We start from the raw sequence: 115,343 nt of genomic DNA on the forward strand, positions 1-115,343 counted from the left end.
GCCGCTGGCGATCGTGCTGATCGTGCCGATGTGTCTGCTCGCGGCGATGACCGGCGTGAACCTGCGGGGGATGGACAATAACGTCCTGACCCAGATCGGCCTGGTGGTGCTGATTGCGCTGGCCGCGAAGAACGCGATCCTCGTGGTCGAGTTCGCCAAGCAGGCCGAGGAACAGGACGGGCTGTCGCCGATCGAGGCGGCAGTGCGGGCAGCGCAGACTCGCCTGCGGCCGATCCTGATGACCAGCTTCGCCTTCATCCTCGGCACGGTGCCGCTGGTGATCGCGACGGGGGCCGGCGCCGAGCTGCGCCAGGCGCTGGGCACCGCGGTGTTCTTCGGGATGATCGGCGTCACCGGCTTCGGCCTGTTGTTCACCCCGACCTTCTATGTCGTCTGCCGGGCGCTCGCGATGCGGTTCACCCGCCGTCGCGAGCGTGACTACCCGGCGACCCTCCAGCCTGCCGAATAGGTCAAGCCATGAAACAGATCCTGCTCGCTTCAATCTCAGCACTGGCGCTGTCCGCCTGCGCCGCCGGGCCCGACTTCGTCGCGCCGGTGGCACCGCCCAAATCGGCCGGGGCGTTCATCGGCACGGCCAGCCCGGCCGTGTCGACCGCCCAGGCCGATGATCGCTGGTGGCAGCTCTACCGCGATCCCACCCTCGACCAGCTCGTCGCCGACGCGCTGGCCGCGAACACCGACATCCGCGTCGCGGTGGCGCGGCTCGAACGGGCCCGCGCCAGCCTGCGCGGCGTGCGCTCCGACCGGCTGCCCCAGACGACGATCGGCGCAAGCGGCGACTACGGCCGCACGCCCGACAGCCAGCGCCTGCCGGGCAGCAAGGCAGAGGGCGATTCCTATGATGTCGGCCTGAGCATTGCGTATGAAGTCGATCTCGCCGGCCGCGTCCGCCGCAATATCGAGGCAGCGCGCGGCGACGTCCGCGCGGCGGATGCCGATGCTGATGCAGTGCGGGTCGCGGTGGTTGCCGCGACGACCCGCGCCTATGTCGATGCCGCTTCCTCGGCGGAACGGCTCGACGTGGCCAAGCGCATCGTCGAGCTGCTCGACAAATCGGCGACGCTGACCGGCAAGCGGGTCGAGGCTGGCCGTGCGGCCAAGCTCGACCTGGTCCGCATCCAGACGCTGCGCGACCAGCGCGCCGCCCTCGTCCCGGCGATCGAGGCGCAGCGCCAGGCGGCCTTGTTCCGCCTCGCCACGCTCACCGGCCGCACGCCGCAAGAGCTGCCGGCGATCGCCGCGGCGCGCACCGATACGCCGCATCTCGACCAGCCGATCCCGGTCGGCGACGGCCAGGCCTTGCTGGCCCGCCGCCCGGACGTGCGCGCGGCCGAGCAACGGCTCGCCGCCGCGACCGCCCGCATCGGCGTTGCGACGGCCGAACTTTATCCGCGCATCTCGCTCGGCGGCTCGGTCGGATCGAGCAGCACGAGCATCGGCGACCTGTTCGGCGGCGGCGCGCTGCGCTTCCTGCTCGGGCCGCTGATCAGCTGGTCCTTCCCCAACCAGGAAGCCGCGCGCGCCCGCATCGCCGAGAGCGAGGCGGACAGCCGCGCCGCGCTCGCCCAGTTCGACGGGACGGTGCTGCAGGCGCTGGAGGAAACCGAAACCGCGCTCGCTGCCTATCAGGGCGAGTTGCAGCGCCGCACCGCGCTGCAATCGGCCCGCGACGGGGCCGAAGCCGCCGCCCGCATCACCCGCGCCCGCCAGCGCGAGGGGCAGATCGACTTCCTCGAAGTGCTGGACGCGGAGCGGACCTTCGCCGACACGGACGCCGACCTGGCGGCCTCCGACGCCAGGATCGCCAGCGCGCAGATCGACCTGTTCCGCTCGCTGGGCGGCGGGTGGCAACAACCCGCGGTGATTGCGGCACGGTAAAGGGCGAGCGGAGACACCTCCCCCGTTCGTCCTGAGCTTGTCGAAGGACCGTTCTTCCTTCCTCGGTAAGAAAAGAACGAGGCTTCGACAAGCTCAGCCCGAACGGAGTATTTCACTAGACCCATCTTCCGTTTAAGCTCTCCGCCATGAGCTTCTGGGCCTATATGCTGCACTGTCGGTACGGTCTGTTTTACGTCGGCCATACCGACGATCTCGACGCCCGGATCGGGCAGCATCAGAGCGGGCTGATCCCGGGTTTCACCCACGACTACGCCCCCGTCACCCTGGTGTGGTCGCAGGACTTCTCCAGCCGGATCGAGGCGCTTGAGGCCGAGCGGCGGATCAAGGGCTGGAGTCGCGCCAAGAAGCTGGCGCTGATCCGTGGGGATTGGGGTCGCATCTCCGTGCTGGCGAAGGGGAAGAACGGCCCTTCGACAAGCTCAGGGCGAACGGAGGAAGGAGAATCGCCCTGATCCGCGGTTTTGCTGCGCTTGCACACAAAGGCCGCAGCCCTTAGCTCCCGGCCATGCGCCTGATCCTGCTGTTCCTCGCCCTGGCGTTCGCCACCCCTGCCGCGGCGGGGCCAGCCAGCAAGCCGACCCCCGGGCTGGTGCGGGTGCGCATCGTCACGTCGCTCGGGGCGTTCGTGCTGGCGCTCGATGCGCGGCGTGCGCCGAAGACCACGGCCAATTTCATGGCCTATGTCGACGATCGGCGGCTCGACAATACCAGCTTCTATCGCGCCGCGCGCAGCAAGACCTCGGCCGAATATGGCTTCATCCAGGGCGGGATCGGCACCGATGCGCGGCGCATGCTGCCCTCCGTCCCACTGGAGCCGACCAACCGCACCGGCATCCGCCATCTCGATACCGCGATCTCGATGGCGCATGGTCGCGACGAGAATGGCGCGACCGGCAATTTCGCGATCATGCTCGGCGCGCATCCCAGCATGGACGCGAAGCCCGGCTATTCGGGCTATGCCGCGTTCGGCCATGTCGTCGAAGGCATGGACACCGTCCGCCGCATCCTCGCTCAGCCGATCGGCGCCGGTTCCGGCCCGATGAAGGGGCAGATGATCCTGAAGCCGATCAAGCTGATCCGCGCCGAACGGATCGACGGGACGCCCAAGCCGACCGGCGCCGTGCAGCCCTGGCTGATCGGGGTGAAATAGCGGACGGCCGGCGCAGTTGCGGCGGGCGTCATGGGAAAGAGCGGGATGTGTTGCGTTCCGACCGGTCGACACAGTGCACCGAAGCAGCTCGCCATTGAATCGATTACGATCGCCTCGAAACGGAGGACGATCAAAGCGTAACCGAATGACTGGTTATCGCGTGCGGAGACTGTCAGTTTGGCCCGACCGCAGGCGTGGGGAAAGCGATGAGTCCGTGGATCAGTGGCCTGATAGGAGCCGTGGTCGCCACCGCCCTCGCGCTCTTCGCCGAACGATGGCAGAAACCGGCGCGCGCCGATGCCGTCGGCTGGAAAGCGCTCCGGCCGGGCTGGCTGCTGAATGGCATGATCGCGGGCTGCTTGGCCATGACGGCACTTGGCTGCACGTTCCTCGTCGTCGGCTCTTCGCGGCCGGATGCCGAGCTGCAGACGCTCTACGCTGTCATCCTTACGGCCGTCAGCGGGCTTGGCGCGCTTCACACTCTTTGGGACAGTTACGGCCGCGCGATCAGCTGGAAGGGCGATATGGTGAAGTATCGTGCGATCCTTGGGCGCGGGAGCCTCCGCCGCATCTCCGAGGTCAGCGCGGTGACGAAGAGCGAGATGCGTGGTGCGTATCTCCTCACCTTTCGGGACGGATCGAGGCTGCGGCTGTCGGCCTATCTCCATGGCGCGGAGGAGCTGGTAGCGAGGCTACCCAGCCGAGCGCATCGCCACTGAGTCAGCCGGCGGTTCCCAGCCGAACACGCTGCGGCCGCCATAGTCGTGCGAGCGTTCGCGTTCCGCGGCGATGAATTCGGGCAGGGTCGGGCCGGTCGCGTGGCGTTCCAGCGCGCGGGCCTGGGCGTCGAGGCGCTGGAGCGCGGCGAGCTTTTCCTCATTGCCGAGCTTCGCCTTGCCGACGGCGTCCTTCATCACGGCGATGGTCTTGTCGAAGACCTTGATCGGCACCGGATAAGGATGCCGATCCTTGCCGCCATGCGCGAGCGAGAAGCGCGCCGGATCAGCAAAGCGGCAGGGCGCGCCGTGGATCACCTCGGCCACCATCGCCAGCGAGCGCACCGTGCGCGCGCCGACGCCGGGCACGAGCAGCAGCTCCGGGAAATCGGCCGGCCCGTTCTCGGCCGCGGCGGCAAGCGTGCCGTGGAGGCGGCGGATCATCACGTCGGACGGGCGCACGTCATGATGGCCGGGCAGCGTGAGATGCGGAAGCATCGGCTGGTCGCTCGGCGCGGCCGGTTTCACGGGTTCCAGCGCGGCGGCCGCGCGGGCGATCCGGTCCGGACCGAGATCGCGCAGCAGATCGAGCTGGGCATCGCGCGAGGCGGCGGCGCGGCGATCGGTGAGGTTGACGATCTCGCCGGCGCCCCGGCCCTCGATCGCGGCGTGCGGCGCATCGACGAAGCTGCCCAGCCCCTCCGAGCTCCAGTGATAGCGCCGCGCCTGGCGCAGATCGCCGTTCATGCCCTGCTGAACCACCACCCATTGCCCGTCGTCAGCGACGATGAAGCCGTGGAGATAGAGATCGAACCCGTCCTGCACCGCGGCGCTGTCAACCTTGGCGACGAGCCGGCTGGTGCGGGCGAGGCCGGCACCGTCGAGCCCGACGCGGTCGCCGATCGCGACCAGCTCGTCGGGCGTGCGCCGCGATTGCTTGCCGCGCCCGCCACAGACATGGACACCGAGCTCGCCCGACAGGGGCGCGAGGCCGCGCTTCAAGGCGCCGATCACGCTGGTGGTGATGCCGGAGGAATGCCAGTCCATGCCCATCACCGCGCCGAACGACTGGAACCAGAAGGGGTGGGCGAGCCGGCGCAACAGCTCGTCCCGCCCGTAATGATGCACGATCGCCTGCGCCATGACCGCACCGAGGCTGGCCATGCGCGCGCTCAGCCAGGGCGGTACACGGCCGCCATGGAGCGGAAGAACGGCACTGCCGGCGCGATTGGCCACGGAAAATCCTTTTGGAACTAACCGGGAACATGCTATCAGATCGCAGCCGCGACGCCAGCCGCAAAATTGCGCGACTTCAGCGGTATAGGCGGACGCGTCCGCCGGCACGGGGGGAGAGATCATATGGCGCGGCGCTGGCTCATCGGATTGTTGCTCTGCCTGGCCCCCGCCGCCCTTGCGGCGCAGGCGAAACGGACCGCGCCGGCGCCACAGCAGAACCCGGCGCTGCTGTCCTATGAGCATGGCATCCGCGACGCGACACATGCCAGCACTTTGGGCCTGCGCCGATTCGACATGAAGGTGGAGATGCGGGGCGCGGTGGCGGAAACCACCATCACCGCCGAATTCGAGAATCCGGGAGACGAGGAACTGGAAGGCGATTTCCGGCTCGAGCTGCCGGCGGGCGCGATCGTCACCGGCTATGCCCTGGATATCGACGGCGCGCTGATCGACGGCGTGCTGGTCGACCGGCCCAAGGCCGAGGTCGCGTATGAAGCGCGGGTGCGGCGCGGGGTCGATCCCGGGCTGGCCGAAGTGGCGGACGGCGCTTTCCACACGCGGGTCTTCCCGATCCCGGCCGGCGAGGGACGCACGATCCGCCTGCGCTTCACCGCACCGGCGACGGACGGTTTCAGCCTGCCCCTGCGGTTCGCCGCGCCGAGCGGCGGCTGGTCGATCGCCGTGCGCGCGAGCGGCATGGCCGCCATGCCCGCGCTTATCTGGCCGACCGGTAGCGCCATGGCATTGCGCCGTGACGGCGACGCCTGGGTCGCCGCCGCGGAGGGCCGGACCGCCCTCACTGGCCGGCTGTCGATCGCCCGGCCGGCATTGCCCGACGCGGTGATGAGCCGGAACCGGCTGGGCGAGCGCTATCTCCAGCTTTCCGGCTTTATGCCCGGGGCGGCGGCGCTGCCCCGCGCCAACCGCGTGCGGATCTATTGGGATCGCTCGCGCTCCCGCCTGAAGGATGACCATCAGGCGGAGTTCGCGCTGCTGCGTGCGACGTTGGCCAGACTCAAGCCGCGGTCGATCGAGCTGGTGACCTTCAACAGCAGCGGGGCAAGCCGCGCGGTGGTGGCCGATGCCGAAGCGGTCATCGCCCGGTTGCGGACGGTGCGCTATCGCGGCGCGGCCAGCTTCGCGCCGATCGCCGGTGATTCGGCGCCGGCAGACCGGTGCCTGATATTCTCGCGCGGCAGGCCGTCGGTTGATTTCGCCACGACGATCACGCTGCGGTGCCGGCTCGACGGCGTGGCCGCGCCGACCGCAGACACGGCCTGGCTGCGCCATCTGACCGCCGATCATGGCGGGCGGGTCTTTGCGCCGGGCGGGAATCCGGCCGTGGTTGCGGCGGCCATCGCATCGGGCGGGCCGGTCGTGACGGCAGTGCTCGACGACCGGGGCACGCGCCTGCCCTTCTTCCCGATCGCTGACGGCAAAAACGGCTGGCGCCTGATCGCCCGCGCGCCGGACAGCGGGAACGTTCGCATCAGGATCGGCAGGACGGAGATCCGCCGGGCGGTACCGGGGCCGGACGCGGCGTTCGACGGCGAAGGCGCCCTGCTCGCGGCCGACGCGCTTGCCGTGCTGAGCGGCACCGCGGCGCGCGCGGACTATGTCGCGCTCAGCCGCCGCTATGGTATCGCCAGCCCGAGCCTGTCCTTCGTCGTGCTGGAAACTCCGGATGATTATATCGAAGCCGATATCGCCCCGCCGGACAGCTATCCGGAAAAGCTGCTGAAAGACTATCGGGAGCAGCGCAGGGACAAGGACGAAGAGAAAACCGAAGCGGTGACTGACCGGCTCGACGAGGTCGTCGATCGGTGGGAGGAGCAGGTCGCCTGGTGGAAGGATCCCAAGGCGGACTCGCCCGAAGCTCCGGCGATAGCCGCAGCGCCTCCCCCTTCCCCTGCTCAGGCGCCTCCGCCTCCACCCCCACCGGCTGGATATGCGGCGGAGCCGTCCCAGCGTGCGCCGGTGAGCGATAACAGCGCCGTCTCCGCACAGGCCGATTGGGACGTCGGGGAAGGTGGAGACCGCGACATCATGGTGACGGGGGTCCGAAGAGCACCCAGGATCTCGATCGATGCGTGGCAGCCCGGGCGATCTTATCTCCGGGCCTTCGACCGGGCGCCGCGCGCGTTCGACCGCCAGTTCCCGATCGAGGAAGCCAAGGGCGGCGGCGTGCCCGCTTTCTATCTCGACACCGCCGAATGGCTGCGCCGCCATGGGCGCAGGGCCGAAGCGATCGAGATGGTGCTCTCGGCGCTCGACCTGCCGCTCGCCAATGAAGTCACGCTCGGCATCGTTGCCGACCGGCTCGAACGTTATGGCGCGATCGACCGTGCGGTGGCGCTGCGCGAACGGCAGGCAGTGCTCGACCCGGCCCGGCCACAACCCAAGCGGCTGCTGGCGCTCGCCCTTGCCCGCCGCGCCGCGCTGCACCCCGCGGGCGCCCGCGCCGACCTCGAACGCGCGATCGACTTGCTTTCCGAAGTGGCGCTGACGCCGTGGGAGGATGATTGGGACGGCATCGACATGATCGCGCTGATGGAAGCCAATGCGCTGATCCCGAAGCTGCGCGCGCTCGGCGGTGAGATCAGGCTGGACAAGCGGCTGATCGCGCTGCTCGACGTCGACCTGCGCGTGGTGGTCGACTGGACGACGGCATCGACCGATCTCGATCTGTGGGTGGACGAACCGAACGGGGAACGCGCGATCTACAGCAACCCACGCACGAAGATCGGCGGCCATCTGTCGAACGATATGACGGACGGGTACGGCCCGGAGGAGTATCTGCTGCGTCAGGCGCCGGCCGGCCCTTATCTGGTCCAGGCCAATGTCTATGCGTCCGACGCGATCGATCCCAATGGCCTGTCGCTGATCACCGCGCATCTGATCCGCGATTTCGGACGGCCGACCCAGCATGAGGAAAGCGTCGATATCGAACTGAAGCGTGACGATGAGGGCGCCAAGCGAATCGGCCGGATCGTGGTGCCGGGCGCGGCGCGCGGGAAACGCTAGCCGGAGGCCGGGCGGAACACCCCGCTCCGCCGCAGGTTCTCTTCCGCACAGCGGACGAGGATCACCATGGCCAAATCGAACCCCAAAAAAGCCGTCGCCGAGCAGCGCGCGATTCAGGCGCAGGTCGCCAAGGCCGACAAGAAGGCGAAGAAGAAGAAAGCGGGCGCGATGCAGGTCGGGTCGCGAGCCTATCCCGAGCCCCCTTTTCCGCAGCAGCACCAGCTGAAGCCCGGCAATGAAGCGCAGCTCGATCCGGCGCCGATGTACGACGCGCCTTATTACCGGGGTTCGGGCAAGCTGCAGGGGCTGGCCGCGATCGTCACCGGCGGGGATTCGGGGATCGGCCGGTCGGTCGCGATCCTGTTCGCGCGGGAGGGCGCCGATGTCGCGATCCTGCATCTCGACGAGGATGCGGATGCGCAGGTCACGAAGAAAGCGGTCGAGCGGGAAGGACGGCGCGCCATCGTCATTGCCGGCGACGTGCGCGACCAGGCGTTCTGCCAGGCGGCGGTGAAGGAGGCGGCCAACACGTTCGGGCGGCTCGACATCCTCGTCAACAACGCCGCGTTCCAGGTCCATTCTAGCTTTGCCGACCTGACCGCCGAGCATTTCGACCAGACGCTGCAGACCAATCTCTACGGCTATTTCTTCATGGCGCAGGCCGCGGTCGCGAAGATGAAGCCGGGCGGCGCGATCGTGAATACCGGCTCCGTCACCGGCCTCCTGGGCAACAAGGACCTGATCGATTATTCGATGACCAAGGGCGGCATCCACGCCTTTACCCGCAGCCTGGCGACGCACCTCATCCCCAAGGGCATTCGCGTCAACGCGGTCGCGCCGGGGCCGGTGTGGACGCCGCTCAACCCGTCCGACAAGGAGGCGCCCGACGTCGCGCAGTTCGGCGCCGACACGCCGATGAAGCGCCCGGCCCAGCCCGAGGAGATCGCGCCGGCCTATGTGTTCCTCGCCTCGCGGCAATGCTCCAGCTACATCACCGGCGAGATATTGCCGATCATCGGGGGCTATTCGGGCGGGTGAGCTCAGTTGCGCCGCGAAATATTCGTGTTGGAGCGCGCCGAAAACCGCACAGTAACCGGGCTTTTTCGCCAGGCCACGTCGACCCGTTCTTTTCGCGCCTTACTGTGATCGTCGAGCCCGCTTAGGCTAATCGTGCGCCCGGTCAGGGCTTTCGTCTCGCCAGCCGCATGAAATTCTCTCGAGTTTATATTGGCGTATTTCTTCCGCATTTTTGAGAATGGGTGCACGAATAGGGCAGCCACCTTGGGAATAGATCGCGTCCGAGAATGCGATGGGGACATGGCACGACAACCCCGTTTCGGCGGCAGGAACCCGACGATCGCGGCAGAATAAAAGGCGCGGCGCGATCGTTGAATCGGGGCGGCCCGAGGGAAATCGCCGATTGCCAGGCGAGCCACGCCGATTACGTGGACCTTTCCCCTCGCCCTGCTGTTGAGCAAGCGAATGGCGACAGGAGCGGACGATGGCGACGAAGAATTTGACCGGCAATAACGGCGGCGAGACGCATCAGCAGGCGCCTGGCGGCAACGAGAACGAAGTCGGCCTGACCACCAATCAGGGCATCCGCGTCTCGGACAACCAGAACCAGCTGAAATCCGGCGCGCGCGGGCCAGTGCTGCTCGAGGATTTCGTGCTGCGCGAGAAGATCTTCCATTTCGATCACGAGCGCATCCCGGAGCGCATCGTCCATGCCCGCGGTTCGGCCGCGCACGGCTTCTTCGAATGCTATGAGAGCCTGGCCGACATCACCAAGGCCGACCTGTTCCAGCGCGCCGGCGAGCGCACGCCGCTGTTCACGCGCTTCTCCACCGTCGCGGGCGGCGCCGGCTCGGTCGACACGCCGCGCGACGTGCGCGGCTTCGCGGTGAAATTCTACACCAGGGAGGGAAACTGGGATCTGGTCGGCAACAATATCCCGGTGTTCTTCATCCAGGACGCGATCAAATTCCCCGACCTGATCCATTCCGTGAAGATGGAGGCGCAGACGGGATATCCGCAGGCCGCCAGCGCCCATGACACTTTCTGGGACTTCATCAGCCTGATGCCGGAATCGACTCACATGATCATGTGGGCGATGTCCGACCGGACCATCCCGCGCTCGCTGCGCACGATGGAGGGTTTCGGCATCCACACGTTCCGGCTGGTCAACGCCAGGGGCAAATCGACCTTCGTGAAATTCCACTGGAAACCAAAGCAGGGCGTTCAATCGACGATCTGGGACGAGGCGGTGAAGATCGCCGGCGCCGATCCCGATTTTCACCGCCGCGATCTGTTCGAAGCGATCGACCGCGGGGACTTCCCCGAATGGGAGCTCGGCATCCAGGCGTTCGACCAGGCCTTCGCCGACAGCCTGCCGTTCGACGTGCTCGATCCGACCAAGATCATTCCGGAGGAAGTCCTTCCGGTGCGGATCATCGGGCGGATGGTGCTCGATCGCTATCCCGACAATTTCTTCGCCGAGACGGAGCAGGTCGCTTATTGCCCGGCGAACATCGTGCCGGGCGTCGATTTCACCAATGATCCGCTGCTGCAGGGGCGGCTCTTCTCCTATCTCGACACCCAGTTGAAGCGGCTCGGCTCGACCAATTTCCACCAGCTGCCGATCAACGCGCCGAAATGCCCGGTGATGAATTTCCAGCGCGACGGCCATATGCAGATGAACATCCCCAAGGGCCGGGCCAATTACGAGCCCAACAGCCTGTCCGAAGCGGGCGAGGATGGCGGGCCGCGCGAATGCCCGATGACCGGCTTCACCACCTTCCCGACGGCCGACGGGCCGGACGAGCAGGGCGACAAGCTGCGCATCCGGCCGGACAGCTTCGCCGATCATTACAGCCAGGCGCGCCTGTTCTTCCGCTCGCTCGCCGCGCCGGAACAGGCGCATCTCGCGTCGGCCCTGGTGTTCGAGCTTTCGAAGGTCGGGCTCGAGCATGTGCGGGTGCGGATGATGTCCAACCTGGTCAATGTCGATGCCGATCTGGCCAAGCGCGTTGCCGACGGGCTCAACATGCCGCTGCCCAAGGCCTCGAAGGCGGCAGTGCCGACGCAGGATCTCGATCCCTCGCCGGCGCTGCGCATCATCGAGGGCCCACGTGCGCCGGCCGACATCAAGGGCCGGTCGATCGCCGTGCTGGTCGCCGACGGATCGGACGCCGTCGCGGTCGCGACCACGGTCGACGCGATCACCAAAGCGGGCGCCCGCGCGGTGATCGTCGCGCCCAAGGTCGGCGGGGCCAAGCTGTCGGACGGCAAATTGCTCAAGGCCGATGCCCAGCTGGCCGGCTATCCCTCGGTGCTCGCCGATGCGGTGGCGATCATCCTGTCGGACGACGGCTGCGCGGCTCTGCTCAAGGAAGCGGCGGCGGTGCAGTTCGCGATGGATGCCTTCGGTCATCTCAAGGCGATCGGCCATTCGCCCGAAGCCAAGCCGCTGCTCGACAAGGCCGGGGTGGTTCCGGACGAGGGCGTGGTGCCGATCGGCAAGGGCTTCACCGCCGCCGCGGCGAAGCGTTTCTGGGACCGCGAGCCGGGCGTGCGCACGCTGGCCTGAGCGGGCCGGAACTGAGCGTTTGGAAATTCGTTCTCGATTCAACGATTAAAGGATGATGTCATGTTGGGAACTATTGCGGCGGTTCTGGTGGTCCTGTGGCTGCTCGGCTTCTTCGCCTTCCACGTCGCCGGTGGCCTGATCCACCTGTTGCTGGTCATTGCGGTGGTGATGGTGATCCTGCACTTCGTCACCGGCCGCCGCACGGTGTAGCCTGACATAGCTTAAACTGGAGCGCCCTCCCCGATTATCTGGTAGCGCATGCGATCAGGTAATCGGGAATGAGCGTATAATGGGTAAAGACGGCGAGAATGCCCCAATGGGGCAACTGCTCGAAACACCTCATCTTGCTGACGCGCTCGAAAGCGACCGGTTCAAGCAATTTCTCGATCATGTGCCGATGGCGATCGCCGTTTCCGAGCTGCACCCGAACGAGAGCATCACGTACGCCAATATCGAATTCGAACGCCTCATCGGCCGCAAGGCGGCCCTGATCGAGGGCCGGACGTGGGACGCATTGCCATCCCACGCGCTCGCCGAAGACGGACGCGCGTTGCGCGATGCCGTCACCGCGGGCGACGATTATCTCGGCAGTTTCACCATTGCGGACGGCGACGCGGAGGACGCAACAACCGTCAACGCCTGGTCGACCCTGATCCAGGACGATGACGGATCGCCGCTGTTCCGCCTGGTCGCGCTGGCCGAGATCGGTCCGCGCGACGACGATGCCGAGCTCGAACAACGGCTCAGGGACAGCGACACGCTGCTGCGCGAACTGCAGCACCGGGTGAAGAACAACCTGCAGATGATCACGGCGCTGATCCGGCTGGAGGCGCGCAACCTGCCCGACGACGCGACCGAGCAGCGTTTCGACCGGCTGGCCGGGCGGATCGACGCGCTGGCGCTGCTGTATCGCTCGCTATCCGACGAAGGCGTAGGCGAAAGCATCGACCTGGGCATTTATCTCAGCGAGATCGCCTCCTCGGTGATGCGCGCCCATGCGGTGGAGGGCATTCATCTCGACCTGCAGGTCGATACCTGGCCGGTCTCGGTCAATGTCGCGATGCCGGCCGGGCTGGTCGTCAACGAGCTGCTGACCAACGCGCTGAAACATGCCTTTGCCGGGCGCGACGGGGGCACGATCACGCTGCACAGCATCGTCGACGAGACCGGGTGCCGGGTGGTCGTGGCGGATGACGGGATCGGCCTCGCCGAGGGTGTGAGCTGGCCCAAGGCAGGCAAGCTCGGCGCCCTGATCGCGCAGTCGCTGCGGCAGAATGCGAAGGCCACGATTGGCGTTGAGTCGGAGCCGGGGGCGGGCGTGCGCGTCACCATCTTCTTCGCACGGGCCGATGCGGCGCCGGCCGAGGGGTGAGGCGTAGGGAAAACCGATTGGGTGGAATCGCCACTCCCCGTTCGGGCTGAGCTTGTCGAAGCCCTGCTCTTTCTTCCGCGCAAGAAAGAACGGCCGTTGAGCTGCGCTCGCCCTTCGGGTCGACAAGCTCAGGGCGAACGGAGGTGGTGGATTAAACCCTAAGCCCGTGCCGCCAGTCCAAGCGCGGCCGCTGCAGGAAGCCAGGCTGCGAGGCGCGGGGCGTGCAGCGCGGGTTCAGCGGCAGCCGCCTCTTCGGGCAGTTGGACGAGCCAGTCATGCTGCCATTGGTCGAGCGGATGGCAGGTCACCCGGTAGTTCATGCGCGACACAGCGAGGAACGTCGGCCGCGCGATCGGCCAGGGCGGGGCCTCGCCCCGATCGGCCGCGGCGAGCGTTTCGGTGAAGTCGAAGGGCAAAGCCAGCAGCCGCACGCTGTCCGGCCGCCACCACGCGCGGCCGAAGCCGAGCAGATCGGCCAGCGCCGGATCGAAGCCGGTCTCCGCCGACGACAGTGTGCGTTCTAGCCCGCGGGCGCGGTGAACCTCGGCCCGGGCGCGTTCGATCAGCGCGAGCGCGGCGGGGATCGCCTCCACCGTCTGCGGCGTGCCGTCGCCGGCCGGGCGGGCGGCGTCGAGATAGGCGGGGAAGCCCGCGCCGAAATCATACAGCGTGTAGGAGCGCGACGGGTGTGCGGCGATATAGCCCTGCGCGAACAGGCCGAACGCCGTCGGGCCAGCGAGCGCCGACAGTATCGGATATTCGAGCCCGAGGCATTCGAGCAGGCGCAGGCGATAGCCCTGGGCATAGATGCCGAGCCGCATCTCCGCCGTCAGCCGGTTGTCGCCGTGCACATGCGCGCGGGCATCGTCAGCCGCACCGTCGAGCACCGCCGCCTGAAGCCAGGACTGAAGATCGACCAGCCCCATCAGACCATTGCCAGCGCCGCTTCGCGGACCGGCTGCGCCTTGGCCAGTTCGGCCAGCAGGGTTTCGAACGGCGGAATATCGGCATCCCATTCGAGCAGCGTCGCGACCGGGCCGCAGCGCTGCCACGCCCGTGCGTAGAGCGTCCATACGACATCGGGCACCGGATGGTCGTGCGTGTCGATCAGGTGCGTGCCGTGATCGCTCGGCCCGGCCAGATGCATCTGCACGACATGGCGGGGCGGGATCGCATCGATATAGGCCAGCGGATCGAAGCCCTGGTTGACCGCGCTGACATGCACATTGTTGACGTCGAGCAGCAGCCCGCAGCCAGTCTCCTCCGCCAGGCGCGCGATGAATTCCTCCTCCGGCATGCGGCTCGACTGGAAGGCGAGATAGGTGCTGGGATTTTCAAGGATGATCGGCCGGCCGAGGTAATCCTGCACTGCACGGACGCGGTCCGCGGTGTGGGCGAGGCTCTGCTCGGTCAGCGGCATGGGCAGCAGATCGTGGCTGTTGATCCCGCCGATCCCGGTCCAGCACAGATGATCCGATATCCATAGCGGCGATATCCGTTCGGCCAGCGCGCGGAGCTTCGCCAGATAGCCGAAATCGAGCGGCGCGGTGCTGCCGATCGACAGCGACACGCCGTGCATCACGACTGGCCGGTGCGCCGCGACATGCTCCAGCACGCGCAGGCCATAGCCTTCATTGTCGAGATAATTTTCGGAGATGACCTCGAACCAATCCACGCCCCAGTCGGCCGGCGGGGTGCGCATCAGATGCGGATAATGCTCCTCGCGCAGGCCGACGCCGTCGCCGGGATTGGCCAGGCCGAGACGGGGCTGGACGGGGTGGGGCTGGACGACGCGATGAGTCATGGGGCGGATACGAGGCGCAATGCCCCACTTGCTTCCCCGGCGAAGGCCGGGGTCCAGTGGGGAGACAGCAGAGAAGCGCCGCGCGTCGCCGCAACCGTCCCCCGACTGGGCCCCGGCCTTCGCCGGGGAACCAGAAGAGAAAGCCCGGGGTGACGACGGCGCGCGCGATCCCTCATCACGTCGATGGCGGGAAGGCCAGGCGGAGGTCGTTCGGTTCCTGCCACGCCGGCTGCGGCAGGTTCATCTGCTTCGCCACTTCGCCGAACGCCTTGAAGGCGATGTCCTCCACCTTGTCGCCCTTGTTGAAGGGCAAGGTGCCGAACTTGACAGGCTTGAACGCGCCGGCATTCGCGTTCGGGGCCGGCTCGAGCTGGTACAGATCCATCGTGCCGCTGACCGGATAGATCTGGCAGGCCGAGATCGGCACGGCGCAACCGCCGAAGCCGCCGCAGCGATTGTCGCTCGGCGCGGTGAAGCTGGTCGCGGTCGGCGAGGGCGTCGGCGTGCCGCACAGCCCGCCCTTGGCCCGCACGCTCACTGCGGAGCAGCCGCCGCCCTGCGGCTTGCCGGGTGTCGGATCGGCCGCGGCGGCGCGCAAGGTCGAAGTGCTGCAATTGCCGCCGCCCCCGCTCGGCTGGACGAAGCCGCAGCCGCCCATGCCCTTGCACAGATTCGATCCGCGGCAGGTGTGATAGACCTGAGTCAGCGCGCAGCTGTTGGTGCCGATGCCCCCCGGCGCGTGCAGCGCCAGCCCCTGGCAGGTATGGTTGACGATGCGCGTGTTGGGCGGCGGCACGCCGTGGCTGAGATCGGGCGTCCGCCCCATCGCCGCCCAGGCCGTGGCCATGCGATCGCCCGATCCGGCCATCGAGGGATAGGGGAAGGAGATCGCGGCGCCGCGCGGGTTCCAATATTGATCGAGCACGGTCGTCACGCCCTTGATCGCGCCGACCACTGCCTGGCTCAGAATGTGATAGCTCTGCTCGCGGATCTCTTCGGCATGAAGGTTGTTCAGCGCCGTCGCGATCTGATCGGGCGTGGGCAGGCCGTACGGATTGTCGTTCGGATCGAAGTCGGCCGTGGTGAGATCGGCGGCCGACCAGTTGCCGGCCTTGCCCGCCTTGTCCCAGGTGACGATGCCGCCGTCGCGCAGCAGATCGCGCACCTGCCCGAAGCGGGCGAAATGATCCTCACCGTCATTGTCGAAACGCGCCGCGGCGTCGCCCGAGGGGACCTGCGCGCCGGTATCCGAATAGCTCGGATAATCGGATTCGAGCGCGTCGCGATCGGGGCGGTAGCGGACTTCGACGGCCTTGAGCAGCCCTGCCTCGTTCGCCTGTTTCAGCCGAACCTTGAGCGTCGCGCCCTCGCCCTGATCGGTGATCGCGTTCATCATCGCGAGCACCTGTTTGAAGGCGATGCCGCTGTCGGTGAGCGCGACCGTGGTCTCCACGCCCATATATTCGCGCATCGGATGGCCGGGGAAGCTGAAGCCGTTGAACAGATCGTTCTGCTGGCCGTCCGGATTGAACACATGATCCCACAGGCACGATCCGTCGTCATAACGGATCTGCAGATAATCGCGGTAGCATTGGTACATATAGCCGATCGAGCCGAACCAGATATCGGCCGAGGCGGGATCGTAATCGGGATCGCCGCGGTCGAACGGCACTTTCGGGAAATAGCGTTCCGTGTTGCGCACGATATCGCGCTCGGCATCCTCCTGCGGCTGCTCGATCGCGAGGAACAGCTCGATCCGGTCCTCGTCGAGCGGGCCGACATTCACCTTCACATTGGCATAGGTCGCGGTGTCGGGCAGATCGACGATGGTCGGGATCGCGGTCAGATCGGGGCCGTAGCAGGTCCAGCCATTGTTCCGGTCCTGCAGCGCGGGATCGGTGAAGTTCGGCTCGTGCCCGATCGCGGTGGCGATGTTGGCGGCCATCTGCAGGTGCAGCATTTCCTGGATGAACACCGAGAAGATGATGTTGAAGGCCCGCTTGTTGCCCCAGCCGGGCTTGTCCTTCGGCAGATCGGTGAAGGCGGCGGCCTTCGCGCCGGGCCAGATCCGGCCCTTGTAGAAATCATTGCCCTTGCCGGTGATCGGGTGGAATCCCTCGATCGAATAGAGCGTCGTCATGTAGAGCGGGATGGTGAACAGTTCGACATTGACGGCGGCCTGAGCGATCCAGCGGACGACGCGCTTGTCCGTCTCGACCATATTGGCGTCGCGCGCCGAAAGCGCACCACTGGCGTGGGTTAGATGCATGATAGTCCCCCTCCCGAAAAATCGCATCGATCGTTGATCGCGGCGTCAGCGATAGGCGGTGCGGGCCCGTCAATCGACCGGATACCGCCGAAATGGCGGCAGTTGCGCGCGCGGCTTTTCCGTTTGGTACGGGTTCCTCTCCCGGCGGCATGGACCATCGCGCGCTGCGTTACCGCGACGGTGCGCCCCCCACCGTCACCGCGCCGGGATCGCCAGCTCGAACGGCGTGACCGGCAGGCCGCTTGCGTCGGTCAGCGTGCAGGTCGGGCTGTCGCCCCAGCAATGGCGCACCCGCGTGACCTCGGCGTCGTCGGTCCGCACCGTCACCGTAGCGCCCGGGCCGATGCGCGCCTCGGCATAGCGGCAGGAGCCGGCGGCGGGGCCGCAGAGTTCGAAGGCGTTGGGCTGGCCGCTATAGGCGGCGAGCGTGCCGATTACCTGCGTGAAGGGGATGACGATGCCGCCGGGCGTGCGCCGGGCGGCGCCCGGCACGGCTCCGGCCGGCGGCGCGGCATCGCCATAGACGGTGTGGCGCGCGGCGATCGCGAGGCGGCGGCCGATATCCTGCTTGTTGGCCGGGTGAAGGTTGGTCGGATCGCCGATGTCGATCGTCACGATGGCGGCGGCGTTGCCGTCGGCCAGCGCGGTCCGGCGCTGCGCCTCGCGGATTTCGGACCAGACCGACTCGACCGGTGCGGTCGGGCGCGGGCCGTAATCGGGGAGCTGGACGATCAGGAACGGGAGTGGACCGAACCGGGCGCGCCAGTCCGCCATCATCGCCGCCAGCGTCGCCTGGTAACGGCCGGCGAAATAGATATCGGATTCGCCCTGGTACCAGATCGCCGCCCGGAAACCGTAGCCGCCGATCGGGGCGATCATGCCGTTGCTGAGCTGAGTCACGCCGTGCGTCGGCCCCCAGGGCAGCTGCGGGGCGATCAGGCCGTTTGGCACTTCGGCATAGCGCCATGGATTGGCCAGCGGCACGGCCCTGCCGTCCTTCAGGCGGATCGCACGCGTCTCCGCCGGGCCGCTCATCCCGCAATTGCGCCAGCTGCAGAAGATGTTCGTGACGATGATATTGGTGCCGGCGTGGAGCACGCCCGGTGGGATTTCGTGCAGCGCCTGTTTCGCCCAGCTGGTGCCGCCGACGCCCTTGCCGTTGATCCAGCTCTGATCCTCCTCATTGACCGAACCGAGATCGAGGACTGCCGGCCGCGCTGCCTGCGCGGCGGTCAGTTCGACACTGGTGCGCAACCACATCTGGCCGACGAAACCGTCGGGCGAGGCCCCGCTCCACAGCGCCCAGGGGCCGAGCGCGGCGGGGGCCGTCTTCCAGCCATCGACCGGATAGGCGGGCTCCCACGGATTGCCTTTGGCGGCCGACGCGCCATTGGCTTTCCACCAGTTTTCCCAATGGGCATCCCAGCGGCGTTGCGCGGCCTGCGGATCCGCGCGGTAGAGCGCGAGCATGGCGAGATCCGCGTCATAGCCGTCGAGCTTGCGCAGGCCGGCTTCGCTGACCCAGTCGCGCACCCGGCTGCCGCCCCAGGCCGAGACGACCAGGCCGATCGGCACGTCGGTCGTCTTCTTCAGCTCGCGCGCGAAATAATAGCAGCTGGCGGAAAAGCCGCCGACCGTGTCGGGCGATCCGACCGTCCAGGCGACCGGCGTCGCGAAGCTGGCCAGCGGGGTGAGACTGTCCTTGGTCGCAATGCTCAGCTGGCGGATCGTGCCGTCCGTCGCCGCGCGGGCCTCGGCCTGGCCATTGGCGGCGCCGCGCACCGCGACCTGCATGTTGGACTGGCCGGTGCACAGGAACACGTCGCCGAGCAGCACGTCCTGTATGGATTGAGTCGCGGTGCCGCTGCGAGCTTCGAGCGTATAGGGGCCGCCTGCTGGGAGCGCCGGGAGGGTTGTGCGCCATGCGCCTGTCTTGTCGGCCCTGGCGGTGACCGTGACGGTGCCAAGCTTGACCGTGACAGTCGTGCCTGCGGAGGCCTGGCCGTAGATGGCGATCGGCTTATCGCGCTGGAGGACAGCATGGTCCTGGAACATCGCGTGGAGCAGGGGAGCGTCGGCGGCGATGGCCGGGGTGGCGAGCGCGAGGTGGGCCAGGATAAAAACTCTAAACGGTACCCTCACTCTCGCTCTCCCCCTATTTTTCCAACGACCTTCTTACCTTCCCCGGCGAAGGCCGGGGCCCAGTTGGGAAGGCAGAGGTAACGAAGCGCATTGCCCAGCCTCGGGCATCCCCCAACTGGGCCCCGGCCTTCGCCGGGGAAGCAAAAGGGAAAGGGCGGGGTTAGGGGGAGGCGTTGGCCTCCCCTCACCTGCACACCGCCTCCAGCTCCGGCCCGTAACTGTGCCGCGCCGGCACTGGCAGGCCCTTGGCCCGCAGACCCGCCTCCGGTCCTGCGGGGGCGTCGGGCAAACGCGGGTCCATATAGCCCTTGTACCAGGGATCGCGCTGCGCCTGTTCGAGCGTGACGAACGTGAAGCCGCGGCTTTTATAGAGATCGATCAGCCGCGGCAGCATCACGGCGTCGAGCGCGCCGACATGCATCAGCAGGACATAGGGAATGTCGCGGCCAAGCAGCGCCTTGAACGCACCCCGGCCATAGCTGATGCTTTCGTCGGCGGCGTCGAGATAGCTTTGTTCGAGCCAGGCGATCGCCTTCGCGTCCTTCTTCGCGACGCAGCGCGCATAAGGCGCGTTCCACATATAATCGCCGAAGCTCATGGTGACACCGGCAATGCGATAACCACGGTCGGCGAGCATCGTCCGCACCGCCGCCTTCTTCTCGGGCGTCTCGCCTTCGGAGAGATTGGGGTAGCGGAACCAGTGCCAGTCCTGCCCCTTCATGCGATCGGCGACGACGCCTTCGCCCTTGATCACGTCCTGCTCGAACTCGGCTGCGCTGTGCGTCGCGAGGTTCATGTGCGACCAGGCATGGTTGCCGAGCGGCAGGCCGGCGGCGCGCCAGCGATCGAGCATCGCGGTCGATTCAGGCTCCTCCTCGGTGCGCACGCCATTGGCGAAGCCATAGACCGGCGGGAGCTTCGCTGCCTTCCACGCGGCAATGATCCTGTCGCCGATCTCCACCCGGGTCTTGCCCTCGGGCAGCGCGCTGTGCGAGGGGAGATCGTCCCAAGTGAAGGCGATCTCCTGCGCCCGCGCCGTTCCCGTGGCGGCGAGCGTGAGGCCGAACGCGATCGCCATGCTGCGCAGCATTTTCGTCATGCCAGGTCTCCGGGTCAGCGGAACAGCTTGAGGTCGATCGCCTCGCCCATCGCGCGGTAGCCGGCATCGCCGGGGTGGAGCGCATCGCCGCTGTCATAGGGCTTGGCCATGCGCAGCGGATCGGCCTTGTCGCCGACGGCACGGTCGAAATCGATCACACCATCGAAATTGCCGGGCGTGCGGATCCACTGGTTGACCGCGATCCGTACGACATCGCCCTCGGCGCTGTAATAGCCGGCGCCCTTGTACGGGACGACAGTGGCGCCGATCACCTTCACGCCGCGATCGTGCGCGCGGGCGATCAGCTGGCGATAGGCCCCGGTGATGTCCGCGACGCTGGGCAGCGCCGTGCCCGCCCGGTTCGCGCTGCCGATGTCGTTGATGCCTTCGAGCACCACGACATAGCGCACGCCCGGCACCGACAGCACGTCGCGGTCGAACCGCGCCAGCGCAGCGGGCCCAGCGCCGGTGTTGAGCAGGCGGTTGCCCGAGATGCCGGCATTGGCGACCGCGAAGCCGGTGCGGCCCGCCTTGACCAGCCGTTCGGCGAGGATGTCGGGCCAGCGGCGATCGGTGTTGCCGGTCGATGCGGCGCCGTCCGTGATCGAATCGCCGATCGTGACGATGGTGGCAGTGGCCGGGCCGCCGGCCACGTCCACGCCGGACAGGATGAAGCGCATCGAGCTGGTCGTGCCGGGCCCGAGGCGGGGCGCCGCGACCTGGTTGCCGGGAACGATCAGCGCGGTTGCGCTGCCGAGCGGATGGACGGTCAGCCGGGTGGTGTCGCCGGGGACATGGATGCTGACGACGAGCTTCGCCAGCGGCGCGACCTTCAGCGCGATCGGATCGCTGACCAGCGGCGCGCCGGCCGGAATCACCGGGGCGGCATTGTCGTTGAAGGTGACGATGCGATCCGTGCCGGCGACGATCGCGCCATCGTCCCCCGCCAGCGCGACATGCACTGCGCCGATCGGCAGCGGCACCGCGCCCATTTCATTGGAGAGCCGCAGCCGCAGCGTGGTGCCACCGGCGGACAACCGCGCGACCATGCGAAACGTCGCGTCGGCCGAGGGCGGCGCGGGCGGCGGTGGCGGAGGCGCGGGCTGGCCGGGCTGGACCACCGGCGCGGGCCGCGGGGCGGGCATCTCCATCGGCACTGCCTGCCAGCTGCGCGTCCAGGCCTGGCCCAGCTGCGCCAGTGCCGGCACCGGCGACAGCAGCGCCAGTGCAGCCGCCATCATGATCGTACGACCTGCCTTCATCCCATCCTCCCTCGTCGCGCGCCCTTGAGCGGCGTTGTGTCTGTTCAACCAGATCGTATAGGATATAGAGCTGGTCGGGTCCGTCTTGTCCAGAGTCTCCATCCGTGCCGGCCGACCAGCCGGACCTCTTGAATATCGTTAGCGCTACCAGAAGAACAGCCGGGATATCCGGCGGCATCGGGGAGGAACCATGATCCGCATCGAATCTGCTGTACCCGCCGACCGCCACTATCCCGGCGCGGATCCTGACGGCGGCCTTCGATGACGCCTCCACCGGATCTTTCGCGGCGCGGCATGCTCGCGCTCGGCGCAGGCGTAGCGCTCACCGCAGGTGCTGGCCCTGCCCTCGCCGCCGGCAGGATCACGGCCGGCGAAGTGATCGAGCGGATGAAGCTGCGGATCGGCGGGCCGTGGCGCGAGGGCGGGGTCGACGGCTTCAAGGCCGGCGGGCCCGATACCATCGTCACCGGCATCGCGACCACGATGATGGCGACGCTCGACGCGATGAAGGTTGCCGCGCGACAGGGCCTCAACATGATCGTCACGCATGAATCGACCTGGTGGTCGCATCAGGACCGGCTCACCGACCTGACCGAGGACCCGCTCTACAGGACCAAGCTGGCCTATACGCGCACGCACGATCTGGTCTCCTATCACCTGCACGATCACTGGCATGCGCTTCGCCCCGTCGACGGGATCAATCTCGGCACGGCGCAGCTGATGGGCTGGACCAGGTTCATGCACGCCGACAACCAGCGGCTGTTCACCATCCCGCCGACGAATTTGCTCGCACTGGCGAAGGAGTTCCGGAAGCGGATGGGCGCGAACAATATCCGCGTGGTCGGCGATCCGACGCTGCCGGTCTCGGTCGTCTATGAAAGCTGGGGCTTCTGCAGTGCCTTTCCCGGCATCAACTTCCTCAACAGCGAAGCCGATGTGCTGGTGATCGGCGAGACGCAGGACTGGGACTTGATCGCCTATGCGCAGGACCTGGTCGCGTCGGACCGGAAGAAAGCGCTGATCGTGCTCGGCCATGTGAAATCGGAGCAATGGGGCATGAAGGCCTGTGCCGAATGGCTCGGCGGCTTCGTGACCGAGGTGCCGGTCAAGTTCGTGCCGATCATCGAGCCTTATTGGAACGTGCGCCGCCCCGTATTCGAGATCGATCCGAGGATATGATGCAGGCAGCCCCTCCTCCGCTGCACAGCGGCCCGGTCACCGCGCTTCAGCTGGTCGACCGCATGCTCGAAAAATCCGGTGCGCCGGGGCGGCCGCAGACAGTCGACCGGATCGTCGCGGGCGATCCCACCACCGCGGTGACGGGCGTCGCCACGACCGCGATGGCGACGTTCGACTGCCTGAAGGCGGCCGCGGCCAAGGGCACGAACCTGATCGTCACCTTCGATCCGCCCTTCTGGTCAGGCAATGATTCGCTCGACCGGCTCGAAGGCGACGCACTGTTCGCGGCGAAGCGCGACTTCATCCGCGCGCATGATCTGGTGATCTTCAACTTCCACGATCACTGGCGCGACCGCACGCCCGACGGCATCGCGACCGGCATGGCGAAGGAACTCGGCTGGGAGGGGCATCTCGTCAGCCCCGCCGATCCGGCGCTGTTCAGGCTGCCGCCGACGACCTTGCTCGGCCTGGCGCAGCAGCTGCACGACAAGCTCGCCGACCGCACCATGCGCATCGTCGGCGATCCGAAGCTGCCGGTATCGATGGTGGCGGGCAGCTGGGGCAATGCGGCGCAGCTGCCGACGATCAAGCTGTTCAACAGCGGCGTCGACGTGGTGGTGTGCGGCTACACCCGCGAATGGGAAGCGGTGGAATATGCCCAGGACCTGATCGCGGCGGGCGGCAGGAAGGGGCTGATCCTGCTCGGCCAGGCGAAGTCGGTCGCGGGCGGGATGCGTTATTGCGCCGAATGGCTGAAGACGATCGTCGACGAGGTGCCGGTGACGTTCATTCCGGTGGTGGAGCCCTATTGGAATCCGGACGAGCCGGTGTTCGAGATCAATACGCGCATTTGATGCCTAGCGGACCGTCCGCTGCGGCACGGCGGAGACCATCACCTTCTTGCCCAGCGCGCGTGCCGATCCCCGGCTCGTGCACCACAACGCGACGCTATAGTCCCGCACCGCACCGGATTCGTCGCGGCCGAAATAGATTTTTTCAAAGATTTCGGTGCCGGGATGCGACGTCGTCGCGGCGTTCGTCACGTCATAGCTGAAACCCAGGGCGTCATATCCTGGATAGTCCAGGCTGACCGGCGCGGTGGGTGTTTCCCCTTGCGCATAATCCTCCGGGTCGATCTGCCGGGTGAGCATGTCGGCCCAGTCGGTTCGCCAGGCCTTGCCGGGTTCCGGCGACGGCGGGAGACGGCTGACCGTGATCATGCAGCGTTCGGCCGATTGCCCCTTGGGCAGCGCCCTGCCCTCCGGAAAATCGATGAAGATGCGCTCGGCCGGCGTGCCCGCTGGCCTGGCGCGAGCGCGCTTGTCGTAGAGATCGACGGTGACGCCGCCGAGCATGACCAGATGCGGCGTGCCTTGCGGACCGGCCCCGGCCGTCCGGAACGAGCCCGAGCGGATCTGGCCGACGGCGGGCGCGACACCGATGAGCAGCCCGGCCAGCAGGAAAGCAGCGTGGATCCTTCGCATCATCGGTTCCTGTCCTGGCACCAGCGGGCGCGCGTTTACCTGTTATCGCTGAAACACCGGATCGGGCGACGAGAAAAGAGAAATGCGCGCAGAGATGCGGAGACCCGTACCTCAACACCCAGCGCGCCTCGCGCGAAGCGTTTTCCCGTTGTTCGGCAAACGCCGCTTGCATCGTACCGCCGATCCAGCATGGTAACGATACCGCCAGCGAGCGGCAGGGGGAGAGCGGGATGGCCGATTCAGAACGTCTGGCGCGCATCGCGGCCGATCCGCGGTACATCGCGCTGACTCGCCAGCGCGGGCGCTTCACCTGGACGCTGACGATCGTCATGCTGATCGCCTATTTCGGCTTCGTCCTGCTGATCGCGTTCGACAAGGCGCTGCTTGCCCGGCCGATCGGGGCCGGTGTGACCTCGATCGGCATTCCGGTCGGGCTTGGCGTGATCCTGCTCGCGATCGGGCTGACTGGCCTGTACGTCCGCCGCGCCAATCGCGATTACGACGCGATGGTCGAAAGCCTGGTCGAGAGCACCGGCGAATGAGCCGCATCGCCCGGGCCGCCGCCCTCGTCTCCGCTGCCGTGCTGGTCGCCACCCCCGCGCTGGCCGACGGCGTCGCGGGCGAGACGGTGCAGCAGCCGACCAACTGGACCGCGATCATCCTGTTCGCGGCCTTCGCCATTCTGACGCTCGGCATCACCCGCTGGGCGGCGCGGCGGACGCGCACCGCGTCCGATTTCTACACGGCCGGCGGCGGCATCACCGGCTTCCAGAACGGGCTCGCCATCGCCGGCGACTATATGTCGGCGGCGAGCTTCCTCGGCATATCAGCGCAGATCTTCGCCGACGGCTATGACGGCCTGATCTATTCGATCGGTTTCCTGGTCGGCTGGCCGATCATCCTGTTCCTGATGGCGGAGCGGCTGCGCAATCTCGGCCGCTACACCTTTGCCGATGTCGCCTCGTTCCGCTTCGCGCAGACGCCGGTCAGGACCTTCGCGGCGATCTCCACGCTGGTCGTCGTGCTGTTCTATCTGATCGCCCAGATGGTCGGCGCGGGGCAGCTGATCAAATTGCTGTTCGGGCTGCGCTACGAATATGCCGTCGTCATCGTCGGCGTACTGATGATGCTCTACGTGCTGTTCGGCGGGATGACCGCGACGACCTGGGTGCAGATCATCAAGGCAGTGATGCTGCTGGGCAGCGCGAGCTTCATGGCGTTCATGGTGCTCGCCCAGTTCGGCTTCTCGCCCGAGGCCTTGTTCGCCCGCGCGGTGGAGGTGAAGACCGACCTCGCCGCCGCGACCGGCCTGGCGCCGGCCGAAGCGGCCGAGCGCGGACGATCGATCATGGGGCCGGGCAATTTCATCAAGGATCCGATTTCCGCCATTTCCTTCGGCATGGCGCTGATGTTCGGCACGGCCGGCCTGCCGCACATATTGATGCGCTTCTTCACCGTGCCCAATGCCAAGGCAGCGCGCAGCTCCGTGCTGTGGGCGACGGGATGGATCGGCTATTTCTACCTGCTCACCTTCATCATTGGCTTCGGCGCGATCGTGCTGGTGGCGACCGATCCCGGCTATCTGGACGGCGCCGGGGCCTTGCGCGGCGGCAGCAACATGGCGGCGATTCATCTGGCGCAGGCGATCGGCGGGAACATCTTCCTCGGCTTCGTCTCGGCCGTGGCGTTCGCGACGATCCTGGCGGTGGTGGCCGGGCTGACCCTGTCGGGCGCTTCGGCGGTGAGCCACGATCTCTACGCGACGGTATTCCGCAAGGGCAAAGCCGATTCAGCCGCCGAGCTGCGCGTCTCGCGCCGCACGGTGCTGGTGCTCGCGGTGGTCGCGATCCTGCTCGGCATCCTGTTCGAGAAGCAGAATGTCGCGTTCATGGTCAGCCTTGCCTTTGCGCTGGCGGCTTCGGGCAATTTCCCGGTGCTGCTGCTGTCCTTGCTGTGGAAGGGCTGTACGACGCGCGGCGTGGTGATCGGCGGATCGCTCGGGCTGGTCACCGCGCTGGTCCTGACCATCCTGTCGCCGGCGATCTGGGTGGCGATCCTGCATCACGAGCAGGCGATCTTCCCCTATTCGTCACCCGCGATCTTCTCGGTTCCGCTGGCCTTCTTCACCATCTGGCTGGTGTCAGTGCTCGACAGATCGCCGCGCGCGGCGGTCGATCGCGGGCTGTATCTCGAGCAGCGGGTACGGGCAGAAACGGGGATCGGCGCGGAAGGCGCGTCACACCACTGAGGCGCGGGCGAGCAAAGCGGCGAACGGGCCGAACGACCAGCCCTCGACTGAGCCGACCTGCTCGATCACCTGCCACTGGTCGGGCTCGTCCGGCCGCCATGCCCGCACCTGTGGCGAGAGGTTGAACACGCACAACAGTCTCTCATCGCCCGAGCCCCGCTCGAACGCCAGCACCGAGTCCGACGCTTCGAGGAAGCGGATGGCGCCCGTCCTGAGAACCGGGTGGGCCCGGCGCATGGCGAGCAGGCACCGGGTGAGCGCGAGCATCGAGCCGGGATCGGCCTCCTGCCGGTCGACCGCCAGCGCGGCGTGATCGGGGCCGAAGGGCAGCCAGGGCTCGCCGGTGGAGAAGCCGAGCTGCGGCGCGTCGGCCGCCCACGGCATCGGCGTGCGCGCCCCGTCGCGGCCGAGCGTCAGCGGCCAGTTGGCGATCGCCTCCGGATCGCGCAGCCGATCGAACGGGATGTCGACCTGAGTGAGCCCAAGCTCCTCGCCCTGATAGAGGAAGATGTTGCCGCGCAGCGCCACGAGCAGCAGCAGCTTCATCCGCGCGAACGCCGCTTCATGCCCCGGCGGCGCCCAGCGCGAAACGGCGCGCGGCGCATCGTGATTCTCGAACGCCCAGCTCGGCCAGCCCATGCCCGGCGTGTCCGGCCAGCGATCGAGCGTATCGCGCACCAGCGCCGGCGTGAGCGCCTTCGCATAGAGGAAGTTGAAGCCATAAGCGGTGTTCAGCCGGGCATCGCCCTGGGTGAAACTTTGCATCTCGGGCTCGACATCGGGGCCGCCCACTTCGGCCACGGTGAAGCGATCCGGATAGCTGTCCGTCAGCGCGCGGACGCGTTCGAGGAACAGCGGGATATCCGGGTGTGACTGGTTGTGGACATGGACCTGGAAATCGAACGGGCGGGTGCGGCGGTCGTTGGTCGGCGGGCGCGCGGGATTGTCGCGCAGCGCCGGATCCATCATCGCGCAGCTGATCGCATCGAGCCGGAAGCCATCAACGCCGCGATCGAGCCAGAAGCGCGCGACATCGAGCAAAGCCTCCTGCACCGCCGGCAGATGCACGTTGAGCTGGGGTTGGCTCGCCAGGAAATTGTGCATGTAATATTGGCCGCGCCGCGCATCCCAGGTCCAGCCCGGGCCGCCGAACACCGATTGCCAGTTGTTGGGCGGCGTGCCGTCCGCCTTCGCATCGGCCCAGACATACCAGTCATGACGCGGATTGGTGCGATCGGCGCGGCTTTCGACGAACCAGTCATGCGCATCCGAGCTGTGCGCATAGACCTGATCGATGATCAGCTTCAGCCCGAGCTGATGCGCGCGGGCGACCAGCGCGTCGAAATCGGCGAGCGTGCCGAACACCGGATCGACGTTCCGATAATCGGACATGTCATAGCCGAAATCCTTCATCGGCGAGGGGAAGAAGGGCGACAGCCACACCCCGTCCACGCCGAGCGACGCGACATGATCGAGATGCGCGGTAATGCCGGCGAGATCGCCGATCCCGTCGCCATTCGAATCGGCAAAGCTGCGCGGATAGATCTGGTAGATCGCAGCGCCCCGCCACCACATCGTCACAGGCCCTCTCCCTCCCTGCCCTTGTGCCCGCCAGGCAACACCGCGCCAACCGAATTTACCGGATCCGCGCAAGGGATTGCCCGGCCGCCATGCCCCTGACATCCTGCCCGTCACAACAAGGGAACGGGTGGAACAGTGACCGGGCGGCCGCGCCAGTCCCTTGCGGGGCTGTGGAACATCTCGTTCGGATTCTTCGGGATCCAGGTCGCGTTCGGCCTGCAGAATGCGAATATCAGCCGGATCTTCCAGTCGCTCGGCAGCGATGTCGACGGGCTGGCGTTGCTGTGGATCGCGGGGCCGGTGACCGGCCTGATCGTCCAGCCGCTGATCGGTCATTTCAGTGATCGCACCTGGGGCCGATTCGGGCGGCGCCGGCCCTATTTCCTGGCCGGGGCGGTGCTCGCGGCGCTCGCGCTGGCCGGCATGCCGAACGCGCCGGTGCTGCTCGCGGCGGCGGTGCTGCTATGGCTGCTCGACGCGTCGATCAACGTGGCGATGGAGCCGTTCCGCGCCTTTGTCGGCGACATGGTCGGGCCGGCGCAGCGCACTTTGGGCTACGCCTTCCAGACCGCGTTCATCGGCGCGGGCGCAGTGCTCGGCTCGCTCGCGCCGTTCGCGATCACGGCGCTGGGCGCAAGCAACGTCGCGCCCGCCGGGAGCATCCCCGATGCAGTGCGCTATTCCTTCTATCTCGGCGCGGCGGCGATCTTCTGCGCGGTGCTGTGGACCGTGCTGACGACGCGCGAATATGCGCCGGAGACGCTGCGCGCCTTTGCCGGCGACGACGATCCGGGCGCGCCGGCGACGCAGCCGGGCCGTTCCGAGCCGTCGCAGATCCTGCGCGATATCGTGCAGATGCCGATCGCGATGCGGCGCCTAGCGATCGTCCAGTTCTTCACCTGGTCGGCGCTGTTCCTGCTGTGGGTCTATGCCACCCCGGTCGTCACCCACCATGTCTTCGGTTCGGACGATACCGGATCGAAGGCCTATAATGACGGCGCCGACTGGGTCGGCATCCTGTTTTCGGTCTATAACGGCGTCGCGGTGCCGGCGGCCCTGCTGCTGCCGATGCTGGTCGGGCGGTTCGGCGCTGGCCGGACGCATATCGCCTGCCTGGCGATCGGCGCGACCGGCTTTGCCGCGATGCTTTTCATCAGGGATGCGCAGCTGCTGATCCTGCCGATGATGGCGATCGGGATCGCCTGGGCAGCGATCCTCACCCTGCCCTATGCCATGCTGGCGGGCATGCTGCCGACCGGCAAGCTCGGCGTCTATATGGGCATCTTCAACGGCTTCATCGTCCTGCCGCAGCTGTTCGGCGCGCTCGTGATGGGGCCAGTGATCCGCACTTTCTTCCCGGCCGCGCCGATCTGGACGATGGCGATCGCGGCCGTGCTGATGGCGTTCGCGGCGCTGGCGATGCTGCGCGTCGACGACCGGCGCCCGGAAGCAGCCGGAATCGGCGCAGACGGCGAGATGGTGCTTTGACAATCCTATAGGATACGATAGCTAGCCGGGTAGCGCTATCATCGGCGCGATTCCGCTGACGCCTGCACGGATGGGCGCACGGACCGGGAGAGGTATCGATGCGCATCACGCACAGGGATATGGTCGTCGCCTTGGGCGCGGTAGCGCTCACCTGCTCGGCCGGCGTCTTCGCCCAGACTCAAACCCGGAAGATCATCGGCCCGACGGTGTGGGACTGGACCAGCATGAAGGTCACCCCGACCGATGTCGGCGAAGTGCGCAGCCTGGGCAACGGGCCGACCGCGACGCTCGACGATCTCGAGCTGCACGTCACCACGCTCAAGCCCGGCCAGACCTCGCACGCGCCGCACAAGCACCCGAACGAAGAGCTGGTGATCATCCGCGAAGGCACGGTCGAGGTGCTGAACGATGGGGTGTGGAAACGGCTCGGGCCGGGATCGGTGATCTTCAACGCGTCCAATGCGCTGCACGGCCTGCGCAATGTCGGCACCACCAACACGACCTATCATGTGATCAACTGGACGACCCCGGCGACGCCCAAGAGCTGAGCGCTGGTGGCAAGGAGAGACGGGATGAATCCGATCGACCGCCGTTCGATGCTGACCGGTGCCGGCTTTGCGGGGCTTGCCGCCGCGCTGCCGGGCGATGTTATGGCACAGGCGCTGAGCGGCAATGCCGTTCCCGAGACGGTCAATACCGGCGCGCCGAGCGATCCGCGGCCGAAGCACCACATCAAATTCGCGGTGATCGGGCTCGACCACAACCATATCTATTCGATGACCGCGGCGGTGATCCGCGGCGGCGGCGAGCTGGTATGGGTCTATGCCACCGACGCGAAGCAGCTCGCCGCTTTCCAGAAGCTCTTCCCGGGCGCGAAGCTGGCGCGGAGCGAGGCCGAAATTCTGGAGGACAGGTCGATCCAGCTGATCGCCGGCGCGCCGATCCCCGATCTGCGCGCGCCGCTCGGCATCCGCGCGATGAAGGCGGGCAAGGATTATCTGGGCGACAAGCCGGCGATCACCACGCTGAAACAGCTCGCCGACGTCCGCGCGACGATCAAGGCAACGGGGCGCAAATTCGCGATCATGTATTCCGAGCGGCTGGAAGTGCCGGCCGCGATCAAGGCGGGCGAGCTGATCGAGCAGGGCACGATCGGCCGGGTGATCCAGACGATCAACATCGCGCCGCATCAGGTCAACCCGGCGAGTCGGCCCGACTGGTTCTGGGACAAGGCGCGCTATGGCGGCATCCTGACCGATATCGGCAGCCACCAGGCCGAGCAGTTCCTGTTCTTCACGAAGAGCAATCGCGCCGAGGTCGTCGCGTCGCAGACCGGCAATATCAACCATCCCGACAAGCCCCTGTTCGAGGATTTCGGCGACATGACGATGCGGGGCAATGGCGGCACCGGTTACCTGCGGGTCGACTGGTTCACGCCCAAGGGGCTCGGCACCTGGGGCGACGGACGGCTCTTCGTGCTGGGCACCGAGGGCTATATCGAGCTGCGCAAATATGCCGATCCGACCGGCAAGCCCGGCGGCAACCACCTGTTCGTCGTCGACGGCAAGAGCGCCCGCTACATGGATTGCAGCAAGGTCTATCTGCCGTTCGGCCCGCAATTCGTGACGGACATCGTCGAGCGCACGTCGATCGCGCAGGACCAGGAACAGGCGCTGCTCGCGGCCGAGCTGGTGCTCAAGGCGCAGAAGAACGCCACCCGGCCAATCGCGGCCTGACGGGAGACATGGCATGAAGAACATCTCGCGGCGCGCGCTGATCAGGACCGGGGCGATCGCCGCGGTCGGCTTCCCGTCGATCGTCCCGGCCAGCGTGTTCGGGCAGAATGCGCCGAGCAAGCGCATCAACATCGGCGCGATCGGCGTCGGGCGCATCTCGCGCATCCATGACCTGTTCGAGATATTCAAGTTCGACGACGCGCATGTCGTCGCGGTGTGCGATCTCGACACGCGGCGCGTGCAGCAGGGCATCGAGTTGGTCGACACGACGTACGGCGAGAAAGCGGGCAAGCCCTATTCGGGCACGCGCGGCTATGCCGATTATCGCGCGCTGCTCGCCAACAAGGATATCGACGCGGTCATCATCTCGACGCCCGATCACCAGCATGCGCCGAATTCGATCCATGCGGTGCAGGCCGGCAAGCATGTCTATTGCCAGAAGCCGGCATCGCTGACGATCGCCGAAGGGCGGCAGATGGCGAACGCGGTGGCGAAGACCGACCGCATCCTGCAGATCGGATCGCAGCAGCGCTCGCAGGACCCCTGGCCGCAATTCCACCGGGCGTGCGAGCTGGTGCGCAACGGGCGCATCGGCAAGCTGACCCATGTCGAGATCGGCCTGCCCGGCGATCCCTCCGGGCCTGAGGCCGGGCCAATGCCGATCCCGGCCAACCTCAATTACGACGCATGGCTGGGGACGACGCCCGAAGTCTATTATACCGAGATCCGCGTGCACCCGCAGGACGGCAAATTCAGCCGGCCGGGCTGGCTGCGCTGCGAGCAGTTCGGCGCGGGCATGATCACCGGCTGGGGCGCGCACCATGTCGACATCGCGCATTGGGGCATGGACACCGAGCATAGCGGCCCGATCGAGATCTGGGGCAAGGCCGATTTTCCGAAGAGCGGGCTGTGGAACGTCCACGGCGCGTTCGAGACTTATGGGCGCTACGCCAATGGGGTGGAGATGAAGATCTCCGGCGCCTTGCCCAATGGCGTGAAGTTCATCGGCACCGAAGGTTCGATCTTCGTCACGCGCACCGGCGGCCCGGTGACCGCGACTGACCCGGCGACCGCCGCGGCGGGGACGAGCGGATTGCTGGCGAGCAACCCCAAGATCCTCGACAGCGTGATCGGGCCGAACGAGATTCATTTGCCGAAGAGCCCCGAGCAGCACCGCAACTGGCTCGATTCGATCAGGACGGGCAAACCCAACATCTCCCCGGCCGAACTCGGCCACCGCGCCTGCTCGACCTGCCTGCTGCACTCGATCGCGATGCATCACGACAAGAGGTTGCACTGGGATCCGGTGAAGGAGCGCTTCATCGGCGACGATGCGGCCAACGCGATGCTCAGCCGGCCGCAGCGGGCACGCTATGCGATCTGACGCTCCCTCTCCCGTTCGCCCTGAGCTTGTCGAAGGGCCGTTCTTTCTGACCGCCGGCGAAAAGAGAAGAACGGTGCTTCGACAAGCTCAGCACGAACGGAAGGGTGGTAGCCCAATGAAATTCCCGGCCATGATCGCACTCGCCGCGCCGCTGCTGCTGGCAGGCGGCGCCGTTGCGCAGGATGCCCCGGACGAAGTGATCGGCCCAACCTACACCGACGCCCGCGAGATGGCGGTCGACCCCAGCCGGCCCATGGGCACGCTTCATGCCTTCGTGATGCTGTCGCAGGATTCGAAAGTCTACCCCGGCATCCGGCAATTGCAGAACGAGACGACCGCGAAGCGCGACGCCTATGGCAACCGCGTCGCGGCCAGGGCCGAGCTGCAATCCGAGCCGGCGCCGTATCGCCGCGAGGTGATCGTCTATACCCCCGCCGGCTACAAACCCGGCACGGAGATGCCGTTCATGGTCGTCCAGGACGGGCGGGATTATGCGACGCGCGTGGCGCTGGCGCTCGACACGCTGATCGCCGCGAAGCGCGTGCCGCCGATGGTCGCGGTGATGATCCAGTCGGGCGGGGGCGATGCGCAGGGATCGCAGCGCGGGCTCGAATATGACACCGTCTCCGGCCGCTATGCCGAGTTCGTCGAGAGCGAAGTGCTGCCGCTGGTCGCGCGCAACTACAAGATCCGTTTCACCAGGGACCCCGAAGGCCGGGCGGCGATGGGCGCGAGCTCGGGCGCCGCGGCGGCGTTCAGCATGGCCTGGTTCCACCCCGAATGGTATCGCCGGGTGCTGTCCTATTCGGGCACCTTCGTGAACCAGCAATCCCCGCCCGACCCGGCGACGCCCGAAGGCGCCTGGGATTATCACGCGCACCTGATCCCGGAAGCGGCGAAAAAGCCGATCCGCATCTGGATGCATGTCGGCGAAAGGGATCTGCATTTCGACGATCCGGAAGCGACCTTCCACAACTGGCCGCTGGCGAACCAGCGCATGGCCGCGGCGCTGAAGGCGAAGGGGTACGCGGTTCACTACGTGTTCGCGAAGGACTCAGTCCACGTCGATCAGCGGGTGGTTGGGCAGACATTGCCCGGGGCAATCGAATGGCTTTGGCAGGGGTATCGGAAATGATGGTTCGGAATTTGGATTCTTTCTTTTCTTTGTTCCCCGGCGAAGGCCGGGGCCCAGTTGGGGGACGTAGATTGTCTGATGCTGCGCGCTGTTACGCCGGCCTTCCCAACTGGGCCCCGGCCTCCGCCGGGGAACGGAAGGGGTTGGGCCTTATATCCCTCGGGGCACTGCTTCTCTCCGGCACCGCTTACGCCCAGACGTCGCCCCAGCCGTGGCGCAACCCTGCCCTCCCCACCGAACAGCGGGTGAACGCCCTGATCGGGCAGATGACGATCGAGGAAAAGGCGTCGCAGCTGGTCAACCAGGCGCGGGCGATTCCCCGGCTCGGGGTGCCGGCCTATAATTGGTGGAGCGAGGCGCTGCACGGCGTTGCCGGCGGCGGCTATGCCACCGTATTCCCGGAACCGGTCGGCCTGGCCGCGACCTTCGATGCGCCCGCGATCAAGGCGATGGGCGAAGCGATCGGCACCGAGGGCCGGGTGAAGTGGAATCTGATCGAAAAGGCCGGCGGCGAGCACCGCATCATGCAGGGCCTCACCTTCTGGTCGCCCAACATCAACATCTTCCGCGATCCGCGCTGGGGCCGGGGCCAGGAAACCTATGGCGAGGACCCGTATCTGACCGGCGCGCTGGGCGTCGCGTTCGTGCGCGGCATGCAGGGCGACGATGCGCATTATTACCGCGTCTCCTCCACCGCCAAACATTATGCGGTGCACAGCGGCCCCGAGCCCGGCCGGCACAGCGACAATTTCGCGGTCAGCCTGCACGATCAGGAGGACACCTATCTCCCCGCGTTCCGCACCCTCGTGGTGGACGGCAAGGTGGAATCGGTGATGTGCGCGTACAACGCCATCAACGGCCAGCCGGCCTGCGCCAACGAATTCCTGCTCAAGGACCGGCTGCGCGATGCCTGGGGCTTCAAGGGCCATGTGGTATCGGATTGCGATTCGATCGCCGATATCGAGCGCGGGCATCATTACACCAAGACCGTGGCGGAGGCCGCGGCGATCAGCCTGAAGCTCGGCGTCGACAATGACTGCGCCGAATATGGCCGGGCGCCGGGCGCAACCTCCGATTACGATCGTTATGTCGATGCGATGAAACAGGGGCTGGTGGGCCAGGACGTGGTCGATCAGTCGCTGCGCCGGCTGTTCACGGTGCGCATGCGGCTGGGCATGTTCGATCCGCCCGCGCAGGTGCCCTATGCGGCGATCCCCGACAGCGCGCTCAATTCGCCCGAGCATGGCGCACTGGCGCTGAAGCTGGCGCGGGAATCGATCGTGCTGCTGAAGAACAACGGCATGCTGCCGCTGAAGGCGGGCGTGAAGCGGATCGCGGTGGTCGGTCCGCTGGCCGATCAGGTCGATGTGCTGAACGGCAATTACAACGGCACGCCGGTCGCGCCGGTGAGCGCGCTGGAGGGCATCCGCAAGGCATTCCCGGGTGCCGAGATCAGCTTCGAGCCGGGCACCGATTTCCTGCGCGCGGCCGAGCCGGTGCCGACCAGCGCGCTTTCCACGCCGGACGGCGCGCCGGGCCTGAAAGCCGAATTCTGGCGCGGGGCGGACTTTACGGGCGCGCCGGCGGTAAGCCGGACGGATGCGATCATCGCGTACGCCCGCAACACGCCGGCGGTGATCCCCGATGCGGCGGTGACGTCCGCGCGCTGGAGCGGCTTCGTCGCCGCGCCGGAGACGGGGCAGTACAAGATCGGCATCAACGGCCGCTCGGCCAAATTGTGGATCGACGACAAGCTGGTCGCCGACAACACCGACCCGCAGCAGCGCGGGCCGAACCTGGTCGAGCTGCGCTTCGAAAAGGGCGCGAAGCACAAGGTGCTGATCGAGCAGACGCCGAGCCGTTTCCCGCCGCGCTTCGTGTGGAACGAAGTGCGCGCCGATGCGCTCGAGCGGGCGGTGGCATCGGCAAGGCAGGCCGATCTGGTCATCGCGGTGGCGGGCATCACGTCGGCGCTCGAAGGCGAGGAGATGGTGGTCAACGTGCCGGGCTTCGTCGGCGGCGACCGCACCAGCCTCGACCTGCCGGCGCCCGAGGAAGCCGTGCTGAAGGCCGTCAAGGCGACGGGCAAGCCGCTCGCGCTGGTGCTGATGAACGGCTCCGCTTTGTCGGTGAACTGGGCTGCGGCCAATGCCGATGCGATCCTCGATGCCTGGTATCCGGGCCAGGCCGGCGGCACCGCGATCGGCGAGACCTTGTCGGGCGCGAACAACCCGGCGGGGCGCCTGCCGGTGACCTTCTACACCGGGGTCGATCAGCTGCCGCCGTTCAAGGATTATGCGATGGCGGGGCGGACCTATCGCTATTTCTCGGGCAAGCCGCTCTACGCCTTCGGCCACGGGCTGAGCTATACCAGCTTCGCCTACGGCAAGCCGCTATTGTCGCGCGCTTCGGTGAAGGCGGGCGAGACGCTGGGCGTCGATGTCGAGGTGCGCAACACCGGCAAGCTGGCCGGCGACGAAGTGGTGCAGCTCTATCTCAGCTTCCCGCAGGCGCCGGGCATGCCGATCCGGGCGCTGCGCGGCTTCACCCGCGTTCACCTCGCGGCCGGGGCCAGCACGAAGGTGCATTTCGACCTCGATCCGCGCGGGCTTTCCAGCGTGACCGAGGCGGGCAAGCGCGTGGTGGCGCCGGGCGCCTATACGCTGACGCTCGGCGGCGGACAGCCGGGGACCGGGGCGCCGACGGTGGCGGCTGGGTTCAGCGTGACGGGGACGGTGGCGCTGGCCGAGTGAGGGCCGGCTCCATCGCGCCTATCCGACCGGCGGGGGCTTGCGGCGCACCCGTCGGAGGATCGCGCGCACGGCGAAGAAGAGGAGAAGCGCGAGCAGCACCCATGGCCCGACGGCGGCGACGAAATAGATCAAAGCGACGATGCTGTAGGTGACGGTCGATCCGACCGAAGCGAACGCCCGGCCCGTCTCGCCCGAAAAGCTCGTGCTGCCGCTATAGGCGATCGAGATCGCCGAGGTCGCCACCCGGCCGCGCGCCTGGGCGAGTTCGGTGCGCGCTGCCGTGGCGGTGTCGCCGCTGCCCCGGGCGCTCGCTTCGAGATCGACGATGTCGCGCGCGAGATCCTGGGCATCGACGTCGGTCGAGGTCAGCGACCCGCCAAGGGCGACGACCGGCGCGGTGAGCTCCGCGCCGAACGGGCGCGCGATCCTGTTGTCCACTTCGAGCTTCAGCGACGCGCTGGTCGATCCCTCGCTGTTCGATCGGTGCATTTCGATCAGGCGGCAGCGTTGCAGGCCGGCACGGTCGCACATGGCGAGATGCCGGTCCTGCGCAGCGGTGATCGCGCTCTGCGGCAGGCTGAAGCGATAGTCGAAACTATAGGCGATCTTGGGCGGAGCGGCCTGGCGGTCCGTGGTGGGCGCCGCCGTTTCGCCGCCCGCGCCGTCGGGCTTCTGCGAACTGCATCCGCCCACGAACAACAGGGCAAGCATGGCGGCGGCGGCGAACGATTTCATCATAGGCTTAGGCCGTTCCTGTCACTTGGCGAAGAAGCTTGGCGAAGACGGGATGCCTTCATTTTGGGTAGCTGCGACTGGCCGTAACGGAGAGCCCTGCGTTACGACGGCACGGTGTCAGAATCGCTGGCCGGGAAGGCCGCTGAACAGGTCGCGGGTGCATTTTCCTTCCGCGAGGCTGGCGGTCGATCCGGACCAGCCCATCATGATATATTCCCTTATCGTGCCATTGGTCCGCGAGAAGGCCGCCTCGGTATCGGCGGGACCGCCGATCGTCGCGCGGCTGTCCGAAAGCATGATGTCGTCGGCGGTGACCGAGCTGATCGGCGCCGCGGACTTGCAGGCGCCGCGGCACCAGCGCTTCGCATCGAGATCCATGCGGAAACGCTCCTCCCATTTGGTAGCGGGGGCGCCCGTCTTCAGCTGCTCGGTGCCCTTGCAGACGAGATCGAACTGATTGGCGGCAAAGGCGGGAGTCGCCATACCGAACATGGCAATGGTGGCAACGGCAGCTGAAACGAACGACTTTGACATGAATCACCCCGGTTCGTCGTTAAGACTGGGCAAGTAACGTGCGACCGAAACGATCGTTTCATTGCTCGAACAGGCGCGACGCGGCGAACATCTCAAGATCTCCGCAGCATGGCTTCATCAAATGCCCCGCCACCGGGCCGGGCTGCGAAAAGTCGATCCGCCCTAGACCTGCGACGGCGGACGCCATATTCCCGCCGGGCGTCAGGAGGCCGTCGCGGGACGACAGCGCAGGACGACGCCTTTCTGACGGCGCGTATCTTTATCGGATTGGGATTACCCGTGGAAAACGACGCACCTTCGCCCCAGACGCCGAACCGGCGGATCGCGCTGCTGATCGATGCCGACAATGTATCGCACGCGAAGATCGCGCCGATCCTGGCCGAGCTTTCCAAATATGGCACGGCCAATATCCGCCGGGCCTATGGCGACTGGGGCAGCGCCGGGCTGAAGGGATGGAAGGACAAGCTCCACGATTTCGCGATCAGGCCGATCCAGCAGTTCAGCTACTCCACCGGCAAGAACGCGACCGACATAGCGCTGGTGATCGATGCGATGGAGCTGCTCTACACCCAGAAGCTCGACGCCTTCTGCATCGCATCGAGCGACGCCGATTTCACGCCATTGGTCATGCAGCTCAAGGCGAACGGCCATGACGTCTATGGCTTTGGCGAGCGCAAGACCCCTGCCCCCTTCGTGAACGCGTGCACGACCTTCCTCTATCTCGACAGCCTGGACGATCCGACCGCGCGCGCCGGCGCCGCCGAAGCAGTGGAAAAGCCAAAGAGCAGCGCCAGGGCGGCAAAGGCCGAGCCCAAGGCCGAGGCCGCCGCGCCGGCCAAGCTGAGTGGCAAGGCGCTGGCGCAGGATGCCGCGCTGGTGACGATCCTGCGCGGCGCCGTCGAGGCAGCGGCATGGGATGACGGATGGGCGTCGATGCCGGGCGCCGGCAGCGCGGCCAAGCGCCTCGCCTCGATCGATCCGCGCAATTACGGCGTGAAGAATTTCCCGGCCCTGTTCGAGACGATCGGCCTGTTCGACATCTACAAGGGCGAAGGCGGCCACAGCTATGTCGCCGACAAACGCAACAAGGACCGGGCGCCGCGACCGTCGCGGTGACGGGCGCCCGCCCGGGCGCGGAGGCTGTCCGGCGTCGGGAACTGTTCGCGATTCCATGATTTTAAACTGTAACCGGGCTCGGCTAGCTACGGCCGCGGGGTCGTGATGCCGCGACCGGAAGCGCGCAGTCCACAGCACGGCTACGACCGACGATTCATCCGGAGACATCATGACGCCCCTCAAAAACCTGCTGATCCTGAGCGCTGCGGCGATCTGTCTGAGCGCCTGCGACAAGTCCGCGACCTCCGGCGGCAATGCGACCGGCGCTGTCGCGGGCGCGGCCGGCGCCTCCACCGGGGCCGGTCAGCTCGAAGGCTATATCGAGGGGCACAACACCCTGATCGGCACCTTCGGCTTCGTCGAAACCGCCGAGAAATATCGCAAGGCTGATGTCGCCCATGCATCGACCACCGGCTATTTCAGCGTCGACGACGGGTGGATCGGACAGGGCGTCGATCAGCTGAAAAAGGCTCGGGCGCTGTCGGGCGCCTCGAGCGATCTCAACGCCGCCGCGGATGCCCTGATCCTGTCGATGGGCAAGGTGCGCGCGCATCTCGCGAACCTGGCGCCCTATTATAGCGGCAAGAAATATCTCGACGACAAGCTCGCGCGCGGCAAGCAGGAAGACCCCCAGATGCTGGCCGAACTGGCCGCTGCGGAAAAGGATCTGAACGCGTTCAGGCAGCTGCTCGATCGCGACATGGCCAAGCGCGACGAAGCGGTGCTGGCGAAACTGAAGAGCAGCGGCGACCTGCTCAATTACAACACGAAACTGGCGCTGGTCCGTTCGAACAAGCTGATCTCCCTGTTCAACCAGCCATCGGACATCCAGAACGCGGCGATCCTGGCCAAGGCCGACGCCGAAGTGGCGATCATCGAGCAGGCGATCGCCGACGCGCATCAGCAAGCCGTCAAGGCGAACAAGCGGGATCCATCCGGCCTGAGCTCGCTGACGACCATGATCGGCTATTACCGCACCCTGAAGCAGAGCCACAGCAACAGCGACGCCGAAGGAATGATGCGGACCTATAATCAGGCTGTGGATTCAGCGAATACCTTCGGCGGCATTAGCTGACGCTGGCGAGCGGCGGCGTCAGGCCTCATTTGGGCGTATGACCCTGCTCATTAGACGGATTGAATACCGCTACCATTGTGTGATGGTCACGGCACCGCGCCAGCGATTGCCTGACCTGGGCCGTGAGTGCAAAATTGGGTTAGTCTCAACTGGTACAATCGCGTTAGGAGCCCAACTTGAGCTACACGATCCATATTGAACGTTGTGGTGCGACGGGCGCGCGTGAGGCGATAGGTGAGAGCGAATGGTCAGCCGCTATAGAGGCTAATCATATCCTGAGATTTAGGGTCGAAGATTTCTCGGCTCGAAATCCGCAAACTGGTGAGCTCATCTCTATTAAAACCAGCGGCTATGATGTTGAACTTTTCTGTCAGGAGACCGAAGAGTGGATACCGACTTTCTTCTGGTCTCCAGCTGGCATAATAAGCTTCGACGCTTCAGATGACTTCGGTGAGCGCGAGGCGCCGTTAAGGTTGGTGGCGTCTGCCTTAGCTCGGTCGCTAAATGCCTCTTTGAGGGGCGACGAGGGTGAGATTTATACCTAGAGCGGATGACATCGCGTGGAATCGGCTTCCCTCTCCGTTCGTTTCGAGCGAAGTCGAGAAACCGCCAAGCAGCCCTCCACCAATGTTTCTCGACTTCGCTCGAAACGAACGGGTCTAGTTAAAGTCGTCCCGCTCCAGGCCGCTCATTGGTTCAGCGGTGGCATGAGCCAACATGGCCTGGCCGACTTTACGGAGCGTGACACACCGCCTCTTCCGAACAAGCCGGCTGCTCTGGGACCTAAGATCTGCCCAGATTCGTCGCGCGTTGATTTCCTCGGTGTGAATCGAATGCTGGCGCGATTGCGAATATCGAGCGCGGGAATATGATGCGCCTATGTGGCAATTGATTGTCTTGGCTCTGGCATCCTCGGTTCCTGCTGGACAACAAGGCCTGGTATTTGATGGCGAGGCTTTCGGGCCGCGACGAACCCTCACCTGCACTTGGTTCACCAACTTCGAGAATAGTCGCTTTGAGCAATGTCACGACGCGACGGGCAAATTGCTTCGCGACGGAGACGGGGCTTCAGTCAAATGCGCAGGAGACACATGCGCGCGACTGGACGCCGCAGCCCGAAAAGCAGCGGGTTGGCGAAAGCCTGAGCCGCCCTGGGGAACGTTCACGGTAAGGCTGGTCGGGCGGGTCAGCCTGTACCCCCATGAGAAGCGTTACCTGGGCGACGCCACAAGAACCGTTCTCATCGAGGAACTCTCGAGCGTTGGTGTATCGAAGTAGCTGCCTTACCTTATCGGTTCAAACCGGCTCAGCGTTTCGTCCAGTCGAGCATCATCCGCAATTGCCGGGTGCGGGTGCGCGTGACTTCCGCCCTGCACTGGTTTTCGGTGAAGGGCTGCATGCTGCCGCCACGCGATTCATAGCTTTCGATCCTGCACTCGGCGTCGCGAAACGCGATCCAGGCGCGCTGCGACGCCAGCAGCGCCGCCGCGAAACCCGGCTCCTGGATGCGGTCGAGGCGCTGCATCGCCGGATAGACCTGCTTCCAGGCCAGGTTCATTTCTGCGTCGGCGCGGTCGGCGACGGCCTTTTCGCACATCGTCATGGCCGTCTGGTTCGGCTTGTCGCCGCAAGAGTCGGCGGCCCCCGCCGCGAGAAACAATAGCCAGCCGATCATTGCGCATTCCCCTTTTCCGGCAAGCCATCGCGCCGCGCCGTCGGAAATCGATAACGTCTTTGCGCAGCCTCAGATGCATTGGCTGGCAGCCGGCTGAAGATTTTTACGGCAAGCGCCTGCTCCCGTTCACCGCTATCCCCGCCTCGGCACCAAGGTGAGCGCACGCGCTTCACGATCCGGGCGGATGCTCGCCATAGGCCCACATGCTGGTCAGCGTCACGTTCGCGCCGAACACGGCGCCGACCGACATGGTGATCATGTCCGGCAGGTCGGGATTGCCGCCCGGCCGCCGCCAGTAGAGCGTGCGGTATCCAGCCCCATCGACGGACTGCATGGGAGGGCCGAGACGGTTCAGCAACACCCGCTCGACGTATCGGCTATGCTTCAACCGCTCGGCATCGGTGGCATCGCTCGCCCAGGGCTCCCGAAAGGTCGCGACCGCCAGGCGGCGCGTCTCTCCCTCGCCGCGGAAATACAGGCTGACGGTCATTCTCTTGGCGGGCGCGCGAAAACAGGCGCTTTCGTCGCCGCGATTCAGGGGATTCGCCAGCACCTTCCCGGCCACGGCACATGGTACCTGGCGATAGTGATGGCCTTCCAGCGCAGCGTTCACGTCGCGCGGCGTCATCAGCGGCGCGATGCCGTCAATCGATCCGCCGCGCCAGTCCGGCCGTGATGGCTTGTCGCGTTCCTGCTCCTTGCCGCAGCCGGCAAACGCCAGGGCAATCAGGACCAGGCATGTCGTCCGGGGCGCTATCATCGCGCTTATGCCTAACCGGACCGGCGGCCGTATCAAGAGCTAACCTTCGCCGGGGCATCGGGAATGTTCGCGCGGCGGGTCTGCGGAAGGTCAGGCCGCCCAGCGTGATGGGGGGTCGGCCGCAGCTGGATCGAGATGGAGGTACAAGGACGAGAAATCGGCGAAATGCTCGAGCTGCCGCCAGTCGGCGCTGCCATAATAGCGGCCTTCTCGGGTGATCAGGCCCTGATCTGTCAGCGACCGCAGCACGCGGTTGACGTGAACCGCCGTCAGGCCGACCGCGTCGCCGATCTGTTCCTGAGTCATCGGCAACTCGAAGCCGTCGGCGATCTGCAACCCGGCCCGCGCCGTACGCAAGGCAAGCTCACACAGCAGGTGCGCGACGCGCACGACGGACTCGCGGCGCCCGACATTGACGATCCATTCGCGGTCGATCGCGGCGTCGACCGACGCCTCGACCCACAGCGCCCGGGCCACCGCCGGGTGATCGAGCGCCAGCCGGCGCAGCGGCTCGGCTTCGATGCTTGCGGCGACGATATGCGTCATTGCCTGGACGCCCTGATCGACGACGTTCAGGAACAGATGGGGCAAGTCGACGAAATCGCCGGGCAGCATCACCGCAGTGATCTGCCGCGCACCGGCGCGGGTTATCTTATGCCGGCAAGCAAAGCCGGAGAGAATGAACGAGCAGTGCGACGGGCGTTCGCCTTCGCGCACGAGCTTTCCGGAAGGCGCCAGACGCGTGATGCTGTGGGGAAGCGCGACGATTGCCGAGAGATCGGACTCCGTGAGGTCCGTACGCCGCGCCAGTTTCTGCGCGACGACTTCAAGGCCCGGGGTGTTGGGCATGATATTGTTCCAGAGGCGGAGCAGAGCCGCCGCTGGTGGTGTAGCTTAGTTTTGGGCTTGTCGGTGAATTACTTGCAAGGATCTGCGACGGGCATTGCGAGGGCCTTGCGCCGGTCGGCCTTATTCCTCGAAAGGGCCGCCGGCGATCGCATCGACCCAGGATGGTGGGGCGTAGCCGGGCACGAAACGCTCGCCGAAATCGCGGATGAAATTCTCGTAGGTCGTTTCTGGCCTGGTCTCGGCCTGGTGGAGCGCGCAGGCGGCAAAGGCACGCTTCATGTCGAGCCGCGGGACCGCGGCGACCACCGCCGCGATCTCGGCCGGATCGAGCGTCGCATAATCCGGCGTGCCGAAATCGACGCCGATTCCGCGCGCGGACAAGGCGACCTCGGTTTCCTTGAACAGGCTGATCGAATGCGTGGCGTGCAGCGCGATGCCGTCCCAGACGAGTTGCACGCGGCGGTCGTCGAAGCCGAGATCGCGCACGAACGCAGCCGCGATCGCAGCGCCGTTCACCTCGAAGCGATTGGGGCCATCGCCATGCGCGGTGAAGCCGAGATCGTGCAGCAGCGTCGTCACCGCGACGACCTCGGCATCGAAGCGCTCGCCGCGTTTCGCACCGAGCTTTGCGGCGAAGATCCAGGAGCGCGTCACATGGTTGAACAGGACAGGCGGCATGCGCTCGCGGGTATAGTCGAACGCACGCAGGATCACCGGCGTTTCGGGCAGTTCGGCGAACAGCCCGCGCAGTTCGCCATGGGACAAGGGTGGGAAAGCGGCGTCGGTCATCGATGGTCTCCCGTGCCTCGGTCGCGGCGCCCCTCAGCGGATGGTCATGGCGGGCCGGGCGCGATGCCCGGTCCGCGCGGCTCAGCTTCGGATGAAATCGAAGATGGCGGCGTTGATCACCTCGGCATGTGTCGTCGCCATGCCGTGCGGGAAGCCGGGATAGGTCTTGAGCGTGGCGTTGCGGAGCAGCTTCGCCGCTAGCCTGGCCGAATCGTCGACCGGTACGATCTGGTCGTCCTCGCCGTGCAGGATCAGCACCGGCTGCGCGATCTTCTTCAGGTCCTCGGTGAAATCGGTCTCCGAAAACGCCTTGATGCAATCATATTGCGCCTTGATGTCGCCGGTCATCGCCTGGCGCATCCAGTTGTCGCTGATCGCCTGCGAGGGCTTCGCGCCGGGGCGGTTATAGCCGTAGAAGGGCCCGGTCGCGAAACCCCGATAATATTCGGCGCGGTTGGCGGCAACGCCCTCGCGAATAGCGTCGAACACGGTGATCGGCAGCCCGCCGGGATTGGACGGGCTCTTCAGCATGACCGGCGGGATCGCGCCGATCAGCACGGCCTTCGCCACGCGCCCGCCGCCGCCATAGGTCGCGACATAGCGCGTCGCCTCGCCGCCGCCGGTCGAATGGCCGATATGGATCGCGTCGCGCAGGCCGAGATGGGCGGTGACCGCCGCGGCATCGGCGGCATAGGTGTCCATGTCGTTGCCATGCGCGCTCGGGCTCGACCGGCCATGGCCGCGGCGGTCATGCGCGACCACGCGATAGCCCTGGGCCGAGAAGAACATCATCTGATTGTCCCAGTCGTCGCCGCTGAGCGGCCAGCCGTGATGGAACATGATCGGCTGGCCGGTGCCCCATTCCCGGTAGAAGATGTGCGTGCCGTCCTTGACTGTGATGCTGTTCATCGTCTTGTCTCCGAAGGTTGATCGTGCGGGCGGGCCCGACGCGGATTGAGCGAAAGCGGATTGGGGCAGCGCGGATTGGGCCAGGGCGATACCGGTTACGGCCGCCGCCCCGACGAGCAGTTCGCGCCGCGACCCGCGGATAGTGCTGAACCGGTCCTGATCCGGATTGCTGGGCATGCGGGGCTCCGCTGGCTTGGCGGCGCCATCGCCGCTGGCCATCGGGGTAGCAGTGCCGCGGGCGGGCAGTGATGGGCGGAACCGACAAACAGCGAGGCATTACAGACAAATGACCAGCGAACGCCCTATCCTCGAGATCGGCATCCTGATCCGCGAGCAATCGCTGCTCGGCACGGTGCACGGCCTGGCCGACCTGTTCGGTTTCGCTGATCGGCTCGCGCGCCAGCGCGACGGCACGACCACGCCGGCGCTGCGGGTGAGCCGATTCATGGCCGGCCCGGACGGCGTCGCGCGAGCGGGGGAGCCGCCAGACATCGCAGCCGCCGAGCCGGCGATCGTCATCGTCCCGCCACGCGAGACGATCGCGCTTGGCATGGAAGAGCATCGCGCCGCCGGCGACTGGCTGCGCGCACGCCATGAAGCGGGCGTGGTGGTCAGCTCGATCTGCGGCGGCGTGTTCCTGCTGGCGCAGGCCGGGCTGCTCGACGGCCGGGAGGTTACGACTCACTGGGTCTGCGCCGGCGCACTGGCGAAGGACTTCCCGACGATCAGCGTAGATGCCGACCAGCTGGTGATCGACGATGGCGACGTGATCACGGCGGGCGGCATGATGGCCTGGGCCGATCTCGGCCTGCTCGTCATCGACCGGTTGCTTGGCCCGGCCGTGATGGCGGATACCGCGCGGTTCATGATGATCGATCCGCCGCGGCGCCAGCAGCGCTTCTATCGCCCGTTCGAGCCGCCGCGCGATCATGGCGACGCGGCCGTGGCGGCCGCCCAGGAGCGGTTGCACCACGAGGGGCCGGGCGGCGCGACGGTAGCCGACATGGCCGGATGGGCGCGGCTGGAGGTCCGCACCTTCGTGCGCCGCTTCCACCGCGCGACCGGGCTCAGGCCCAACGAATATAGCCAGCGCCTGCGCGTCGAGACGGCGCGGGCGCTGATCGAGACGTCGATCGAGCCGATCGGCACGATCGCCCAGGATGTCGGCTATGCCGATCCGGCTTCGTTCCGGAAAGTCTTTACCCGGGTGATGGGCCTGTCGCCCGCCGACTATCGCAGGCGGTTCGGGGTGCGCTCAGGCGAGCGCACGCTCGCCGCCGATACGCTCAGCTTGTAGCACCGCGCCACGGGTTCAGCAGTCGTCCGTCTCGGCTTCGGTGAGCGCCTGGCGCGGCACGTCGAGCCAGACGTGGCAGACATGCTCGGCGCCATCCTTCGAGCAGCTGATACGGCCATCGCCCTTGTGCAGGGCGGTCCCGCCGCAAGCGCTGCGTGCGCCCTTGCCCGGCAGGCGATCGTAGAGCGTCTTCGCCGCCGCGCCGGTGACGAGCAGATCGACGATTCCGGCGTCATAGGGAAAGGCGCGGGCGGTGGCCGGATCGGGCGCGCGCGCCGTCTCGACGCGTTGCTGCGCGCCGGCCATGGCCGCGAGCAGCGCAACCGGAAGGAGCAGGACGGCGGTGCGCCGGCTAATCATTGCGCAACCGGAATGAGTTCGAGTTCCGCCGCCGGCGGGCGATCGGCCGCGGCGCGAAGCGCGGTGACGAGCGTGGCCCGATCGGCGAAGATGCAGCTCGACGCCGATTGCGGATCGCGCGAAACATGGCCGCCGGTCTGCTCCGCCGTCTGCGCTGCCTCACTCGTGCAGCGCAGCAGGCTAAGCCGGTAGCGCCCGCCGCCGCTGTCGAGCAGCATGTAGAGCGCGTTACGCGGGTGCTCGGCGATCTGTTCGAGCTGAACGATATAGCGGCCCGCCTGGCGCGCGGGATCGAGCGGCACGATGACCGCGCGCACCGGATTGTCCGCCCCGGAAACGGCAAGTGTTCCGTCCGCCTGGCGGGCAATGCCGAGCACATCACCCTCGAGCGGCGACGCGCCGGTCTCGACCAGCCGGTAACGTCCGTCCGGGATGACCGCGACGGCCTCGGCCGCGCCGAACCAGGCCGGGCCGGACCAGCAGCCGCCGAGCAGGAACAGCGCTGCCAGCGCCGGCACAAGCCGCAAGCGCCCGGCCTATTCGTCGAGCAGGCTGGCGCGGCAGCCGGCGCTGCGGCATTCGCGCGTGCGATCGTTCAGCCAGTTGGTGCGGGCGATGGTGACGTCCTTCGCGCAGACCAGATCGACGCCGATCGCGCCCTCGGTCGAGCGGCCGCATTTCTCGTCGCGCTGGCGGATCCAGGCGCGCTGCGACTGCAGCAGGGTGGTGCGATCGGCTGCCTTGAGCTGGACGCGCAGCGCCTTGTACGCCGTGTTCAGATCGGTATCGGCCTGCATGAAGATCTTGCGCTCGCAATAGATGCTGTCGAAATTGCTGCGCGGGTTGTCACAGCTGGTTTCCTTCGCCTGCCCTGGGGCGGCCAGCGCCGCGGAGGCGCCCGGCAGGGCCGGCATGATCATGGCAAGACCGGCAATCAAGGCAATGCTTCGCATGGTTTTTCCTCCGTTTGCCCGTACTACGCCCGAGCGCCGGATTGGCTCCTAGCCGAGCGTTTCCAACAGCACTACCGCCATCCCCCCTGTCCGGAAACAATGCCTTCTCACCTGCCCTCGAAACCATCCTGGAGCACGGCGCGTTCGGACTTGCAAAGGGGCAACGCTTGCGCGGCATCGATTTCAGTTCCTGGCAGAGCGTGCTCGCGACGGTGATCGGCCTGGCGCTGGTGACGCTGATCGGCGTCGGTATCCGGCTGCTCACGATGGTCACCATCCAGCAGCGCCGCGAGCGGATGAACCGCCAGATCAACGAGCGGCTGCGCACGCTGATCGCGGCCTACAAGGTGCTGGGCGGTTCCTTCACCGGCAATCTCGCGGTCGACCCGACGCACCTGCGCGACCTGCGATCACGCGAGACGAGCGACGGCGCTGAGCCGGGCGGGACCGGATCCGACCGATCGCGCCGTATTCGCGACGCCGTCGAGGCGGCCCTGTCCGACATCATCCTGCTCGGCACCGAACAGCATGTGCGCCTGGCCGAAGCGGCCGCGCGCGCGCTGATCGCCGGGCAGCCGGTGCACACCCATGAGCTGGTCGTCGCGCTGCGCACCTTCATCCGCGAAGCGCTGGATCTCGACCCGATCCCGGCCGACCTGGCGATCCCGAGCCAGGGCCCTACCCGTCCCGCCACATCCGGCGGACGCGGCAAAAGCGAGGGCAAGGAGGGTGGTCGCCAAGGCGGTGGAGGCGGCGGCGGCATGGGCATGGGTGGCGGGATGGGGATGGGCGGGGGCGACGTCGATGGCGATCCCCACGCACCGCCTTCATCCTGGACGGCGATCGGCACCGGGCACTCAAGCACTCCTCATATCCAGGTATAGCTATCGCACGATCTATATCGGAACGAAGCTGCGCCGCATCACCGGCAGCGGAGACTCGACATGACGGATTCTGGGACGGGCAATGGCTGGGGCTGGATCCTGGCATATGGCATCGCGGCTGGCTGATCCTGCTCGGCGGCATCGATATCGTAGCGGGCGCAGTGCTGCTGTTCGCCGGCCCGGCCGCCGCGCTGACCTTCCTGGCGGCGGCGATCGGGATCAGCTTCCTGTTCCGCGGCTTTCTGCTGGCCGCCTTCGCGCTACGCCTGAAACGGGCGTAGCGCGAGTGCGCTTCAGGCTTGCGGCTTGGCGGCGCGCTTCGGGGCGGCTGCCTTGGCCGGGGCCGGCGCAGGCGCGCTGGTGCGGGCGGCGACAGTGGCGGCAAGCGCGCGATTGCGGCGCTTGTTGGCGGTGCGGAGCTGGCCCATCGAAAATCCCGTCGTCATGAAATGGCGCGGCAGCATGATCGGCCGCCGCGTAAGGCGGCCTGCATGGTCATGATCGGCCGCCGATGACAAGCGCTATCGCCCTCACGGAACGGGCGACGCCGCTGCCGCCGGAAAGATGGCGGCGAAGGAGCGGCTCTCCGGCAGGACGTACACGACCCCGTCGCGCGGCCGGAACAACGCCGCCACGACCTGTTCGTAAAAGGCGACGGGCACGTTGATGCAACCATAGGAAATGCGGTTGTCGAGCGTGGTGGCGGTGGCGAGCCGTTCGAGCCGACGTTCGGCCGGCTTGCCGGTGACGACGCGGTGGAGCGAGATCGCCGCATCATAATCGATCCACAGGATATCGTGCGAAAAGTTGCGGCCCATTTCCGCATCGAAGCGGCCCGCCGGGGTGACCCGATCGGCCGGACCGATATCGGCGAGCTTTCGATTGCCGATACCGGGCGGCGAGACGTCACCTCGCGCCAGGCCGAGCAGCACGGGCGCATCCCCGCGGATCGCGCCGTCCGGTCCGAAGGCAAAGACGCGCGCGCCGGCTTTGTCGACGATCAGGAACGGGCGGCCATGCGCATCCCCCGAGCGCACCACCCAATCGGCAAGCCGGCGCGTATCGGGCGAGGCGGCGACGCCGGAGAAATCGGCGCCGGCCCCCGCCCCAGCCGGTCCGGCCAGAGCCGGCCCGGCCGCGAGCAGGGCAAGGCACAGGCCGGCAGCCCAGGGCACCGTTCCGGATCGCCGCATCTAGTTGCGATCCTGCTTGGCGGGGCGATTGGGCACGAACGGCCGGGCCGGCGCTTCCTCGGCCGGGATCGGCTGGACCTCCAGCGGAGCCGGGACAAATTCCTGCTCGGCGACGGGAGGGAGTAGCGATTCGAGCTGCTCGCCCGGGACCGGCACGCCGTTATCCACAACCACCATGCCGGGGAGGCCACCGCCGGGCGAGTAGCTCACCGGCAGCAGCACCGGCGGCGCATAGGGCAGGACGACCGGCGTCGTGCCGGGCGGCGGCACGATGACCGGCGTCGTTACCGGAGGCACGACCACGACCGGCGGCACCACCACGGGCGGTACGACCACCGGCGGTACGACGACGGGTGGCACCACGACCGGCGGCACCTCGACCGGCGGCACCACGACGACGGCCGGGGTGATCGTACCCGTGGTGCGGAAGGTAGAGACGCAGCAGGACCCTGCCAGCGCATATTGGCCCGCATTGGCGCCGGCCAGGCTGTAGCCGGTATAGGTGATCCCGACATTCGATCCGGGCGCCGCGCTGTCGAACACGGCGCTGGCGCCGGCCCCGGCGACCAGCGTCACGCCGACCGGCAGGCCGGACGTTGCGGTGGTGTTGAAGCCGGTGAGCGTCGTCGCGGTCGTGCCGTCGGCGGCCCTGCCGCCATTGGGGAAGAGCAGCATGCGCTGCACCACCGACGCGCCCAGGGTGAGCGTGAAGAAGCCGGCGAAATTCGTCGGCGCGGCATAGGAGACGGGATTATAGTTGATCACGACCGCTGCGTTCGGCCCCGTGACGGTGACCGGAGGCGTGAGTGGCGCGAACACCAGGGTGCCGCCGCCGACGCCCGGGCCAGTTCCATCGGCACCAGCGATGATCAGCAGGCCGGGCTGAAGGCCGAGGCTCTGCGACGGGATCGTGCTGCCCCGGGTCAGCGTAACCGCGGCGGCGATGGTCACGTCATGCCCGGCGCACAGCGCGATATTGCCGTCCGTCGTGGTCATCGCGTGGAACACGTTCACATTGCGACCGGCGTTGAGCAGGATGCTGCCATTGGTGGTGGTGAGCGCCGCATTGACGTTCACGTCGCGCCCGCAGCACGCCACGATATTGCCGTTGGTCGCGGTAATCGAATTGTTGATCACCACGTCGCGCACGGCGTTCAGGCGCAGCGTGGTGGTGCTCGGCGAGGCCGTCCAGGCGATCGCGTCATTGACGATGATGTCGCCATTGCCGGTCAGCGTCGTGCCGAGCGTGGTCGTCGGTGGCGTGCCGGGGACCGTCGCGTCCGGGCCGGGCAGCGTCGTGATCGTCACGCTGTTTGTCACCAGCAGCGCCGACAGGGTCGAACCGGAGATGTTGCCGCCGGCACCGATGATGAAATCCTGCGGATCGATCAGCCAGGTGCCGGTGAGCCCGGCGGGCGCGAGCGTGGTGACGTTGGCGCCGGCCGCGATGTTCACATGCGCGGCGGAGGTTTCGATAAAGCCGCCGTTCCCGCCATGCGCCGCGCTGGCGTCGAGCGTGCCGGCCACGCTGACCGTGCCGTTCTGCATGTCGCCCATCAGATAGATCGAGCCGTTGCGGCTTTCGATCGTGCGCGCTTCGATCACGCCCGTATTATTCACGGCGGTGCCGAGCAGCTGGCCGGCGCCCTGAGTCGTCAGCAGCACGCGGCCGCCATCGGCGCGGATCAGCCCGCCATTGCGGACCAGCGCGCCGACCGCCCCGGTATCGACCACGATGTTGAGCAGGCCATCGCCCGCGACGTCGAGCGTCATCGCTTCGCCCGCGGCCAGCGCGACGCTGCCGAAGCGGGCCGCGATCGTGCCGTCATTGCCGACCTTCGCGCCGAGCAGGGCGACGAAGCCGCCATCGGCCGCGGTGATGCTGCCCTGGTTGAGCACGGTGCCGTTGCTCTTGCCCGCGAAGCGGTATTTGCCGGCCATGAAATCCGCGTCGGTGATGCCGAGCGTCGAGGCGACCAGGCCGCCGACATTGACCTGAGCGCCCGCGCCGAACAGCACGCCGTTCGGATTGACCAGGAACACCCGGCCATTGGCCGTCAGGCTGCCGAAGATCTGCGATGCATCGGGGCCGAGCACCCGGTTGAGCGCGACCGAACTGCTGTCCGGCTGGACGAAGGTGACGCTGTTGCCCTGGGCGATGTTGAAGCTGTCCCAGTTGATCGCCGCGGCATGAGTCGACTGGTTGATCGTGACGCTGCCGGGGCCACCGGTGATCGTGGCGGCGCCGCCAACGACCGTGCCACCGCTGGGCAGGGCCTGGGCATGCGCCTGGCCGCCAAAGGCGAGTGAGCCGGCCAGCCCCAGAAGGACCAGCGCAGTCGAACCGAGCAACCGGGCGTGGCGCGCCCTGGCGAAGAAGGGAGCGGGAGCAGCGAAGGCAGGATGGATGGCATTCATGATCGGATTCCTTGAAGCGGAGGTAGGCGCGCCGCGACGGGGCGCGCGCCGTCAGAAGGTCTTGGAGACCTGGAACCAGAAGCGCCCCTTGCGATCGGGGGCCGACGTTGCGAGCGTATCGCCGATCCTGCGGGCATAGCTTACCTTCAGGGTGATATTTTCGGGCGCGTACCAGGCCAGCCCGACGCCGTAGCCGCTGCGGTTCGCCCGGTTGCTGCCGGTGAACCAGGGGTGCTTGGCATAGTTGACGCGGCCGGTGTCGACGAAGCCGAACAGCTGGAGCCCACCGGGGAAGCTCGGCGTCCAGTCGCTCAGCATCAGCCGCGCCTCGGCAGTGGCGATATAGCCCTGGTCGCCATAGGCCTCGCCTTCAGGATAGGCGCGTACGCCGTAAGCGCCGCCCAGCTCCATCTTTTCGGAGATGTCGAGATTGTCGAACGCGACCTGGCCGCGCACCGCGCCATAGAGCGAGAAGGGCCCGGCGACATTCTGCAGCCGCGCGGCGCTGAAGGCGAGCTTGTTGTAGCCCCCGTCAGTCCGCGCCGTCAGCGCATCGGCGGCGCGATCGAGCGGGCTACGCAGATCGAGGTCGCCGATCGTCCAGGCCAGCGAGAAGGCCGTCCAGCCGCCGCCGCCGAAATTGTCGCGCATCGTGCCGTTGATGCCAAGCGTGGCCGCCTGGCTTGCCTTGCGCGTGCGGGCGGAGACCAGATCGATCCTGTCGTCGAAGGATTTCGCATCGACGCTGCCGACCAGATAAAGACTGGCGCGGCGCGTGCGAACCAGCGGGTAGCTGGCGTAGAGGCTGGCGACATTGGCGGTGCCGTGCGCATCGAGGCTTTCGAATTCGTGGCTGAGATCATAGCTGAAATGCGCATAGGCGATGCCCATGGTGAGGTTGCCGATCGGCACCTGCCAGGAGACGCGGCCATAAGCGAGGCCTTCGGTCGAGGCGAGCAAGCGCAGGCCGAGCTGATCGCCCAGCCCGGTTGCGTTGTTGAGGTTGATCGAGCCGCCGCCGCGATACGCCCCGGTGTAGCGATTGCCGGCATTGTCCGCCTCGATGCTGCCGGTGATGCGGCGACCGTTGGCGAGATCGACCGTCAGGTCCGAGGTTCCGGGCGTGGCGCCGGGGGCGAGCGTCGAACTGACCGCAACGCCGGGCAGATCGGACAGGAGCAGCAGCCGGCGCTCGAGCGGCGCGTTGGCGACGACGTCTCCGCTGTCGATGCCGCGCAGCACGCCGCGGGCGACATGGTTCGACAGGTTGCTGTCGTTATGCAGGCCGATCTTGCCGTAGCGCCCCTCGATCACCGCGATGGTGACCGAGCCGCCCTGCACATCCTGCGCAGGGAGATAGGCCTGGGCGAGGAAATAGCCGCGCGCGCGGTAGAAACCGGCGATGCGGGCGGCGCCCGCACGCAGATCGAACAGGCTGAGATCGCTGCCCGGGGTGATGCCGCTCGCCGCGATCAGCGTCGGTTCGTCGAACAGCGTCTGGCCGGTGACCTGCAGCGCGGTAACGCGGATCTTCGTTCCGGCCGGATCCGCGGCGGCCACGGCCGGCGGCGGCGCGACCACCAGGACCGGATCGACCTTCGGCGCCGTGGGCGCGGGGGGAATCTGCTGCAACTGCCCGCCGGCAGAAGGAATTTGCTGCGCGAACGCCGTTTGGCCGGTCGCGATCAACGCCACCGTCAGGAAGCCGAGCTTCATCCGATTATCCCTCACCTGACGCAAACATGATGCCTGTCACCGTGCGCAGGACACGGTGCGGCTTTTAGGCAATGCGAAATATCGGTCTGTCCGATATTCGGATCAGACGCGATTCGGGCGAAACCATCCGCAATATTCGCTAGTGCATTGCTCAATGTTTCGCCGCGTATAAAGTTCCTAGGAGAAATAATAAATAAATGATGTAAGTGTTAATACTTAGGCCATTTATTTGCGAGGCAATCGCAATATCATATCGTTTTTTATATGCGATGAACGAAATCCTGAATGGGCCGCTCGATATTGGTCGATCGCACGAAAAAGCGCGTTTGAATTCGACGGAACATCGGCCTGCGGCAAGTCGGCGCATTCGGCCAGCGAGCCGCTAAAGTTCGTGACGGGGCTCGATCACCGATCCGCGGATATCGCGACGGCCGCCGGGGCGCGGACGCGGCGCAATGCGGCGAGCAGCGGCCGCTCGAGCAGTAGATAGGCAAGGATACCGCCGCCCATTGCCAGGGCGAAGCCGGCCGCCGCGGTGACCGCTGCGGGCAGATGCAGGCGTGCCGCGACGACCGCGCAGAACTGAAGCGGGAAAATCTGCCAGAGATAGATCGAGTAGCTCGCATCGCCGAGAAGGCGGAGCGGCCGCCATTCCGGGATGCCGCCACCGCGCCCTTCGAAGAACAGCACCGCCATCAGGATCAAAGTGGCCCCGGCACCTTCGATGCCGCCGCGCATGCCCGGCCAGACCAGCCGGGGAATCCATAGCAGCAGTGCGACGAGCAGGAGCAGCACGATCAGCCGCCGATGCTCCGGCCGGACCCAGGCCACGCCCAGCCAGGCGCCGGCGACGAAATCGAGCAGGATCGGATCAGTCCAGGCGATCGCCACGGCCCCGGTCGGATGGAACAGCTTGCCCGCCGCGACCAGGCCCCCGATGATGCAGGTCAGCACGAGCACCCGGTAGCGCGGCAGGAACAGCAGCAGCGCGAAGATGGCGTAGAACAGCATCTCGGCATTGAGCGTCCAGCCCAGCGGCATCATCGGCAGCGGCGTATGCCGTCCACCGCCCGCGCTATAGGGAATGAAGGCGAAGGACGCGGCGATCCGCGCCGGATCGAGCCGGACCTGCGCCGACAGGCCGAGCAACCCGACCACCACGACCGCAGCGGTCGCGATCCAGTAGAGCGGCGCGACGCGCAGGAAACGATCCCGGAAAAAAGCCCAGGGCCGCGCCCCGCCGGCGGTGATCGCGACCATCAGGAAGCCGCTGAGCACGAAGAACAGATCGACCCCATAAGCAGCGAAGGGCAACGGGGCCCCGGCGCCCTGCGAGACGTGGAAGATCACGACGCCCGTCGCGGCGATGCCACGCAGATATTGCAGGCCGAACAGGCGGCGGGGCGTGTCGCCATCCTGCATCATCGTCGCCTTGCCCCCCATCGGCGAACGATAGGCGGCGATCGCACAACCCTCAACCGTCAGCGTTCGGCCCGCGCGAAGAAGGGCGCGCGCTTGGCCAGTTCGAACAGGAGCAGCAGCAGGACACCGCACCCCGCCACCACGGCCAGCTCGGCCAGGCCGAGCGGCGCGAATTGCAGGATGCGCTGGACCGGCGCGACCAGCAGGATGATCGCGCTGCCCAGCGCAACAAAGGCGAGCACATAGCGGAAGACCGGATTGCCGCGGAACAGCGCGTGGGCCAGCGAGGTGCTGAACGAACGATTGGCGAGCACCAGCGCCAGCGTCGCCGCGACCAGCGCGAAAAAGATCAATGTGCGCAACGTCGCAGCCGGCAGGCCGAGCCACGCCCCGGCGAGATACACGCTGCTGAGCAGCAGGAAGGCAAGCCCGCCCTGAACCACACTGCGCGCGACCAGCGGCAGGGAGAACAGCCGTGCCCGGGGATCGCGCGGCGGCCGGGTCATCAGGTGGCGTTCCTCGCGCTCGGCCTCGAACACCAGCGCGCAGACCGGATCGATGATCATTTCGAGCAGCGCGATCTGGATCGGCCCGAAGATCACCGGCATGCCGGTGACCAGCGGCAACAGCGCGAGCCCGGCGATCGGCACGTGCACGCCGAAGATGAAGCCCATCGCCTTGCGGATATTGTCGTAGATTCGCCGGCCGACCCGGATCGCGGCGACGATCGCCCCGAAATCATCCTCGACCAGCACGATCGCCGATGCCTCGCGGGCGACGTCGGTGCCACGCTTGCCCATCGCGACGCCGATATGCGCTGCCTTCAGCGCGGGCGCGTCGTTCACGCCGTCGCCCGTCATGGCGACCACTTCGCCCGCGGCCTTGAGCGCGGAGACGATCCGCAGTTTCTGTTCGGGCATCGTGCGGGCGAAGACCGCAACCGAGCCGATGCGCGCGGCGAGCGCATCATCGTCGAGCGCCGCGACCTCGTCGCCGCGCAGCAGCTCGCCCGGCGCGATGCCGGCCGCCGCCGCGATCGCCCGCGCGGTGACCGCATAGTCGCCGGTGATCATCACGACCCGGATGCCCGCCGCCTGGCATTGGGCGACTGCCTCGACCACGCCAGCGCGCAACGGATCCGACAGACCGACCAGCCCGAGCAGGGTGAAGGCATGATCCTCATGCGGCCGGCCGAGATCGTCGATGCCGGCAGTGCCAGACGCGACGCCGAGCACGCGCATCCCGCGCCCCGCCATCGCCTGCGCCGCCGCATCGAGCGCGGCCCGGGCGGAGTCGTCGAGCCGGCACAGCCCAGCGATTGCCTCCGGCGCGCCCTTGGCGGCGACGACCAGCGGCGCGGCATCGTCGGCCGGTTGCCAGACGTTCGACATGGCGAGCAGATCGGGACGCAGGCCCCAGGAATGGACCAGCGCCAGCCCGTCGGACGACGCCGTCCCCGCATCACGCGCGGCGGCGTGGAAGGCGATCTCCATCGGATCGACCGGGATCGGCGCGCTGGCGAGCGCGCCGGCCGCGAGCAGCGGATTGAACCCGACATCCGCCGCGTCCGACGCGAGCGCGAGGCTGCGGCCGTCCGGCAGCCACAGTTCGGCGACGGTCATGCGGTTCTGGGTGAGCGTGCCGGTCTTGTCCGTGCACAACACCGTCGCGGCGCCCATTGTCTCGATCGCCGCGGTTCGCCGGGTGAGCACGCCGACCTGGGCGATGCGCCAGGCGCCCATCGCGAAGAAGATCGTCAGCACCACCGGGAATTCCTCCGGCAGCAGCGACATGCCGATGGCGATGCCGGCCAGGCTCGCCTCCAGCCAGCTGCCGCGGAACAGCCCGGTGAGCAGCACGACCAGCAAGGCCATGGCGATGCCGCCGATCGCGCAGAGCCGCACGATCCGGGCTGTCTCGCGCTGCAGGTGCGGCGTCTCGGGATCGAGCGCGGCGAGCGAGCGGCCGATCTGGCCGATGCGGCTGCGCGCGCCGGTCGCGGTGACGCGCGCGATGCCGCTGCCATGCGTGACGATCGACCCGAAATAGACCTGCGGCCGATCGTCCCCGCCGGGATCGGCCGAGTCGCTCTCCCCTTCAGTAGCGGCGCGCTTGCGTACCGGGACCGATTCGCCGGTGAGCAGGGATTCGTCGGCCTGGAAATCCTGCGCCTTGAGCAGCACCGCATCGGCGGCGACGCGATCGCCTTGTTCGAGCATCAGGAGATCGTCGCGCACCACGTCGCGGCCGGCGACGCGCACCGTCTCGCCGTCGCGGATGACAAGCGCGCGCGGGGCGGAGAGATCGCGCAGTGCCTCGAGCACATTTTCGGTCCGGGCTTCCTGGACGATGGTCATGCCGATCGAGAAGCCGGCAAAGGCAAGGAGGATCAGCGCCTCCGCCGTGTCGCCGAGCAGCAGATAGATCAGACCGCCGGCCAGCAGCATCGCCAGCATCGGCTCGCGCAGGACTTCGCCGGCGATGCGCAGCGGCGTGCGGCGGCCGGCGCGTGGCAGCTCGTTCGGGCCGTCGCGAACGAGGTGTTCGCGGACCTGCGCCAGCGACAGACCCTGTCGCTCGCCGTCAGTGTGCATGCGCCGGCCCACCGGGCGGGTGGGCAACCATCGGACTGTGTTTCATCCCGCCATCGTAGCGGGGCCGCTGCCCCGCCATATGCGCAATGACCCCAATAGGCGCGCTACCCCTCGGCGCTGCCGGGGAGATCGAACAGCGAGCGATATTGCCGGGGCTGGGAGCGGAGATACTGGTTGGGCGCGCGCACCCGGCCGCCGAGATGGGCGGCGGCGTGCCACGGCCAGCGCGGATCGAACAGGATCGTGCGCGCGAGCGCGATCAGATCGGCATCGCCGGTGCCGATGATCGCCTCGGCCTGTTCATAATCCGTAATCATGCCGACCGCCACGACCGGGATGCCGACGGCCTGCTTCACCGCGCGGGCGAGCGGGACCTGGTAGCTTGGCCCGATCGGGATCTCCTGCCGCGGATCGAGGCCGCCGCTCGACACATGGATGGCGGCGCAGCCCCGCGCTTCGAGCGCGTGGGCGAAGGCGATGGTCTGTTCGACGTCCCAGCCGCCCGGAACCCAGTCCGTGCCCGAGACGCGCATCGTCACTGGCCGCTCGGCGGGAAAGGCCTGCCGCACTGCATCGAACACTTCGAGCGGGAAGCGCAGGCGGTTTTCGAGGCTACCGCCATACTCGTCCTCGCGCCGGTTGGAGAGCGGCGAGAGGAACTGGTGAAGCAGATAGCCATGGGCGCCGTGGAGCTGGACGGCGTCGATGCCGAGCCGCGCGGCCCGGCGTGCAGCGTCAACGAAGCCGTCGCGGACGCGCGCCAGGCCAGCGGCGTCGAGCGCGACCGGCGCGTTTTCGCCCGGCGCGAAGTGCAGCGCCGACGGCGCCACGGTCTGCCAGCCATTGGCGGTATCGGGCCGAAGCTGCGCACCGCCGAGCCAGGGAAGATCGGTCGACGCCTTGCGACCGGCATGGCCGAGCTGGATCGCGATCGGCATGTCGGAATGACGGCGGATGCTGTCCAGCGTGCGCGCCATCGCTTCCTCGGTCCGGTCGTCCCACAGGCCGACATCGGCGTAGGAGATGCGCCCCTCCGGCAGCACCGCCGTCGCCTCGATCGTCAGCAGTGCCGCGCCGGACAAAGCGAGATGGCCGAGATGGATGAGGTGCCAGTCCGTCATGCAGCCATCGACCGCCGAATATTGACACATCGGGGCGATGACGATGCGGTTGTGCAGCGACAATTGCCCGACGTTGAGCGGTTCGAAGAGTTTGGGGCCGGCCATTATAGTCTCCGCTGAGAGGGTTAGTTCGGGCGGCGCCCGTCGGCGAGCCACGCAGCAAGATTGGCGACATAGCGCCGGGTGGAGCGTGCCGCCTCCGCATTGTCCAAGATGCCGCGCCCGGGCGGCTCCGTGACGAAGCTGGGCGCGCCGTAGCCGGGATCCCAATTATAGTCGGCGAAGTGATGGAAGGAGGATTCCGCCACGCCGGGGCCGGCGCCCGTCTCCTGCGGGTCGAAGGCCACCGCGATCGCGAATTCGGCGCCGGTTACGATGCTGGAGCCAGTGGCGATGACCCGCGCGCCCGGCGCATCGGACGGGGCGGAGACATCGCCCTCATGCGGATGGGCGGGGAGGAAGCGCAGGACGCCGTCCGGCGCATCGGCATCGGCGAGCAGCGGATGGACCGGACCGGCCGGCCGGATCTCCTGATAATCGCCGTTCGCGCCGGAATGGAAGTTCGGCCAGAGGATCTGGGTGGTGAAGGGATCGTCGATCACGTGGCGTGCTTCGTCCGGGTCCAGATTGTGCGAATGGAAATGGTGGGCCCGGCCGACGCCGCCGAGATCGCAGACCGAGCAGCCCAGATCCATATGGTCGCGCGCGACCAGCAGGCCGCCGCCGCGATCGTTGAAGCGGCCGATCGCTGCGGATTCCCGCGCGTTCAGGCCGTCGCCGACATCCACCGCGAACAACCACAATGCATCGAAATCGCTCTCGTCGAGATTGGAAAGGACTGGATCGTCGGCGCCCGGCGGAGCAGCGCGATCCCGCGCCGTGACGTCATAGAGCGGCGCGCCGTCCGGACCGGTCAGGCCCGCGAGATAGGCCTCCAGCAGCGAGAAGCGGGCGATGCTCCAGTCGTCATGCGTCGGCTCGATCGTGGTCTGCAGGAGAAGGCGTTTCGGCGTCATGGTGAATCCCGGCGGGCGGTTGACGTCAGGAAGATAGGTGCGGCCGGCGTTCATAAAAGGGCGCCGGGATAGCGGGCGTGCCTGGTGGGAATGTCATGCAGGTCGCTGACATTTTCCCAGACGTCTAATTTCAGAAATTATCATTATATTTCAATAGTTTATGAAACATCATCGTACGCCGTAGCTGTCACATCGCGAACATCGCCACGGCGGCCGCCGCCATCACCGCGGTCGCCGTCCAGCCGAAGAAGCGCAGCCCGAACGAAGCGGTGTAGGCGCCCATGGTCGACTTGCGCGAGACGACGATCATCATCACCGCCATGATCGGCACCGCGACCACGCCGTTGATCACCGCGCTCCAGAACAGGGCCTTGATCGGATCGATCGGCGACCAGTCGATGCCGATGCCGAGCAGGGTCGCCGCGCCGACCACGGTATAGAAGCCCTTCGCCTCGAGCGGCTTGCGATCGAGCCCGATCGTCCAGCCCAGCGCCTCGCCAATGGCATAGGCGGCCGAGCCGGCCAGTACCGGGATCGCCAGCATGCCGGTGCCGATGATGCCCAGGCTGAACAGCAGGAAGGCGAACTGCCCGGCGATCGGGCGCAGCGCATCGGCGGCGTCGGCCGCCGTCTGGATATCGGTGCGGCCCGAGGCGTGGAGCGTCGCCGCCGTGCCGATCATGATCGCCAGCGCGACCAGGTTCGACACCGCCATGCCGGCAAAGGTATCGAAGCTGATGCGGCGGAACGCGCCGGCCGCTTCGCCGGGGGCGTCGTTCAGGGCGTGCATGGACTTGTCCTGATCGAGCTCCTCCACTTCCTGAGAACTCTGCCAGAAGAAGAGATAGGGGCTGATCGTGGTGCCGAACAGCGCGACCACCGTGGTGATCGCGGCAGTGCCGGCAATGGTCGGCCAGACCATGCCCCAGCCGACCGCCACCCAATCGACGTGGATCATGAGGATCAGCGCGACATAGGCGAGCAGCACCAGAGTCAGCCATTTCAGGATCGCGGCGTAGCGATGATAGGGCACGAAGATCTGGAGCCCGAGCGACACGAGCGCGAAGACGGCGGTGAAGACATGATCGCCCCAGCCGAGCACGAGCTCGGCCGCCGCGCCCATCGCGGCGAGATCGGCGCCGATATTGATCGTGTTGGCGACGAACAGCAGCGCGACCAGGCCGAGCACGGCCCAGACCGGCAGCACCTTCAGCATGTTGCGCGCGAGGCCGGCATCGGTCACCCGGCCGATCCGGGCGCTGACCAGCTGAACCGCAGTCATCAGCGGATAGGTCAGCACCAAAGTCCAGAGCAGGCCGAAGCCGAATTGCGCGCCGGCCTGCGAATAAGTGGCGATGCCGCTGGGATCGTCGTCGGCTGCGCCGGTGATCAGGCCGGGGCCGAGCTGTTTCAGCAAGGTGGGCCGGCGTAGCGGCGGTTCCGGCGTCATCAGCTGTCCTTCTTGCGCGGGCGCCGCCCGGTCTTGCGGGTCATCGGATCGGGCTTGGGCGGCGGCCGCCAGCCGGGCGGCGGCGTCATGCGCTGCTGGCTGGTGCCGAGGCCCATGCGCCCGGGCTGCTGGCGCGTAAGCCCGGAGGTGTCGACCGCCGCCGCCTCCTCCGCCGAAGCGCCGCCGCGCAACAGGTTGAGCTGATCGCGCAAGCGGCGCGCTTCCTCGAAATCGAGCGCCGCTGCCGCCGCCTCCATGCGTTGCTGCAAGTGTTCGATCTCGTCGCTCATCGCGGCACAACGTCGCACGGCGCGCACGGACCCGCAAACGGCATCACAGATCGCCCGATACGACCGGCCCAAGCACCACTTCGTCGAGCAGAAGCCAGTCGGCCATGCGGCGCAGCTCGATGACCAGCCGCTCCACCGTGTCGGCCGGCGCGCCGGGCTCGAGCGACACGCGGTGAGCGAGCAGGCGGGAGGTCTGGCGGTCGGCCTTCAGATCGACGCGCGCGACGATGCGGTCGTCGAGCAGGAAGGGCAGGACGTAATAGCCATGGATGCGTTTTTCCGCGGGCGTGTAGATCTCGATGCGGTAGCGGAAACCGAACAGCCGCTCGGTCCGGTCGCGTTCCCACACCAAAGGATCGAACGGCGCGAGCAAGGCCGCGCCCTGCACCCGGCGCGGGCGGCGTGCGTCGCGGTGGAGCCAGGCCGGCTGCGACCAGCCCGGCACTTCGACCGGAATCAGCACGCCTTCCTCGGCCAGCGCGGCGACCGCTGCGCTGGCCTCGGCCGGCCGCAGCCGGAAATAATCGCGCAGATCGATCGTGGTGGCGATGCCATGGGCGCGCGCGGAACGCTCGATCAGCGCGCGGTGGGCAGCGTCCTCGGTCGGCGTGGGCAGCGCGAGGATGCCGGGTGGGATGACGCGCTCGGTAAGGTCGTAGACGCGCTCGAAGCTGCGCCGGCGCGTCGCGGTGGTGATGTGGCCGGCCCAGAACAGCCATTCGAGCGCATGCTTGGTCGCGCCCCACGCCCACCAGCCCGTGCTGCTCTTGCCCTCCTCGAAATCCGAGGCGGCAAGCGGACCTTCGGCGCGGATGCGGGCGAGGATCGCCTCGGCCTCGGGCCGACGCTCGCCGGCGAAGACACGCATCGATTTCCAGCCGGTATCGCCGCGATCGGCGCGCGCCATGCGCCAGCGCAACAGCGGATGAAGCGCGAGTGGGAGCAGCGATGCCTCATGCGCCCAATATTCGAACAGACGCCGCTCGCTCCGGCGGCCCCAGGCAGCGCGATCGAGCAGCCCGCGATCATAGCTGCCGAGCCGCGAAAAGGCGGGCAGATAATGCGCGCGCACCAGCACGTTGACGCTGTCGATCTGGTGCAGCGACAGCCGATCGACCGTGCGGCGCAGCTGGCCCTGATCGGCGCGCGCCGGATGCGCGGCGCCGAAGCCCTGCGCGGCCAGCGCGATCCGTCGCGCCTGCGCCAGCGACAGCCGCTCGGTCAGGGGCGTTCAGCCCGGTCGGCGGCGCGCAGGAAATCGAACGCCGCATCGCGCTCGCGCTGAGTCTTGAAGGCCGTTGCCGGATCGGGCGCTTCACCGAGCGAATGGAGCAATGCCCAGAGCGCGAAGCGGCGCCCGGCATCCGGCTCGCTCCAGAAGCCGGTGCCGAGCCGTTCGATGCCGAGTTCGATCGCCGCTTCGTCGAGCGTCTCGATCTCGGTCGTGCCGAAATAGTGATGCAGCAGCGCGTCGAGATCCACAGCCATTCCCCGATCGGGCGAACCGCGCCCGATCGGCTAGATGCCCTGCCCGGCGCGCCGCGCCAAGCACCGATCGACCGGACCGGTCAACTCTTGCAGCTGTCGATCGGCCGGCCGACCAGCGTTTCGTAGAGATGCACCCGCGGCGTATCGGCCCAGAAGTTGCGATAGGTGATGCTCGCATTGGGCATGGTGCGCACTTTCGGAGTGCCCGATCCGCAGACCAGATCGACGACGAAGCTGTTCTTGTAGAAATCGAGCCCGCCCGCCCCGACGAAATCGGGATAGTCGCGCGCAATGTGGCAGGTCCGGCAGGTCTGGCCATAGACGAGGCGATATTCGTTCGCATGGCCCGACCAGCTCGCCGGCGTCGGTGGCAGCTGCGGCCGTCCGGTGAAATTGTTGCCGGGATACCAGCCGTTGATCACGTTCGCGATCTCGTTGCCGGTATTGCTGTCGCGGACGAACTGGTTGAGCCGGGCAAAGGCGTTGAATTCAGCCGCCGAGGGCGTCGTCGCGCCGATCGCCTGGCCATAATCCCAGCTGCGATTGCCGGAATAACGGAAGCTCGGCAGATCGAATTCGCGGAAATGCGCGCCGGCCGCCTTGTTGTTGCCGTTGAGCCCCGGCCCGCCGCCATGGCAGGTCTGGCACAAGGCCGGCACCGGCTTCGGCCCGAACCCGTCGAGGTCGGCGAATTTCAGCCGGCCCGATCCGGCCACGGCGCCGCCGCCATAGACGTAGAACTGGACCTGCTCGTCCCCGATCGCCGCCGGATCATATTCCATCGCGACGGTGGCGCCGGGTGCGGTGTGGCTGACGGCATCGTCCGCATTTTGCGGATTCTGGTCGGGCAGCCCGTAATTGGTGACGTAGCAGGCGAGCTTCTGCCCGGTCTTGAGGCAATGCATGCCGCGGCCAAAGCCGAGATCGTTATGGTTGAGATAATTGGCCGTGACGAAATTTGCACTCACGCTGTTGCCGTTATTGTCGAACCCGTTGGCGCCCCACCAGTCGCCGAGCGTCGGCTTGGGCGTGGGGTTGTCGAGCGCGGCATAATAATCGGTCGCCTGCTGCTCGCCATTCGCCGGGTTGAAGCTGCCATAGGGCCCGGCGAGGAAGGCCGGGCGGCCGAACCCGTCAATGTCGCCGTACGGCGGCACCACGCCGGGCGCGGCGGTGAGCACCACCGGCGTGCAATCGGTATAGGGCGAATCGGGCCACAGATCGGGCGTGGTCATCGCGTGGTGCGGCGGCGCATCGGTGTTGATGATGTTGTCGAGCAGCACGACCTGCTGGTTGTTGGCCTTCCCGCGCAGCTCCAGCCGCAAGCTGTTGGGGAAGCCGGTGTTGAACGGGATGCGGAAGATCGCGTGATATTGCTGGTTGTCGAGCGCGACTTCCTTGACCTGGGGCGGCGGGGCGCCCCCGAACGAGACATAGGCACGCAGGACCAGATCGGACCAGCCGTTGAAATCGGGCCCGACCTCGACTCGCACGCAGGTCGCATGATCCGGATCGGTGCCGGCGACATCCATGTTGAGTTCAGAGAAATGCCGGGTCTTGCCGACATAGGCCCAGCCCGACGGCGTATTCTGCAGGGGCGCGGTGCCTTCCTCGACCCACAACCCGGCCTTGTTGTCATAGGACCAGAGCGCGATGCTTGGCGGCGCGGCCGGCCGGGCCTCGTCCGAGACGGGCACGCGAATCTCGGCCGTCTGGCCGGACCGGAGATTGAGCGGGTTGCCGGCCGCGTCGGTGAATTTGGCATAGACCGCGCCGTAGCTGCGCAGCTCGGCACGGCCACCGCCAAGTGGCGTCGCCTGGTAATCGCCGGGAATGGCGCGGCGCGCCGGGTTGAGCGAGGCCGAGGATGCCTGGATCGCGCCGACCGGCGCGACCCCGCCGGGGCCGACCAGCGCGCCGGCCGGAACGGTGATCTGCACGCCGCGCGGATCGCAGCGCGTCTGCTTGGCCGCGGCCGCGAGCAACGCCGCGTCGCTGCGCTTGCGGAGCGCCGCCGCCTCGCGCGAATCGGCCTTGTCGGTCGGCGCGCGGTATAATGTCGGCTTCACCAGCCGGGTGAGCGGCCGGCGGCGATCCTGCGCGGTCGTCCCGCCGCACGGGCCGGAGCTGCGCGTATCGGCGATCTCGACGACACCGCCTGGCGGCACCGTCTCGACCTGCGCGCGGATCATCTCATAGGTCGCGCCCGTCGCGTCCTTGTCATAGACGCGCGAGACCGGCGCATAATTGGCGCGGGCGATGTTCAGCACATAGCGATCGTCCGGGCGCGGGCTGGCGGTGAGCGCGAACCAGCCATTGGCACTGGTCTTGACCGAAGCGCCCCCGACGCTGACCGCCGCGCCGCCGAGCGGCGCCTGCGTCACCTCGTCAAGCACCACGCCCGAAAAGGCGAGATCGGGCGGGCCGGCGCGCAACTCGATGCGGCGATAGGCATAGCCGCCCTTGCCGTCGCGCGCGATCACATAGGCAGCGGCGAGGCCGGGTTCGGACGGGATCTGCCATTTCTCGGAATCGCCATTGCCGGTTCCGATCGCGCCGCCCTCAATCGTGCGCCAGCTATATTCGATCGAATCGCCATCGGCATCGCGCGACTGGGCAATCACCTTCACCGTCGAGCCGGCGACCGCGCGACGGATCGATTTGCTGCCGTCCGTCGCGAAGACGGTGACGAGCCGCGGCGCGCGATTGGGCAGCGGCAGATTCACCCGCGCACCGCCCGCCGCCAGCGTGACCGGCACGCTCGTCTTCGCCTTTTCGCACGCCGCCGTGACGGTATAGGCACCGGGCGCGAGGCCGGTAATGGCATATTCGCCGCGGATATTGGCGCGCACTTTCCTGCCGCCGGCGGCAACCACGGTCGCAACATCCAGCCGGAAGAAGCTGTCGCTGATCCAGCAGGGCCGGTTATCCCCGGTAAGGCTAACGCCGTAGAGGACGGGCGAGCCGAGCCGGGCGAGCACGTCCTGCGCGCCGACCGTCTTGCGACGGACGGTCAGCGCTTTCGAGCAGCCCTTCGCGTCAGCGATCGCCCAGCACACCTGATAGATCCCGCCCACCGGAGCGATCAGATCGAAGCGGCCGTCGAGCGTGGTCACCGCGCTCGCCACGTCGACGCCGGTGGCGGATCGCAGGAAGACCTTCTGGTCCGGCAGGGCGATGGCGGTGGCCTGGATCGCCGCGACGATGCTCGGCGCGCGCGGTACGACGAGCTTCAGCGTGCCCGTCACGCGCACCGGGACGGCGCGCGACGGCTGCGCGACCCCGGCCGAATATTGGAAGGCAAGCGCGGCGAGCAGCACCAGCGCGAGGAGGAGGACCGTCCAGACGATACGCGTCGAGCCCCGCAACCGGGCGAGCGAAGTCATCAGCATAGCAATATCCTCCTTCGCGCCGAGTTATCGACGCAAATTGCGCAGCACAAAAATTACCGACCACAGTCAGTCGCAGTTCAGCAGGCAATCGCCCACATTTCCGGAATCGATCGATTCCCGATTTGCAGATGACGCCCGTTTGCGACCCATATTTTTTTGATTGCTCTGATCATATCACAGGAAAAGGACTGATCAAAGCCGCGACAACACTTGTCTGAACCGCTTTGGCGGTAAAATCCGGCGCGATAGTCTCGCGTAGCCGGAGCCTATTCGCCGATCAGGTGCAGCGCGACCTCCCGGCGGTGCGGCCGGCGGCGATGCTCGAACAGATAAATGCCCTGCCAGGTGCCAAGCGCCGGACGCCCGCCGATCAGCGGGATCGACAGCTGAACCTGCGTGAGCGCAGTGCGCAGATGCGCCGGCATATCGTCCGGCCCTTCATCGTCATGAGCGTAGGACGCGTCCTCGGGCGCGATGCGGGCGAAGAAATCCTCCAGGTCCGTGCGGACCTCGGGCGCGGCATTCTCCTGGATCAGCAAGGAAGCCGAGGTGTGGCGACAGAAGATCGTGAGCAGACCCGAATCCATTTCGTGACGATCGGCCCAATCGACGATCTGCCCAGTGATCTCGACCAGTCCCTGCCGCCGCGTCTCGATTGCGATGATTCCGCTATGCTGTCGCATCTTCTTTCGCGTCCTGTGATTGCGGCGGGATCGTCCAGCAAAACTGTCTTGCTCTATATCAGTGCGAATCCTGGGAACGGCCAGACCCGATATGCGTCTAGTCGGTCTGATGACCGTACCCTCTACCCCACTCCACCCCTGGCAGCACCACGCGCAGGACGAACTGCAAGCGATGATGCACGCGATGGTCGATGCGCCGGCCTTTCCCTGTGTCGGCGCCAAGGCCGCGCTTGCGCGCGGGACGTTGCAGGTGCTCGCCTGCAACCGGATCGACAGTGCATGGGACGATCTGCGCATCCATGACGGGCTCCTGGCCTTTGCCGCGGCCTATCGCGAGGCCCCTGCCCTGTTCCGCAGCTTCGCCGTCGTCTTCGAGGGGCCCGAGGATCTGCCCGAGGCCGAGTTCGAAGCGGCGCTGTGGAAGCGAGTCCAGTCGCTGTCGGACAAGGATGTGTGGCGCGGCCAGGATTATGATCCGGCGGTGAGCCCCGATCCGGAAAACCCGCATTTCTCGCTGAGCTTCGGTGGAGAGGCCTTCTTCATCGTCGGCCTGCATCCGCACGCCAGCCGCCCGGCGCGGCGCTTCGGGCGGCCGGCGATGGTGTTCAACCTGCACGACCAGTTCGAGACGCTGCGCGCGCAGGGCAAATATGAGGGCATGCGCGAGAAGATCCTGGTGCGCGACGAAGCGCTGGCCGGATCGCGCAACCCGATGCTGGCGCGGCACGGCGATACCAGCGAGGCGCGCCAATATAGCGGCCGTGTGGTGGGCAATGACTGGGCCTGCCCCTTCCGTTATGCAGGGCAAGCCAAATGAACGCCGTGACCGAAATCCCCGAGCGCAGCGGCACCGCCTTTCGCCTGGCGAAGGGCGAAACCCTGGTGGTGATCGATCCGCGCGGCGAGCAGGTCGCCGATCTGCTGGCGTTCAACGCGGCGGATACCGAGGAAGTGATCTCCTCCGGTCGCACGCTCGATTATGCGTCGCGCATCTATCTTACGACCGGCGACAAGCTCTATTCCAACCGATCCAACGTGCTGCTGGAGATCGTCGAGGACACGGTCGGCCGGCATGATTTCCTGCTGACGCCGTGCTCGGCGGACACGTTCCGGCTGCTGTACGACGATTTGACGCCGCATCGCGGGTGTTTCGGCAACCTCGCTGAGGCGCTGGCGCCCTACGGCATAGTGCCGGACCGCATCCCGACCGCGTTCAATTGCTTCATGAACGTGCCGGTGGACGGCGAGACGGGCGAACTGAAAGTGCTGCCGCCGATCAGCAAGGCCGGCGACCATATCGCGTTCCGCGCGGAGACCGATCTGGTGATCGGGCTGACGGCGTGTTCGGCGCCGGATTCCAATGGGGGAAGCTTCAAGCCGATCCATTACCGGATCGAGGCGGCACAGGGTTAGTCCCTGCAGCTGCGCATTTGGAATTCCACGCGCTCCGTTCGCCCTGAGCTTGTCGAAGGGCCGTTCTTTCTATCCGCGGAAGATAAGAGCAGGGCTTCGACAAGCTCAGCCCGAACGGAGAGAGGGGATTCCAGCCAAGCGAGTCCTCTAACCAGGCACCGCCACGCCCATCACGCTTGCCGCGACCGCTTCCGCCACCTTGATGCCGTCGACCGCGGCGGAGAGGATACCGCCGGCATAGCCAGCGCCCTCGCCCGCTGGAAACAGGCCGGCGGTGTTGAGGCTCTGGAAATCGGCGCCGCGAGTGAAGCGTACCGGCGAGGAAGTGCGCGTCTCGACGCCGGTCAGCACGACATCGGGGTGATCATAGCCGCTGATCTGGCGGCCGAAGACGGGCAGCGCCTCGCGCATCGCGGTCACCGCGAATTCGGGCAGGCATTCGGCGAGATCGGCCATCTCGACGCCGGGGCGGTAGGATGGAGTTACCTGGCCGAGCGCCTTGGACGGTCGGCCAGCGAGGAAATCGCCGAGGCGCTGCGCGGGCGCCTTGTAGGTGGAGCCGCCGGCGATGAAGGCGCGCGATTCCCAGTGGCGCTGGAAGGCGATGCCGGCGAGCGGATCGCCGGGATAGTCGCGCGCGGGATCGATCGCGACGACGAAGCCTGAGTTCGCGTTGCGCTCGTTGCGCGAATATTGGCTCATGCCGTTGGTCGCGACGCGGCCTTCCTCCGAGGTCGCGGCGACCACGGTGCCACCGGGGCACATGCAGAAGCTGTAGACCGTGCGGCCGTTCGAGCAGTGATGCGAGATGTGATATTCGGCCGCCCCCAGGATCGGGTTGCCGGCATCGGCGCCGAAGCGCGCGCGATCGATCCAGGATTGCGGATGTTCGATGCGCACGCCGATCGCGAAGGGCTTGGCCTCGACATGGACCCCGGCGGCATGGAGCATGGCGAAGGTGTCGCGCGCGCTGTGGCCGACCGCGAGCACGACATGATCGGCCTCGAGATAGTCGCCGGTGTGGAGATGCAGGCCGCGCACGCTGCGGTTGCCCTGCGCATCGGTCGCGACATCGATGCCGTCGACGCGGTGCTGGAAGCGATATTCGCCGCCCAGCCCCTCGATCGTCTCGCGCAATTGCTCGACCATGGTGACGAGGCGGAAGGTGCCGATATGGGGATGCGCCTCGGTCAGGATCTCGGGAGGGGCGCCGGCCTTGACGAACTCGGTCAGCACCTTGCGATCGAGATGGCGCGGATCCTTGATCCGGCTGTAGAGCTTGCCGTCCGAAAAGGTGCCGGCGCCGCCCTCCCCGAACTGAACGTTGGATTCGGGATCGAGCACGCTGCGGCGCCACAGGCCCCAGGTATCCTTGGTGCGTTCGCGCACGACCTTGCCGCGATCGAGGATGATCGGGCGGAAACCCATCTGCGCAAGGATCAGGCCGGCGAACAGGCCGCACGGGCCGGCGCCGATCACCACCGGGCGCGGGCCGCTGCGCCCCGCAGGCGCCTGAGCGACGAAATGGTAGCGCGTATCGGGCGTGCGCTGGACGTTGCGGTCCTTTTTGAAGCGGGCAAGCACCGCCGCCTCGTCCTTCACGTTCACGTCGACCGAATAGACCAGCATGATCGCGCGGTTGTCCCGCGCATCATGGGCGCGGCGCGCGACGACGTGGCGCACCAGTTCACGCGGGGAGATGCGGAGCCGCTTGCAGATCGCGGCGGGCAGCGCCTCGTCCGGATGGTGGAGCGGCAGGGCCAGTTCGGTAACGCGCAACATGGGGTGGCTCTAGCGGGGGTTGGGATTTTGACCAACCGGCGGTTTTTACCTTTCCGTTCCCCGGCGAAGGCCGGGGCCCAGTTGGGATGTCGGTAGTAACGGAGCGCTGCGCCCCATTGCCGACCTTCCCCGACTGGGCCCCGGCCTTCGCCGGGGAACGGAAAAGGGGAAGGTCAGTCGTGGGACAGGAAGGCGATCAGCCGGTTGTCGGGCGACCAGGCGGAGGCGCCGAGCGACCCGGCGCCGCCGACGAAGTTCGACATGACGATTGCCTTGTCCGGCCGGGGCACGCCGCCTTCGACCGGCATCAGGCGGAGCGTGACGTCGCTGCCGGCGGGCACGCGGGCCAGAGGCGCATCGGTCGTCAGATAGGCGAGCCATTTCCCGTCGGGCGAGAGGCGCGGATCGAAGGCGCTGCCCGGGCCGGTATCGATGCGGATCATCGCGCCGCCATCGGGCCGGGCGCGCCACAAGGTCAGCCGGCCGTCGGCAAGCGCGCTCGAATAGACCGAGGACTGGCTGGTCACCGCGCTGGCCAGGGCCGCATCGGGCAGCGTTTCTACCTTGTCGCTGTCCCACGCCGTGGCGCGGTAAGCGGCGCCGCCGGCGCGGTAGAAGATCGACACGCCGTCGGCCGACCAGCCGGCTGGTGCGATCGGGCCGGCCGCGTGGTGCAGGACCGTCTGTTCGAGCGGGTTGGACGCCTGGATGGTCTGGAGCGACATGCCGCCGGGCCGGGCGGCGCCGGCCGGGAGCGGCGCGATCGTCACTTTGCTGAACGCCATGGTCTCCTTCGTCCCGTCATCATGCGCGCAGACGCCGAGGCCGAGGAAATAGCTGCCGGTGATCTTCACCCTGAACGAACCGCCGGCGCGGCGCAGCTTGCCGTCGGGGCCAGGCACGAAGAGATAGGCATAGTCGCCGACCTTCTCGAGCCGGACGGACTGCTGGCGGGCGGTGTTGATCCAGATGAGGCGGGTCGGCCCGCCCTTCACTTCGCGATATTGCAGCGACAGCTGCTGGTTGCTCATCCGCACCGCATCGACATAGGCCGAATCCGGATCGAGATCCTGGCGCAGCACGATGCCGCCCTTGCGGTGGAGATAGCCGCCCGCGCTGGGCGCCGGCATCGGGCTGACGAAATCGAGATCGACCTGCATCGCGATGTTGCGCGACATTGGACCGGACATCGGCCGCCACGCGAAGTGGAAGTCGTCATGCCCGGCCCACATGTTCGCGCCGCCGCCGACCAGCGTGTAAGTGCCGGTCTTCGCGTCATATAGCGCCGATCCGGGATGCGCGGGATGGCCGATGTCGCGGTGATCGGCGAACTGGCCGACCGGCTCCGCCGCCATGGCCGCGGCAGACCATCCCAGGGCAAGCACCATGGCTGCCCGGATCAATGTTTTCATTGGCGAATCCTCCCCGATTCCGCGATCGCTTTACGCTTGCCCCGGCCTAGCACGGCCGGGCAGCGGCGCGGAAGCGGAAGGACTCAGGATTCCCGGCGGTCGCCCGGCTCCTTGTGCCGGAGCGCGTCTTCGACACTGAGCGAGCCGATCACGAACACGAAGGCCGCCATGCAGCCGACGACGAGATACAGGAAGAGATTGCCGACCATCGCGCTTCTCCTTTGTTGCGATGGGTAGTGGTTGCGACTGACGGCGCGGCGCTTCCTTGATTCCAGTCAAATCGGCGAGGCGTTCACGCGGCGGCTAGGCGCTGCTATGATCGCGCCGGTCAGGCGAGGATCGAGGCATGGACGACGAGATTCCCGAAGCGAGCAAGCTGACCCGATCGAAGCAGCGCTGGGCGAGCGAAGGCAAGTTCCTGACCGGCCATATCGCCCGCCCCGAGACCGAGCGGCTGCCGCCGGGGCAGCATCTGGTACGCGACTGGCCGGTGCTCGATCTCGGCCAGCAGCCGGACGTGCCGCTCGATCGCTGGAAGCTGACAATCGGCGGGCTGGTCGACCATCCGGTGACGCTCGACTGGCAAGCGTTCATGGCGCTGCCGCAGACCGGACTGCGCACCGACATCCACTGCGTCACGACCTGGTCGCGCTACGACAATGACTGGCAGGGCGTGGCGACGCACGACCTGCTCGATCTCGTCCAGCCGAAAGAAGACGCCGCCTATCTGATGCTGCACGGCTATGACGGCTATTCGACCAATGTGCCGCTGGCGGATTTCGCCGCGCCGGGCGCGATCCTGGCGCATGGCTGGCAGGGCAAGCCGCTGGCGCGCGACCATGGCGGGCCGATGCGGCTGGTGATCCCGCACCTCTATTTCTGGAAGAGCGCCAAGTGGCTGAAGGGGATCGATTTCCTGGCCGCGGACAGACCGGGTTTCTGGGAGGTCAATGGCTATCACATGCGCGGCGATCCCTGGGCCGAGGAACGCTATAGCTGACGGCGGGCGCGATCGGGCCTAAATAGCGCTGGCCGTGACCGTGACCCGCAAGATCATCCATGTCGACATGGACGCCTTCTACGCGTCGGTGGAGCAGCGCGACGATCCGGCGTTGCGCGGCCGGCCGGTCGCGGTGGGCAGCGCGAGCGGGCGCGGCGTGGTGGCGGCGGCAAGCTATGAGGCGCGGCGCTTCGGCGTGCGATCGGCGATGCCCTCGGTCACCGCGATCCGGCGATGCGCCGAACTGGTGTTCGTGCCGCCGCGCTTCGACGTGTACCGCGCGGTCTCGCAGCAGATCCGCGCGATCTTCCATGATTATACGCCGCTGGTCGAGCCGCTGTCGCTCGACGAGGCCTATCTCGACGTCACCGAGAATCTGCGGGGCATCCCCTCGGCAACCGAAACGGCGGCGGAAATCCGCGCGCGCATCCTGGAGACGACCGGGCTGACCGCGTCGGCCGGCATCTCCTACAACAAGTTCCTCGCCAAGCTCGCCTCCGACCAGAACAAGCCCAACGGCCAGTGCGTGATCACGCCGGGCGCCGGCGCTGCGTTCGTCGCCGAGCTGCCGGTCGGCCGCTTCCACGGCGTGGGGCCGAAGACCGCGGAGAAGATGAACCGGCTCGGCATCTTCACTGGCGCCGACCTGCGCGCGCGGGAGATGGCCTTCCTCCAGGCGCATTTCGGCAAGGCCGGCGCCTGGTATCACGCGATCGCGCGGGGCGAGGACGAGCGGCAGGTCAATCCGGACCGGCCGCGCAAATCCTCCGGCTCCGAGACGACCTATGGCACCGATCTGGTGACCCCCGAACAGGTCGAGCAGGGCGTGCTGGCGATGGCCGATGATGTGTGGGCGTGGTGCGAGAAATCCGGCGGGCGGGGCCGCACCGTGACGGTCAAATGCCGGTACGACGATTTCCGTACGGTCACGCGCAGCCGCACCCGCGCCGCGCCGGTCAGCGACCGCGCGGCGCTGCACGAGACGGCGATCGCGCTGGTGCGGACGCTCTATCCCTTGCGCGCCGGGATCAGGCTGATCGGGGTGACTTTGTCGACCTTCGATGGCGGCGACGACGCGCCGCAGCTCGATCTGATGGCACCGTGATGGCGCCAATTCACTGGCGCCATCGCGCGGGAATAGCTTAGGAAAGAGTGACTTCAGACGGGAGCTTTTCCATGGATCGCCGCCAGTTCATCGCATCCGGAGCCGCCGCGACGCTCGCTGTCGTGGCGAAGCCGGCCAGGGCCATCGCGCAGACGGCGGACGGCACCGCGCTCGACGCAGAGTTCGACCGGATCTTCCAGCAGGCAGTCGCCCGGTCGCCGGAGCTGGCGACATCGCTCGGGCTCGACAAGGGCGCGCTGGCGGCGGCCAAGGGCAAGCTCTCCCCGCGCACGCTGGAAAAACGGGCGGAGGATGTGGCGCAGACCAAGGCAGCGCTTGCCGGGCTGGCCCGGTTCGACGGCGCCGCCCTGTCCGAGTCCGCCAAGCTGAACCTCGAAGTCGTCCGCTATTCGCTGAAGACGCAGATCGATGCGCCGGAGAAATTCGGCATCGACAGCGCGATCCGGCCGTATCGCATCTTCCAGCAGGGCGGGGCCTATTTCTCCGTCCCCGATTTCCTCAACACGGCGCATACGATCAACCAGAAGGCCGATGCCGACGCCTATCTCTCGCGGCTCGATCAGTTCGGGACCGTGCTCGATCAGGAAAGCGGCCTGCAACAGGCCGAGGCGGCCAAGGGCTTCCTCGCGCCGGGCTGGTCGCTCGATCTGACGCTGGGCCAGATGCGCAAGCTGCGGGCCCAGCCGGCGGCGACGTCGAGCATCGTTCAGTCGCTGGTCAAGCGCGCCGGGGCCAAGGGCATCGCCGGCGACTGGCAGGCGCAGGCCACGCGCATCGTCGAGACCAAGGTCTATCCGGCGCTCGACCGTCAGATCGCGTTGATCGAGCGGCTGAAGCCCTCGACCAGGCCGGGCGACGGTATCTGGCGCGTGCCGGGCGGCGACGCGATCTACGCCATGGCGCTGAACCAGGCCACCACGACGACGATGAGCCCCGACGAAGTCCACCGGATCGGCCTGGCCCAGGTCGCCGAGATCTCGGCGCAGCTCGACTCGATCCTGAAGGCGAATGGCGAGACCAGCGGCACCGTCGGCGAACGGCTGGCACGACTGAACCTGCGCGCAGATCAGCTTTACGCCAATACGGCGGAGGGCCGGGCCGAGCTGATCGCCGGGCTGAACGAGGGCGTGAAGGCGATGTACGCCAGGCTGCCCCAGGCCTTCGCGACCGTTCCGACTCAGCCGCTCGAAATCCGCGCGGTGCCGGTCGAGATTCAGGACGGCGCCTCGAACGGCTATTACAACCGGGCCTCGCTGGATGGGGCGCGGCCTGCGATCTATTTCGTCAATCTGAAGGATGTCGGCGACTGGCCGAAATACACGCTGCCGTCGCTGACCTATCACGAGGGCGTGCCCGGCCATCACCTCCAGATCAGCCTCGCGCAGGAATCGCGCGACATCCCGATGTTGCGCAAGATCGGCTTCTTCTCGGCTTATTCAGAAGGCTGGGCGCTGTATGCCGAACAACTGGCGGACGAGCTGAACGCCTATACGACGCCGCTGGAACGGGCGGGCTATCTCCAGTCCTTCCTGTTCCGCGCCACGCGGCTGGTGGTGGATACCGGCATCCACGCCAAGCAATGGAGCCGGGAAAAGGCGACAGACTATATGGTCGCCACCACCGGCTTCGCGCGCCCGCGCACGCAGCGCGAAGTCGAGCGTTACTGCACCCAGGCGGGACAGGCGTGCAGCTACAAGATCGGCCATATGGCGTGGACGCGCGCTCGGGCCAAAGCCGAGGCGGCGCTTGGCGCGAAATTCGACCTCACTCAGTTCCACGAGATACTGAAGGAAGGCGCGATGCCGCTGACCATCCTGGAGCGCCGGATCGACGAGCGCATCGCCGCGATCAAGGCATAGCCAAACCGGCCAGCGTCAGAGGAACAGGCCGGTGATCCACCAGGTCAGCGCGGCGACCAGCGCCGCGGCGGGCAGAGTGACGAACCAGGCTATCACGATGTTGCTCGCCACGTTCCAGCGCACCGCGGAGAATCGCCGCGCCGCGCCGACGCCGACGATCGCGCCGGTGATGGTGTGCGTCGAGGAAACGGGCACGCCGCCGAACGTCGCCATGAACAGGGTGATCGCGCCGCCGGTCTCGGCGCAGAAGCCCTGGGCGGGCGTCAGCCGGGTGATCTTCGAGCCCATGGTGTGCACGATCTTCCATCCGCCCGACATGGTGCCGAACGCCATCGCCGCCTGGCAGGCGATCACCACCCAGAAGGGCACATGGAATTCGCCCTGATAGACACCCTGCGAGAAGAGCAGGACGGTGATGATGCCCATGGTCTTCTGCGCATCATTGCCTCCGTGCCCAAGCGAATAGGCCGCGGCCGAGATCAGCTGAAGCTTGCGGAAGCGCTTGTCGACGCCGAGCGGCGTCAGCTTCAGGCTCGACCAGGCGACCGCCAGCACCAGCACCAGCGCAAGCACGAGGCCGACCGCGGGCGAGGCGAAGATGCCGACCACCGTCTTGAGCACGCCGGACCACACGACGACGCTGAACCCCGCCTTGGCGAGGCCGGCGCCGAGCAGCCCGCCGATCAGCGCGTGGCTGCTGCTGGAGGGGATGCCGAGCATCCAGGTGATGACGTTCCACACGATCGCGCCGATCAGCGCGGCGAAGATCACCTGCGGATCGACGATCTGGGTGGAGATGATGCCGGTGCCGACGGTCTGCGCGACATGCTGACCGAACACGGCAAAGGCGATGAAGTTGAAGAAAGCCGCCCACAGCACCGCATGATGCGGTTTCAGCACGCGGGTCGATACGACGGTGGCGATCGAATTGGCGGCATCGTGCAGGCCGTTCAGGAAATCGAACAGCAGAGCGACGCCGATCAGGCCGATCAGCAGGGGAAGGGAAAGCATCACCGCGGGATCAGGCGTGGTCGATCACGAGACCCTGGATCTCGTTGGCGACGTCCTCGAACCGGTCGACGATCTTTTCCAGGTGACTGTAAATCTCGCGCCCGACGATGAAATCCATCGGCGCGGTGGCGCCGTGCGCCTTGAACAAGGCCTTCAGCCCGGCATCATGGATATCGTCGGCATCGCCCTCGATGCGGATCAGCCGGGAGGTGAGATCGTGCAGTCGGCTGGCATTGGTGCCGAGCGAGCGCAGCAGCGGGATCGCCTCCGCCGTGACGCGCGCCGCTTCGACGACGATGCCGGCCATATCGCGCATCTGCGGTTCGAAGCTGGTCACTTCGTACAGCTCGATCGATTTCGCGGTGCCGTTCATCTGATCGATCGCATCGTCCATCACCCCGATCAGGCTGGTGATCGCGCTGCGATCGAACGGCGTGACGAACACGCGCCGCACATCCTGCAGCACCTCGCGCGTAATATCGTCGGCGGCATGTTCGTGATTGACGATCGCGGCGATATTGTCCGCGATCGGCCCTTCATTGTGGAGCAACCGGGCGAGCGCGTCAGCGCCGGCGACCAGGGTGGCGGCATGCGCCTCGAACTGATCGAAGAACCGCCCCTGGGTGGGCATCAGCGCCTGAAACCAAGCGACCATGGGAATTTTCTTTCTTGCCTGGGTCCGGAACGCCGGAAGGACGCGCTGGGCGAGACTAGCCGGAATCACCGGTTCGCGGAAACCCGCAATCAGCGCCTTGAGTTCAGGCTCGTCGACTGCCGCCGCGGCACGGGGCAGATCGAACCAGCGGGTATCGCGCTGATGCCGCTCCGGCCATTCGGCGACCTGCTCGACGAACGCGATCGGAAACACCGCCACCACCAGATCGCGGCTGCGCCCGGCCCGCCGGCGCTTGCGGTAGGAAAAGCTGCCGATAGGCGACGGGCAGGCGATGCCGCGAACGCCGGCTTCCTCGAACGCTTCCTCGGCAGCGGCTTCGTGCGAAGCGAGGCCCTTGATCGGATTGCCCTTCGGAATCACCCAGCGCCCCGTATCCCGCGACGTGATCAACATCACCTCGGCGCTGCCATCGGGCATGATGCGATAGGGAAGGGCTGCTACCTGGTCGATCTCGTCTCTCACATGTCACTTTTGTGACAGCGAACTCAGAATCACGAAGGGGCCGACAAGTCCAGCAGGATCAGCATCCCAGCAGGTCGGCAAGTCCCGTGATGCTGTCCGCCGCATGGTCCCAGTCCTGCCGCAAATGCGCGTCCGGCCTGGGTCGGCCGCCAAATTCGGCCGGGCGATCGATATAGGCAGTGGCGAGCCCGCACGCCCGGGCCGCGGCGAGATCGCTGTGATGCGCCGCCACCAGGCACAGCGCACCGGGCGCGATCCCGAGCACATCTGCCGTGCCGAGATAGGCGCGCGGCTCCGGCTTGAAGCTCCGAGTCACCTCGGCGCCGAGGATTGCGTCCCAGGGCAGCCCGCCGTGCCGGGCCATTTCCACCAGCAGCGCGATGTTCGCGTTGGAGAGCGTGACGATGGGGTGAAGCCGCTTCAGCCGGGTCAGCCCCGCGACCGAATCCGGCCAGGGATCGAGCCGGCGCCAGGCATGCGCGAGATGCGCGATCGCGCTCTCGTCCACCCCAGACACATCGTGCCGGTCGAGCAGTTGCTGCAGCGTCTCGCAATTGAGGATGTCGAGCCGGACGAAGGGCCGCCGACCCGAGCGGCATTCCTCCATCGCCGGCTGGTAGAGCCCGCGCCACGCATCGGCAAAGGCGGCGGGATCGATATCGTCGCGGCCGATCGCGCCGAAGAAGGACGCCGCTTCCCGCGCGATGCCACTGCGCCAGTCGACCACCGTCCCGAAGACGTCGAAAGCCAGCGCCCTGATCGGGGCAGCGTCGCGGGCGGTGATCGAGTCGTCCATGCCGCCGGTATAGGCGCGCGCAGCGCCACGGCGAAGCCGGGATCAGTCCGGCAGCGCCGCCACGAACGCCCGCACTGCCGTCGCCGAATTGCTCGACGCGAGCGCCATGAAGGTCACCATCTGGTTGTGGCCGGAATCGCCGCCGGCGAGATCGGACAGGCTGCGGAAGACGACGAACGGCACCGTATTGGCAAAGGCGACCTGCCCCACCGCCGCGCTTTCCATGTCGAGCACCGAGGCCTGGAAAGTCGCGAAGAGATATTCGCGGTACTGCGCATTATCGGCGAAGGCCGGGCCGCTGACGCCGCCGCCGCCCACGACGATCTTCGGTGCCTTGTCCAGGCACGGCGCTGGCGTGATGCCAGTCGTCGGCAGGCAGCGCGCGAGCGTGGTGGCGCCGGCGACCTTGCGGGCGAGCGTCACCAGTGCCGGATCGGCGGCGAACCAGCGCCGGCGGATCACCGGCTCGGTCGCGCTGCCGACGCGGATGTCGCGTGGGAACATCATCCCGTAATTGGGCAGCGCTGTCGCGTCCGGCCGTTCGGGCGGCACCCAGCCGCCCGCCGTCTCGCGGGCGAACGACACCTCCATATACTGGTTCCAGCGTTCGGGGACGACGACGTCGCCGATATCGAGCCCGGGATCGATCCCGCCGGCGATGCCGGAAAAGACGATCCGCTTCACGACGAAGCGATCGAGCATGAGCTGCGTGTTCATCGCCGCATTGACCATGCTGACCCCGCTCTGGATCAGCAGGACGGGCTTGCCCTCCATCGTTCCGGTCAGGATCGTCAGGCCGTTGATCCGGTGCTCGACCGGATCGCTGACAGCGCCGACCAGCGCCGACCATTCCGGCGGAAAGGCCGTCATCACCGCCGTGCGCGGGCGATCGTCGAGCTTCTGCGCCATGGCCGGCACCGCCGCCGACAAGGCAACGGCGAAAAACACGGCGAGACGGGACAGGAAAGACACTTGGTTCAGGCTCCTATGCCAAAGGAGGGCCGCGGCGCACCGGCACCGCGGCCCGAACGTCACGCGATCAGAATTCCACCTTGGCGCCGATACGTAGACCCCAGAGCGAATATCGCGACTGGTTGTCCACGGCCGGGTTGGAGAAGCTCGAATAGCGATATTGCGCGCACGGGTTGGCTGGTGCTCCCGGCTGCGCCGCGACGCAGGCGACGTTCACCACCGGCGCAAGATACGGGAAGGCGACCTGGCGGAGCGAGCCCCAGTCCTTGTCGATGAAGTTCAGGACGTTCTCCATATCGGCGAACAGCTTGAACTTCGCCCCGAACGGCAGCGGGATTTCCTGGTCAACATGGAGATCGATCTTGAACCAGTTCGGCGCCGTCTGAGTGTTCTTGGGCAGGATCTTGCCACGATATTTACCCAGGCCGTTGCCCTCGATGTACGCGTTTAGCGAGGTCTGGGTCGCCGTGCTGTCGTAGACCACCAGCGGGTCGTTCGCGAGCGGCACATAAAGCAGATAGCGGTTGGCGCTACCAACCGTGCCGAACACGCTCGAGTGCCCAGCATTCAGGGTCGGATCGTTCATCGTTATACTGTAGGGGATTCCCGAGCGCAGTTCCCCGAACAGGCTGATCCGCGTCTTGTTGTCGCCGAAAAAGGCGTGATCGTAATCGATGCTCAATTTCCAGCTGTTGCGGATCTGGTAGATCGACGTGCCATAGGCCGCCTTGTTCGGATCGACCGCAGCATTCTGGCCGTAGGTGCCCGAACCGGTGGTGCCGTTCATCGAACTCACGTCGGTGACGTCCTGAAAGGTGTAGCTGCCGCTGATGTTGAGGCCCCAGTCCCAGCCCTTGTCGAAGCGCGCCACGGCCACGAGAGAATGGCCCTGATGCGTGTTCGTAAGCAGCAGATCGGAGTTGGAGTTGCTAGGCGTCAACGGTCGTGCGGCGTAGCGCGGACGGCCATCGGGTAGCGTGCCGTTGGAGATGAGCCGCAGATCCTGATAGATCGGCGCATTGTTGACGAAGCCGTAATAGAAATCGCCGCCGAAGTTCCAGCCCGAACCGAAAAAGCCGAGATCGAGCTTATAATCGGCCGAAAGCGTTGCTTTCCATGTCGATTCCATTTCGTATTTCGGATCCATCGCGTTGACATTGGCGACCGAGATAGAGCCGACATTGGTCCGCAGATAATCGGTCACCAGCGGGTTGATGCTGGTTCCGTTCACCCCGGTCAGCGCTGCGGTGCAGATCGCGGCGGTCGGCAAGGTGCACGTGCCGTCCGCGTTGCGATTGATGGTAATAGAGTTCTGATAGACGCCGGCAACCGAGAAGCTGTTGCCCAGAAACACGTCGGGCGATCCGCCGGCGAACAGACCGAACCCGCCGCGGAACCGCAACCGCTCGCTCGGACTCCAAGTTACCCCCAGGCGCGGCTGCGGGATGGTCTTGCCTTCGATCACCGCAGTGTTCGCAAAACCATAGCGCTGGAAGAAATACTGGTTCGCCGGTGGCCGGCTGGTCATGCCGTAGAGATCGACGCGCGTACCCGCGGTTATGCTGAGCGTCGGCGTCGGATCCCAGCTGCCCTGCAGACCGAAGGTGTATTGATCATATTTGAAGCTGGCGAGCACATCGTTGATGTCGCCGGTGGTCGAACCCGCAAGTGTCACCGTGCCGGCCCGTCCGGCCTGGAAATCGGCGACCGAGTCGAAATAATAGGTGCCGTACGCATCCGAGGTGAAGGCGTTGGCCACGTCGTAATGTTCATAGGCAGCGGTCAGCTTCATCGAGACCGGGCCAAGTTCCCACCGTGCGGCGATATCGGCGCCATATTGCTGGGTCCGCACATAGTTGAAATGGCGGAAGCGGTCCGGGCCGAAATAGATCCTGGCCGCAGCGGCTCCGGCAGTCTGGCTGGTCGAGCAGGCGATCGCGCTCGTATTGGTGAGACCGTTCTGCTGAAGCGCCGCGGTCGGATCGAGGCAGACCTGCATCTGGCTGAACGGGAAATCGCCGAACGGCACCGGCGTCAGATCATATTTGCGGAAATTGCCGCGCAGCTCGGTGTGGAAATTATCCGACCAGTCGGAATTCAGCTGACCGACATAGGACGAGACCTTTTCGGGGCGCTTGTAGTTGTTCGAGCCAAGCGCGAGCGCCGGTGAGCCGGTCGCTGTCGAGGAGAAGCCCGCGGTCGAGCTGTTGTTGCTGTCGTTGTGGATATAGGTGAACGAGAAGCGCTGACCGTCAGTGATGTTCCAGTCGACCTTGGCGGTGTATTTCTCGTCGGTCTCCAGCGTCGAGGATTGCACGCCGAGCGTATCGTAGCCGTAGACCGTGTTCGCGATCGAGGTGATGTTCGCGATCTGCGCGTCCGTCAAATTGGGCACGACGTTGGGGAAGCCGGCCGTGCCGATGTTGATCGGGGTGCCTTCCTCCAGATGCTCGTAGGACAGCGCCAGGAACAATTTGTCCTTGATGATCGGCCCGGAAACGAAACCGCCGTAATTCTTGCTCTTGAAATCGAGGTTCACGATGCCGGTGCTGTTGGCGATGCCGGGACGGGTGCGATCGCCGGTCAGCTTGTCGCTGCTATAGGTGTAGAAGCCCGAGCCGGTGAACTTGTTGGTGCCCGAGCGCAGCACGAGGTTGACCGCGCCGCCCTGGAAATCGCCCTCGCTGATGTCGAACGGCGCGATCTTGACCGAGAGCTGCTCGATCGCGTCGAGCGGCACCGGCCCGCGCGCGGTCGGCAAGCCGCCGACGTTCAGCCCGAACGTGTCGGAGAAGCGCAGGCCGTCGACCGAGAATTTGTTGAGGCGCGCATTCTGCCCGGCGATCATGATACCGCGGCTCTGCGCCGGATCGATCGTCGCGAAGGGATCGCGCCGCACGATATCGCGGATGTCACGCGTGACCGAGGCGACGCCTTCGATATCCCGCCGGTCTAGCGCCGTGCCGGGGCCGGAGGAGAGATCCACCGCGCCGCTCTGCGATGCCGTCACGACGATGTCGCTGCCCGTTGCCTCCAGCGCGATCGGAATGCGGAACGGCTGGCCCGCGGTCAGCTGGATATCGGTGACGGTGGTATCGACATAACCGTCGGCCACGACCTTCACCGTGAAGGGACCGCCAACGCGCAATCCCGAAGCGCTGAAGCTGCCGTCGGCGCCGGTCGTGGTGGTCGATGTCGTGCCCGAGGGCAGATGGGTGACGATGACGTTCGCCCCGGATACGGGCGCGTCGCCCGACGTGACCGCACCGCGGATCGATGAGGTGGTTTCCTGGGCATAGGCGCCGGCCGGCGCGCAGATCGCGAGCGCGCACACGGACGCATGAAGCAGATGACGCATGATATTTCCCCCTTTTGTGTGTTTCCGCGGATGCGCGCTGTTGCCCGTCACCCGCCGATCGATGGTCGAGCCGTTTATGGAGCGGTCATCGCCCGTTCCCCCTGCGCCCGTTCCTCCTGTGATTGTCCCGGAATCGAGTCGCGCGTGGTTGCCCAGCCGCCGCTGAGCGCCGCAACCACGGGCGAACCGACGAGAAAAGCCGCATCGAGCGACGGCTGGAGCGCCGAAAGCCCGCGGGCTTCAGCGATCAGGCTTTCCGCCGCGCCCGTGCCGGGCGGCGGGACCGAATAATTGCTGGCGGTGCGCAGCACGAGCAATCGTGCCGGATCGGCCCGCCCCACCCGGCCGAGCATGGTGAGCGCGCCGGCAACGCCGCTATCCTCCATCGCGGTGACAAGGAACCGGCCAGTCCCGCCGGTCCAGTAGTCGACCCATTTCTCGACATGGGCGTTGAGCAGCGCGCCGTGCCAGAAGGTCTGGCCGGTCGCCTCGTCGCCGACCATTACAGCAGGCGGCCGCTGCGCCAGTGGAAAGCCGGCATAGCCGGCGCGAATCTGCTTCAGCGCCGGCGCGTCGGGGAGAGCGATGCTTTTGGTCCGGGCGAAGGCCCAGTCACGCAGGCCCTTGTTGAGCGGGAACAGATTATAGCGCGTGTCGCCGCGCGGCCCCTTATAAGGCGCCTTGCTGTCGCGGGCGAACATGCCGGTCGGCCAGCCCGCCGGCGCCTCCCGCGGATCGACGGCATAACCGTAATCGGTATCGACGATGTCGCCGATCCAGGCGGCCGATCCGACCGAGATGGTGTTGGGATTGGCCCCGGCGATCGCCGCCACCAGCCAATAGGCGTGGCTCAGATCGAAGCGCGGATCCATGCCGAGCGCCATGGTCGAAGCGGCTGCGCGGTTCGTGCCGATCCCGGTCGAGAGCAGCAGCACCTTGGTGACCGGATCGTAGCGCAGGTGCCGAAAGCCCGCGGGGAAGGGCAGGACCTGCGGCATGACACTGGCCCAGGCCTGATATTCGCCGGCCCTGTCGCCGCTATCCTCGCCGATCTCGAACGCGGTGACGATGACGACGCGGATTTCGATCGGTGGGCTCTCGGCCTTTTCGGCCTGCACGGACGGCGTGGCGGCTGCGGCCGCAAGCGGCAGCAGGGCGAAAAGGGCAACGGAGAACAACCGACCGACAAAGCGCAAATACTGGCCCTCGCAACGACGTGGGCCTCTCCCGCTTGCCTCATGATCCTGAGGCTATGTCGCGACGGTATCAGCTTTCCTGCTGCCCGCAAGGTGGCCGCAGAATAAGCATGGGCAGGGCCAGCGCGGCCGGGCCGTCAGTGTTCCGCCGCGACGATCTCGCGCAGCGCCGCCGCCAGCGCGCGGGTCTCCGCCTCGCTGCCGATCGTCATGCGCAGCCCCTGCGCCAGGCCCTGCCCCGGCAGCCAGCGCACGATGATGCCGCGCTCCATCAGCTGGAGATAGGCGGTCTCGGCGCTCAGCGTACCTTCGAACAGCACGAGCAGGAAGTTCGCATGGCTGGGCACGACGCGCAGGCCGGCATTGCCCAGCGCCGCGATCTCGCCCGTGAGCCAGGCACGCCACTCGATATTATGGGCACGGCTGTGCTCGATGAACTCGGTCGCGCCGAGCGCGGCGATCGCCGCTTTCTGGCCCGCGGTGGTGATGCAGAAGGGCGCGCGGATGCGGTGCATCGCGTCGACTGCCTCGGCCGAGCCGTAACCCCAGCCGATCCGCTCGGCGGCGAGGCCGTGGATCTTGGAGAAAGTGCGCGTGACGATCACGTTCGGGGCATGGCGCGCGAGATCGAGGCCGCCGTCATCCTCCGTCAGATATTCGGCATAGGCCTGGTCGATCACCAGCATGACGTTCGCCGGAAGGCCGGCGTGGAGCCGCAGGATCTCGCCGCGATCGGCATAGGTGCCGGTCGGGTTGTTGGGGTTGGCGATGAACACCAGGCGCGTGCGATCGGTGACGCAGGCCAGGATCGCATCGACATCGGTGGCGTATTGCTTGTCCGGCGCGACGACCGGCGTGGCGCCGACGCGGCGCGTGGCGATTTCGTACACGGCAAAGCCGTAATGGACGAAGATCACTTCGTCGCCCGGCCCGGCATAGACCCCGGCCGCGAGGTGGAGCACCTCGTCCGATCCGGTACCGTAGATGATCCGGGCGGGATCGAGATCGTGATAGGCGGCCAGCGCCTCACGCAGCTCGGTCGCGGTCGCATCGGGATAGCGATAGAGATCGCCGACATGGGCGGCAAAGGCGGCGCGCGCCGGCTCGCTGGTGCCGAGCGGGTTCTCATTGGAGGACAGCTTCGCGACGGGTGCGCCGGCATCGGTGGAGGAACGCCCCGGCACATAGGGGGCGATCGCCATGATCCAGTCTTTGGGCTTTGGTGCGGTCATGCCCAGCGCCCTAAGGCGGACGCCCGGCGGCTGCAATGGCCTGTGTCGCGCCGCCATGGGCAAGCGCCGACCTAAGGAGTTTTACGGTCTTTGAAAGCCGGCGCGGGCGCGGCTAGGTGGCGGTCTTCCTGCCGGCACCCCCCCTGTCGGCAGTGGGGTAGGCCGGGGCGACCCCCCTCTCCCTGGCCTGGTCGCCCGCTCAGCCTCTCGGCTTGGGCGGGCGATTGGGCCTGGGGCCGCGCGGTTTGCCCGGATCGGCCGGGCCCGGCGTCGGCGGCCGGCGGTGCCGCTGCGCATCGCGCGAGACCGGGCGCGGCGGTGGCGGCGTGCGGGGCGACGCAGTGCCGGCCGGTGCGACATTATAGCCTTCCTTCAGCAGCCGCGTGAACGCAGCGCGCACATTGGTCGCGATCGCTGCCTGAAGCTCCGGCGGCAGATCGGCCAGCGTGGTGTTGGCATGCACCGAGTTCAGATCGCGCAGCAGCGTGTTGGGCACGCCCTTGGAGGCGGCCTTCAGCGCACCGATCGAATCGATGACGGCGGAAAAGACGATGTCCTGCATCACATCGGTGGCTGATTTGCTCATGGGCGCGGGCCCTAGAGGGATTTCGGCCCGACTGGAACAGCAAACTTCCCTGCGTCATGCCGGAACGCGTCCGGCATGACGCCGAAGCTCAGGCCCGCGGCCGCTTGCGCAAGGTCGGGCGCGGCTGGTGGCGCACCGGGGCCGGGCCGTTGTGGCGGCGCGGTTCGCGCGCGGCCTGTTGCGGGCCGCCTTCCATCACCTCGAACTGAACGCCGCCCTCGGCTTCCTCGCCGACGGTGCGCTTGACCGAAGCCATGAACTTGCCGGCAATGGCGCGTGGAATCTGGAACGCAGTCTCGTTCGGGCCGATGCGGATCGCGCCGACCTCATTCTTGGTGATGTGCCCGCGGCGGCAGATCAACGGCAGTATCCAGCGTGGATCGGCATTCTGTCGGCGGCCGATATCCATGCGGAACCAGACGATGTCGTCGAAGCCCTCGCGGTGATGCTCCTTGCCGGCCGGCTGATCCGAACTCTGGGTCAGCATTTCCTCCGGGGCGGGCAGGCGCGCGCGATAGGTCTTGACCAGGGCCGCGGCGATATCCTCGGGCGACTTCTGCTCCATCAGCTGCGCGGCGAGCGCGCGGTCGTCCTCGTCGACCTCGATCGTCTCGAGCAGCATTTCCATCAGACGGGTGCGATCGGCCTTGCGGATATCGTCGGCGGTTGGGGCATTGACCCATTCGACCGCGATCCGCGCGCCGCGCAGCATCATCTCGACCCGGCGCTTGCGCTGATAGGGAACGATCAGGACTGCCGTGCCCTTCTTGCCCGCCCGGCCGGTGCGGCCCGAACGATGCTGCAGCGTCTCGGCATCGCGCGGCAGCTCGACATGAACGACCAGGCTGAGCGACGGCAGATCGATGCCGCGCGCGGCAACGTCCGTCGCCACGCAGACCCGGGCGCGCTTGTCGCGCAGCGCCTGCATGGCGGCATTGCGCTCGTTCTGGCTATGCTCCCCGGACAAAGCGACGGCCGCGAAGCCGCGCTCGACCAGGCTGGCATGGAGATGGCGGACATTGTCGCGCGTCGCGCAGAACAGCATCGCCGATTCCGCTTCGTACAGGCGCAGCAGGTTCACGACCGCATTCTCGATATCGGCCGGGGCGACGGTGACTGCCTGGTAGCTGATGTCGCCGTGCCCGCGATCCTCGCCGACGGTCGAGATGCGCAGCGCGTCGCGCTGGTAGCGCTTTGCCAGGGCGACGATCGGCTTCGGCATGGTCGCCGAGAAGAGAAGCGTGCGGCGCTGATCGGGCGTCGCGTCGAGAATCTGTTCGAGATCTTCGCGGAAACCCATGTCGAGCATCTCGTCGGCTTCGTCGAGGATGACGGCCTTGAGCGCGCCGAGATCGAGCGCGCCGCGCTCGATATGGTCGCGCAGGCGCCCCGGGGTGCCGACGACGATATGCGCGCCGCGCGACAAAGCGCGGCGTTCGCTTGATGCGTCCATGCCGCCGACGCAGGTGGCGATGCGGGCGCCGGCCTTTTCGTAGAGCCAGGCAAGTTCGCGGCTGACCTGAAGCGCGAGCTCGCGGGTCGGGGCGATGGCGAGCGCGAGCGGTGCGCGAGCCGGCGGCATCGCGCCTTCCTCACCGAGCAGCTGCGGCGCGATGGCGAGGCCGAAGGCAACGGTCTTGCCGGAACCGGTCTGGGCCGAGACGATCATGTCACGGCCGGCGGCTTCGGGTTCGAGCACGGCGGCCTGAACTGGGGTGGGCGCGGCATAACCACGGGCGGAGAGCGCTTCGGCGAGAAGCGTGGGTAGAGCTGAGAAGGGCATGATAATCCGGATTTTGGGGCCGCGCGGGCGCAGCAAAGGTGGCCCCTAGCAGATAATCCAGATTAAAGCACGTTCGCTCGCGAGCGAGGATCAGGCGACCGGTTCCGCCCGGCGGGGAGCTCTGTTTCCGGCTGCCTTATCTGGCTCAACCGGCGAACGACCGGGGCCGCGCGGCCGAAGCGGTGCCCGCCCAGCCATGTTCGCGGCCTTCCATCAGCGATACCGCCGCGATCTGCGCCAGCGCGACCGGTAGCAGGATATAGCTGCCCAGCAGCAGCGCCGCGAACAGCCCGGCCGTCGACACCACCAGCATCAGCAGGGTCACCGCGATCAGCCCGATGCGCGAGCCGGTGATTCCGAACAGGGCAAGACAGGCGCCGGCGCCGACCGCGAACGAGATCGCGACGGCATTGGGCGCGGCGATGGCGAGATAGATCAGGGAGGCGGCGAACAGCCCCAGGCCAACCTGAGTGCGGCCGGTCCAGACGAACGGATTGCGCGATGCCATGAAATTCCCCCTGCTTGTTTCGGGAAAAACGACGATTCGCGACAAGGGTTCCGCTCCCTATGGCCTCGAACGGAACTTTCCGCGCCATTCGGGCGATTGCACGCCGACAGCGCCGCTTTTTCGCGGCACGCATCCAGGAGTCGCGCATGAAGCAGCTGGTCGCCTTCGACCTCGACGGAACGCTCGCGCTGAGCAAACAGCCCTTGCAGGAGCCGATGGGCGAAGCGCTGGCCGATCTGCTCGGCGTGGCGCATGTTGCCGTGATCTCGGGCGGGGACTGGCCGCAGTTCGAGAAGCAGGTCGCGAGCCGCCTGCCGCCCCGCGCCGACCTGACGCGCCTGTGGCTGATGCCGACCACCGGCACCAAGCTGTACCGCCATGACGGCAGCGCGTGGTACCCGGTCTATGCCGAGCTGTTCGACGATACCCAGAAAAGCGCGATCCTTGCTGCCTTCGACGCGTCGCTGGAGGCCACCGGCTTCGTACCCGAGCAGACCTGGGGCGAACGGATCGAGGATCGCGGCAGCCAGATCACCTTTTCCGCGCTGGGCCAGCAGGCGCCGCTCGATGCCAAGGAACATTGGGATCCGGATTTCGCCAAGCGCAAGATCATCCAGGCCGATCTGCGCAAGCGCCTGCCGGGCCTTTCGATCAACATGGGCGGCGCGACCTCGATCGACATCACGCGCGAGGGCGTGGACAAGGCTTATGGCCTGAAGAAGCTGCGCGAGGCGAGCGGCATCGAGCTCGACACGATGCTGTTCATCGGCGACGCGATCTTCCCCGGCGGCAATGATTATCCCGCTAAGGAACTGGGGCTCGACACGGTGCGCGTGCGCGATCCCGAGGAAACGCTGGCGGTGATCGCCGCGATCGTGGCGTGCCAGCACTGAGGCGGCGATCGGGGCGTCAGCCCGCCAATCACTCGTTAACCCAACCAGGTTAGAATCTCGCCGATCGCGGACATGCTTCGCGATCGGGTGCGGGATCGGGCATGATATGGGAACCGGGCGTCGGCCCGCTGGAGCGCCAGCTCCGGGCGAGCCGGCAGATGTTCAAGGCGGCGTTTCACGCAGCAGCGACGGGAAAGGCGATCGTCGACGTCACCGGGATCTGCCTGGAGGTCAATGCTGCCTTCGCCGCGTTGCTCGGCTATACGCCGGCCGAGCTGGCGGGCATGCATTTCGCGGATTTCACGCATCCGCACGACATCCGCGCCGACCTTCACCTGTTCGATGAGGCGATGCGCGGTGAGCGCGACAGCTATCAGCTCGAGAAACGCTATCTCCACAAGCAGGGCGCGACCGTCACCGTGCTGATGACCGCGACAATGGTGCGCGAGGATGACGACACGCCGCGCTGCTTCATCGCCGAAGTCGTCGACCTGACCGAGCCGATCCGGGCGCGCGAGGCGCTGCAGGAGGCGAATGCCAGGCTGCAGCAGCTGGTGATCACCGATCACCTGACCGGCCTGTACAACCGCCGCGGCTTCGAGGAGGCGCTGTCCGGCGCGATCGAGGAAGCGGGCACCAGCCTGTTGCTGATCGATCTCGACCACTTCAAGCACATCAACGACCGGCTCGGCCACCGCGCCGGCGACATGGTGCTGGCCGAAGTCGGCCGGCGCCTGCCCCGCCAGTTGCGCCAGGGCGATTTCATCGCGCGGGTCGGCGGCGACGAATTCGGCATCATCATGCACCGCGCCGACCGCGCGCTGGCCGAGCGCACCGCGGCGCGGATCGTCAAGCATCTCGGCGCCGTCTATGAAGTGGACGGCGCGCTGGCCCATATCGGCGCGAGCGTCGGGGTGTCCTGTTCCGAGGACGGCGCCGCATCGCTGCACGAGCTGGTGTGCCGGGCCGACGAGGCGCTTTACGCGGCGAAGCGCGCCGGGCGGAGCCGCTGGCAATTGCGGGCCTGAGCCGCCCGACCGTCCTACGACATGTCGCGGACGGCGCGCCGGTTCCGCCGCGCTTCAGTGGTGATGTCCCACACGGCAATGAACAGGGCGGCGATCACCGGGCCGATGATGATGCCGTTGAAGCCGAGCAACTCGATGCCCCCGAGCGTCGAGATGAGCACGACATAGTCGGGCATCTTGGCGTCCTTGCCGACCAGGATCGGGCGCAGCAGATTATCCACCATGCCGATCACGAACAGGCCGCAAAAGACGAGGACGAGGCCCTGCCAGATCGCGCCGGTCGCCAGCAGATAGATCGCGACCGGCACCCAGACGATGCCCGTGCCGATCGCCGGCAGCAGCGACATGAACGCCATCACCACCGCCCAGAGCAGCGCGCCCTCGATTCCGAGCCCCCAGAACACGACTCCGCCGATCGCACCCTGCAGGATGGCGACGACGAGACTGCCCTTGATCGTGGCGCGGATGACGGTGGTGAACTTCGCGATCAGCGCGCTTTGCTGCGCCGGGCGGAGCGGCACGCTGTCCTCGATCCGCCGGGCGAGCCCGGCCCCGTCACGCAGCAGGAAGAAGGTGAGGTACAGCATCACGCTGAGCCCGACCAGGAAGGCGAAGGCGCTCTGGCCGAGGTTAAGCGCCTGCGCGGCGAACAGCTGCAGCCGGTTGCCGATGCCGGCGGCGATCCTGGCGCGGACCGCATCGATATCGGTCAGGCCGAGCTGATCGAACAAAGCCGCCACCCAGGCCGGCAGCGACGCCTGGATGCGGTGGAACAGCCCATCGAAATCGATCCCGCCGGTTTGCACTTTGGTGTAAAGGCCGGCCGCTTCCTGCAGCAGCGCCGCGGCAAGCAGCAGGGCGGGCACGATGCCCATGGCGATCAGGATGAGCAGCGTCACGACGGCAGCGAGATTCTGCCGCCCCGGCATGAGAGCGACGATACGCCGGTTGAGCGGCGCCAGCATGATCGCCGCAACGACGCCCCACAGGATCGCCCCGTAAAAGGGCAGGATCAGCCAGGCGAAGGCCAGCGAAATGACGACGATCAGCAGCTGGAAAGTTCGATCCTCGATACTGCGCATTGCCTGTTCCTCCCCGGCCCCGGCGGCGACCTTAGCGCCGCGACGGCAACTGCGCCATCGGCGGCTCAGACCGCCTGCCCCGCCGCCCAGCCGCTGGCCCAGGCCCATTGGAAATTATAGCCGCCGAGCCAGCCGGTGACGTCGACCGCCTCGCCGATCGCGTAGAGGCCGGGGACCCTGCGCGCTTCCATGGTCTGCGAGGACAAGCCATCGGTGGCGATGCCGCCGGCGACGACCTCGGCCTTGGCCAGGCCTTCGGTACCGTTCGGCGTGAAGCGCCAGTCGGCGAGGCGGCGCGCGGCTTCGTCGAGCCGCTTGTCGGTCTGGGCGACCAGCTCGCCATCGAAGCCGAGGCGATCGGCCAGCGTTTCGGCGAGGCGCGCGGGAAGATGGCTCGCCAGCAGCTTGCGGAAAGCCGCGCGCGGACTGGCGCGCTTCGCCTCGGCCAGCCAGCCCGGTTTCAGATCGGGCAGGAAGTCGATCCCGATCGACTCGCCGTGCCGCCAATAGGAAGAGATCTGCAGGATCGCCGGGCCGGACAGGCCCTTGTGCGTGAACAACGCCGCCTCCCGAAACGCCGTCTTGCCACAGCGCGCGACGACATCCGCGGCAACGCCGGAGAGCGAGCGGAACAGAGTCTCCTCTCCGCCGAGCGTGAACGGCACCAAAGCCGGGCGCGGCTCTACCACTTTCAGGCCGAACTGCCGGGCGAGATCATAAGCGAAACCGGTCGCGCCCATTTTCGGAATGGACGGTCCGCCGGTCGCGATCACCAGCGACGACGCGGTGGCAGTGCGATCGCCGAAAGTGACGCGGTAGTGCCCGTCGGCATGGTCGACCGCGCGGATCGGCTGGCCAAGGCCAATGGTGACGTTCCCGGCATCGCATTCGTCGAGCAGCATGCCGACGATCTGCTTCGCCGAGCCATCGCAGAACAGCTGGCCGAGCGTCTTTTCGTGCCATTTGATGCCGTGGCGATCGACCAGCTCGATGAAGTCCTGCGCCGAATAGCGGCCGAGAGCCGACTTGGCGAAATGCGGATTGGCGGAAAGATAGCGGTCGGGCGCGGTGTTGATATTGGTGAAATTGCACCGCCCGCCGCCCGAGATGAGGATCTTCTTGCCCACCTCGTCGGCATGGTCGAGCAACAGCACACGCCGCCCGCGCTGCCCGGCGGTGAGCGCGCACATCATGCCGGCGGCACCGGCGCCGAGGATGATGGTGTCGTAGGGTTGGGTCATTGGGGGCACGCCTACCCCTTCTCCCCCTGTGGGAGAAGGTGGCGCGAAGCGCCGGATGAGGGGGAGTGAGGTTCGGGACACAAGCCAGAGTCCCCCTCACCCTCCTAAGCTTCGCTTGGGCCCCTCCCTCTCCCACAGGGGGAGAGGTGAAAGAAGAGGGCTTTCACGCCACGGGCAACCTCAACCGGAAACACGCGCCGGCGGGCACCTCCTTCGCCACGATCGTCCCGCCGGTCGCCGCCAGCAGCGAGCGCGCGATGGCGAGGCCGAGGCCTGTCCCGCCCGCTTCGCGGCGGCCAGTGAAGAAGGGTTCGAAGATGCGCTCCAGATCGGCGGTCGCGATGCCGGGGCCGTCGTCGGTGACCCACAGGATCACGTCGTCGCCGGCCGGCTCGACGCGGATCGTCACCCGGTCGGCGCCGGCCTGGCGGCTGTTCTCGACCAGCGTTTCGAGCAAGGTCTCGACCACTTCGGGCGTGATCCGCGCCATCGGCACCTCGGCCGCCACGACCTCCACCGCGAAGCTGGCCGAGCGGAAGGAATCCGCCACCCGCCGCGCGGAAGCCGTGATGTCCGCGCGTGCGCCGGCGTCGATATGCGCCATGTCAGCGCGGGCGAGATCGAGCAGCCGCTGGACGAGGCGGGACAGGCGATCGGCATCGGCGGTGGCGTTGGCGATGAAGCGGCCGCGTTCCGCCTCGCTCATCTCGACGCCATGTTCGTCGAGCAGTTCGAGCGCACCGCGGATGCCGGCCAGCGGCGTCTTGAACTCGTGGCTCACCGCCGCCGCGAAATCCTTCAGATAGCGCGAGCGGCGCTCGATCCGATCGGCCATGGCGCGGAAATTGTCGTAGAGGACGGCAATCTCGATCGCAGCGGTCGCCGGCGTCTCCGGCACCGCGACGCGGCCGCGCGCGATATCCTCGCTGGCCCGGGCCAGCGCGTCGATCGGGCGGGCGATACCGCGCGACAGCAGCGCGACGAGCACCAGCAAGGTGCCGAGGATCAGCCCGATGCCGAGCAGGATCTTGCCGCGATCCTGGTACAGGCCAACGAACAGCCCGCGCGGCGTGCGCGACAGCATCACCACGCCGATCACCCGCCCCTGATCGATCACCGGCCGGGCGTGATGCACACGCACCGCATAAGCGCGGCTGATCACCGCCAGCCAGCTGCGTGCCTCATAACGGCTGCGCTCGCGCAGCACGGTGCGCGGGCTGCCCGCCAGCGCGGCGCGGACCTCCGGCAGATTATCATAGTTGAGCAGCACGTCGTCCCGCCCCAGCACGACGATGCCGTGCGCGTCGAGCAGGCGCGTCGCGGTCAGCGTCACCGCCGCCGCGTCGCTCGCCATCGGCATCAGCGTCCGCGCGACCAGAGCGGCGCGGCGATCGGGCGTGCCGCGCCGCGTCTCGGCCCGGCGGGGCGGCAGGACGGGCATGGTGCGCAGATCGATCGTCGGGATTTCCGGCGCGAGCAGTCGCCGGCCGGGATCGGGCACCCCGTTCCGCCACGCCGATTTATACGCCGACGCCAGCACCACGCTCTGCGAGATCAGCTCGGCCTCGGTCTGCTGGACGATGGTGTTTTCATAGACGCGCAGGAACAGCGCGGCGATGCCGGGCAGCGCGGCGACGAACAACAAGGTGCCGAGCAGGATCGAACGCAGCCGGAGCTTTGGCCAATGCGCCTTGGCAAAGGACTTGAGCGGCGCAATCGGCCAGATCGTCAAGCGCAGCCGCCGATCCGGTAACCGATCCCGGCGCGGGTCTCGATCAGGTCAGCCACGCCGAACTTGGCGCGCAGATTGCGGACATGACTGTCGATCGTGCGATCGGTGATGGCGAAGCCCGGGCCGTGCAGCCGATCGATGATCGCATCGCGGGTATAGACCTTGGCCGGATTGGCCGCGAGCAGCAGCAGCAGCTGGAACTCGGTCGCGGTGAGCGGCACGGGGGCACCATCCCACCGCGCTTCCCAGCCATCGGTGTCGAGCGTCAGCCGGTTGCGCACGACGGTGTCCGGCTCGGCCGGCGGCGGCGCGCCGCGCTTGAGGATCGCGCCGACCCGTGCGACCACTTCGCGCGGGGAGAAAGGCTTCACGACATAATCGTCCCCGCCGATCTCGATACCGACGATGCGGTCGATCTCGTCGTCGCGCGAGGAGAGGAACAGGATCGGCAGCGCCGCCCCCGCCCCGCCTGCGCCGCGCAGGCGCCGGCACAGATCGAGCCCGTTGAGCCGCGGCATGTTGATGTCGAGCACCATCAGATCGGGCATCTCGCGCGCAATCGCGTCCTGCGCTTCCTCGCCGTCGGCCGCCTCGCTCGGGCGCATGCCGGCCTTGCCGAGCGCGAAGACCAGCAGCTCGCGGATATGGGGATCGTCGTCGACGACGAGGATGCGGTGGCTCATGGGTTTCATTGTGGTCCAGTCGCGGTAGCGGTCAACATCGTTCGTCAGATAAGCCGGCGCGTGGGGATGCCTGGTCTGCTCGATGTGGAGAAACGGTGCAGACGGTTCGCCGGAGCCCCTTTCCAACCCCCTCGCCCCCGCCTACACCCTCGCCATACCCGATCCTCGAAAGGACTCCCCATGCGTGAAGCCGCCATCGTCGCCACGGCCCGTACCCCGATCGGCAAGGCGTATCGTGGGGCATTCAACATCACGGAGGCGCCGGTGCTGGCCGGACATGTGATGAACGCGGCGGTCGAGCGTGCCGGGATCGATCCGGCGCGGATCGACGAGGTGTTCTGGGGCGTCGGCGGGCAATGGGGCACGCAGGGCGGCAATGCCGGGCGGATGGCGATCTTCGCCGGCAAGCTGCCGCACAGCGTGCCGGCCTTTTCGCTCGACCGGAAATGCGGATCGGGGCTGACCGCGGTGGCGCTCGCCGCACGATCGATCATGTGCGACGAAATCGACGTGGCGCTGGCCGGCGGCATGGAATCGATCAGCCTGACGGTGACCAAGGACGCACCGCGCTTCGTCAACAAATCGGTGATCGCGCAGGAGCCCGCCGCCTATATCCCGATGATCGAGACGGCCGAGATCGTCGCCGCGCGCTACGGCATCAGCCGGGAGGCGCAGGATGCCTATGGCGCGCAGAGCCAGCAGCGCGCCGCCGCCGGGCTCGAGCGGGGCGCGTTCGCCGAGGAGATCGCGCCGATCACGGTCGAGAAGGCCGTGTTCGACAAGGAAGGCAAGCGGACCGGGCTCGAGACGGTGACGGTCAGCCAGGACGAGGGCATCCGCGCCGGCACCACGATCGAGGCGCTGCGCGGGCTGAAGACGGTATGGCCGGGCGGCGAATTCACCGGGCCGGGATCGAACGTCACCGCCGGCAATGCCAGCCAGCTGTCGGACGGCGCCTCGGCGCAGATCCTGATGGACCGGGCGACCGCCGAGGCCGAGGGCAAGGAGATCCTCGGCATCTATCGCGGCTTCCAGGCGGCAGGGTGCGGGCCGGATGAAATGGGCATCGGGCCGATCTTCGCGATCCCCCGGCTGCTAGACCGGGCGGGCCTTTCCGTCGCCGACATCGGGCTGTGGGAGCTGAACGAAGCGTTCGCCAGCCAGTGCCTCTATTGCCGCGACCATCTCGGCATCGATCCCGACAAGTACAACGTCAATGGTGGCGCCATCGCGGTCGGCCACCCGTTCGGGATGACCGGATCGCGGCTGGTCGGCCATGCGTTGATCGAGGGGCGCAAGCGCGGCGTGCGCTATGTCGTGGTGTCGATGTGCACCGCCGGCGGGATGGGCGCGGCGGGGCTGTTCGAGATCGTGTGAGCCGTCAGGGCTGGGGTGCGGGCTGATCCGGCGCGGTCACGGGCGGCTCGGGCAAGGGGGCGGCCGGTTCGGGCGCCAGCTCCACTGGCTGGGGCCGCTGCTTCAGCGGCACCAGATCCGGCGTCACGAGCGGAATGCCCGGCCGGGGCGCCGCATGCCCCATGGCGTGGAGCGCGTCGATCTCGGCCTGGCGGCGATTGAGATAATAGGAGCGCGCCGCCGCATAGGGATCGGGGTAATCGGTGCGCAGCTTGTTCAGCTCTTCATCGAATTCCGCGCGGTAATCGAGGGCGCTGACGACGCCGACCGGAACCGAATAATAGGGGCTGGTGAAAGGGTCGCCCACGGCGACCGGCAGGATGAGACGATCCACCCCGCCGCCGATGAGATCGCGCAGCGTGGTCGGCCCGATCAACGGCAGGAACAGGAAGGGCCCCGGCTTCACGCCATAATAGCCGAGCGTGTTGGCGAAGCCGTTCGGGCGGCGCGGCAGGTTGAAGGGTTCCTGTTTCGCGACATCGACCAGCCCGCCGATGCCGATCGTGCTATTGATCGAGAAACGGCCGACCGTCTCGATGGCCTTGCCGGGCTTGAGCTGGAGCAGGAAGTTCAGGAAAACCGCCGGCTCGCGCAGATTGTTCAGGAAGTTGCGCAGGCCGCTGCGGATCGGCTTGGGCACGGTGCGCTTGTAGGTCATCGCCACCGGGCCGACGAAGGCTTCGTCGACCTTCTGCGTCACGGCAAAGGATTCGGCATTGACCTGCTGGAGCGGATCGCCGGGGACGACGCGGGGACGCGCCGTCACGACGACGGTCTGGCCATCGTCCGGTTGGGGGGCGGCACTCGGGACCGGCTGGACCGTGGCGGGCGCTTCGGCTTGGCCGGGAGCGGAGTCCGGGGCGGGAGCGGAGTCCGGGACGGTCTGGGCAGTTGCCACGGGCGGTTCGACGGGCGCCGTCTGCGGCACCTCGATCGCCGCGGCCTGGACAAACGGCAGGGAGATCGCGGCGGGCGGCATGCCGCCCGCCGTCATCGGTGCACCGAACAGCAATAAAGCCGCGAAAACCGGGACGCTCATCGAGCCGACACTTCGCGCGATATGGTCACAACAGGAACGTACGGAGCAGCGCATTCCCGAATGACACCGACAACAGTGCCGAGCCCATCTCTCAACGCAACCATCCGAAACCCCTTAAGGGCCACATCCCCACGCGTTACCAATATCGGTATCGTCATATGACCGTCCGGGTCCTATCCGGCAAATTCACGCAAAGGTAAACTCGACTCCGGATAATTTCTCCCTTCACAATGTCTTCGGGACAACGGGTAAGCGGCACCGTCGTCTGGCGATGAGCACGGCGGAGCGCGCGCATCGCAGCAGATTTCGTTCCTGAACGTAGAATAGCGATCGTTTTCGTCAGGCGCCCTGGCCCAGTTTTCCCTTGACCGTCTTTTCCGATTCCCGGTGCAACGCCCAGAAATCGCGCACCGTGCCGCCGGCCAGCTTCGCCTGAAGCACCGCAAGATGCGCGTGCCAGCCGCCGCCGAAATCGGCCAGACCAGCCGGGCCGGAAATGCCGCTATGCGTCAGCACCAGCCGCGTCTTCTCGCCCAGCGGGAAAAGCTCGAACCGGGCTTCGCCTTCCTTGCCGCCGTCCCAGCTCCAGGCGACCAGGCGCGGCGCTTCGAAAGCCGTCACGCGCTCCACCGCCACCGCGCCCTTATGCGCCGCGTATTTCTCGGGGTAGGGCACGGCATCCGACGAGAGATTGTCGTGATCGAAGGCAAGCTCGAGCGCGCCACCCTCGCGCGGCTCCAGCGCGCCGCCGGCAAACCACAGGGCGCGCAGATCGGGTTCGACCAGATAGCGCCACACCGTCTCGACCGGCGCATCGAGAATGCGCTCGAAGCGGATGGTGTCGGGTGCGGGATGGTCGATGGGGATCATGGTCATGTCTCCAACAAGGTAGCGAGCGAGGCGAGGATCATCGTCCAGCCCTTGCGGGTCTGTTCTTCGTAAGCGGCCCATTCCGGATCCATCTCGTGGGTGAGCGTCAGCGTCGCGCCGGCGCCCTTCGCCGCGATGGCGATCGAGACGCGAGTCCACGCGCCCTCCTCCGCCGGATCGGCGCGGAACAGGAAGACGAGGCGATGCGGACGATCGATCACCTCATAAAGCAGATGATGATGCGCATCGCCCGAGGCGCGGCGCTCGACGATGAGTGCACGACCGCCCACACGGGCGTCGATCTCCACCTTCTGCATCGTGCCATCGGAGGTGCTGAACAGGAATTTCCCCGCCGTGGCCGGATCGAGCCAGGCGTCGAACACTGCTTCGGGCGTCGCATCGAAATCGCGGGTGATGGTGAGGATGACGGGCGCAGTCATTCGGCACGATCCTTTTCCGCCTTGAGCAGGGCATCGAGCATATCGAGCCGCGCCGTCCAGAATTGCTCCCATTGCCGCAGCCACGCTTCGGCCTCGCGCAGCGGCTCCGCCCTGAGCCGGCAAAGCTGCTGCCGCCCGGCCTTGCGGCGCTCGACCAGCCCGGCGCGCTCGAGCGCGTGGACGTGCTTCGCGGCGCCGGCAAAGCTCATCGCGTGCGGCGCGGCCAGCTCACCGATGCTGCGCTCACCCCCCGCGAGGCTGGCCAGCATCGCGCGGCGGGTGGGATCGGCCAGGGCGGCGAAAGTCATGTCGAGTCGTTCAACCATGTGGTTTAACATGTAACCCGCATGGTTGATTGTCAACTACTCGGTTTAATGATTCTTCTTTGCCGCGGCGTCCTTGCGGGCACCGGTCCGCACAACCAGATTCGGCATCGACACAGGAAAGGCTATCGCCATGCAGCCACGTTTCGCCCAACCCATCTACATCGCCGCCGGTCTGCGCACGCCGTTCGGGCGCGGCGGCGGGGCGCTCGCCGATCATGACGCGATCACGCTGGCAGTCCCTCTCGCGCAGGCGATGGCGGCGAAGGCGCGGCCGGATTTGTTCGTGTGGGGCACGGTGATCCCGAGCCTGGGCTGGAGCAATATCGGGCGCGAGATCTGGCTCGATGCGGGGCTCGATCCGACGGTGCCGTCCTTTTCCGCGGTCCTCGCCTGCTCGACCTCGATGGTCGCGGCCTTCGCTGCGGCCGGCATGCTCGGCGGCGACAAGGATCTGGCGCTGGTCGGCGGCTCCGAAGTGATGAGCAACCCGCCGATCGGGCTCAAACTCGATGCCTCGAAACGGATCGTGAAGCTGTTCCGCACTGATCCCGCCGCTGCGCTGGCCGCGCTCCAGGCGCTGACGCCGAACGATCTCGTCCTGCCGATCAAGGGCTTCGCCAACCGGATCACCGGCCGCACGATGGGCGACCATATGGAGGAAACCGCGCAGATCTGGGAGATTTCGCGCGAGGCGCAGGACGACTGGTCGCTGAAGAGCCACCAGCGCGCGGTTGCCGGGTGGGAGAGCGGCTTCTTCGACGATCTCGTCATCCCGCTGCCCGAGATCACGCGCGACGCCAATCCGCGCGCCGATACCTCGGCCGAGAAGCTCGCCACCCTGCCGCTCGCGTTCGACAAGACCAGCGGCAAGGGCACGCTGACCGCCGGCAACAGCTCGCCGATCACGGACGGTGCTGCGGCCTGCTGGGTCGCGACCGAGGCGGGGTTGAAGAAGCTGCCAGAGGCTACGCCCTATGCCGAGCTGGTCGATCACGAGATCGCGGCGGTCGATCACGCCCAGGACGGGTTGCTGATGGCGCCGAGCTTCGCCATTCCCCGGCTGCTCGCGCGGCACGGGCTGCGCTACGAGGATGTCGCCCTGTGGGAGATCCATGAGGCGTTTTCGGCGCAGGTGCTGGCCAATGTCGCCGCGCTGGAGAAGCCGGGCTGGACTCGCGACCGGGCGGGCGTCGATTTCGATTTCGGGCCGTTCCCATGGGACCGGGTCAACCCAAACGGCGGATCCGTGGCGATCGGCCATCCCTTCGCCGCGACTGGCGCGCGCGATCTCAGCCAGGCAGTGAAGGAATTGTGGGACAAGCCGAGCGGGACCTGGGCCGTGGTCAGCGTGTGCGCCGATGGCGGGCACGGCACGGTGTCACTGTTGCGGCGACCCTAAGCTGACGTGACGGGCCCGGGCGGCGGCCGTTCCTGAATTCCGCTTGCGGATCGCCGGATCGCCATGCCACTCCCGTCTCTCCGGGGGGAAGCGAGCATGGGGCAAGGAGAGCTACTGGTCGGCGCGATGCCGGAATGGGAGCAGAAGCTTACCAGGCCGGACGGTTATCCGATGATGGCAACCGGCATCGCCGTCCTGGTGGTCCTGGCGCTCGCCGTAAGCCAGGCGCAGTCGGAGCGCAGTCTCAGTTTCACGACCGGCCTGCTGGTTGCGTCCGGCGCCGCCATCATCCTGTGGGCAATCGCCTATCTCGTCACGCTTCGCCACTCGACGGCGGTCTGGCGGGTCGGCTCGTTCGCCATCATCTGGATCGTCGCACTGCTGGCGTCGGTCTGGTCGGTCAGGTCTGCCAATGCAGCACTGGCTTATGACCTGACGATGCTGGCGGAAGTGGAGACGGGGGCCGACGGCATCCTCGTCCTGCCCGAGCATCCCGATCGCGGCGTGCTGTCACGAGCGACGATCCGCTTTGCCAAGGCTGCCAATATCGAAAACAGGAACCGTGCGCGATTGCTCAATGGCCTGGGTATCGATGCGATCGGGAACGCAGGCGCGCTTTCCAGGAATCCCGATCTCGTGAACGATTGCGATCGATTCGTCCGCGCCCGACCCACCTTCGCTTCGCATAATGCGCGCATAGCAGCGATCATCACGCAATTCCGAGCCGATGTGATGGCCAGCGCCGTGCAGCCGACATTCAAGCGCGGGTTCATCCAGGATTTCGACCAGCGGTTCGCAGCCGCCGCGTCCGATCAGGCGGCGGGCAGCGCCATCGTCGCAAAGCGGCTTGGTCTTGCCAGCGAGATCTGCACCATCCTGGCCCGGCGTCACTGGAAGGTGCAGGAACGCACCATCGTCTTCAACGGACGGGTCCTGAAGCTTGCAGGAGACAAGGTCTTGCGGTTCACCGACAATGCCGACCTGAAGGCATATGAGGCGATGCGCGCCCGCTGGACCGAGCTCAACGAACAGGCCCGCCGAGTCATGCAATACCAGAGCGCATCATGATGTCGCCCGGCACTCTTCCCCCGCCACTCCAGCGAGCCGAAAATGCGCTCAGCCAGGAGCGCCAGCCGTGCGTCAGGCCTGTTCCTGCGCCCGCCAGCTTTCCCAGCGGAGCATGAAGACGATGTAGAATTCCGCGGCGGCAAAAGGCGCGATCAACGCCGCTGCGCCCCATCCCCCGAGCCACAGATAGCCGAACCGCCCGACGCAATAGAGCAGCACCATCATGCTCTGCACCATGCCGACCAGCCCGGCCGAGCGGAAGCGCGGGCCGATATGATAGCCGATCCAGAAGGCCCAGCGCGCCAGGATCCAGACGATGGTGCAGGCCACCACCGCGCGCATCGAGGCACCGTCGCGCGCCTGGACGGCGAGCATCAGCAGACCCGGCGCGAACAGCCAGAGCTGTTCGATCGTATTCTGCACATAGCGCTGGTTGACTCTCATCCGCGTCGACTCGGCGCCCGCCAGCGGATCGATCGCCCGGCTCACCAGCCGCTCATGCGCGACTGCCTCAATCCCCGGCAGCAGCGCGAGCAAAGTCGCGATGCCGATGCAATGCAGCGCGAACAGCGCGCGCGCCGTCTGAGTCGCCATGCCCGGAACCGGCGGCATCGAGCGATCAATGAAGAACCACAGGCCGATCGCCACCGGCAGGGTCAACACCACGCCCATGGTAAGCGTGCGCTGCTGGGCCTCGATCGATCCCGGGATCAGGCGGTTCGCCATCAGGCGGCGGACGGCAGCATCGGCGCCGCTGGATTCCCGAACATCCGGATATGCCGATTACGGCCGATCGAGACGTTCATCCGCTTCACCTTGCCCACCCCCGCTGCTGGTCGCCGTCCCCATATCCGCGAGCAACCAAAAAAGCGAGGTCTCTCCCTGCGCCCGCGGTCAATCCGCGAAGAGCAGGACGGGCGTCTCGAGATATTTCCTGAGCGCCTGGACATAGCTTGCCGCATCCCAGCCATCGACGACGCGGTGATCGCAGCTGATCGACAGGTTCATCAGCTTGGCGCGCACGATGTCGTCGCCGCGGAAGACCGGGCGTTCGACGATCTTGTTCGGGCCAATGATCGCGACCTCCGGGCGATTGATGACCGGCGTGGTCGCGATGCCGCCGAGCGGCCCGAGCGAGGTGACGGTTAGGGTCGAGCCGCTCAGTTCCTCGCTCTTCGCCTTGCCGGTGCGCGCTGCCTCGGCGAGGCGGCCGATCTCGGTGGCGAGCTGCCAGACATTGAGGTCCTGCGCATTGCGAATCACCGGGACCATCAGGCCCGCCGGCGTCTGAGTCGCCATGCCGAGATGCACCGCGCCGTGGCGCGTCACCACGCCGGCTTCGTCGTCATAGCGCGCGTTGATCATCGGGAAATCGGGGATGGTGCGGCAGATCGCGACGATCAGCAGCGGCAGCAGGGTGAGCTTCGGGCGGCCGCCGCGATTGTCGTTGAGGTCGGCGCGCATCTCCTCGAGCGCGGTGACGTCGATCTCATCGACATAGGTGAAGTGCGGGATGGTCCGCTTCGAGGCCGCCATGTTCTCGGCGATGCGGCGGCGCATGCCGATCACCTTCACTGCCTCGTCGGGGCGCGCGCGCGACACGTGCGGGGCGTGATAGCCCTGGGCGCTGCCGTAGCGGAGGAACGCATCGAGATCGGCGTGGCGGATGCGGTCGCTGTCCGATTTCACAGAGGCGAGATCGATGCCGAGATCCGCCGCGCGGGCGCGGACCGCTGGAGAGGCGAGGACCTGGGCGCCCCTTTCCTTCTCCCCTTGGAGGAGAAGGTGGCCCGAAGGGCCGGATGAGGGGGAGTGACGTTCGAGAGCGTCATTCCGCGTGTCCCCCTCACCCTTCCCATCGCTTTGCGATGGGCCCAGCGTCGGGTCGGTCATGCCCCCGGCATGACCTGAACTGCGCGGGGCGCAGTTCACCCGACGCTCCTCTCCCACAAGGGGAGCGGGAGAAAGGGTCGCTTCCGTTCCCGGATTCTCTGCCTCGAACTGTTCCTCGACTTCCTCGGCCCTGGTTTCTTCTGACGCCTCTTCAACCGCATCCGTCTCGATCACCACCAGCGCCGCGCCGATCGACACCTGATCGCCGACCTCGCCCGCCAGTTCGACCACGGTACCGGCAACCGGCGATTCCATCTCGACCGTCGCCTTGTCGGTCATCATGTCGGCGATGCCCTGATCCTCCTCGACCCGGTCGCCGACCGCGACGTGCCACGCGACGATCTCCGCCTCGGAAATGCCTTCGCCGATATCGGGAAGCTTGAACGTGAAGCGTGCCATTAGTCTAATCCGTTCGTTTCGAGCGAAGTCGAGAAACAGGGGGCCGCGCAGGTGTCTCGACTTCGCTCGACACGAACGGGAATGGGCAGAGCCATCGAAATCAGTCCTTCATCACTTTCTTCAGCGCTTCGCCGATCCGCACCGGGCCCGGGAAATAGGCCCATTCGAGGCTGTGCGGATACGGGGTGTCGAAGCCGGTCACGCGCTCGATCGGCGCTTCGAGATGATAGAAGCAGCGTTCCTGCACGAGCGCGGAGAGCTCGGCGCCGAAGCCGCTGGTGCGCGTCGCCTCGTGCACGATCATGCAGCGCCCGGTCTTCTTCACTGAGGCCTCGATCGCTTCGATATCGAGGGGCACCAGCGTGCGCAGATCGATCACCTCGGCATCGACGCCGGCTTCCTCGATCACCGCCAGACAGACATGCACCATGGTGCCGTAGGCGAGCACGGTCAGCGCCTCGCCTGCGCGCACCACTTTCGCCTTGCCCAGTTCGATCTTGTAATAGCCGGTCGGCACATCGCCCGCGGGATGCTGCGACCAGTTCTTGGTCGGCTTGTCCCAATGGCCATCGAACGGGCCGTTATAGATGCGCTTGGGCTCGAAGAAGATCGTCGGATCATTATCCTCGATCGCTGCGATCAGCAGGCCCTTGGCATCATAAGGCGTCGACGGGATCACCGTCTTCACGCCCGACACATGAGTGAAGATGCCCTCGGGGCTCTGGCTGTGCGTCTGGCCGCCGAAGATGCCGCCGCCGAACGGCGAGCGCACCGTGATCGGCGAGGTGAACTCGCCGGCGGAGCGGTAGCGCAACCGCGCCGCCTCCGAGACGAGCTGGTCGAGCGCTGGATAGATGTAATCGGCGAACTGGATCTCCGGCACCGGGCGCAGGCCGTACGCGCCCATGCCGACCGCAACGCCGATGATGCCGCATTCAGTGATCGGCGTATCGAACACGCGGGTCTTGCCGTATTTCGCCTGCAGCCCAGCCGTCGCGCGGAACACGCCGCCGAAATAGCCGACATCCTCGCCCATCACGATCACGTCGGGATCGCGCCCCATCATTACGTCCATGGCCGAATTGATCGCCTGGATCATGTTCATGCGGGCAGTGCCGTCCGGCCCGCCTTCGGGGGCGATGACGTCGCTGGGATCGATCATGTCGCTCATGACTTGCGCGCCCAGGGGCGGCCGGAGGCGGTTTCTTCAGCCATCATCTGTGCCTGTTGTTCCCTCAGGTGCCAGGGCATCTCCTCGAACACGCCGTCGAACAGCGTGTCCAGCGGCTGATGGAGGCCGTGGCCGAGGATGCCGTTCTGCTCGGCTTCCTTCTGCGCGCGCTTCACTTCTTCGGCGAGCGCCAGATCCTGCGCTGCGTGGCGATCCTCGTCCCACTCGCCGATATGGATCAGATGATCCTTCAGCCTCTTGATCGGATCGCCGAGCGGCCAGGCGGTCGGCTCGCCGGCCGAGCGATACTGGCCGGGATCATCCGAGGTCGAATGGCCTTCGGCGCGGTAGGTGAAATGCTCGATCAGGGTCGGGCCCTGGTTGGTGCGGGCGCGCTCGGCCGCCCAGGCTGTCGCGGCATAGACGGCGAGCGCGTCATTGCCGTCGATGCGCAGGCCGGCAATGCCATAGCCGATCGCGCGCGCCGCGAAGGTGGTCGATTCCGCGCCGGCAAAGCCCGAAAAGCTCGAGATCGCCCATTGATTGTTGACCACGTTGAAGATCACCGGCGCGCGGTACACGCTGGCGAAGGTGCAGGCCGAATGGAAATCGCCCTCCGCGGTCGAGCCTTCGCCGCACCAGGTCGCGGCGATGCGGGTATCGCCCTTCGCCGCCGAGGCCATCGCCCAGCCCACTGCCTGCGGATATTGCGTCGCGAGATTGCCCGAGATCGAGAAGAAACCGGCTTCCTTGACCGAATACATGATCGGCAGCTGCTTGCCCTGCAGCCGATCGCCCTTGTTCGAATAGATCTGGTTCATCATGTCGACGAGGCTCCAGCCCCGCGCGATGAGCAGCCCCTGCTGGCGGTAGGAGGGGAAACACATGTCCTCATAATCGAGCGCGAACACCGCCGAAACCGCGACGGCCTCCTCGCCGAGGCACTTCATGTAGAAGCTCGTCTTGCCCTGGCGCTGCGCGCGGAACATGCGCTCGTCGAACGCGCGGACCAGCGCCATGCTGCGCAGCATCGCCCGCAGCGTATCGGGCGAGAGCCGGGGATTCCAAGGGCCGACGGCATTGCCCTCATCGTCGAGCACCCGGACCAGCTCATAGGCAAGATCAGTGAAGCTATCCGCCCGATCGGCGGTGTCGGGGCGGCGGGTCGCCCCGGCCGCGGGAATCGGCACCTCGGTGAAATCGACCGTATCGCCGGGGCGGAACTTGGGCTCCGGCACATAAAGCGACAAGGGTTGCAAATTGGCGCGCGGAATGTCGCTTGCCATGGTCTCTCCAATTCAGTGCGAGGTCGTTGCGTTCGCTTCTGTCGAACGCACGGATTCGCCGTTCGCATCCTTGTTATAAAATTTCAAAGCACTTGGCGAGGGTCTGGCCGGTGATGGCGGCGATGCGTCACTCAAGGCTGAGGCAGTCGTTTTCACGAGAAACGCCTCTTATGCTGGCCCGTGCCGCGTCACGTGCAAAAATGCAGGTCGCGCGGGCATTTGTGGGCGGAGGAGCGCGCATTTGCCACGCCTGTCCGTCGGCGACGATTCAATCGCTGATTGACTCTGCCAGGGATAGGAACAAAATAAGAACATACTCATTTGCGAGTCGTGTGTTTGTCCTCTGCCGCCGCCTTATCCGCTTTACGCGAAACCCTGCGCGCGATCGAGGGGGACGGGCTGCGCCGTCGGCCCGTGCTGCCGTTCGGCATCGGTCCGATCGATTCGCGGCTGGCGACGGGCGGCCTCGCTCTGGGCGCGCTGCACGAGATCGCCGCCGCCAGCCCGGGCATGGGCGACGATGCCGCCGCCACCCTGTTCATGGCCGGCATAGCCGCCCGCGCCTGGGGCCCGGTGCTGTGGGTGGTGCGCCGGCGCGACCTGTTCGCGCCCGGCCTCTATCAGTCGGGGCTCGCGCCCGAGCGCATCCTCTATGCCGAGGCAAGCGACGATGCCGAGCTGCTCGCGCTGATGGAGGAAGGGCTGCGCCACCGCGGCCTGGGCGCCGTGATCGGCGAGGTACGGCGCGCCTCGATGCCCAATACCCGCCGGCTGCAACTGGCGGCCGAAGGCGGCAAGACGATCGCCCTGCTGCTCAAGCGCCATGCGCGCGAGGGCGGCAATCCCCTTGCCGTACCGTCAGCCGCGATCACGCGCTGGCGGATCGCGGCCGCGCCTTCGTCTCCGCTCCCGGTCGAGGGCGTCGGCTGCCCGCGTTGGCGGATCGATCTGGTCCGCCAGCGCGGTGGCGAATCTCATAGCTGGATGATGGAGGCATGCGATGAAACGGGTCGCCTCGCTCTACCTGCCCGACTGGCCGATCGATCGGTTGCGGCAGGCGGAACGCACCGCCGCGCCGCCTGAAACCGCAAAGGCCTCGCTCGATCCATTGGGGCGGATCGCGCAGGAGGAGCAGCGCCTGCAATGCTCCGTGCCGCGCGGTGGCGGATGGCGCCCTGGCGCGCGCTGGGCCAAGGCCGAGATAGAAGCCGAGATCGCCAGGCTTCCGGCGCATCAGCGCCCGCCGATGCGGGAGCTCGGAAGACGCAGCGAAGCCGCGGATCATCCGTTTCGCGCCATGCGCCCGGATGACTCCAGCCCCCCAGCCCGAGCTGCGGGCGTGCGACCTGCATTGCTCAGCCCTCCAGCCGAGCTGCCACCACTGATCACCTCGATCCGGGACGGGAGCAAAAACCTCGTCGCCGCGACCAGCCATGCCGCGCACCTGCTCGGCATCCGCGCCGGCATGGCGGTGACTCAGGCCCGGGCGCAGGTGCCGGATCTCGACATCCGCCCCGCCGATCCAGCGGGCGACCTGGCAGATCTCGAACGCCTTGCCCTCACGGCCGCGCGGCGCTGGTCGCCGATCGTCGCGCTGTCGGGCGAGGATGGGCTGTTCATCGAGCTGACCGGCACCGCGCATCTGTTCGGCGGCGAAGAGCGGATGGCGCGGCGGATCGTGCGGCTGCTCGCGCGCCTGGGCGTGCGGGCGCGGATCGCCATAGCGGATACCACGGGCGCGGCATGGGCGCTGGCGCGCTTCGGTCACCAGCCACGAAATGGCATAACGATCTGCCCGCCCGGGGCGCAGGATGCCGCCATCGCGCCCCTGCCGATCGCCGCGTTGCGGGCCGAGCTCGGCGCGATCGAGCTGCTCAAGCGGCTTGGCGTCGAGACGATCGGACAGCTTTGCGCCATGCCCCGCGCCCCGCTCGCGCGTCGGTTCGGCAAGCTGCTGGTACTCCGGCTCGACCAGGCGGGCGGGCGGATCGGCGAGCCGCTCCACCCGGTCGTTCCGCCCGAGCCTCTCGCCGTCATCCAGCGCTTCGCCGAACCGATCGCCACGGCTGAGGCGATCCAGCACTGGCTGGCGCTGCTGATGCCGCGACTCGTCACCGTGCTCGCGCAGGCCGGCATGGGGGCGCGTGCGATCGAGCTGGTCGCCGACCGGATCGACGGTGTGCCGCAGCGGCTGCGCATCGGGCTGGCCCGGCCGAGCCGCGATGCCGCGCATCTGCTGCGCCTGATCGTCCGTCGGATTGAGGAGATCGCGCCCGGATACGGCATCGACGCGCTGGCGCTGCATGTCCGCCGCGCCGATCCGCTCGCTCCCCAGCCGATCGAGGAACGGCTCGAGGAAACCCCGCCCGACATCGCGCCTTTGGTCGATACTTTGGCCAATCGCATCGGCGACGCGCGGCTCTGGCGCAGCCGGCCGGTGGAGAGCGACGTGCCCGAACGCTCGGTCGAGGCCGCGCCCCCGCTCGATCCGCCCGAACGCGCCGCCGCCGCACTCAAGCCGGGCGACGTCCGCCAGCTCGATCGCACGCCCGATCTCCATCCCTGGCATCATCGCTGGCCGCGGCCAGCGCGGCTACTCAGGCGTCCCGAACTGCTCGATCACGTCATCGCCGAGCTGCCCGACCAGCCGCCGCGCCGCTTCACCTGGCGCGGCATAACGCACAAGGTGGTGTGCGCGGACGGGCCCGAGCGCGTGCTCGGCGAATGGTGGAAGCGCGCGAGCGAACAGCATTCGGTGCGCGATTATTTCCGGGTGGAGGACGAAGCCGGCCAGCGTTTCTGGCTGTTCCGCCGTGGCGATGGCGAGCGGCCTGAAACAGGCGACCTCGCCTGGTTCATGCATGGGGCGTTCGGGTGAACCGTCGAAAACGCTCAATAGGCTGCGTTGATTACCCGGACATGCCCTTCTTCCGCGTAACGCAAGATCCGTCGATCCGCGGTCAGCAACGGACATCCCAGCCATCGTGCCGTCGCTATGATGATGCGATCACTCGGATCCCCGTGGATATTGCCGGGCAGGCTTCCCGCATCCATCGCTATGGCGGGTTCCAGTGGGGCAAGCTTAATGCCGGGAAGCGAAAGGGTGCTGTCCATCCAATCCCGCAAGGGGCGTCCGAGCTCCAGCCGCCCCTTGTCGACCAACATCGACATTTCCCAAGGGGTAATCGACGCGACAAAAACGGCGTTGGCCCGCTGCTCTACGTCGATCAATGCCCTGCTGTTCATACCCAGTTCCTTGCGGTTCTGGATGACCCAGATCAGCGCATGGGTGTCGATGAGGATCAAAGCAGGTCGTCCCAGGCCGCGGGATTGTCCGCATCGACTTCGGACAGATCGACGGCCGGACTGAACGGATCGTCAAAACGAAATGCGGGCGATTCCATGTATCCAATCATGGATATGAAGGCCTCGTCCTTCTTGGGTGCTGACAGAACGGCCACCGGCTTTCCGCGCTTGGTGATCGTGATCGATTCGCCGTCTGCCTGCATTTCGTCGATGAGCTTGAGGCATTTCGCCTTGAACTCAGCAGCACCCACATATTTCGTCATCGCCGCCTCCAACCTGTACATCTTATATAGTCACATTGGTTTCACGCGCCAATGACCTATTGCGAGCTCCAGACGACGACGCATTACAGCTTCCTGCGTGGCGCCTCCTCGCCCGATCAATTGTTCAGCGCCGCCGCGATGTCCGGCATGCCGGCGCTCGGCGTGACTGACCGCAACTCGGTCGGCGGGGTGGTGCGTGCTCTGGTCGCCGCTGAGGAGGTTTCCCGGCAAGGTTTCCCGATCCGCATGATCACCGGCTGCCGGCTCGATCTGGTCGACGGCACCTCCCTGCTTGTCTGGCCCGAGGATCGCGCCGCCTGGAGCCGCCTCACCCGCCTGCTCACGCTCGGCAAGGGCCGGGCCGAGGCGCAGAAGGGCGAGAAGGGGCAATGCTTCCTGCATTGGGAAGATGTTGCGCAGCATGCCGATGGCATGGTCGGCGCAATCGTGCCGGGCCTGACCGAAACCTTCGAGCAGGACGATCTCGCGCTGCGCTGGATGGCGGACGTCTTCGGGGCACGCGGACATGTCTGCCTGACGCAGCACCGCCGGCCCGGCGACGCCCTGCGGCTGTACGCGCTCGACCGGAAGGCCCGCCCTTTCGGCCTGACGCCGCTCGCCACCGGGGACGTGCTGTACGACGATCCCGACCGCCGCATGCTGCAGGACGTGGTCACCGCGATCCGCAACAAATGCACGATCGACGATCTCGGCTTCCGCCGCGAGCGCAGCGCCGACCGGCATCTGAAAGCACCGGCCGAGATGGCGCGGCGCTTCAGGCGCTATCCCGAAGCGCTCGCGGCGAGCGAAGCGATCGCCGAGCGCTGCACCTTCTCCTTGCGCGAGCTGAAGGAGCAATATCGCTATCCCGACGAGGTGGTGATCAGCGGCAGATCACCGCAGGACGCGCTGGCCAGGATGGCGCGCACGGCGCTGGTGGAGCGGTTCGCACCCGAGCCGATCCCGCCTGCCTATACGACGCTGCTGGAGCATGAACTCGCGCTGGTCGAGCAGATGGGATATGCGCCCTATTTCCTGACGGTGAACTCGATCGTTCAGTTCGCCCGCAGCCAGGGAATCCTGTGCCAGGGCCGCGGATCGGCGGCGAATTCGGTGATCTGCTTCGTGCTCGGCATCACGTCGATCGATCCGGTCAAACACAAGCTGCTGTTCGAACGTTTCATCTCGACCGAACGCCACGAGCCGCCCGATATCGACGTCGATTTCGAGCATGAGCGGCGCGAGGAAGTGATTCAATGGATCTACGAGACCTATGGCGCGAACCACGCCGCGATGACGGCCGTGGTCAGCCGCTTCCGCACGCGTGGGGCAGTGCGCGAAGTCGGCAAGGTGCTCGGCCTGTCGGAGGACATGACTGCGGCTCTGGCGGGACAGGTCTGGGGCTGGTCGAGCGACGGCGTGCCGCAGGCGCATGTCGAGGCGCTCAATCTCGATCCCACCGAGCCGCGCCTTGCGCTGACGCTCGATCTGGCGAAGCAGTTGCTCGGCACGCCGCGGCATCTGTCGCAGCATCCCGGCGGTTTCGTGCTGTCCCATGACCGGCTCGACGAATTGCTGCCGATCGAACCTGCCGCGATGGTCGATCGGCGCGTGGTCGAATGGGAAAAGCTCGATGTGGAGGAACTCGGCCTGATGAAGGTCGATATCCTCGGGCTCGGCATGCTCGGCTGCATGCGCCGGACCTTCGATCTGCTGCGCGCATACAAGGATATCGACCTCGGGCTCGACAGCCCCGCGATGCAGGATGACGATCCCGTCACCTTCGCAATGATCCGCAAGGCCGATACGCTCGGTGTATTCCAGATCGAGAGCCGCGCGCAGATGTCGATGCTGCCGCGTATGAAACCGATCAATTTCTACGACATCGCCATCCAGGTCGCGATCGTCCGCCCCGGGCCGATCCAGGGCGACATGGTCCATCCCTATCTCAAGCGGCGCGAGCAGAAGGAGGAGATCGAATATCCGAGCCCGGCACTGAAAGAGGTGCTGAAGAAGACACTGGGCGTGCCGCTGTTCCAGGAACAGGCAATGCAGGTCGCCATAAAGGGCGCTGGTTTCAGCGCCGGCGAGGCGGACAAGTTGCGGCGCGCCATGGCGACATTCAAGCAGACCGGCGGTGTCGGCAAGTTCCGCGAACCCCTCATCAACGGCATGCTTGCGAACGGCATCACGCTCGAATTCGCCGAGCGTCTCGTCAAGCAGATCGAAGGCTTTGGCAGCTATGGCTTCCCGGAAAGCCACGCCGCCAGCTTCGCCAAGATCGCCTATGCGTCGTCCTGGATGAAGTGCCACCATCCCGACATCTTCTGTGCCGCGCTGCTCAACGCGCAACCGATGGGCTTCTACGCCCCGGCACAGATCGTCCGCGACGCGCGCGAACATGGTGTGGAGACGCTAGCGGTGTGCATCAACCGCAGCGACTGGGATACGATCGTCGTGCCCGGAATACCCAATGCGCGACCGCGCGATAAACGGTTCCGGGGCATCGATGCGGATTGGCGGGACCTCCTGCCGTTGCGCCTCGGCATGCACATCGTGCTGGGATTGAGCATGGCCGATGCCGGGGCGCTGGTGAAGGCCCGCACGACCGGCCCATTCACCTCAGTCGAGGACGCGTGGCGGCGTTCGGGCGTGAAACCCGCCGTTCTGGAGAAACTCGCCCGCGCCGATGCGTTCCAGTGCCTCGGCCTCAACCGGCGCCAGGCGCTATGGGCGATCAAGGGATTGGGCAATGCGCCGCTGTCGCTGTTTTCCGCCGCCGATGCCCGGGCAAAGGCGGTCGTGCCCGAAGCGCAGGAACCTGCCGTTGCCCTTGTCCCGCTCACCGCCGGGCGCGAGGTCGTCGAGGATTATCGCGCGACTCAGCTCACCCTGCGCAACCATCCGCTCAGCTTCCTGCGCGCCGAGCTCTCCCGCCGGTGCATCCGGCGCTGCGGCGATCTCCAGACGCTGAAGGACGGCACGCGCGTCGAAGTGGCGGGGATCATCCTCGTGCGGCAGCGCCCGGGCAGCGCCAATGGGGTCGTTTTCGTCACGCTCGAGGACGAAACCGGCATCGCCAATGCGATCCTGTGGAAGGACCGGTTCGAGGCGCAGCGTCGAATCCTGATGTCGGCCGCGATGATCAGCGTGGTCGGCCGCGTGCAGAGCGAGAGCGGCGTCATCCATGTCGTCGCCGACCGGATCGTCGATCTCACTCCGATGCTGCGCAGCATCGGCGATCTCGATTTGCCGAGCATGGTCTCGCGCGGCGACGGGGCGACGCATGGCGGGTCGCCAGACCGGGGTGAGAAAGGGTGGAAGCCGTCAGTGAGATCGGACTATCACTATCGCGATACGCCAGATCAGGGCGAGCTTATCCCGATCAAATCGCACGATTTCCACTAATCCTCCCTGCACGGGGAGAATTATTCCACGGTCTGTTCGATCACCCCGAAGATCGGGTGACGCTTGTCGTCTTCGGCCCAGATGCGGACCGTATCGCCCTTTTTCAGGAAAGGGGTGACCGCGGCACCGCCCTTGATCGTCTCGACCGTGCGCACTTCGGCGATGCACGAATAGCCCACGCCGCCATCGGCGATCGGCTTGCCCGGGCCGCCATCCGTGTCGCGGTTTGAGACCGTGCCGGAGCCGATGATCGTCCCGGCGCCCAGCGCGCGCGTCTTCGCGGCATGGGCGATCAGCGTGCCGAAATCGAACGTCATGTCCTCGCCCGCCTCGGCCCGGCCGAACGGCTTGCCGTTCAGGTCGACCATCAGCTTGCGGTGGAGCTTGCCGTCCTGCCACCAGTCGCCCAGCGCATCGGGCGTCACGAAGACGGGCGAGAAGGCGCTGGCCGGCTTCGACTGGAAGAAGCCGAAACCCTTGGCGAGCTCGCCCGGGATCAAATTGCGCAGCGATACGTCGTTGGTCAGGCCGACCAGCCGCACCGCCGCCAGCGCTTCCTCGCGGCTCGCGCCGAGCGGCACGTCGCCGGTCACCACCACCACTTCGGCCTCTAGGTCGCAGCCCCAGTCTTCGTCGGCCAGCGGGATCGGATCGCGCGGCCCGAGAAAGCCGTCGGAGCCGCCCTGATACATCAGCGGATCGTGCCAGAAAGTCTCCGGCATCTCCGCGTTGCGCGCCTGCCGCACCAGCGCGACATGGTTCACATAGGCCGAGCCGTCGGCCCATTGATAAGCGCGCGGCAGCGGCGCCGCGGCGCCATGTTCGTGGAACCGGCGCATCGGGATCATCTCATGCTCGAGATCGGTCGCGAGATTGGTCAGATCCGGCAGCAGCCGATCCCAATCGTCGAGCGCGGCCTGCAGGGTCGGCGCGATATGCCCGGCATCGGCATACCAGGCGAGATCGTTCGAGACGATGACGAGCTGGCCGTCGCGGCCATGCTTGAGGCTGGCGAGCTTCATAAGTGTGGTCCTCTCACCTTGTCGCCCCGAGCTTAGGACGGGCCGTTCTTGCTTAACGCTTAGGGGGAAGCGGGGCCGTTCGACAAGCGCGCACCGCACGGTTTCTCGATTGACGTTCGCGTAAACTGCCCGCACACCCTGCCGAAAAGCCTGCAGGAGAGAAGTCATGTCGCTCGATACCGTGCCCGGCCGTTTTGCCTATAATGAAGACCATGAGGCGTTCCGCCAGAGCGTGCGCAGCTTCCTGCAGAAGGAAGCCGTGCCCCATGTCGCCGAATGGGAAGAGGCAGGGATCGTCGACAAGTCGATCTGGACCAAGGCCGGCGCGATCGGGATGCTCTGCCCGACGGTACCCGAGGAATATGGCGGTCTGGGCCTCGATTTTGGCTACAACGCGATCATCGACGAGGAGATCAGCTATGCCGGCACGCCGCTCGGCTTCTCGCTCCAGTCCGACATCGTGTGCGACTATATCGTCCAGTACGGGTCCGAAGAGCAGAAGAAGCAATGGCTGCCGCGCCTCGTTTCGGGCGAGACGATCACCGCCATCGCGATGACCGAGCCCGGCACCGGATCCGACCTGCAGGGCATCCGCACCAGCGCTAAAAAGGACGGCAACCATTATGTCGTCAACGGCTCCAAGACCTATATCACCAATGGCCAGAATGCCGATCTGATCCTGGTCGTCGCCAAGACCGATCCCGACGCGAAGCCGGCGTACAAGGGCATGTCGATCATCCTGGTCGAGAGCGACCGGGAAGGCTTCAAGCGCGGCCGCAACCTCGACAAGATCGGCCAGGACGCGGCCGATACCTCCGAGCTGTTCTTCGAGGACGTGCGCGTGCCGATGACCAATTGCCTGGGCGAGGAAGGCAAGGGCTTCATCTATCTGATGAGCCAGCTGCCGCAGGAACGG

Annotated in this window: 101 protein-coding genes (2 of these 101 running past the window's edge); 39 read left to right on the plus strand and 62 right to left on the minus strand. The window is 66.8% G+C overall.

Features of this window, described 5'->3' with window-relative positions; translation table 11 throughout:
• From U1769_RS02500 to U1769_RS02520, 5 genes are all read left to right on the plus strand, one after another.
• Positions 1–469: the 3' portion of an efflux RND transporter permease subunit gene (locus U1769_RS02500; RefSeq protein WP_332711481.1), read on the plus strand. Its footprint begins 2,708 nt before the window's first position; only the last 469 of its 3,177 coding nucleotides appear in the window; the start codon falls outside the window, past its left edge; its stop codon occupies positions 467–469.
• Between the two features lie 8 nt (positions 470–477).
• The gene (locus U1769_RS02505; RefSeq protein WP_332711485.1) at positions 478–1,899 is read left to right on the plus strand and encodes an efflux transporter outer membrane subunit; all 1,422 of its coding nucleotides are present in this window, start codon (positions 478–480) and stop codon (positions 1,897–1,899) included.
• Between the two features lie 146 nt (positions 1,900–2,045).
• Positions 2,046–2,372, plus strand: a complete 327-nt coding sequence (locus U1769_RS02510) for a GIY-YIG nuclease family protein (RefSeq protein ID WP_332711488.1) — start codon at positions 2,046–2,048, stop codon at positions 2,370–2,372.
• Positions 2,373–2,425: 53 nt separating this feature from the next.
• A complete protein-coding gene (locus tag U1769_RS02515; protein ID WP_332711491.1) occupies positions 2,426–3,070 on the plus strand; it encodes a peptidylprolyl isomerase in 645 nt (214 codons plus the stop codon).
• 206 nt (positions 3,071–3,276) lie between these two features.
• On the plus strand, positions 3,277–3,789 hold the full coding sequence (locus tag U1769_RS02520) for a hypothetical protein (protein WP_332711494.1): 513 nt from the start codon (positions 3,277–3,279) through the stop codon (positions 3,787–3,789).
• Here the strand turns inward: U1769_RS02520 and U1769_RS02525 are convergent.
• Entirely contained in the window at positions 3,763–5,022 is a 1,260-nt protein-coding gene (locus U1769_RS02525) for a DUF763 domain-containing protein (protein ID WP_332711497.1), read from the minus strand. The genes U1769_RS02520 and U1769_RS02525 overlap by 27 nt on opposite strands.
• Positions 5,023–5,145: 123 nt before the next feature.
• On the opposite strand from U1769_RS02525, the gene U1769_RS02530 reads away from it, so the two are divergent.
• Both U1769_RS02530 and U1769_RS02535 read left to right on the plus strand, forming a co-directional pair.
• Positions 5,146–8,046, plus strand: coding sequence for a DUF2135 domain-containing protein (locus U1769_RS02530; RefSeq protein WP_332711500.1), 2,901 nt, complete (start codon positions 5,146–5,148; stop codon positions 8,044–8,046).
• A 66-nt stretch (positions 8,047–8,112) separates the two neighbouring features.
• On the plus strand, positions 8,113–9,084 hold the full coding sequence (locus tag U1769_RS02535) for an SDR family oxidoreductase (protein ID WP_443030167.1): 972 nt from the start codon (positions 8,113–8,115) through the stop codon (positions 9,082–9,084).
• 2 nt (positions 9,085–9,086) lie between these two features.
• On the opposite strand, the gene U1769_RS02540 is transcribed toward U1769_RS02535, so the two are convergent.
• Positions 9,087–9,326, minus strand: coding sequence for a hypothetical protein (locus tag U1769_RS02540; RefSeq protein ID WP_332711503.1), 240 nt, complete (start codon positions 9,324–9,326; stop codon positions 9,087–9,089).
• A gap of 221 nt (positions 9,327–9,547) precedes the next feature.
• Here U1769_RS02540 and U1769_RS02545 point away from each other — a divergent pair, with 221 nt between their 5' ends.
• From U1769_RS02545 to U1769_RS02555, 3 genes are all read left to right on the plus strand, one after another.
• Complete coding sequence (locus tag U1769_RS02545; RefSeq protein WP_332711506.1) at positions 9,548–11,635, plus strand: catalase; 2,088 nt, start codon at positions 9,548–9,550, stop codon at positions 11,633–11,635.
• A gap of 60 nt (positions 11,636–11,695) precedes the next feature.
• A complete protein-coding gene (locus U1769_RS02550; RefSeq protein ID WP_332711508.1) occupies positions 11,696–11,845 on the plus strand; it encodes a lmo0937 family membrane protein in 150 nt (49 codons plus the stop codon).
• 79 nt (positions 11,846–11,924) lie between these two features.
• Positions 11,925–13,007, plus strand: a complete 1,083-nt coding sequence (locus tag U1769_RS02555) for a sensor histidine kinase (protein WP_332711511.1) — start codon at positions 11,925–11,927, stop codon at positions 13,005–13,007.
• Positions 13,008–13,165: 158 nt separating this feature from the next.
• On the opposite strand, the gene U1769_RS02560 is transcribed toward U1769_RS02555, so the two are convergent.
• The 6 genes from U1769_RS02560 to U1769_RS02585 all read right to left on the minus strand — a co-directional run bounded on the left by U1769_RS02560 (position 13,166) and on the right by U1769_RS02585 (position 21,583).
• Positions 13,166–13,933: an HvfC/BufC N-terminal domain-containing protein gene (locus tag U1769_RS02560; RefSeq protein ID WP_332711515.1), complete on the minus strand. Its 768-nt coding sequence runs from the start codon at positions 13,931–13,933 to the stop codon at positions 13,166–13,168.
• The gene (gene bufB, locus U1769_RS02565; protein WP_332711517.1) at positions 13,933–14,811 is read right to left on the minus strand and encodes an MNIO family bufferin maturase; all 879 of its coding nucleotides are present in this window, start codon (positions 14,809–14,811) and stop codon (positions 13,933–13,935) included. Before bufB ends, U1769_RS02560 begins: the two co-directional genes overlap by 1 nt.
• A gap of 175 nt (positions 14,812–14,986) precedes the next feature.
• Complete coding sequence (locus U1769_RS02570) at positions 14,987–17,080, minus strand: ferritin-like domain-containing protein (RefSeq protein ID WP_332711519.1); 2,094 nt, start codon at positions 17,078–17,080, stop codon at positions 14,987–14,989.
• Positions 17,081–17,275: 195 nt separating this feature from the next.
• The gene (locus U1769_RS02575; RefSeq protein ID WP_332711521.1) at positions 17,276–19,222 is read right to left on the minus strand and encodes a sialate O-acetylesterase; all 1,947 of its coding nucleotides are present in this window, start codon (positions 19,220–19,222) and stop codon (positions 17,276–17,278) included.
• Positions 19,223–19,406: 184 nt separating this feature from the next.
• The gene (locus U1769_RS02580) at positions 19,407–20,321 is read right to left on the minus strand and encodes a polysaccharide deacetylase family protein (RefSeq protein WP_332711524.1); all 915 of its coding nucleotides are present in this window, start codon (positions 20,319–20,321) and stop codon (positions 19,407–19,409) included.
• Between the two features lie 14 nt (positions 20,322–20,335).
• Positions 20,336–21,583: an SGNH/GDSL hydrolase family protein gene (locus tag U1769_RS02585; protein ID WP_332711526.1), complete on the minus strand. Its 1,248-nt coding sequence runs from the start codon at positions 21,581–21,583 to the stop codon at positions 20,336–20,338.
• A gap of 261 nt (positions 21,584–21,844) precedes the next feature.
• On the opposite strand from U1769_RS02585, the gene U1769_RS02590 reads away from it, so the two are divergent.
• Together U1769_RS02590 and U1769_RS02595 are read left to right on the plus strand one after the other, a co-directional pair.
• Positions 21,845–22,762: a Nif3-like dinuclear metal center hexameric protein gene (locus U1769_RS02590; protein WP_332711529.1), complete on the plus strand. Its 918-nt coding sequence runs from the start codon at positions 21,845–21,847 to the stop codon at positions 22,760–22,762.
• Positions 22,759–23,616, plus strand: a complete 858-nt coding sequence (locus U1769_RS02595) for a Nif3-like dinuclear metal center hexameric protein (RefSeq protein WP_332711532.1) — start codon at positions 22,759–22,761, stop codon at positions 23,614–23,616. Before U1769_RS02590 ends, U1769_RS02595 begins: the two co-directional genes overlap by 4 nt.
• A gap of 3 nt (positions 23,617–23,619) precedes the next feature.
• Here U1769_RS02595 and U1769_RS02600 read toward each other — a convergent pair whose 3' ends face one another.
• Positions 23,620–24,246, minus strand: a complete 627-nt coding sequence (locus U1769_RS02600) for a hypothetical protein (protein WP_332711534.1) — start codon at positions 24,244–24,246, stop codon at positions 23,620–23,622.
• A gap of 230 nt (positions 24,247–24,476) precedes the next feature.
• Here U1769_RS02600 and U1769_RS02605 point away from each other — a divergent pair, with 230 nt between their 5' ends.
• Entirely contained in the window at positions 24,477–24,788 is a 312-nt protein-coding gene (locus tag U1769_RS02605; RefSeq protein ID WP_332711537.1) for a DUF485 domain-containing protein, read from the plus strand.
• Positions 24,785–26,494 carry a cation acetate symporter gene (locus U1769_RS02610; RefSeq protein WP_332711538.1) on the plus strand — a complete coding sequence of 570 codons (1,710 nt, stop codon included), beginning with the start codon at positions 24,785–24,787 and terminating at the stop codon, positions 26,492–26,494. Before U1769_RS02605 ends, U1769_RS02610 begins: the two co-directional genes overlap by 4 nt.
• Here the strand turns inward: U1769_RS02610 and U1769_RS02615 are convergent.
• Positions 26,483–28,069 (minus strand): alpha-glucosidase family protein, encoded by a 1,587-nt coding sequence (locus U1769_RS02615; protein WP_332713608.1) that lies wholly within the window; start codon positions 28,067–28,069, stop codon positions 26,483–26,485. The genes U1769_RS02610 and U1769_RS02615 overlap by 12 nt on opposite strands.
• A 141-nt stretch (positions 28,070–28,210) precedes the next feature.
• Here U1769_RS02615 and U1769_RS02620 point away from each other — a divergent pair, with 141 nt between their 5' ends.
• From U1769_RS02620 to U1769_RS02645, 6 genes are all read left to right on the plus strand, one after another.
• Positions 28,211–29,563, plus strand: coding sequence for an MFS transporter (locus tag U1769_RS02620; RefSeq protein WP_332711540.1), 1,353 nt, complete (start codon positions 28,211–28,213; stop codon positions 29,561–29,563).
• Between the two features lie 98 nt (positions 29,564–29,661).
• Positions 29,662–30,111: a cupin domain-containing protein gene (locus U1769_RS02625; RefSeq protein WP_332711542.1), complete on the plus strand. Its 450-nt coding sequence runs from the start codon at positions 29,662–29,664 to the stop codon at positions 30,109–30,111.
• A gap of 24 nt (positions 30,112–30,135) precedes the next feature.
• Entirely contained in the window at positions 30,136–31,299 is a 1,164-nt protein-coding gene (locus U1769_RS02630; protein ID WP_332711544.1) for a Gfo/Idh/MocA family protein, read from the plus strand.
• Positions 31,300–31,312: 13 nt separating this feature from the next.
• Positions 31,313–32,683: a Gfo/Idh/MocA family protein gene (locus U1769_RS02635; RefSeq protein WP_332711546.1), complete on the plus strand. Its 1,371-nt coding sequence runs from the start codon at positions 31,313–31,315 to the stop codon at positions 32,681–32,683.
• Positions 32,684–32,798: 115 nt separating this feature from the next.
• The gene (locus U1769_RS02640) at positions 32,799–33,818 is read left to right on the plus strand and encodes an alpha/beta hydrolase (RefSeq protein WP_332711549.1); all 1,020 of its coding nucleotides are present in this window, start codon (positions 32,799–32,801) and stop codon (positions 33,816–33,818) included.
• Between the two features lie 143 nt (positions 33,819–33,961).
• Positions 33,962–36,571 carry a glycoside hydrolase family 3 C-terminal domain-containing protein gene (locus U1769_RS02645; protein WP_332711552.1) on the plus strand — a complete coding sequence of 870 codons (2,610 nt, stop codon included), beginning with the start codon at positions 33,962–33,964 and terminating at the stop codon, positions 36,569–36,571.
• A gap of 18 nt (positions 36,572–36,589) precedes the next feature.
• Here U1769_RS02645 and U1769_RS02650 read toward each other — a convergent pair whose 3' ends face one another.
• Positions 36,590–37,309, minus strand: coding sequence for a hypothetical protein (locus U1769_RS02650; protein WP_332711554.1), 720 nt, complete (start codon positions 37,307–37,309; stop codon positions 36,590–36,592).
• A gap of 114 nt (positions 37,310–37,423) precedes the next feature.
• Entirely contained in the window at positions 37,424–37,840 is a 417-nt protein-coding gene (locus U1769_RS02655; protein ID WP_332711557.1) for a hypothetical protein, read from the minus strand.
• A gap of 279 nt (positions 37,841–38,119) precedes the next feature.
• On the opposite strand from U1769_RS02655, the gene U1769_RS02660 reads away from it, so the two are divergent.
• The 3 genes from U1769_RS02660 to U1769_RS02670 all read left to right on the plus strand — a co-directional run bounded on the left by U1769_RS02660 (position 38,120) and on the right by U1769_RS02670 (position 40,576).
• On the plus strand, positions 38,120–38,956 hold the full coding sequence (locus U1769_RS02660) for an NYN domain-containing protein (protein WP_332711560.1): 837 nt from the start codon (positions 38,120–38,122) through the stop codon (positions 38,954–38,956).
• 169 nt (positions 38,957–39,125) lie between these two features.
• A complete protein-coding gene (locus U1769_RS02665) occupies positions 39,126–40,031 on the plus strand; it encodes a DUF3829 domain-containing protein (protein ID WP_332711562.1) in 906 nt (301 codons plus the stop codon).
• 176 nt (positions 40,032–40,207) lie between these two features.
• On the plus strand, positions 40,208–40,576 hold the full coding sequence (locus U1769_RS02670) for a hypothetical protein (RefSeq protein WP_332711565.1): 369 nt from the start codon (positions 40,208–40,210) through the stop codon (positions 40,574–40,576).
• A gap of 761 nt (positions 40,577–41,337) precedes the next feature.
• On the opposite strand, the gene U1769_RS02675 is transcribed toward U1769_RS02670, so the two are convergent.
• From U1769_RS02675 to U1769_RS02695, 5 genes are all read right to left on the minus strand, one after another.
• Entirely contained in the window at positions 41,338–41,706 is a 369-nt protein-coding gene (locus tag U1769_RS02675; protein ID WP_332711568.1) for a lysozyme inhibitor LprI family protein, read from the minus strand.
• A gap of 169 nt (positions 41,707–41,875) precedes the next feature.
• A complete protein-coding gene (locus tag U1769_RS02680; RefSeq protein WP_332711571.1) occupies positions 41,876–42,466 on the minus strand; it encodes a hypothetical protein in 591 nt (196 codons plus the stop codon).
• A gap of 90 nt (positions 42,467–42,556) precedes the next feature.
• Positions 42,557–43,315, minus strand: a complete 759-nt coding sequence (locus tag U1769_RS02685) for a Crp/Fnr family transcriptional regulator (RefSeq protein ID WP_332711573.1) — start codon at positions 43,313–43,315, stop codon at positions 42,557–42,559.
• 120 nt (positions 43,316–43,435) lie between these two features.
• Positions 43,436–44,104 (minus strand): HD domain-containing protein, encoded by a 669-nt coding sequence (locus U1769_RS02690; RefSeq protein WP_332711576.1) that lies wholly within the window; start codon positions 44,102–44,104, stop codon positions 43,436–43,438.
• Between the two features lie 81 nt (positions 44,105–44,185).
• The gene (locus tag U1769_RS02695; RefSeq protein WP_332711579.1) at positions 44,186–45,013 is read right to left on the minus strand and encodes an alpha/beta fold hydrolase; all 828 of its coding nucleotides are present in this window, start codon (positions 45,011–45,013) and stop codon (positions 44,186–44,188) included.
• 286 nt (positions 45,014–45,299) lie between these two features.
• Between U1769_RS02695 and U1769_RS02700 the strand changes: the two genes are divergently transcribed.
• Positions 45,300–46,310, plus strand: a complete 1,011-nt coding sequence (locus U1769_RS02700) for a GlxA family transcriptional regulator (protein ID WP_332711582.1) — start codon at positions 45,300–45,302, stop codon at positions 46,308–46,310.
• A gap of 15 nt (positions 46,311–46,325) precedes the next feature.
• Here U1769_RS02700 and U1769_RS02705 read toward each other — a convergent pair whose 3' ends face one another.
• The 3 genes from U1769_RS02705 to U1769_RS02715 are packed head-to-tail and all read right to left on the minus strand — an operon-like array spanning position 46,326 to position 47,623.
• Positions 46,326–46,670 (minus strand): hypothetical protein, encoded by a 345-nt coding sequence (locus U1769_RS02705; protein ID WP_332711585.1) that lies wholly within the window; start codon positions 46,668–46,670, stop codon positions 46,326–46,328.
• On the minus strand, positions 46,667–47,197 hold the full coding sequence (locus tag U1769_RS02710) for a hypothetical protein (protein WP_332711588.1): 531 nt from the start codon (positions 47,195–47,197) through the stop codon (positions 46,667–46,669). The genes U1769_RS02705 and U1769_RS02710 overlap by 4 nt, the downstream gene beginning before the upstream one ends.
• 9 nt (positions 47,198–47,206) lie before the next feature.
• A complete protein-coding gene (locus tag U1769_RS02715) occupies positions 47,207–47,623 on the minus strand; it encodes a lysozyme inhibitor LprI family protein (protein WP_332711591.1) in 417 nt (138 codons plus the stop codon).
• Between the two features lie 167 nt (positions 47,624–47,790).
• Here U1769_RS02715 and U1769_RS02720 point away from each other — a divergent pair, with 167 nt between their 5' ends.
• On the plus strand, positions 47,791–48,507 hold the full coding sequence (locus U1769_RS02720; RefSeq protein WP_332711594.1) for a hypothetical protein: 717 nt from the start codon (positions 47,791–47,793) through the stop codon (positions 48,505–48,507).
• A gap of 293 nt (positions 48,508–48,800) precedes the next feature.
• Here the strand turns inward: U1769_RS02720 and U1769_RS02725 are convergent, their stop codons facing one another.
• The 14 genes from U1769_RS02725 to U1769_RS02790 form a co-directional block, all read right to left on the minus strand.
• Entirely contained in the window at positions 48,801–48,953 is a 153-nt protein-coding gene (locus U1769_RS02725; RefSeq protein ID WP_332711597.1) for a hypothetical protein, read from the minus strand.
• 84 nt (positions 48,954–49,037) lie between these two features.
• On the minus strand, positions 49,038–49,700 hold the full coding sequence (locus U1769_RS02730; RefSeq protein ID WP_332711600.1) for a L,D-transpeptidase: 663 nt from the start codon (positions 49,698–49,700) through the stop codon (positions 49,038–49,040).
• On the minus strand, positions 49,701–52,118 hold the full coding sequence (locus U1769_RS02735) for a two-partner secretion domain-containing protein (RefSeq protein WP_332711602.1): 2,418 nt from the start codon (positions 52,116–52,118) through the stop codon (positions 49,701–49,703).
• Positions 52,119–52,169: 51 nt separating this feature from the next.
• On the minus strand, positions 52,170–53,834 hold the full coding sequence (locus U1769_RS02740) for a ShlB/FhaC/HecB family hemolysin secretion/activation protein (protein WP_332711605.1): 1,665 nt from the start codon (positions 53,832–53,834) through the stop codon (positions 52,170–52,172).
• 405 nt (positions 53,835–54,239) lie between these two features.
• Positions 54,240–55,277: an acyltransferase family protein gene (locus tag U1769_RS02745; RefSeq protein ID WP_332711608.1), complete on the minus strand. Its 1,038-nt coding sequence runs from the start codon at positions 55,275–55,277 to the stop codon at positions 54,240–54,242.
• A gap of 38 nt (positions 55,278–55,315) precedes the next feature.
• A complete protein-coding gene (locus U1769_RS02750; RefSeq protein ID WP_332711610.1) occupies positions 55,316–57,850 on the minus strand; it encodes a cation-translocating P-type ATPase in 2,535 nt (844 codons plus the stop codon).
• A gap of 104 nt (positions 57,851–57,954) precedes the next feature.
• Positions 57,955–59,076, minus strand: coding sequence for an NADH:flavin oxidoreductase/NADH oxidase (locus U1769_RS02755; protein WP_332711613.1), 1,122 nt, complete (start codon positions 59,074–59,076; stop codon positions 57,955–57,957).
• Positions 59,077–59,096: 20 nt separating this feature from the next.
• A complete protein-coding gene (locus U1769_RS02760; protein WP_332711616.1) occupies positions 59,097–60,041 on the minus strand; it encodes a hypothetical protein in 945 nt (314 codons plus the stop codon).
• Positions 60,042–60,174: 133 nt separating this feature from the next.
• The gene (locus U1769_RS02765) at positions 60,175–61,437 is read right to left on the minus strand and encodes an NRAMP family divalent metal transporter (RefSeq protein WP_332711618.1); all 1,263 of its coding nucleotides are present in this window, start codon (positions 61,435–61,437) and stop codon (positions 60,175–60,177) included.
• Positions 61,437–61,727: a UvrB/UvrC motif-containing protein gene (locus U1769_RS02770; RefSeq protein ID WP_332711621.1), complete on the minus strand. Its 291-nt coding sequence runs from the start codon at positions 61,725–61,727 to the stop codon at positions 61,437–61,439. The genes U1769_RS02765 and U1769_RS02770 overlap by 1 nt, the downstream gene beginning before the upstream one ends.
• Before the next feature lie 43 nt (positions 61,728–61,770).
• Positions 61,771–62,952, minus strand: coding sequence for a winged helix-turn-helix domain-containing protein (locus U1769_RS02775; RefSeq protein WP_332713610.1), 1,182 nt, complete (start codon positions 62,950–62,952; stop codon positions 61,771–61,773).
• Positions 62,949–63,215: a hypothetical protein gene (locus U1769_RS02780; protein ID WP_332711623.1), complete on the minus strand. Its 267-nt coding sequence runs from the start codon at positions 63,213–63,215 to the stop codon at positions 62,949–62,951. Before U1769_RS02780 ends, U1769_RS02775 begins: the two co-directional genes overlap by 4 nt.
• 80 nt (positions 63,216–63,295) lie before the next feature.
• Entirely contained in the window at positions 63,296–66,607 is a 3,312-nt protein-coding gene (locus tag U1769_RS02785; RefSeq protein WP_332711626.1) for a carboxypeptidase regulatory-like domain-containing protein, read from the minus strand.
• Positions 66,608–66,873: 266 nt separating this feature from the next.
• Positions 66,874–67,290: a secondary thiamine-phosphate synthase enzyme YjbQ gene (locus U1769_RS02790; protein WP_332711629.1), complete on the minus strand. Its 417-nt coding sequence runs from the start codon at positions 67,288–67,290 to the stop codon at positions 66,874–66,876.
• Between the two features lie 109 nt (positions 67,291–67,399).
• Here U1769_RS02790 and gntA point away from each other — a divergent pair, with 109 nt between their 5' ends.
• Both gntA and U1769_RS02800 read left to right on the plus strand, forming a co-directional pair.
• Positions 67,400–68,107 carry a guanitoxin biosynthesis heme-dependent pre-guanitoxin N-hydroxylase GntA gene (gntA, locus tag U1769_RS02795; RefSeq protein ID WP_332711632.1) on the plus strand — a complete coding sequence of 236 codons (708 nt, stop codon included), beginning with the start codon at positions 67,400–67,402 and terminating at the stop codon, positions 68,105–68,107.
• Positions 68,104–68,703 (plus strand): DUF1989 domain-containing protein, encoded by a 600-nt coding sequence (locus tag U1769_RS02800; RefSeq protein ID WP_332711634.1) that lies wholly within the window; start codon positions 68,104–68,106, stop codon positions 68,701–68,703. Before gntA ends, U1769_RS02800 begins: the two co-directional genes overlap by 4 nt.
• Before the next feature lie 147 nt (positions 68,704–68,850).
• Here U1769_RS02800 and U1769_RS02805 read toward each other — a convergent pair whose 3' ends face one another.
• From U1769_RS02805 to U1769_RS02815, 3 genes are all read right to left on the minus strand, one after another.
• Entirely contained in the window at positions 68,851–70,485 is a 1,635-nt protein-coding gene (locus U1769_RS02805) for an NAD(P)/FAD-dependent oxidoreductase (RefSeq protein ID WP_332711637.1), read from the minus strand.
• Positions 70,486–70,658: 173 nt separating this feature from the next.
• Complete coding sequence (locus U1769_RS02810) at positions 70,659–71,897, minus strand: TolB family protein (RefSeq protein ID WP_332711640.1); 1,239 nt, start codon at positions 71,895–71,897, stop codon at positions 70,659–70,661.
• Positions 71,898–71,980: 83 nt separating this feature from the next.
• The gene (locus tag U1769_RS02815) at positions 71,981–72,106 is read right to left on the minus strand and encodes a hypothetical protein (protein WP_332711643.1); all 126 of its coding nucleotides are present in this window, start codon (positions 72,104–72,106) and stop codon (positions 71,981–71,983) included.
• Between the two features lie 137 nt (positions 72,107–72,243).
• Here U1769_RS02815 and U1769_RS02820 point away from each other — a divergent pair, with 137 nt between their 5' ends.
• The 3 genes from U1769_RS02820 to U1769_RS02830 all read left to right on the plus strand — a co-directional run bounded on the left by U1769_RS02820 (position 72,244) and on the right by U1769_RS02830 (position 75,882).
• The gene (locus U1769_RS02820) at positions 72,244–72,897 is read left to right on the plus strand and encodes a sulfite oxidase-like oxidoreductase (RefSeq protein ID WP_332711646.1); all 654 of its coding nucleotides are present in this window, start codon (positions 72,244–72,246) and stop codon (positions 72,895–72,897) included.
• A 28-nt stretch (positions 72,898–72,925) separates the two neighbouring features.
• Positions 72,926–74,002: a DNA polymerase IV gene (gene dinB / locus U1769_RS02825; RefSeq protein ID WP_332713613.1), complete on the plus strand. Its 1,077-nt coding sequence runs from the start codon at positions 72,926–72,928 to the stop codon at positions 74,000–74,002.
• Between the two features lie 71 nt (positions 74,003–74,073).
• Positions 74,074–75,882, plus strand: coding sequence for a DUF885 domain-containing protein (locus tag U1769_RS02830; RefSeq protein WP_332711648.1), 1,809 nt, complete (start codon positions 74,074–74,076; stop codon positions 75,880–75,882).
• Positions 75,883–75,897: 15 nt separating this feature from the next.
• On the opposite strand, the gene U1769_RS02835 is transcribed toward U1769_RS02830, so the two are convergent.
• The 10 genes from U1769_RS02835 to U1769_RS02880 form a co-directional block, all read right to left on the minus strand.
• Positions 75,898–76,893, minus strand: coding sequence for an inorganic phosphate transporter (locus tag U1769_RS02835; protein ID WP_332711650.1), 996 nt, complete (start codon positions 76,891–76,893; stop codon positions 75,898–75,900).
• Positions 76,894–76,903: 10 nt separating this feature from the next.
• Positions 76,904–78,019 (minus strand): DUF47 family protein, encoded by a 1,116-nt coding sequence (locus tag U1769_RS02840; RefSeq protein ID WP_332713616.1) that lies wholly within the window; start codon positions 78,017–78,019, stop codon positions 76,904–76,906.
• A 70-nt stretch (positions 78,020–78,089) separates the two neighbouring features.
• Positions 78,090–78,827, minus strand: a complete 738-nt coding sequence (locus U1769_RS02845) for a haloacid dehalogenase type II (RefSeq protein ID WP_332711653.1) — start codon at positions 78,825–78,827, stop codon at positions 78,090–78,092.
• 42 nt (positions 78,828–78,869) lie between these two features.
• Positions 78,870–79,736, minus strand: coding sequence for a 5'-methylthioadenosine/S-adenosylhomocysteine nucleosidase (locus tag U1769_RS02850; RefSeq protein WP_332713619.1), 867 nt, complete (start codon positions 79,734–79,736; stop codon positions 78,870–78,872).
• A 130-nt stretch (positions 79,737–79,866) separates the two neighbouring features.
• Entirely contained in the window at positions 79,867–83,157 is a 3,291-nt protein-coding gene (locus U1769_RS02855; protein WP_332711655.1) for a TonB-dependent receptor, read from the minus strand.
• Between the two features lie 74 nt (positions 83,158–83,231).
• On the minus strand, positions 83,232–84,353 hold the full coding sequence (locus U1769_RS02860) for a purine nucleoside permease (RefSeq protein WP_332711658.1): 1,122 nt from the start codon (positions 84,351–84,353) through the stop codon (positions 83,232–83,234).
• A gap of 137 nt (positions 84,354–84,490) precedes the next feature.
• Positions 84,491–85,585 (minus strand): histidinol-phosphate transaminase, encoded by a 1,095-nt coding sequence (hisC, locus tag U1769_RS02865; RefSeq protein ID WP_332711660.1) that lies wholly within the window; start codon positions 85,583–85,585, stop codon positions 84,491–84,493.
• A gap of 199 nt (positions 85,586–85,784) precedes the next feature.
• Entirely contained in the window at positions 85,785–86,171 is a 387-nt protein-coding gene (locus tag U1769_RS02870) for a hypothetical protein (RefSeq protein WP_332711663.1), read from the minus strand.
• A gap of 88 nt (positions 86,172–86,259) precedes the next feature.
• Positions 86,260–87,954, minus strand: a complete 1,695-nt coding sequence (locus tag U1769_RS02875) for a DEAD/DEAH box helicase (RefSeq protein WP_332711666.1) — start codon at positions 87,952–87,954, stop codon at positions 86,260–86,262.
• A 145-nt stretch (positions 87,955–88,099) separates the two neighbouring features.
• On the minus strand, positions 88,100–88,462 hold the full coding sequence (locus U1769_RS02880; protein ID WP_332711668.1) for a hypothetical protein: 363 nt from the start codon (positions 88,460–88,462) through the stop codon (positions 88,100–88,102).
• Between the two features lie 146 nt (positions 88,463–88,608).
• Here U1769_RS02880 and U1769_RS02885 point away from each other — a divergent pair, with 146 nt between their 5' ends.
• Together U1769_RS02885 and U1769_RS02890 are read left to right on the plus strand one after the other, a co-directional pair.
• The gene (locus U1769_RS02885; protein WP_332711671.1) at positions 88,609–89,355 is read left to right on the plus strand and encodes an HAD-IIB family hydrolase; all 747 of its coding nucleotides are present in this window, start codon (positions 88,609–88,611) and stop codon (positions 89,353–89,355) included.
• Positions 89,356–89,456: 101 nt separating this feature from the next.
• The gene (locus tag U1769_RS02890) at positions 89,457–90,383 is read left to right on the plus strand and encodes a sensor domain-containing diguanylate cyclase (RefSeq protein ID WP_332711673.1); all 927 of its coding nucleotides are present in this window, start codon (positions 89,457–89,459) and stop codon (positions 90,381–90,383) included.
• Positions 90,384–90,397: 14 nt separating this feature from the next.
• Here U1769_RS02890 and U1769_RS02895 read toward each other — a convergent pair whose 3' ends face one another.
• From U1769_RS02895 to U1769_RS02910, 4 genes are all read right to left on the minus strand, one after another.
• The gene (locus tag U1769_RS02895; protein ID WP_332711676.1) at positions 90,398–91,465 is read right to left on the minus strand and encodes an AI-2E family transporter; all 1,068 of its coding nucleotides are present in this window, start codon (positions 91,463–91,465) and stop codon (positions 90,398–90,400) included.
• A 65-nt stretch (positions 91,466–91,530) separates the two neighbouring features.
• A complete protein-coding gene (locus U1769_RS02900) occupies positions 91,531–92,706 on the minus strand; it encodes a BaiN/RdsA family NAD(P)/FAD-dependent oxidoreductase (protein ID WP_332711679.1) in 1,176 nt (391 codons plus the stop codon).
• Positions 92,707–92,869: 163 nt separating this feature from the next.
• Positions 92,870–94,438: an ATP-binding protein gene (locus U1769_RS02905; protein ID WP_332711681.1), complete on the minus strand. Its 1,569-nt coding sequence runs from the start codon at positions 94,436–94,438 to the stop codon at positions 92,870–92,872.
• Positions 94,435–95,130, minus strand: coding sequence for a response regulator transcription factor (locus U1769_RS02910; protein ID WP_332711684.1), 696 nt, complete (start codon positions 95,128–95,130; stop codon positions 94,435–94,437). The genes U1769_RS02905 and U1769_RS02910 overlap by 4 nt, the downstream gene beginning before the upstream one ends.
• Before the next feature lie 171 nt (positions 95,131–95,301).
• Between U1769_RS02910 and U1769_RS02915 the strand changes: the two genes are divergently transcribed.
• A complete protein-coding gene (locus U1769_RS02915) occupies positions 95,302–96,498 on the plus strand; it encodes an acetyl-CoA C-acyltransferase (protein WP_332711686.1) in 1,197 nt (398 codons plus the stop codon).
• A gap of 4 nt (positions 96,499–96,502) precedes the next feature.
• Here the strand turns inward: U1769_RS02915 and U1769_RS02920 are convergent, their stop codons facing one another.
• From U1769_RS02920 to U1769_RS02935, 4 genes are all read right to left on the minus strand, one after another.
• Positions 96,503–97,576, minus strand: coding sequence for an MlaA family lipoprotein (locus U1769_RS02920; protein ID WP_332711689.1), 1,074 nt, complete (start codon positions 97,574–97,576; stop codon positions 96,503–96,505).
• 339 nt (positions 97,577–97,915) lie between these two features.
• Positions 97,916–98,452 carry an SRPBCC family protein gene (locus tag U1769_RS02925; protein ID WP_332711692.1) on the minus strand — a complete coding sequence of 179 codons (537 nt, stop codon included), beginning with the start codon at positions 98,450–98,452 and terminating at the stop codon, positions 97,916–97,918.
• On the minus strand, positions 98,449–98,886 hold the full coding sequence (locus tag U1769_RS02930) for an SRPBCC family protein (protein ID WP_332711695.1): 438 nt from the start codon (positions 98,884–98,886) through the stop codon (positions 98,449–98,451). The genes U1769_RS02925 and U1769_RS02930 overlap by 4 nt, the downstream gene beginning before the upstream one ends.
• The gene (locus tag U1769_RS02935) at positions 98,883–99,194 is read right to left on the minus strand and encodes an ArsR/SmtB family transcription factor (protein WP_332711698.1); all 312 of its coding nucleotides are present in this window, start codon (positions 99,192–99,194) and stop codon (positions 98,883–98,885) included. Before U1769_RS02935 ends, U1769_RS02930 begins: the two co-directional genes overlap by 4 nt.
• 148 nt (positions 99,195–99,342) lie before the next feature.
• Between U1769_RS02935 and U1769_RS02940 the strand changes: the two genes are divergently transcribed.
• Both U1769_RS02940 and U1769_RS02945 read left to right on the plus strand, forming a co-directional pair.
• On the plus strand, positions 99,343–100,611 hold the full coding sequence (locus tag U1769_RS02940) for a thiolase family protein (protein ID WP_332711700.1): 1,269 nt from the start codon (positions 99,343–99,345) through the stop codon (positions 100,609–100,611).
• A 96-nt stretch (positions 100,612–100,707) separates the two neighbouring features.
• Positions 100,708–101,679 carry a hypothetical protein gene (locus tag U1769_RS02945; RefSeq protein WP_332711702.1) on the plus strand — a complete coding sequence of 324 codons (972 nt, stop codon included), beginning with the start codon at positions 100,708–100,710 and terminating at the stop codon, positions 101,677–101,679.
• 72 nt (positions 101,680–101,751) lie between these two features.
• Here U1769_RS02945 and U1769_RS02950 read toward each other — a convergent pair whose 3' ends face one another.
• The 4 genes from U1769_RS02950 to U1769_RS02965 form a co-directional block, all read right to left on the minus strand.
• Complete coding sequence (locus U1769_RS02950; protein WP_332711705.1) at positions 101,752–102,405, minus strand: MAPEG family protein; 654 nt, start codon at positions 102,403–102,405, stop codon at positions 101,752–101,754.
• Between the two features lie 168 nt (positions 102,406–102,573).
• On the minus strand, positions 102,574–103,971 hold the full coding sequence (locus U1769_RS02955; protein WP_332711708.1) for a dihydrolipoamide acetyltransferase family protein: 1,398 nt from the start codon (positions 103,969–103,971) through the stop codon (positions 102,574–102,576).
• 100 nt (positions 103,972–104,071) lie between these two features.
• Positions 104,072–105,076: an alpha-ketoacid dehydrogenase subunit beta gene (locus tag U1769_RS02960; protein ID WP_332713622.1), complete on the minus strand. Its 1,005-nt coding sequence runs from the start codon at positions 105,074–105,076 to the stop codon at positions 104,072–104,074.
• Between the two features lie 62 nt (positions 105,077–105,138).
• Positions 105,139–106,428: a 3-methyl-2-oxobutanoate dehydrogenase (2-methylpropanoyl-transferring) subunit alpha gene (locus U1769_RS02965; RefSeq protein ID WP_332711711.1), complete on the minus strand. Its 1,290-nt coding sequence runs from the start codon at positions 106,426–106,428 to the stop codon at positions 105,139–105,141.
• Between the two features lie 336 nt (positions 106,429–106,764).
• Between U1769_RS02965 and U1769_RS02970 the strand changes: the two genes are divergently transcribed.
• On the plus strand, positions 106,765–107,511 hold the full coding sequence (locus U1769_RS02970; protein WP_332713624.1) for an ImuA family protein: 747 nt from the start codon (positions 106,765–106,767) through the stop codon (positions 107,509–107,511).
• Positions 107,429–109,306, plus strand: a complete 1,878-nt coding sequence (locus U1769_RS02975; protein WP_332711714.1) for a Y-family DNA polymerase — start codon at positions 107,429–107,431, stop codon at positions 109,304–109,306. Before U1769_RS02970 ends, U1769_RS02975 begins: the two co-directional genes overlap by 83 nt.
• A 14-nt stretch (positions 109,307–109,320) precedes the next feature.
• On the opposite strand, the gene U1769_RS02980 is transcribed toward U1769_RS02975, so the two are convergent.
• Both U1769_RS02980 and U1769_RS02985 read right to left on the minus strand, forming a co-directional pair.
• Positions 109,321–109,734, minus strand: coding sequence for a type II toxin-antitoxin system VapC family toxin (locus U1769_RS02980; protein WP_332711717.1), 414 nt, complete (start codon positions 109,732–109,734; stop codon positions 109,321–109,323).
• Positions 109,731–109,997 carry a type II toxin-antitoxin system Phd/YefM family antitoxin gene (locus U1769_RS02985; protein WP_332711720.1) on the minus strand — a complete coding sequence of 89 codons (267 nt, stop codon included), beginning with the start codon at positions 109,995–109,997 and terminating at the stop codon, positions 109,731–109,733. The genes U1769_RS02980 and U1769_RS02985 overlap by 4 nt, the downstream gene beginning before the upstream one ends.
• Before the next feature lie 51 nt (positions 109,998–110,048).
• Here U1769_RS02985 and U1769_RS02990 point away from each other — a divergent pair, with 51 nt between their 5' ends.
• Positions 110,049–113,405, plus strand: a complete 3,357-nt coding sequence (locus U1769_RS02990; protein ID WP_332711722.1) for an error-prone DNA polymerase — start codon at positions 110,049–110,051, stop codon at positions 113,403–113,405.
• Positions 113,406–113,425: 20 nt separating this feature from the next.
• On the opposite strand, the gene U1769_RS02995 is transcribed toward U1769_RS02990, so the two are convergent.
• A complete protein-coding gene (locus tag U1769_RS02995) occupies positions 113,426–114,427 on the minus strand; it encodes a fumarylacetoacetate hydrolase family protein (RefSeq protein WP_332711724.1) in 1,002 nt (333 codons plus the stop codon).
• Positions 114,428–114,593: 166 nt separating this feature from the next.
• Between U1769_RS02995 and U1769_RS03000 the strand changes: the two genes are divergently transcribed.
• Positions 114,594–115,343: the 5' portion of an acyl-CoA dehydrogenase family protein gene (locus tag U1769_RS03000; protein WP_332711727.1), read on the plus strand. It continues 405 nt past the right edge of the window; 750 of the gene's 1,155 nt are visible here — the first part of the coding sequence; the start codon lies at positions 114,594–114,596; its stop codon lies beyond the right edge, outside the window.

This window comes from Parasphingomonas zepuensis, from assembly GCF_036663735.1.
GTDB lineage: Bacteria > Pseudomonadota > Alphaproteobacteria > Sphingomonadales > Sphingomonadaceae > Sphingomonas.

Coding starts and splice junctions, on each gene's coding strand:
- U1769_RS02550 (WP_332711508.1), top strand. CDS start 11,696: ATGTTGGGAACTATTGCGGCGGTTCTGGTGGTCCTGTGGCTGCTCGGC.
- U1769_RS02760 (WP_332711616.1), bottom strand. CDS start 60,041: ATGAACGCCGGCCGCACCTATCTTCCTGACGTCAACCGCCCGCCGGGA.
- U1769_RS02700 (WP_332711582.1), top strand. CDS start 45,300: ATGACCAGCGAACGCCCTATCCTCGAGATCGGCATCCTGATCCGCGAG.
- U1769_RS02640 (WP_332711549.1), top strand. CDS start 32,799: ATGAAATTCCCGGCCATGATCGCACTCGCCGCGCCGCTGCTGCTGGCA.
- U1769_RS02765 (WP_332711618.1), bottom strand. CDS start 61,437: ATGACGCCGGAACCGCCGCTACGCCGGCCCACCTTGCTGAAACAGCTC.
- U1769_RS02735 (WP_332711602.1), bottom strand. CDS start 52,118: ATGAATGCCATCCATCCTGCCTTCGCTGCTCCCGCTCCCTTCTTCGCC.
- U1769_RS02600 (WP_332711534.1), bottom strand. CDS start 24,246: ATGCGAAGGATCCACGCTGCTTTCCTGCTGGCCGGGCTGCTCATCGGT.
- U1769_RS02605 (WP_332711537.1), top strand. CDS start 24,477: ATGGCCGATTCAGAACGTCTGGCGCGCATCGCGGCCGATCCGCGGTAC.
- U1769_RS02555 (WP_332711511.1), top strand. CDS start 11,925: ATGGGTAAAGACGGCGAGAATGCCCCAATGGGGCAACTGCTCGAAACA.
- U1769_RS02910 (WP_332711684.1), bottom strand. CDS start 95,130: ATGAAACCCATGAGCCACCGCATCCTCGTCGTCGACGACGATCCCCAT.
- U1769_RS02955 (WP_332711708.1), bottom strand. CDS start 103,971: ATGGCACGCTTCACGTTCAAGCTTCCCGATATCGGCGAAGGCATTTCC.
- U1769_RS02870 (WP_332711663.1), bottom strand. CDS start 86,171: ATGAGCAAATCAGCCACCGATGTGATGCAGGACATCGTCTTTTCCGCC.
- U1769_RS02770 (WP_332711621.1), bottom strand. CDS start 61,727: ATGAGCGACGAGATCGAACACTTGCAGCAACGCATGGAGGCGGCGGCA.
- U1769_RS02725 (WP_332711597.1), bottom strand. CDS start 48,953: ATGACGACGGGATTTTCGATGGGCCAGCTCCGCACCGCCAACAAGCGC.
- U1769_RS02815 (WP_332711643.1), bottom strand. CDS start 72,106: ATGGTCGGCAATCTCTTCCTGTATCTCGTCGTCGGCTGCATGGCGGCC.
- U1769_RS02810 (WP_332711640.1), bottom strand. CDS start 71,897: ATGAAAACATTGATCCGGGCAGCCATGGTGCTTGCCCTGGGATGGTCT.
- U1769_RS02915 (WP_332711686.1), top strand. CDS start 95,302: ATGCGTGAAGCCGCCATCGTCGCCACGGCCCGTACCCCGATCGGCAAG.
- U1769_RS02835 (WP_332711650.1), bottom strand. CDS start 76,893: ATGCTTTCCCTTCCCCTGCTGATCGGCCTGATCGGCGTCGCTCTGCTG.
- U1769_RS02995 (WP_332711724.1), bottom strand. CDS start 114,427: ATGAAGCTCGCCAGCCTCAAGCATGGCCGCGACGGCCAGCTCGTCATC.
- U1769_RS02635 (WP_332711546.1), top strand. CDS start 31,313: ATGAAGAACATCTCGCGGCGCGCGCTGATCAGGACCGGGGCGATCGCC.
- U1769_RS02695 (WP_332711579.1), bottom strand. CDS start 45,013: ATGAACAGCATCACAGTCAAGGACGGCACGCACATCTTCTACCGGGAA.
- U1769_RS02705 (WP_332711585.1), bottom strand. CDS start 46,670: ATGATTAGCCGGCGCACCGCCGTCCTGCTCCTTCCGGTTGCGCTGCTC.
- U1769_RS02935 (WP_332711698.1), bottom strand. CDS start 99,194: ATGACTTTCGCCGCCCTGGCCGATCCCACCCGCCGCGCGATGCTGGCC.
- U1769_RS02625 (WP_332711542.1), top strand. CDS start 29,662: ATGCGCATCACGCACAGGGATATGGTCGTCGCCTTGGGCGCGGTAGCG.
- U1769_RS02880 (WP_332711668.1), bottom strand. CDS start 88,462: ATGGCATCGCGCAATCCGTTCGTCTGGACCGGCCGCACTCAGGTTGGC.
- U1769_RS02690 (WP_332711576.1), bottom strand. CDS start 44,104: ATGACCGACGCCGCTTTCCCACCCTTGTCCCATGGCGAACTGCGCGGG.
- U1769_RS02520 (WP_332711494.1), top strand. CDS start 3,277: ATGAGTCCGTGGATCAGTGGCCTGATAGGAGCCGTGGTCGCCACCGCC.
- U1769_RS02925 (WP_332711692.1), bottom strand. CDS start 98,452: ATGACCATGATCCCCATCGACCATCCCGCACCCGACACCATCCGCTTC.
- U1769_RS02740 (WP_332711605.1), bottom strand. CDS start 53,834: ATGAAGCTCGGCTTCCTGACGGTGGCGTTGATCGCGACCGGCCAAACG.
- U1769_RS02780 (WP_332711623.1), bottom strand. CDS start 63,215: ATGGCTGTGGATCTCGACGCGCTGCTGCATCACTATTTCGGCACGACC.
- U1769_RS02750 (WP_332711610.1), bottom strand. CDS start 57,850: ATGCACACTGACGGCGAGCGACAGGGTCTGTCGCTGGCGCAGGTCCGC.
- U1769_RS02535 (WP_443030167.1), top strand. CDS start 8,113: ATGGCCAAATCGAACCCCAAAAAAGCCGTCGCCGAGCAGCGCGCGATT.
- U1769_RS02850 (WP_332713619.1), bottom strand. CDS start 79,736: ATGGCGCAGAAGCTCGACGATCGCCCGCGCACGGCGGTGATGACGGCC.
- U1769_RS02960 (WP_332713622.1), bottom strand. CDS start 105,076: ATGAACATGATCCAGGCGATCAATTCGGCCATGGACGTAATGATGGGG.
- U1769_RS02515 (WP_332711491.1), top strand. CDS start 2,426: ATGCGCCTGATCCTGCTGTTCCTCGCCCTGGCGTTCGCCACCCCTGCC.
- U1769_RS02985 (WP_332711720.1), bottom strand. CDS start 109,997: ATGACGAAATATGTGGGTGCTGCTGAGTTCAAGGCGAAATGCCTCAAG.
- U1769_RS02945 (WP_332711702.1), top strand. CDS start 100,708: ATGGGGCAAGGAGAGCTACTGGTCGGCGCGATGCCGGAATGGGAGCAG.
- U1769_RS02530 (WP_332711500.1), top strand. CDS start 5,146: ATGGCGCGGCGCTGGCTCATCGGATTGTTGCTCTGCCTGGCCCCCGCC.
- U1769_RS02590 (WP_332711529.1), top strand. CDS start 21,845: ATGACGCCTCCACCGGATCTTTCGCGGCGCGGCATGCTCGCGCTCGGC.
- U1769_RS02885 (WP_332711671.1), top strand. CDS start 88,609: ATGAAGCAGCTGGTCGCCTTCGACCTCGACGGAACGCTCGCGCTGAGC.
- U1769_RS02950 (WP_332711705.1), bottom strand. CDS start 102,405: ATGGCGAACCGCCTGATCCCGGGATCGATCGAGGCCCAGCAGCGCACG.
- U1769_RS02730 (WP_332711600.1), bottom strand. CDS start 49,700: ATGCGGCGATCCGGAACGGTGCCCTGGGCTGCCGGCCTGTGCCTTGCC.
- U1769_RS02745 (WP_332711608.1), bottom strand. CDS start 55,277: ATGGGGGGCAAGGCGACGATGATGCAGGATGGCGACACGCCCCGCCGC.
- U1769_RS02875 (WP_332711666.1), bottom strand. CDS start 87,954: ATGCCCTTCTCAGCTCTACCCACGCTTCTCGCCGAAGCGCTCTCCGCC.
- U1769_RS02650 (WP_332711554.1), bottom strand. CDS start 37,309: ATGATGAAATCGTTCGCCGCCGCCGCCATGCTTGCCCTGTTGTTCGTG.
- U1769_RS02805 (WP_332711637.1), bottom strand. CDS start 70,485: ATGTTGCGCGTTACCGAACTGGCCCTGCCGCTCCACCATCCGGACGAG.
- U1769_RS02990 (WP_332711722.1), top strand. CDS start 110,049: ATGACCTATTGCGAGCTCCAGACGACGACGCATTACAGCTTCCTGCGT.
- U1769_RS02610 (WP_332711538.1), top strand. CDS start 24,785: ATGAGCCGCATCGCCCGGGCCGCCGCCCTCGTCTCCGCTGCCGTGCTG.
- U1769_RS02585 (WP_332711526.1), bottom strand. CDS start 21,583: ATGAAGGCAGGTCGTACGATCATGATGGCGGCTGCACTGGCGCTGCTG.
- U1769_RS02675 (WP_332711568.1), bottom strand. CDS start 41,706: ATGATCGGCTGGCTATTGTTTCTCGCGGCGGGGGCCGCCGACTCTTGC.
- U1769_RS02560 (WP_332711515.1), bottom strand. CDS start 13,933: ATGGGGCTGGTCGATCTTCAGTCCTGGCTTCAGGCGGCGGTGCTCGAC.
- hisC (WP_332711660.1), bottom strand. CDS start 85,585: ATGACCGCACCAAAGCCCAAAGACTGGATCATGGCGATCGCCCCCTAT.
- U1769_RS02920 (WP_332711689.1), bottom strand. CDS start 97,576: ATGAGCGTCCCGGTTTTCGCGGCTTTATTGCTGTTCGGTGCACCGATG.
- U1769_RS02890 (WP_332711673.1), top strand. CDS start 89,457: ATGATATGGGAACCGGGCGTCGGCCCGCTGGAGCGCCAGCTCCGGGCG.
- U1769_RS02790 (WP_332711629.1), bottom strand. CDS start 67,290: ATGCGACAGCATAGCGGAATCATCGCAATCGAGACGCGGCGGCAGGGA.
- U1769_RS02685 (WP_332711573.1), bottom strand. CDS start 43,315: ATGCCCAACACCCCGGGCCTTGAAGTCGTCGCGCAGAAACTGGCGCGG.
- U1769_RS02975 (WP_332711714.1), top strand. CDS start 107,429: ATGAAACGGGTCGCCTCGCTCTACCTGCCCGACTGGCCGATCGATCGG.
- U1769_RS02830 (WP_332711648.1), top strand. CDS start 74,074: ATGGATCGCCGCCAGTTCATCGCATCCGGAGCCGCCGCGACGCTCGCT.
- U1769_RS02800 (WP_332711634.1), top strand. CDS start 68,104: ATGAACGCCGTGACCGAAATCCCCGAGCGCAGCGGCACCGCCTTTCGC.
- U1769_RS02820 (WP_332711646.1), top strand. CDS start 72,244: ATGGACGACGAGATTCCCGAAGCGAGCAAGCTGACCCGATCGAAGCAG.
- U1769_RS02855 (WP_332711655.1), bottom strand. CDS start 83,157: ATGCGTCATCTGCTTCATGCGTCCGTGTGCGCGCTCGCGATCTGCGCG.
- U1769_RS02545 (WP_332711506.1), top strand. CDS start 9,548: ATGGCGACGAAGAATTTGACCGGCAATAACGGCGGCGAGACGCATCAG.
- U1769_RS02930 (WP_332711695.1), bottom strand. CDS start 98,886: ATGACTGCGCCCGTCATCCTCACCATCACCCGCGATTTCGATGCGACG.
- U1769_RS02630 (WP_332711544.1), top strand. CDS start 30,136: ATGAATCCGATCGACCGCCGTTCGATGCTGACCGGTGCCGGCTTTGCG.
- U1769_RS02580 (WP_332711524.1), bottom strand. CDS start 20,321: ATGACGAAAATGCTGCGCAGCATGGCGATCGCGTTCGGCCTCACGCTC.
- U1769_RS02665 (WP_332711562.1), top strand. CDS start 39,126: ATGACGCCCCTCAAAAACCTGCTGATCCTGAGCGCTGCGGCGATCTGT.
- U1769_RS02785 (WP_332711626.1), bottom strand. CDS start 66,607: ATGCTGATGACTTCGCTCGCCCGGTTGCGGGGCTCGACGCGTATCGTC.
- U1769_RS02965 (WP_332711711.1), bottom strand. CDS start 106,428: ATGGCAAGCGACATTCCGCGCGCCAATTTGCAACCCTTGTCGCTTTAT.
- U1769_RS02615 (WP_332713608.1), bottom strand. CDS start 28,069: ATGTGGTGGCGGGGCGCTGCGATCTACCAGATCTATCCGCGCAGCTTT.
- bufB (WP_332711517.1), bottom strand. CDS start 14,811: ATGACTCATCGCGTCGTCCAGCCCCACCCCGTCCAGCCCCGTCTCGGC.
- U1769_RS02510 (WP_332711488.1), top strand. CDS start 2,046: ATGAGCTTCTGGGCCTATATGCTGCACTGTCGGTACGGTCTGTTTTAC.
- U1769_RS02940 (WP_332711700.1), top strand. CDS start 99,343: ATGCAGCCACGTTTCGCCCAACCCATCTACATCGCCGCCGGTCTGCGC.
- U1769_RS02505 (WP_332711485.1), top strand. CDS start 478: ATGAAACAGATCCTGCTCGCTTCAATCTCAGCACTGGCGCTGTCCGCC.
- U1769_RS02680 (WP_332711571.1), bottom strand. CDS start 42,466: ATGATAGCGCCCCGGACGACATGCCTGGTCCTGATTGCCCTGGCGTTT.
- U1769_RS02755 (WP_332711613.1), bottom strand. CDS start 59,076: ATGGCCGGCCCCAAACTCTTCGAACCGCTCAACGTCGGGCAATTGTCG.
- U1769_RS02715 (WP_332711591.1), bottom strand. CDS start 47,623: ATGCGAAGCATTGCCTTGATTGCCGGTCTTGCCATGATCATGCCGGCC.
- U1769_RS02895 (WP_332711676.1), bottom strand. CDS start 91,465: ATGCGCAGTATCGAGGATCGAACTTTCCAGCTGCTGATCGTCGTCATT.
- gntA (WP_332711632.1), top strand. CDS start 67,400: ATGACCGTACCCTCTACCCCACTCCACCCCTGGCAGCACCACGCGCAG.
- U1769_RS02655 (WP_332711557.1), bottom strand. CDS start 37,840: ATGTCAAAGTCGTTCGTTTCAGCTGCCGTTGCCACCATTGCCATGTTC.
- U1769_RS02595 (WP_332711532.1), top strand. CDS start 22,759: ATGATGCAGGCAGCCCCTCCTCCGCTGCACAGCGGCCCGGTCACCGCG.
- U1769_RS02845 (WP_332711653.1), bottom strand. CDS start 78,827: ATGGACGACTCGATCACCGCCCGCGACGCTGCCCCGATCAGGGCGCTG.
- U1769_RS02570 (WP_332711519.1), bottom strand. CDS start 17,080: ATGCATCTAACCCACGCCAGTGGTGCGCTTTCGGCGCGCGACGCCAAT.
- U1769_RS02900 (WP_332711679.1), bottom strand. CDS start 92,706: ATGACCCAACCCTACGACACCATCATCCTCGGCGCCGGTGCCGCCGGC.